This window comes from Streptomyces sp. NPDC050264 (genome assembly GCF_040655895.1).
GTDB lineage: Bacteria > Actinomycetota > Actinomycetes > Streptomycetales > Streptomycetaceae > Streptomyces.
Genome location: NZ_JBFAKV010000005.1, coordinates 198149 through 292585 on the forward strand (window position 1 = coordinate 198149; position 94437 = coordinate 292585).

Here is a 94437-nt window from a genome sequence, read left to right on the forward strand (position 1 = left end):
ACAGACAGCAAAAGGCCCTCCGTGAGAACGGGGGCCTTTCGCGTGCAGCCAACGATCCACAAGACCCCGCCAACGGCCGGGGGTCCGGGGGTCGCCCCCGGAAAGACACAGCATCAGCGGGTCCGGGGTTCGAGTCCCTGGCGGCGCACAGACAGTGAAAGGCCCTCCGTGAGAACGGGGGGCCTTTCGCGCGCAGCCAGCCATCCACAAGCCCCCCCCCAACGGCCGGGGGTCCGGGGGTCGCCCCCGTGGAACCGCTCCCCTTTCTATGAGCTGCCTTTGGAGTTCCTGTGAGGTCGGGCCGGGGTGCCGGCCGGGCCGCTACCGTTGCCGCATGGCGCGTGTCCTTCAGGAGCAGATCAAGAAGCTGATCGTCGACCGGCGGCTTCCCCCGGGGGCCTCGTTGCCCACCGAGCCCGAGTTGATGGAGCTCCTCGGCGTCAGCCGCAACTCCGTGCGGGAGGCGCTCAAGGCGTTGCAGGCGATGGGCATCGTCGAGATCCGGCACGGCTTCGGCACATACGTGGGGCCGATGTCGATGGCCCCGATGATCGAGGGCCTCGCGTTCCGTACCGTCGCCGGGCACTACCGCGGCGAGGACAGCCTGCTGCAACTGCTCGAACTGAGGGAGGCCGTGGAGACCGGGCTCGTGGCGCGACTCGCGGGCCGGGTGCCCGACGCCGACCTGGCCGAACTCGACGCGCTGGTACGGCAGATGGAGAAGGAGGCCGCGGCGCCGGACGGGTCGGTCGCGGCTGCCACCGACCGCGCCTTTCACGCCACGCTCTACCAGAGCCTGGGCAACCCCTTGCTCGTAGAGGTCATGGAGGCGTTCTGGGAGGCGTTCCACCGTGTGCGGACCGACCTGGTGGACGTAGCGCAGGACCCGGACGTGACGTGCCGTCAGCACCGGGAAATCCTCGACGCGGTGCGCTCCGGCGAGGTGATCCGGGCGGAGCGGTCGATACATGATCACTTCGACAACATTCGGTTCCGATTGACAGCAACCCCACGACAAGACCGGTAAACACCGTGTTTCGCTGCGTATCGCCCTTGCGATCATGATGCGGGGCGCAGCACCCTGTCCTGGAGCCATTGGCTCCTATGAGGCTTTCGGGGCACGGCAGTTGCAATCGGCACACCGGTCGCACCGAGGCCGCATTCAGCAGAAAACGGCACGATCCGGTTGCCGAAGGAGCGGGGATGGGGGCCCCGTTCATGAAGCGATGCCGAGGGGGGCATCATGCAACCGGAAGGCTGTCGTTCCAGTCTTAGAGAGGGTGGGACGGCCGCTTGCCACTGATACGTCCGGGAATGGTCGAGGGGGATCCGTTCCGGACGAGGACCGACAACCACGCGGTGACTCGCGTGCGGGGGGATGACTCATGACGTCGACGCCGACGGGCGCCCGGCAAGACTTCGACCCGTCCGAGACGACCCAGCTGCGGGTGCCACCACACCGCACCGGCGGTTTCAGACGCATCAAGAAGTCGCTGCCGCGGTACGACTATGAGCACTACAGCCGGCTCGCCGGACCCCTCACCCAGCCCGATCCGAGCAAGCCGTACGAGGTGCAGTACCGCTCGCTGCTCTCGCAGGAACCGCACCGGCTGCGCGCGGCGCTGATGCTGGGGGCCGCCCCGCTGCTCTCGCTGGTCCTGCTGTTCTGGCTGCTGCAGCCGGAGCACTGGACCGAGCGCGACTACGTGAAGTACGACTTCCTGCCGGCGCTCGACATCGTGATGCTGGTGTCGATCGGTCTGATCGAGTTCTTCCGCTGCATGAACGTGCTGTCGAACGCGCACGCCACGCTGGTCGCCCGCGACCCGATCCCGGTGGTGCCCGAGACCGGCACGAGAGTCGCGTTCCTGACCTCGTTCGTGCCCGGCAAGGAGCCGATCGAGATGGTGACGAAGACCCTGGAGGCCGCGGTCAAACTGCGCCACCGGGGCCTTCTGCACATCTGGCTGCTCGACGAGGGCGACGACGCCGAGGTGAAGGCGGTCTGCGAGCGGCTCGGCGTGCACCACTTCTCCCGCAAGGGCGTCGCGAAGTGGAACCAGGCGAAGGGCCCGCACCGCGCCAAGACGAAGCACGGCAACTACAACGCCTGGCTGGACGCGCACGGCGACGACTACGACTTCTTCGCCTCGGTCGACACCGACCACGTGCCGATGCCCAACTATCTGGAGCGGATGCTCGGCTTCTTCCGCGACCCGAACGTCGGCTTCGTCATCGGCCCGCAGGTGTACGGCAACTACGACAACTTCGTCACCAAGGCCGCCGAGTCCCAGCAGTTCCTCTTCCACGCGCTGATCCAGCGCGCCGGCAACCGCTACGGCGCGCCCATGTTCGTCGGCACGTCGAACGCGGTGCGCATCAGGACGCTGAAGCAGATCGGCGGTCTGTACGACTCGATCACCGAGGACATGGCGACCGGTTTCGAGATCCACCGCGCCAAGAACCCGGCCACCGGCAAGAAGTGGCGCTCCGTGTACACCCCGGACGTGCTGGCCGTCGGTGAGGGCCCGAGCGCCTGGACGGACTTCTTCACGCAGCAGATGCGCTGGTCGCGCGGCACGTACGAGACGATCCTCAAGCAGTACTGGAAGGGCTTCGCGACGCTCCCGCCGAGCAAGCTCTTCAACTACACGATGATGATCATCTTCTATCCGATGGCCGCCATGAACTGGATTCTGGCGGCGCTGAGTTGCGCGCTGTTCCTGGGTCTGGGCGCCTCGGGTGTGAACATCGACCCGACCATCTGGCTGATGCTGTACGGCAACGCGTCGGCGCTGCAGATCGGCCTGTACATCTGGAACCGCCGGCACAACGTGTCTCCGCACGAGCCGGAGGGCTCCGGCGGCGTCGCCGGCATGGTGATGTCCGCGCTGTCGGCGCCGCTCTACGCGAAGGCGCTGATCGACTCGCTGCTGCGCCGCAAGAGCAAGTTCGTGGTGACGCCCAAGGGCGATTCGGCCAGCCCCGACCGCTGGTTCGGCACCTTCCGCTACCACTGGTACTTCATCCTCATCTTCGCCGGGTCGATATCCGCCGGCTTCGTGTTCGGGCACTCCCACCCGGCGATGATCACCTGGGCCTGCTTCGCGCTGGCGATCACGGCGCTGCCGATGTTCGTCTGGCGGTACATGCTGCGCCAGGACAAGAAGAAGCCGAAGCCGCCCGCCGCCGAGCCGCTCGACGCACCGCAGCCGCCCCGGCCGGCCGCGCAGCCGCACAGCGTGCCGCAGCAGAAGCCCAGTTGGGCCGCGGACCAGGGCGCCGGGGGCAACGAACAGACCATGCAGATCTCCCTGGGGGGACGTAACAAGTGAAAGACGGTGCGAGCCGCCGCCGTGCCCGGCGCATAGCCATCGGCACGGTGGTGGTACTGGCGCTGGCCGGGATGAACGGACCCTGGCTGTATCGCTTCGGGTCGGCCAAGTACCACGACTACAAGATCAACAGGCCCGAGTACAAAGCCGAGAACGGCAAGTGGGACGTCATCGACTTCCCCCAGGACATGCGCCTCAACACGATCCACGCGGCGCTGCTGCGCACCGGCAAGATCCTGCTGGTGGCCGGGTCGGGGAACAACCAGAAGAACTTCGACGCGAAGAAGTTCGACACCCGGCTGTACGACCCGGTGAAGAAGACGATCAAGAAGATCCCGACGCCGGCAGACCTGTTCTGCACGGGACATACGCAGCTGGCGAACGGGAACCTGCTGATCGCGGGCGGCACGAAGAAGTACGAGAAGCTCAAGGGCGATGTCACCAAGGCCGGCGGCCTGATGATCGTCCACAACGAGGACCCGGACGCGCCCAAGACCATCAAGGCCGGCACGAAGTTCACCGGCAAGGAGAACGGCAAGACGTTCGTCTCCGACATCAACATCACGGTCGAGCGGGCCAAGAAGATCTTCGATCCGGCCACCGGCAGGTTCCTGCGCAACGATCCGGGCATCGCCCGGGTCTACGTGGAAGCGCAGAAGAGCGGCGCCAAGTACGAGACGGGCACCCAGGACAACTACCGGGTGCAGGGCCTCTCGGGCGCCGACTCGCGCAATGTGTACGGCATCGCGCAGAAGCTCGCGCTCGACAAGAAGGACTTCCAGGGGATCAAGGACTCCTTCGAGTTCGACCCGGTCGCCGAGAAGTACATCAAGGTCGACCCGATGAACGAGGCGCGCTGGTACCCCACGCTGACGACGCTCTCGGACGGCAAGGTCCTCTCGGTCTCCGGCCTCGACGACATCGGGCAGCTCGTTCCCGGCAAGAACGAGGTCTACGACCCGAAGACGAAGAAGTGGACGTACCTCAAGGACATCCGCCAGTTCCCGACGTACCCGGCGCTGTTCCAGATGGAGAACGGCAAGATCTTCTACTCGGGCGCCAACGCGGGCTACGGCCCGGACAACGTCGGCCGCAAGCCCGGCGTCTGGGATCTGACGACCAACAAGTTCCAGAAGATCCCGGGGCTCTCCGACCCGAACATGATGGAGACGGCCAACACCGTCGAACTGCCGCCCGCGCAGAACCAGAAGTACATGGTGATCGGCGGCGGCGGCGTCGGCGAGTCCAAGCTGTCCAGCAAGAAGACCCGGATCGTCGACCTCAAGGACGCGGACCCGCGGTTCGTGGACGGCCCCGAGCTGGAGAAGGGCACGCGCTACCCGCAGGCCTCGGTCCTGCCCGACGACACCGTGCTCGTCTCCGGCGGCTCCGAGGACTACCGCGGGCGCGGCGACTCCAACATCCGCCAGGCGCGGATCTACGACGCGCGGTCGAACTCGTTCAAGAGCGTCGCCGACCCGCTGGTGGGCCGCAACTACCACTCCGGGTCGCTGCTCCTCCCCGATGGGCGCGTGCTGTTCTTCGGCTCGGACTCGCTCTACGCGGACAAGGCGAACACCAAGCCCGGCGAGTTCGAGCAGCGCATCGAGATCTACACGCCGCCGTACCTCTACCGGGACTCGCGCCCGACCCTGGAGGGCGGCGAGAAGACGGTCGCGCGGGGCTCGTCGGCGACGTACAGGACGGATCACGCGTCGTCGATCAAGACGGCCCGGCTGATCAGGCCGAGCGCGTCCACGCACGTCACGGATGTCGACCAGACGTCGATCGCCCTCGACCTGAAGAAGTCCGCCGACTCCGTCACGGTGACCGTGCCGAAGAACCGGTCACTGGTCGAATCGGGCTGGTACATGCTGTTCGTGACGGACGATCAGGGCACGCCGAGCAAGGCGCAGTGGGTGCACGTGCCGTAACCGGACCGAGGGGCGCGGGAGTTGACTCCCGCGCCCCTCGGCGTACGCACGCACCGGCCTGCTTACGGGCCTACTTACTGGCCTCGGCGAGCTTCGTCGCGTACTCGCCCCACCACTCCCCCGCCTTGGGTCCGCCCTTGCACGTGCCGTCCGACTCGCCCGGCCGCTTGACCCACACATACGCCTTGACCAGCGGGTCACCGGTCTTGGTGGTCGGAGGCTCGCCCAGCGCGCGTCCCGGCGGATTGCACCACCGCTCGTCGGCGGAGCCACCCGTGTACGGCCCGTTCCCGTTCCTGCTCGTGTCGATGACGAACGGCTTGCCGCCGACCTTCGCCGACAGTTCCTTGCCGTACTTCACGGAGTCCTCGGTGGTGTAGAAGTTCGACACGTTCACCGAGAAACCGTCGGCCTGGTCGACACCGGACTGCTGCAGCGGCTGGAAGATCTGATCCGGCTTGCCCCAGCCCGCGTTCCCCGCGTCCAGGTAGACCGTGGTGTTCTTCAGGGACGTGAGCTTGCCGACGGCTCCCCTGAGGAGGTCGTACCGCTCCTCGTGGAACTTCTCCGGCGTACAGTTGTCCACCATGTGCTGGACGGCGTCCGGCTCCAGGATGACGGTGGCGGGCCGGTCTCCGATGCCCGCCGCGACCTGGTCGATCCACTCCCGGTACGCGTCACCGTCGGCGGCGCCGCCTTCCGAGTACTGGCCGCAGTCGCGGTGCGGGATGTTGTAGAGGACGAGCAGCGCGTCCCGGTCCGCCTTCGCCGCGGCCTGTGTGTAGCCGCGCGCCTGGCTCTCCGCGTTCTCCGGCAGGATCCACTCGCCGCTGGGCTGCTCGGCGATCTTGCGGACCGTGTCGGCCTCGTCGCCCTTGCCGCCCTTCTCCAGGTCCGCGACGGCCTGCGCGGCCTTGCTGTCCGGATTGACCCAGAACGGGTCGGCGCTCTTCGGCTGCTGCCCCACCGCGGGGCTCGACGAACCGTCCCCGTCCTTGCCGTCCCCGCCTCCGGAGGAACAAGCGGACATGAGCAGCGCCGCCCCCACGACGACTGCCCCGGCCCTCAGTTTCCGGTACATCCATTCCCCCTTGGGTGCACTGTCAGGCCCTCAATCGTGACATACGTCCCGCGTCGGTCACGAGGCCGGACGACGCTTGTCAAAGACCTGTTACAGCGCGCCGCCACAGGGTAGGCGCGGCCCATCAGTTGTCTCGCCCGAGCAGCGAAGGGGGCAGGGACACATGACCGACGGATGTCTCGAACTACGGCTGGCCGCCGCCCTGTTGGACGCCGTGGACACGTTGCTCGACGACTTCGACACCACCCACCATCTGCGGCGCCTCGCCGATTCCTGTGTGGAGTTGACCGGCGCGCGGGGCGCAGGTGTCTTCCTCCGCCGGCCCGAGGGCCCGCTGCCGGTCGCGCAGAGTGCCGAGGAGTGCGACTGCGTCCGGGAGTTGCTGCAGCGCGACTGGCCGGCGAGTCCGGCGCGCGACAGCCTGCAGACCGGCAAGGCGGTGTGGCCCGTCGCCCTGGACTCACCGGAGGCGGCGGCGCGCTGGCCCGATTTCACGGCGGCCGCCCGCGGCACCGCCGTCACCGCGGTCTGCACGGTTCCGCTGCGCCGGCGCGCGGACGTCCTCGGCGCGCTCAGCATCGTGCTGCCCGAACTGCCGGGAACCGGCCAGGGATTGGCGATCGCACAGACTCTGGCGGAGGCGGCGGCCGTCGGACTGCACAACCAGCACGCTTACGCCCAGTACAGGAAGCTGGCAGGGCAGCTGCAAGGGGCACTTGCCAGCCGTGTGCGGATCGAACAGGCAAAGGGCATGCTCGCCGAGCGGTGGGAGAGTACGCCGGATGCCGCCTTCACGATATTGCGGCAGTACGCGCGCAGTAACCGGGTTCCCTTGATCCAGGTCGCGCAGGCCGTGGTGGCGCGCGCCCTGGGCAGGGAGGAGATACGCCCCGACAAGTCCGGACCTGCCTGAAAACCGGCCACCACCTGCGGTGACCACGCTGCGCCACCGGACTCGTACTTGGCGTCAAACGCCCTCTAGGCTGCGCGGCTCATCCGTTCTAAAGTCGGTGCCAGTGGCCCCAGACCTCGGCCCGCAGGATCTTCAGGACCGGACATACCCCTTGAACCTCCCGCGCCGACGCCGGGTTACTCCCGCAACTCGTAGCGCGCGCGGTCGAGGACCAGCCCGGTCGGCGGCTCCGGGGGGAGCGGGCCGCCGGCCGGGTTAGGTGCGGGCATATGTCAACCGGCCTTGCCGGGCGCCTCGTTCACCCTGGTCAGATAGGCGGAGACGACGACGTTCGCCGTGTACGTACGCGACGCCTTGTCGAAGGTGCCGCCGCAGGTGATGAGGCGCAGTTCGGCGCGGTCGGTGCGGTGCTGCCCGTACGCCTTGTGCGCGTCGAAGGAGTCCCGCGAGAAGACCTGGACGTCGTCGACGGTGAACTCCACGACGGAGCCGTCGGCGCGCACCACCTCGACCGTGTCGCCGGGCCGGGCCTCGTTGAGGCGGAAGAAGACCGCGGGCCGGGACTCCGTGTCGACGTGCCCGACGAACAGCGCGGTGCCGCGCTCGCCCGGCCGGGCCCCGCCGCCGTACCAGCCGACGACGCCCGCCTGGTCGTAGGGCGGTGGATCGATGGCGCCGCCGCCGTCCAGGCCGCGGGCCACGACGGGGGCCTGGACGTGCAGCGCGGAGACGTCGATGCGCCGCGGTTCCGCCGCCCCGACGGGCTGGTGGGCGGCGGGCAGCTCGACGCCGAGGGGGCGGCCGACGGCGGCCGCGTCGCCGGTGGTCGGCGAGGAGAGGTTCAGGTCGGTGATGCCACGTCCCCACAGCCACAGTCCGAGCAGCAGGACTGCCCAGGCGAGGCCGGTGATCAGGCGTCCGACTCCGTGCGAGTGGTCGCTCATGGCGTACTCACATACTCAGCTCTGCGAGGACCGGCGGCGCCGGACGCTGCGGACGGCCACGGCCACCGCGGCGATCGCGGTGAGCACCAGGCCGATGATGGCGTGCCGGGTGCCCGGACCCTCCGGTACGGCGGCCCGCGGGGAGGTGTGCGCGGCGAGCTGGGCCGCGGCGCCGCCGCCCCCCGCGTGCACGAGCGCGGTCGGTGACGCGGCGGGCGGGGAGCCGCCGGCGAGGACCTGGACGGCGCCCTCGACCTTGGCGTCGACGCCGTCGCACTCCACCTTCACCTGGTAGGTGCCCGGGGCGGCGGAGGACTTCACGCGGGCCTCGGCGAACAGCGTGGGCCGGTCGGCGGAGGGCGCGAGGACGCCGGGCGAGACGAAGGCGTCGGAGCGGGCGCGGCCCGTGGTGCCGTCGCAGCCGCTCACCCGCAGGTCGATGTCGGCGCCCGCGGAGACGGTGCGCGGGGTGACGGTGACGCTCCCGCCGCGGTCACCGGTCTCCGCGGCGGCGGCGGGCCCGGCCGCCAGGACGACGGCCACACCGGCGGCACTCAGAGCAAACAGACCTGCACGCATCGTGAACCTCCAGATACTTGCAGGTTCACGCCTCCGGCCGGTTTCCGCATCCCGAGAGCGCCGCCGGGCAGGTCACACCAGGTCGACGAGGTCCGCGATGGAGTCGACGACGTGCGACGGCGTGTACGGGTACTTCGCGATGTCGGCGTCGCTGGTCAGCCCGGTCCGTACGAGGAACGTCTGCATGCCCGCCTCGAGCCCGGCCAGCACGTCGGTGTCCATCCGGTCGCCGATCATGGCGCTGGCCTCGGAGTGCGCCCCGATGGCGTTCAGCCCCGTGCGCATCATCAGCGGGTTCGGCTTGCCCGCGAAGTACGGCTGCTTGCCGGTCGCCTTGGTGATCAGGGCGGCGACGGCACCGGTGGCGGGCAGCGGGCCCTCGGTGGAGGGGCCGGTCTCGTCGGGGTTGGTGCAGATGAAGCGGGCGCCGCCGTTGATGAGCCGGACGGCCTTGGTCATCGCCTCGAAGGAGTAGGTACGCGTCTCTCCGAGCACCACGTAGTCGGGCTCGTGGTCGGTGAGGACGTATCCGATGTCGTGCAGGGCGGTGGTCAGGCCCGCCTCGCCGATGACGTACGCGGTGCCGCCGGGCCGCTGGGCGTCCAGGAATTTGGCGGTGGCCAGGGCGGACGTCCAGATGTTGCCGACCGGGACCGCCAGGCCCATGCGGGTGAGGCGGGCCTGGAGGTCGCGGGCGGTGTAGATGGAGTTGTTGGTCAGCACCAGGAACGGCTTGCCGGAGTCGCGGAGCCGTTTGATGAAGGCGTCGGCGCCAGGGATCGGCACTCCCTCATGGATGAGCACCCCGTCCATGTCGGTGAGCCACGAATCGATGGGCTTGCGCTCTGCCATGGGGTGCACTCCTGCGGTTCGCTGCGACAGCTGTGAATCTCGTGGGCTGAGGGGCACCGGGACGACTCTGTGCCGGCGAGCCACAGCCTAGTCAGGATCCGCTGATCTCCACCCCGTCGATCGTCCAGAACCACTGGGCCCCGCCGGTGTACCGGAACCGCACCTTCGCGCTGGTCACACCCCTGGGTACGGACAGTGACACGGTCTCGGCGCGGGACGGGACGTCCGCCGTGTAGGTCTTGAGGAGGGCCGGGGGCCTGTCGTCGTAGGAGATCAGCACCTGGCCCTGCTGCGCGCGTGCCTGGCGGTAGAACGTGGTGTACGTGAGGGTGGCCGCGCTCCCGCCGGTGACCGGGAAGCCGGGGCTGATGAGCGTGGAGTCGAAGGTGCCGGCCGTGGTTCCGCCGGACCACAGGCTGCCGTCGGCCACGGCGAAGACGTCGCGGGCGCGGACGTTGCTCTCGCGCTGCTGGTCGCGTCCGGCGCCGGTCCACGACTCGTCGGTGGTGAAGGTCCAGCCGCGCCACTCGGTGACACCGCCGGCGCCCATCGCGGAGTCGTCGACGCTCCAGCCGCGGGGCGGGGTGCCCGTGCGGCCGGGGACGCCGGGGGCGACGCCGGTCCCGTCGGCGGGGGCGGCGAGTGCGGGCCGCAGGGCGTCGAAGGCGTCCGGGGCCGGCCGCTGGATCGGGCGGCCGTCGAGGTCCCAGGCCGGGTCGATGGGCACGCCGAGGTGGGTGAGGGCGGTCGCGGCGACGTCGGGCATCTTGACGTCGTGGCGGGTCGAGCCGGCGGCGACCGTGCCGCCTGCCGCGATCATGAAGGTCTGCCGTTCGGCCCAGGAGGAGCCGCCGTGGCCGCCCACGTCCGTGTGCCCGTGGTCGGTGGTGACGAGGATCAGCCAGTCCTCGTCGCCGTACGTGGCCCGGGACGCGACCGCGTCGAGGAGCCGGCCGGTCAGGCCGTCCACGTCGTGGATCGCGTCGAGGTACTCGGGGCTCACGGCGCCGTGCGCGTGGCCCGCGTGGTCGACGCCGTTGAACTGGACGAAGACCACGTCCGGGTCCGCGTCCGTCAGTTGCCGGGCGGCGCGGGAGGCGGTGTCGATGTCACGTTCGTCGTGGTGGCTCGCGAAACGGGTGTCGACCCGCGACGAGATGACCGTGCTCGTGAGCGCCGCCCAGGAGGTGACCGCGTACGTCGACAGCTCCGGCTTCACGGTCTCGGCTCGGGTGAGGAAGTCCGGGTACCGGGCGAGGTCGTGGCCGGCGAACGTGTTGTCCCGCACGTGGTGCTTGTCGGGCCAGACGCCGGTGAGCAGCGTCGACCAGCCGGGCCCCGACACGGTGTGCGCCATCGGTCTGGCGTAGAGGGAGCTGGGGGCGGTGAGACCGGCTGCCATCAGGGCTTTGAGGCGGGGCGCGTCGGCCTCGCCGATCTTCCCGAGGAGCGTCCCGTCGAGGCCGACGACGAGCACTTTCGGGGTTCTCGCGGCGGCGTACGCGGAGGCCGGGACGGAGCGGGCGAGGGCTGCGGTGGCGGTGCCGAGGAGCATCGTGCGGCGGGAGATGCCGGGGGTCGTGCGCGGCATTGCGGTCCTCCGGTGATGTGGGGGGCACGACGGGGTCCGGCCCGGAGCCCGTGCGAAGCCCCTGCCGCGCCCCCTGCGTGACCGCACGGACGCTCTGGACCAGACCTGTTATCTCGTGGTGATACGGGTTTCGGGCGGCGGGATGTGAGGGGGCGTCAGCTGCCGGTCGCGGTCTTCCAGTCTTCCACGTAGGCCTGCAGGTTCTTGTCGATGGCGCTCCAGTCCGGCTCGAAGATCTCGACGCCGTCCATGATCTTGGCGAGCGCGATGGCGTTCTCGTCGGTGGCCTCGACGTCCCCGCGTGCCGAGAAGCCGCCGCCGATGGAGCTGACCTTCTGCTGCTGCCCGGTGGCCAGCATGAAGTCGAGGAGCTTCTTGCCGTTGGCGGTGTGCGGGGCGTTCTTCACCAGGCCGGCCGCGTAGGGCAGGGCGAAGGAGGTCGGCTTGCCGCCGCCTGTCCTGGGGAACCAGATGCCGAGGTTGGGCATGTCCTTGGACTGGGCGTAGTTCATCTGCACGTCACCGTTGGCGACGAGGAGTTCGCCCTTGTCGACCTTGGGGGCGAGCTTGCCGGTCGAGGCGGACGGGCCGACGTTGTTGGCCTGGAGCTTCTTCAAGTACTCCATGGCCTGCCGCTTGCCGCCGAAGTCGTGCATGGCCTTGACCACGACGGCCGTACCGTCACCGGCCACGCCCGGCGTGGAGTACTGCAGCTTGTTCTTGTACTTCCCGTCGAGCAGTTCCTCCCACGTCGTGGGCGCCGTCTTCAGCTCCTTCTTGTTGTAGACGAAGCCGAAGTAGTTGTTCACGACGGAGGTCCAGGTGGCGTCGGCGGCCTTGTCGGCGCCGTCGACCTGGTCGGAGCCCTCGGGCGCGTACTTCGCCAGCAGGCCCTTGCCGTCGGCCTGCTGGATGAACGGCGGCAGGGTGACGAGGACGTCGGCCTGCGTGTTGGACTTCTCGCGGACGGCGCGCTGCACGACCTCCCCGGAGCCGCCTTCCACGTACTTGACCTTGATGCCGGTCTGCTTGGTGAAGTCCTTGAAGACCTGGTCGTACCAGCCGTCGCCGTTCTCGCCCTTGAGGCCGTCGGCGCTGTAGACGGTGACGACCTTCTCGTCGGAGGCGGCGGAGCTGCCTCCGCAGGCGGTCAGTCCGGCGGCGAGGGCGAGGCTGCCGGTGACGGCGGCGACGGTGGTGAGCGTGTTGCTGCGCATGGCGAGGTGCACTCCAGTGAACGTAAGGGGGTCTGGGTCGGTCCGGGTCCACGGGCTTCTCAGCGGTACGAGGCCTTGGTGCGGATCCGCGAGACGGCGAGCAGCACGAGCAGGGACGCGCCCATCAGGACGACCGCGATCGCGGAACCGGTGAACAGGGAGCCGCGGTCGGTGGCCGCGTAGATCTGTACGGGCAGCGGCATCCAGTCCGGCGGGTAGAGCATGATCGTGGCGCTCAACTCGCCCATGGACAGGGCGAAGCAGAGTCCGGCGGCCGCGTTCAGGGACGGCAGCAGCAGGGGCAGCTTCACTTTCCACAGGACGTGGGCGGGCCGGGCGCCGAGTGACGCGGCGGCCTGTTCGTACGCCGGGTCGAGACGCACGATGGCGGCCGAGACCGACTGGTAGGCGAACGCGGTGACAAGAATCGTGTGCGCGACGATGACGATCCAGCGGGTGCCGTTGAGCAGCATCGGCGGTTTGCTGAAGGCGACGAGGACGGCGAGGCCGACGACCACGGACGGCACGGCGACCGGCAGCATGAACAGGGCGTCCATGGCGCGGCGCCCCCGGCCGCGCAGGGCCGCGGCCGCGAGTGCGGCCCAGCCGCCGACGATCAGCGCGAGGACGCTCGCGGTGACGGCCGTGACGAGGCTGGTGGTGAGGGCGGTGAGCGCGTCGCCGCTGGTGGCCGCCCGGTAGTGACTGCCGGTGAGGCCGGACGGGAGGGCGCCGGACCAGTTCGTCGCGAAGGACGCGGCGACGATGACGAGGAGCGGCAGCGCGAAGAGGGGAAGGAAGAGGACGAGGAAGACGGCCCAGGCCGCCCACTTCCCCTTCTTGCTATGCACCAGCACGAGAGGTCACCCCCTGGGTTCCCCGGTTGGTGCCGACGCGGTGGCTCACCATCCGGTAGAGGCCGTAAAGGCCCACGGAGACAAGGACGTTGACGACGGCGACGACGCACGCGCCCGGGTAGTCGGACTCCAGGATCGCCTTGCTGTACACGAGCATCGGGAGCGTGGTCACGCCCTTCGCCCCGGTGAAGAGCACGATCCCGAACTCGTTCAGGCACATGACCAGCACGAGGGAGCCGCCGGCGGCGAGCGCGGGCAGCGCTTCGGGGAGGATGACCTGCCGCACGATGCGGGCGGGCCGTGCGCCCAGCGACGAGGCGACCTCCAGCTGCGCGGTGTCGACTCCCGAGAACGCGGCGAGCAGGGGCCGCATCACGAACGGCGTGAAGTACGTGATCTCGGCGAGCAGTACGCCCCAGGGCGTGGTCAGGAACTGGAAGGGTCCGGCCGGGGCGCCGGTCACGGCCGTCCACAGCCCGTTGGCCATGCCGACCTGTCCGTACACGAAGAGCAGGGCGAGCGTGATGAGGAAGGACGGGAAGGAGAGGAACACGTCGATGGACTTGGCGACGGCCCGGCCGCCGGGGAACGGCACGAACGCGATGATCAGCGCGAGGACGAACCCGAGGACGAGGCAGCCGGCCGTCGATCCGACGGCGAGCCACACGGTCGTGCCGAGCGCCTCGCGGAACGCGGCGGAGGCGAACACGTCGGCGTACGGCGTGAGGGACGTGCCGCCGGTGTCGGGCCGGAAGGACTGCTGGACGACGAGGGAGAGGGGGTAGAGGAAGACGACGGCGAGGACGGCGACCGGCGGCAGCGCCCAGACCCAACCGCCCATTCTTCTACGGGACTTGAGGGCGGCGCCGGTTGCGGTGGCGAGGGTGGCGCTAGCCATCCGAGTTCACCCCCGCGGCCAGCAGCACCGCGTCTTCCGGTGCGAAGTGCAGGGTGACCCGCTCGCCCAGCGCGGGCGGCTCCCTCAGCTCGCGCAGGTCCGCCTTGACGCGATGTCCGTCCACGTCGACGTACAGCCGGTGGGTCGAGCCGCGCCACTGCACCTCGACGACCTCGCCCGTCAGGGAGTTGGGCCCGTCGCCGAGGCCGACGAGGTGCGGGCGCACGCACAGGGTGGCCGTGGCGCCGGCCGCGATGCCCCTCGTGGACACCGTCAGTTCGGCCCGCCCGAACGAGACCGAACCCGAACCCGCCCGCACGGGCAGCAGGTTGGCGTTGCCGACGAACGACGCGGTGAACTCGGTGCGCGGCCTGCGGTACAGGTCCTGCGGTGTGCCGGCATCCCGCAACCGCGCGTGATCCATGACGGCGATCCGGTCGGCCAGGGTCAGCGCTTCGACCTGGTCGTGGGTGACGTAGAGGATGGAGACGTCGGGCAACTCACGGTGCAGGCGCGCCAGTTCGGCGAGCATGCCGGAACGGAGCCGCGCGTCGAGCGCGGACAGCGGCTCGTCGAGGAGGAGCACGCCGGGGCGGACGGCGAGGGCGCGGGCGATGGCGACGCGCTGCTGCTGCCCGCCGGAGAGTTCGCGCGGGTACCGCTTGGCGTACGCGGCCATGCCGGTCAGTTCGAGGGCCTCGGCGACGCGTGCGGGGATCTCGCCCTTCGGCACCTTCCGCGCGCGCATCCCGAAGGCGACGTTGCCCTCGACCCGCATGTGCGGGAACAGGGCGTACTGCTGCACGACCATGCCGATGCCACGCCGGTGCGGCGGCAGGTCGGTGACGTCGCGGTCGCCGATGAACACCCGCCCGGCGGCCGGTCTCACGAACCCGGCGACCGCGCGCAGGGCCGTCGTCTTGCCGGAGCCGGACGGCCCGAGCAGGGCCATCACCTCGCCGGGTGCGACGGTCAGGTCGAGCGAGTCCAGGGCGATGGTGTCGGTGTTCCCGCGGTAGGCGACGGTGACCCGGTCGAACCGGATGCCGCCGCGGGTGTCGGATGTTCGGTCGGTCGGCCGGTCCGCCGGTGCAGCGATGACTCTCACGGCGGCCACGCTCCTCGGGGCGGGTGTCCCGCAGAGGTCCGGGTCCCGACGGGACGGTGAACGGCCACCCAAGCTTGGACCAGACCCGTTACGCTTCCGTTATTTATACGGGTCGGTGCAGGTCAACTGGGCGCGGCCTGCGACCAGTTATCGCCCGTCGCCGCCCAAACGCGTGGTGAACGAGAACCGGTCCCCGCGGTAAAGCGTCCGCACCCGCTCCGTGGCCATGCCCCCGGTGTCGTACGAGACCCGGTGGATCAGCAGCATCGGCAGCGCGGGCGGCGTCCCGATGAGCAGCGCCTCGCGCGGGGTCGCGAGGACCGTCTCGATGCGCTCGTCGGCCGAGCCGAAGTCGATGCCGAGGTGTTCGTGGACGTACGAGTAGAAGGACGAGTCGGGGTCGAAGTCGGCGTCGAGGCGCGGCACCCGCGCGACGGCCACGTACGTGGACTCCAGGCCCACCCGCTCGTCGTCGGCGAGCAGCACGCGCTCCATGTGCCAGACGGGTTCGCCGCGCTCCAGGCCGGTCTCGGCGGCGAGCGCGGGCGGGCACGGGAAGCGGTCGAGGCCGATGAGGCGGCGGCCGGGCCGCCTCCCCTGCCTGCGCACGCCCTCGGTGTACGAGGCGAGCGACAACGGCTGCTCCAGCTTGGGACCCGCGACGACCGTGCCCCGGCCCTGCCGTCGCAGGCGCCCTTCGAGCAGCAGCTCGCGCAGGGCCTGCCGGACGGTCTCCCGCGAGACCTCGTACCGTACGGCGAGGTCCCGCTCGGTGGGCAGCGTCCCGCCGCCTCCCAACGTGGCTATCAGCGCGACGAGTTGGGCCTTCACCGCGTAGTACTTCGGGATGCGGCCGTGCTCGGGGATGCCGTCGCGCACGGGTGCGCCGGGTGCCTGGTCGTTCGGGTAGTCCACGCAGGGATGGTCGCAGACGTCCGTGAACGGGGCGTGATCAGCGCCGGTCAGCGCCGGCCGGGGCGCGTCCGCCGGGAGCCGAGCACCAGGGCCGCGCCGCCGACGAGGCAGGCGCCGGCCGCGCCGCCGAGCCGGAGCAGCGCGCCGCTCGGGCCCGTCCTGGCCAGCTCGCCCGCGAGGGCGGAGCCGGGGCTGTCGTGGTAGCCGTCCCCGTCCCCGCTCCCGTCGCCGGGGACGATGTCGAAGGGGTAGGCGCGGGACTCCCCCACCCAGTCGCCGTCGTCGGCCCGGCGCTGTACGAGCGCGGCCCTCGCCGTGACGTGGTCGGGTCGCGTGTCGGAGGTGAACGCGAGCCGCGCCCGCACGGTGACCGTCTCGCCCGCGCCGACCGAGAACCCCGGGAAGCCGTCGTCGAAGACGCCCACGTTCTCGTGCCGCCCGGTCTTCTCGAACGTCACCGGCCGCTGCCGCGTGCCGTCGGAGAATTCGAGCCGGATCTGGTGGGGCCGCAGTGTCCGCCGCCCGTCGACGAGGACGAGGACCGGGTGGATGTGGTCACAGCCGGCGCTGGTCGCGTTGGTGAGGTCGAGCGACCAGCTCCGGTGGTCGCCACCGGGGTGGTAACTGTCCGGGCCGTCGTGGATCGCGGCCCGGACCGGGAAGTCACCGCTGCCGGGGGCGACTTCGCAGGCGGGTTCACGGTGGGCGGCGGCCGGGGCGGAGGCGGCGGGGGCCAGGGCGACGGCGGTGGCGGTGATGCCCAGGGCGATCGGGCGGCACAGTCGCATGAAAAGCCTTTACTGGTCGCGGAGTTGGCCGGCCACCACCGCCCTCGGGCGCCGACGGCCATGGACCGGCAATCTGCCACCCACGCGTGCGTCGGCCCGCACGCCACACCTCCGTACGGCTCAATGGCCGTCGAATCCCCTCCGATCAGCTGATTTTCAGCCGCCCCCGCTTGTCGCCCATGCCCCTCACCCGGGCTGCCCGGCGGGCACGATCTCGTTCCCGCGCCCGAACAGCGGCGCGAGGATGAGCTGCGCGGCTCCTTCGACGACGAGGGTGGCGCCGCCGGGCGCGGCCCGTACCGGTATCGCGGGCCCGCAGCCCTCGCGCCGCGCACGGGCGCCGAGCACCGCGCCGACGCCCCGCACGAACCGCTCCTCGGCGGCGATGACGGTCCGGCCGCCGAGCAGCACGGCGTCGATGTCGAGCAGGCTCACCAGGTTCCCGGCGCCTTCGCCGAGCACCCGCGCCGCCTCGTCGAGGCCCGCTCCGGTGCCGTCCGCGACCGCGGTGAGGCAGAGCGCCTCGATGCAGCCACGGTTGCCGCAGTCGCAGCGCGGGCCGTCGAGCTGGATGACCTGGTGGCCGAATTCGCCGGCCCCGGTGCGCGCCCCGCGGTAGAGCGCGCCGCCGAGGACGAGGCCCGCGCCGAGACCGGTGCCGAGGTGGAGGTAGGCGAAGGAGCGTTCGCCGTCGGCGTTCAGGGCGAGGCCGAGGGCGGCGGCGTTCGTGTCCTTGTCGACGACGACGGGCAGCCCGAGCCGCTCGGCGAGCGCGTCGCGCAGCGGGAACCCGTCCCACTGCGGGACGCCGGTGACCCGGTGCAGCACCCCGGCGGCGTGGTCGAGCGGTCCGGGCACGGCGACCCCGACACCGAGCGCGGCACGGCCGCCCGCGCCCGCGTCGAGCAGCGCGTCCACCTCGCGGGCGGTGGCGGAGAGGACCGCGTCGGCGCCCGCGCCGAGGTCGAGCGGGGTCCGCCGGGTGGCGACCACGGTGCCGGCCAGGTCGGTCAGCACGGCGTGCAGCTCGTCCCGGTCCAGGTGCAGGCCGACGGCGTGCCCGGCGCCCGCGACCAGGCGCAGCACGGTGCGCGGTTTGCCGCCGGTGGAGGCCCGCCGCCCGGCTTCCACGGCGAGCCCGTCGCCGCGCAGCCGGGCCGTGATCTTGCTGACGGCCTGCGGGGTCAGGCCGGTGTGCTCGGCGAGCTCCAGGCGGCTGATCCCGCGCTCCCCCGCGGTGCGCAGCAGGTCGAGGACGAGTGCGGCGTTGTGCCCGCGCAGGGCGGTCAGGTTCGCGCCCGCGGTGGGCCTTTCATGCGTGTTCACCGTCCCATTGTCCCCTGCGCTTGCACTTTGGCAACACCGTTGCTTAAGTGGAGGCATGACTGGTACCAGCTCCCCGCTCAAGGTGGGGCTCGTCGGCTACGGCCTGGCGGGCTCCGTCTTCCATGCCCCGCTGATCGCCGCGACCGAGGGCCTGGTCCTCGACACGGTCGTCACCTCGAACCCGGAGCGGCAGGCCCAGGCCCGCGCCGAGTTCGGCGACGCGCTGCGCTTCGCGGCCTCCCCCGACGAGCTCTGGGAGCGGGCCGACGACCTCGACCTGATCGTCATCGCCTCCCCGAACAAGACGCACGTATCGATCGCGACGGCCGCCCTCGAGGCGGGCCTGCCGGTCGTCGTCGACAAGCCGGTGGCGGGCACGGCGGCCGAGGCCCGCGAGCTTGCGGCGCTCGCCGACGCGCGCGGCCTGCTCCTCTCCGTCTTCCAGAACCGCCGCTGGGACAACGACTTCCTCACCCTCGAATCCCTCCTCAAGGGCGGCGAGCTGGGCGACGTCTACCGCTTCGAGTCCCGCTTCGAGCGCTGGCGCCCGCAGCCCAAGGGCGGCTGGCGCGAGTCCGGGAACCCGGAGGAGATCGGCGGCCTCCTCTACGACCTCGGCAGCCACGTCGTCGACCAGGCCCTCGTCCTGTTCGGTCCGGCCGTCTCCGTCTACGCGGAGTCGGACGTGCGCCGCGACGGCGCCGAGGCCGACGACGACACGTTCATCGCGATCACCCACGCGAACGGGGTCCGCTCGCACCTGTACGTCTCCGCGACGGCGGCCCAGCTCGGCCCGCGCTTCCGCGTCCTCGGCTCGCAGGCGGGCTACGTGAAGTACGGCCTCGACCCGCAGGAGGCCGCCCTGCGCGAGGGCAAGCGCCCGGCGGCCGGCACGCCGTGGGGCGTGGAGTCCGAGTCGCTGTGGGGCCGGGTCGGTTCCGGCGAGTCCCCGCTGACCGGCGGCGGCCGCCCGCAGCCCACGGTCGACGGCGACTACCCCGCGTTCTACGCCTCGATCGCCGCGGCCCTGCACGACGGCGCCCCGAACCCGGTCCCCGCCACCCAGGCCGCCGACGCGCTCGACGTACTGGAAGCGGCGCGCCGCTCGGCCCGCGACGGTGTGACGGTGACGCTGTGAGCGCCGCCCCGCCCACCGGCCCGGACATCCGGACGCTGGAGGAGCAGGAGCGCCGGCTGGTCCTCTCGGCCTTCACGTACGACGACGCGTGGGCCCTCGGCACCCTCCTGGTCGAGCTGGCCAGGGAGCGGCAGGCGCCGGTCGCGATCGACATCACGCGCGGCGGCCAGCAGCTCTTCCACGCGGCACTGCCCGGCTCGACGCCGGACAACGACGCGTGGATCGCCCGTAAGCGCCGCGTCGTCGAGCGCTACCACGCCTCGTCCTACCTGGTCGGCAGCCGCTTCCGGGCCAAGGGCACGACGTTCGAGGACTCCTCGCGCCTCGACCCGGACACGTACGCGGCCCACGGCGGCGCCTTCCCGATCTCCGTACAGGGAGCGGGAGTCGTCGGCACGGTGGTCGTGTCCGGCCTGCCCCAGATCGAGGACCACGCGCTGGTGGTGGAGGCGCTGACCCGCTTCATCGACGCCGACTGATCAGGCCGGAACGCCCCTGGGGGGAAGCCGCACGAAGTGCGCGTCCCCCCAGGGGCGCGGGGCCGAAACCCCAATCGCAGCCGATACAGCTGCAGCTACGCGGGCTTGAGTTCCTGCCGCTGCCGTCCGAGCCCCTCGATCTCCAGCTCCACCACATCCCCGGCCCGGAGATACGGCTTCGGCTCGGGCTGCCCCATCGCGACACCCGCCGGCGTACCGGTGTTGATGACATCACCCGGGTACAGGGTCATGAACTGGCTCACGTAGCGCACCACTTCGGCCACCGGGAAGATCTGCTCGGCGGTGGTGCCGTCCTGCTTGAGCTCGCCGTTGACCCACAACTTGAGGCCGAGCGCCTGCGGGTCCGCGACCTCGTCGGCGGTGACCAGCCAGGGCCCGAGCGGGTTGAACGTCTCGCAGTTCTTGCCCTTGTCCCAGGTGCCGCCGCGCTCGATCTGGAACTCGCGTTCCGACACGTCGTGCGCGACCGCGTATCCGGCGACACAGGCGAGCGCCGCCTCCTGGGACTCCACATAGCGGGCCGTACGTCCGATGACCACGGCCAGCTCCACCTCCCAGTCGGTCTTGACCGAGCCGCGCGGCACGAGCACCGTGTCGTGCGGTCCGACGACCGTGTCCGCCGCCTTGAAGAAGACGACGGGCTCGGCGGGCGGCTCCGCCCCGGTCTCGGCGGCGTGGTCGTGGTAGTTCAGACCGATGCACACGACCTTCCCGATCCGGGCCACCGGCGGGCCCACGCGCAGCCCCGTGGCATCGAGGGCGGGCAGGTCGCCGGAGGTGGCGGCGGCGCGGACCCGGTCGAGCGCGGCGTCGTCCGCGAGCAGCGCCCCGTCGACGTCCGGCACCAGTCCCGACAGGTCACGCAGGGTGCCGTCGGCGTCGAGGAGCGCGGGGCGCTCGGCTCCGGCCGGACCGACTCGCAGCAGCTTCATGGGGTAACTCCCTCTGTTCTGGAGGAGCCTCCATGGCCAGGTGCGGCCTGAAGCCATCGGAGGTCTGGTCGATCCTCCAAGTTCGGCGCCCACTCCGCAATACCCCGTTCACGGAGTGGACCCGGCGAGCGGCCCCGGCGACCGTTTACAGCGCGGGCGCCATGGCCGCCGCCCCGTACGGCATGTCCCGGTACAGGACGGCCCGCTCGACGGCGCTCCACGTCGTCGACGTGACGACGTACAGCGCGGCGGCGAGCGGCACCACGCCCACCGAGAACAGGGTCATGAACGACATCAGCGGCATGTACTTGCTCATCGCCGTCATGGCTCCCATGCCCGGCACCTGCTGCTGGTCGGCGGTGGGGGCCGGGGCCGCGGCCGCCGACAGAGCCATCTGCCGCTTGGCGCGCCGGTAGTTGAAGGTCGCCACGGCCGCGACGAGCGCGAACAGCGCCACGTACACCAGGCCCTGCTCCCCGAAGAGCCCGCCGTGCGTGAGCGCGTCCTTGAAGTTCCCGCCGAGCGGGGCGGCGCCGAGGGTGTGGCCGAGCAGGGCGTTGGGGTCGCCGCCGATGCTCTTGCTGGAGAACAGGTGGTACAGCAGGAAGAACGCCGGCATCTGGAACAGCATGGGCAGGCAGCCCGAGAGCGGGGAGACCTTCTCCTCACGGTGCAGTTCCATGATCGCCTTCTGGAGCGCCTCCGGGTTCTTCTTGTGCTTCTTGCGCAGCTCGGCGATGCGCGGCTGCAGCTTGAGCCGGTCACGCTGGCCGCGGGCCCCGGCGCGCGACAGGGGATGGACGAGGAGGCGTACGAACGCGGTGAACAGGATGATCGCCGCGGCTGTGGCCGAGGCGTGGAAGAGCGGCTGGAGCAGGGTGGCCAGCCGCTCGACCAGGCTCGCGAAAACGGACATGAACGACGACATGGGTGAGCCCTCCGAGGGTCTCGTCGTGCCGGAATGTGCCGGGATCAGCCCGGAATGTGCCGGGGCCGGCAGGGGATTCGGCGTGACGGACTGCGGGGCCGGGCCGCGAAGGGGCCGGTCAGCAGGCCGTCGGGACGAGACGGCCCGGTGCTCGGGGCCTGGTGCGTCCCTTGGCGTCGGGATCGCGTTGTGGCAGGAAGGCGGTGCGCTGCTCACGGTCGCGCATCGCGGTGCGGACCCGGTGGTGCGGCACGGGCGGCGCGCAGCGTGCGGCGAGGAGGGTGCAGACGGCGAGGGCGGAGCCTGCGGCGGCGGTCGCGGCGAGGGCGACGGCCCCGGCGAGGCTGCCGGTGTCGACCAGGACGCTCTGGACGAGGAGAAGGAGCAGCAGCGCGGCGGGCCGGACGGTCGCGGTCCAGGAATGGGTCCGCGTACGGGGCTGGGTGCGGGGCCGAATCATGACGCGCTCTCCTCCTCTCCGCGGTCTCCGCGGTATCTACGCTCTCCGCCCTTTATACAGGCTCGGTGATGACGGGCTGCAGCATGCGTCGGGGTCCGAGCAGGGCCCGGCTGACCGGATCGGCGGGGTCCGGATCGAGCCCGGCGCCCGGCAGCATCTCGACGTCCCCGACCGGCACGAGGACCCCGCAGGTCGCGCACTCCCCCACGACGCCGAGCACGGTGCCGCACGTGGCGTGCCGGAACTCACGCATCGGCGCGGTCCCGGGGATGCCCCGCCCCCAGGCGCCGAGGGCCCGCAGCGCCGGCCACAGTTCGCGGCCGCGCCCGGTCACGACGTACTCGTCGCGCGGCGGCGACTCCTGGTAGCGGCGCTTCTCCAGGACGCCGGCGGCGGTGAGGGTCTGCAGGCGGGAGGCGAGGACGGCGCGCGGGATGCCGAGGTGGACGAGGAAGTCGTTGTAGCGCCGCACGCCGTAGAGCGCGTCGCGCACGACGAGGAGTGTCCAGCGCTCGCCGACGATCTCCAGCGCGCGGGCGATGGAGCACTGCTGTGCCGCGTAGTCCTTGCCGAGAGCCATGGACCCACTGTAGCTACTTTCCCAACCTAGGTTCAATGACCGAACCAACCATGCTACGGTCGGCTCACCCTAGAGTTCATTCACTGAACCCACCCTATGGACGGCCGACCATGTCCCAGCCCGTACGCACGGCAGCCCCCGCCTCCGCGCTCACCGCGCCGATACCACCGACCCCCCGCCCCGGCGCCACCCTCGCCGTCACGAGCGCGGCGACGGCCGTGGCCCTGATGACGTACACCGCGCCGATGATCACGCTCGGCGACACGGCCGCGTCCCTGCACACCGCCCTCTCGTCCCAGGCCTGGCTGCTGAACGGCACCCCGCTCGGCCTCGCCGCCCTGCTCCTCGTCGCGGGCAGCCTCGCCGACGACTACGGCCGCCGCCGCGCCTTCCTCTACGGCACCCTCGCCCTCGGCATCACGACAGTCCTCGGCGCGCTGGCACCCAACACCCTCCTGTTCACGCTGGCCCGGGTCGCGCAGGGCGCCGCGTCCGCCGCGATCCTCGCCGCGAGCCTGGGACTCCTCGTCCACGCGTTCCCGACCCCGGCGGGCCGCATCAGGGCGACCGGCGTCTGGGGCGCGTTCGTCAGCGGCGGCATCGCACTCGGCCCGGTCGCGGCGGGCGCGGTGACCCGGTTCGCCGACTGGCGCTGGGCCTACGCCGTCCTCGGCGCGGCCGCGCTGATCGTCGCCGCCCTCGCCCCGAAGGCCCTGACGGAGTCCCGCTCCCCGCGCGGCGGCCGCCCCGACCTGCCCGGCGCCCTCACCCTAGGCGTCGCGCTCGTCGCCCTCCTGGCCGCGCTCACGCTCGGCCGCGACGGCTGGCTGCGCGCCCCCATCGGCGTACTGCTCCTCGCAACCGCCGTACTGCTCACGGCATTTGTGATCGTGGAGCGCCGCAGCAAAACCCCGATGCTCGACCTGTCCCTGCTGCGCCGCCCCCTCTTCCTGGCCTCGACCGCGGGCGCCCTCTTCACCGGCCTGTCGGTCATCGCGCTCTTCAGCTACGTCCCCACGCTCGTCCAGCACACGATGGGCGTGACCCCGATGGGCACGGCGGGCCTGTTCGTGGTCTGGTCCGGCACCTCGTTCCTCGTCGCCCTCCAGGCCCGGCGCCTGGCCGGCAAGGTCTCCCCGCGCCACCAACTGGCCCTCGGCTTCGTCCTGCACGCGCTGGCCGTCGCCACGATGCTGGGCGCGGCGGGCTCCGGCCACTGGACGCGACTGCTGCCCGGCCTGCTGATCTCCGGCATCGGCAGCGGCCTCCTCAACGCGGCGCTGCCCCTCCTCGCCGTCGAATCAGCGCCGGCCGGGCGCGCGGCGATGGGCTCGGGCGCCAACAACACGGCCCGCTACATCGGTTCGGCCGCGGGCGTCGCCCTCATGATCGCGGTGTCCACGTCGACGGGTACGTCCCGCCACGCCCTGGACCAGGGCACGAACACGGCACTGATCGTGTCGGGGGTCCTGGCCCTCGCGGCGGCGGCCGTGCTCCTCGTACTCCGTGACCGGGTCGCGCGTCCGCGGGGTTGAGGTGGTGCCGCCGGGTGCGGGCCCGGTGGGGCCGGCCGGCAGCGCCCCCGCGGCGGACTCGCACATGTCACGGCCCCGCGCCCCTGGAGCACGCAGTGCGCAGCTCAGGGGCGCGGGGAACCGCGCGAGAAGCCCCACCGGCCCGCGGACGCAAAACGACACCGACCGGGCGGACGCAACAGCGCACCCCGCCAACTACCCCGCCGCACCGACCGGATCCCGCGCCAGCACCTCGTCGTCGCTCCGCGCATCCCGGTCAGCGGGACACACGTACGTCACCACAAGCGTCACGGCCAGATTGCAGGCGAGGGCAACGATCCCGGCGTTCACCCCGAACACCGGATCCCGCTCGCTGAACACCAGCCCGCACACCACCCCCACCCCGACCGCGAGCCCGCTCAGCGCCCCCACCAGACTCAACCGCCGCCACAACAACCCCACCAGCAGCATCGGCACCAGCTGCGCCATCCCCTCGTAGGAGATGAGGGAGAGCCGCACGAGCGTGTTCGGCGCCGCGTACGTGAGCACGAGCGCGACCGCCCCGGCGACGACGACCACCACCTGCGAGCCGGCCTTCTGCGCCTGCGACGAATTCCGCCAGCGCGGCACGAGGGACATCACGCTGCTCCCCCACATCGTCCCGATGACCAGCATGAACACGGCCATCGGCACGATCGACGACAGCGCCGCCGCGACCCCGATCATCCCCACCGCCCAGGCCGGCAGCGAGTCGACGACGAGCTTGAGGAGCGCGAGGTTCGACTCGGCCCCCGTCAGCCCCGGCACGACGAACAGCGCGGCCATGCCCAGCAGCATCGGGACGAACAGCAGGATGTTGTAGGCGGGCAGCCACATCGCGTTGCGCCGCAGCCCGTCGGCGCTGCGGGCACCGAGGTATCCGGCGACGGTGGTCGGGAAGATGACGACGGTGAGAGCGTTCAGGAAGGTGGTCGTCGCGAACCACCCTGTCCCGTACGGGCTTCCGCCACTGCCCGGCAGCGTCAGCCACGCGCTCTTCTCGTCGACGAGCCGCCCGAGGAAGTCCCCGTACCCGTCGAAGTAGTGCAACGGCACGTAGATCGCGAGGAAGGCGAGCGTGACGATGACGAGCAGGTCCTTCAGGACGGACACCCAGGCGCTGCCGCGCAGCCCGCTCACCACGACGAAGACGGTGGTGACGGCGAAGCCGATGAAGTAGGCCCAGTTGAGGCTGATCGCGCCGTACGAGATCGTCGACACGACCACGCCCATGCCCGTGATCTGCAACTGGATGTACGGGAGCAGGAAGACGGTGACGAGGATCGCGACGGCCGCGCCCAGCCACGGCTTCCCGTACCGGTGGGCCACCATGTCGGTGATGCTGACGAGCGAGTGCTTGCGCGCGTACGCCCAGAGCATCGGCCCGACGACGTAGCCGACGGCGTATCCGCACGACATGTAGGCGACGACGTAGAGGACGGGGGCACCGAAGTTGTACCCCCACCCGGCGGCGCCGAGATAGCTGAAGCTGGTGTACCCCTCCCCCGCCATCAGCACCCAGATGAACACCGCCCCGAGCGAACGCCCGCCCACCGACCACTCGGCGAGCCCGCCCCCCTTCCCCTTGCCGCGCACGGCGAGCAGCCCGAGGGCGAGGGTGACGACCATGAAGGCACCGAACAAGGTGCTGGCAACAGCCCCGTCGCTCATGACCGGCCCCGCCCCTCACGCATCCGCATCCTCTGGTCCCCGCGCCAGGTCAGCCATACGGCGACGGGCGTGAGCAGCGTCGCGGCCAGCAGCCACGCGAACAGGAACGGCAGCCCGAGCACGACAGGCTCGACGCGGTTCACGAACGGGAGCGCGCCGATGTAGAGCACGAAGGGCACGAGGAGCCAGAGCAGATGGGGCCGTCGTCGGACCCCGGAGCGCGGTCGGGCCCCGGAGGGCGGTCGCTTGATCACGGGCGCCGAGCCTATCGGGGCGTCATCCGGCTGAGCTTGCCCCACACCACCAGCCGGTACCTGGACGTGAATTCGGGGGTGCAGGTGGTGAGGGTGATGTAGTACCCGGGCTCGCTGTACCCGGCGGACGGCACGACCCGGCTGCGCGGCACGGACCGGATCACGCCCCCGTCCCCGGCGGAGGTCTGCGCGAGCGTCTTGTCGACGACGTACGTGTACGTGGCGCTGCTGGTCCGCACGGTGAGGGTGTCGCCGCGCCTCAGCCGGTTGATGTACCGGAAGGGCTCGCCGTGGGTGTTGCGATGCCCGGCGAGCGCGAAGTTCCCGGCGCGGCCGGGCTGGGCGGTGCCCGGATAGTGGCCGACATAGCCGTGGTTGAGGACGTTCGGCTTGCTGATGCCCTGCGCGACGGGGGCCCGCAGCCCGAGCCGCGGAATGGCGAGGACGGCGTAGGCCTGGTCCCAGCGGGGTGCGGCCTGCCGCTTTCCGGTACCCGTGCTTCCGGAGGCGGCTGGGGACGAGCCGGGCGAGGTGCCGTTGCTGCCCTCGGTGACGGCCGGGTCGTCCGTGCCCGCGGGGCCTCCGGCATCCGGGGACCCGGATGCCGGGCCCTGCCCCTGCCCCTGCCCCTGCCCCCACTCCCGCTCCAACGCCCGCACCTTGCGTCCGGCGTCGGCCTTGGCCTGACGGTTGGTCCACCACAGCTGGTGCACGACGAGCAGGAGCAGCACGATCCCGAGCGTGACGGTGACCTCGGCGCCGCTCCAGAGCAGGCGGCGCAAGGGCGGCCCCTTGCGTCGCCGCCGCTGGGTCACGACGCGGGGTCCGCTGTTGCCGTACGCACGCTGCAGCACGCGCGCAAGATAGATCACGGGGCTTCAACTGGCCAGGGCGGCAGCGCAATTGATGCGCGGCTGCGCATACGGTGACGCCCATGAGTGCTGCCTGGCTGCTGGCCCTGATCCCGTTCGTCACCGGACTGGCCGTGCCGGCGGCGCACGCCGTCCAGCTGGTCACGGAGATCTGCGCCGCGCCACCGGCACCGTGATCGAGGCGACGGTCACCGGCCACGTCGCCTCGCGCGAGGCGACGTACGCGGCGCTGCGTCCGAGCGTCCCCTGGACCGCCGCCGACGGCCCCGCGCGCGCCCTTCCGGAGGGCGCGCGGGTCCGCGTCCGCTTCGACCCGGCCCACCCGGGACCGACCGCGCTCGACACCGACGCCCGCCACCGGAAGGCCGTCACGGGCGTGGTCGTGGGCATGACCCCGTGGGCCGGCACGCTGGTCGTGGCGGTCTGGCGGCTCGCGTACGTCCTGAACCACGTCACGGGGTACGTGAGCTGGCGCTACTGACGCCGGGGGCGGCGCGCCGCCGGTGAGCGGCCACGGAGGCGATCCGGGATCGGCGCTGCCCGACAGGGGCGGTCCCCCGCAGGCCGTCCGGCAGTACCGTGTCCTGCATGCGCCCCGACACGCCTGCCACGCCCGCCGAGAACGAGCACGCCGACCACGTAGCGGAAGCCGAGCGCCTGGAACGCACGGCGGCCATGTACCCCGAGGACGCCGAAGCGCTGCTCCTCCAAGCCGCGGCCCACCTCGAACTGGCCGACGCCCGCGAGCGCGCCACGGCCCACTACGACGCCCTGCTGGCCGCGACGGACGTCCACGATCCCGCCCTGATCCGCGCGCTCAAGGCGGCGAACCTCTGGGAGTACGGTCACGAAGCCGAGGCCCAGGCGATCATCGCGGGCCTGCGCACGGCGGCCCCGCGCGACCCGGCGCCGTGGGTGATCATCGCCGAGTCCCTCGAAGCGCACGACGAGCTGGAACCGGCGCACGAGACGTTCACCGAGGCCCTCGAACTCCTGATCCCGGAGGCGGAGCGCGACTCGGGCGAGCCGGCGTACGCCAAGCACCCCCTGATCCTGGGCCGCCACCGCGTCCGCCGCCTCCTCGGCGCGGACCACGACGCGTGGGACGCCCTGGCCGACCGCGTCAACCGCACCTCGGTCTCCCTCGACGAACTCCACGACCCGAAACGCCTCTGGGCCCTCGGCTCGAACAACCCCGCAGAACTCCGCGCCGAAATCGACCGCCTCCACGCGGAACTCGGCTCCTACAGGGAAGCCCTGTCCCGCCCCTTCCCGGTGGCGGTCCTCCACTGGCCGTCGGACGAGTACACGGAACTCCTCTCCGCCTATCCGTCCCTCTCCGCCGAATACCCCTCGTACGAGGCCCACTTGGCGTCGATAGAGGTATCACTGCGCGAGCTGGCGGCCTCCGGCACGGGCAACCTGGGCATCGTCACGGGCACGGTCCCGTCCTACGAGGCGTTCGCGGCGTCCGAGGCTTCATCGCCGGCCGAGGCGTCGCTGCTGCCGCAGTACGCGACGACGCTGGCTGCGCGGGGACGGGCGGTGGCTTGGCCGCCGGAGGCGGGGGCGGGGTGTTGGTGCGGGTCGGGGTCTACGTATGACGCCTGCCACGGCCGGTAAGACGCCTGCATACTGCGTCACTCGGATTTAGCGATCTTCCGGAATATGTCAGTGACAACTGTTATCTGTTGAGGAGGCAGCGCAGAGGGGACGAGTACATGACGAGCGTGTCGAACTCCGGCAGACCGGTGGCGGGGCTCTACGAGCAGTTGATCACCTTGCGTCTCGAGGGCCGTTTGAAGGAGCTCGACGAGACGGGTTGGCGCGCCATCGACTACCCGGTGGGACCCGAGTCGACGCCACATGTTCTTGCCCGTCACGTTTCGGAGACCGTACGGCAGGTGCTTCTGCACCTTCCTGAGGAAGATCGCGTCCACGCGGCCAACCACATACTGGAGTCGATGAGCACGCTCGACGGAGCTCGCGAATGGGTAGACCTCGTCGCTCAGGGACCACGCCAGTTGATGGCAGTCGCCAAGGAGGAAGCGCAGGGCGTCTACGCAGTTCGCCCCGTCACTCCGCTCTCCGAAGCCGCCCTGCTCACCAACTCGCCTGAAGATGCCAACCTCGGCTTCGAGTTGCGTGCCGAGATCGCTACCGCGGATCGCATCGATCTCCTCTGCGCGTTCGTGAAGTGGCATGGCATCCGCGTTCTCGAGGACTCCCTCAGGGCTGCCCGCGAACGCAGGGTTCCGATCCGTGTCATCACGACGACGTATATCGGCGCGACGGAGCGCGCAGCACTGGATCGACTGGTCAATGATTTCGGAGCCGAGGTCAAGGTCAACTATGAGCTTCGCTCCACGCGTCTTCATGCCAAGGCTTGGCTCTTCCGCAGGAACAGTAAGTACGACACAGCATACGTAGGCAGTTCCAACCTCTCTAAGGCCGCGCTCCTCGACGGCTTGGAGTGGAACGTCCGTATGTCATCTGTCGCGACCCCTGATGTTCTGCGGAAATTTGAGGCCACCTTCGACTCTTACTGGAGCGACCCCTCCTTCGAAACGTACCGGCCGGACGAGGACGGGGCACGCTTGGCAAGCGCGCTGGCACAGGCCGGTGGGCGCATGCCCGGGGGCAACAACCCCATCACGCTCACCGGATTCGACATCACCCCTCACCCGTTCCAGAAAGACATGCTCGAGCGGTTGGAAGTCGAGCGTGCGATGCGAGGACGCCACCGCAATCTGCTGGTCGCCGCGACCGGCACGGGCAAGACGGTAATGGCAGCCTTCGACTACAAGCAGTTGAGGCGCAAGGCTGGACGCGATCTTCGACTCCTCTTTGTCGCACACCGCAAGGAGATTCTGGATCAGTCCCTGGCTCGGTACCAGCACATCTTGAACGATGCGAACTTCGGCGAACTGCTCTACAGCGGGGAAATCCCTGAAGATTGGAACCATGTCTTCGCCAGCGTGCAGTCGCTCAACTCCCGGACGTTGGAGCGACTCTCGCCGGACCACTTCGACGTCATCGTCATCGATGAGTTCCATCACGGCACTTCTCCCACCTATCGGAAGATCATCGATCACTTCACCCCAGACGAGCTCCTTGGTCTCACGGCAACCCCGGAGCGCATGGATGGCAAGAACATTCAGGACGAGTTCTTCGACGGCCATATCGCGGCAGAACTGCGGCTCTGGGAGGCAATGGAGAATGAGCTCCTCAGCCCCTTCCATTACTTCGGTATCAGCGACAACACCGACTTGAGTGCGGTGGAGTGGAAGCGCGGATCCTACGTGCAGCAAGAGCTCAGCAACGTCCTCACTGGGAATGACGTACGCGCGCGGCTCATCCTGAAGGCTGTCCAGGAGAAGATCGCCGACCCAGGTTCGATGCGCGCGCTCGGGTTCTGCGTGTCGGTTTCCCACGCGCACTTCATGGCTCGTTGCTTCCGTGCAGCCGGGCTCAACGCCGTTGCGCTGTCGGGTGAGAGTCACCGGGACGAGCGGCAGCAAGCCTTGACCGACCTTCGGACGGGCAAGCTGCAAGTGATCTTCTCGGTGGACTTGTTCAACGAAGGGCTCGACATCCCCGATGTTGACACCCTGCTTCTCCTCCGTCCTACCGCGAGCGCCACGGTGTTCCTCCAGCAGCTCGGCCGCGGCCTGCGGCGCACGGAGGACAAGGCGGTACTGACCGTTCTCGACTTCATCGGCCAACATCGCAAAGAGTTCCGCTTCGAGAATCAGTTCCGAGCCCTGACGAACCTCACGCGCAAGCGCCTGCTGGACAACCTTGACCATGGTTTCCCGCTGTTGCCGTCGGGCTGTCAGATCATCTTGGAGCCCAAGGCTAAGCGGACCATCATCCAGAACATCAAGGATCAACTCAACGTCAACGCGGCTGCGCTGGCCCGCGAGGTCTCCGCGTACTCCGAGTCCCGCCTCTCCACGTACCTCACGGAAAGCGGTCGCGAGATTAAGGAAATCTACCGCGGCGGTAACGGCAACTCGTGGACAACCCTGTTGCGCCGAGCGCGACTGATCGATAACGCCGAGCCAGAGGGTGAGTTGCCTCTCCTGAAGCGCATGGCTTCGTTCCTCCATGTCGACGATCGTGAGCGCATCGAGGCGTACCAGCAGCTGATCTCAGATGATGCTCTTTCGTACGCATCCCTGAGCCCTCGCGATCAGCGGTATGCCCGCATGTTGTTCTTCAACTTTTGGGACAACGCCGGGGGCTACGCGTCCTACCAGGAAGGTCTGGATGCGCTCCGTGGGCACAAGGCTGTGCGCGACGAGCTGCACCAAGTCCTTGACCACTGCTTGGCCCACGCCGAGCACTTCCCGATTCCGCTGGAGGGCCCGCACCATGCGCTCCCTCTGAAGATCCACAGCTCGTACAACCGCTCCGAGATTCTCGCAGCTCTTGGGGTAGCCCGAATCGGTGGTCAGATGCCCAGGTCGTTCGCGCAAGGAGTTGTCGACGCTAAGGATTTCAACACAGACGCGCTCCTCATCACCCTAGAAAAGGATGACAAGGACTTCTCGCCGACGACCCAGTACAAGGACTACGCGATGAGCCCGACGCGCTTCCATTGGGAGTCACAGAACGCTACGGCTGAAGACTCGACCACCGGTCGCCGTTACCGAGAGCACGTCAAACTCGGCAGTCACGTCATGCTGTTCGTACGTCGCTACAAGAACACCGACATCGGCGGCTCCGAACCATGGATGCTGTTGGGTCCTGCTCGCTTCAAAAAGCACACCGGCTCCAAGCCGATGGCCATTGAGTGGGATTTGGAGCACGAAGTCCCTGCGGACGTGTGGACATACTCGGCGATCACAGCAGGTTAGGGTGTCCAGCCATCATTCCCTCAGCCTCATTCTCATAGCGTGTCTGAGCGCGATCCAGGGCCGCATCCGGGTCGCATCCGTGGTGCCGTAGCCAGTGGAGAAGGTCAGCAATGATGTCAATCGCGGCCTTCTCCGCTACGGCCACGCTCACACGCCACGCCTGGCCCTCCACCGTGGAGGCCTTTGCCGCCCCGTAGAGGCCGAGCATGGCTTCCGCACGCGTGACACGCACCCCACCACTGTGACCACCCGCCGACGTCAGTGCGGTAGCCAGCTCGCACCATGTGACCTTCCGGTCCGCACGAAGCTGGACGCCCCAGCGATCCGCGACAGCATCGACCAGCGCCACCCCTCGGCCGGCCTCCGCTTCGGCGGTTGCTGCAATGAGTGTGGGCAGCGCGCGGGAGTCGGGGTCTTGGATCTCGATACGGACGTACGTGCCGCTCATGGAGACGACGAGCGTGGTGGGGGTTCCTCGTCCGACATGCGTGATGACGTTAGCGACCAGTTCGCTTACGCAGAGTTCGGCCGCGTCGGCGATCTCTCGCACGCCCCAGAGCCCCAGGTGCAGTCTCATGAGACGACGAAGGCCTGCCACTTCCTCCGGTTCGGCTAGAAAGTCCAAGCTCCAGGGCTTCCGCGTCATGCACATCTCTTGCAGCACTTCCGTCTCCCCGCCTCGCATGTAGCTGGAATCAGCTCGGTCACTCTGCGTGCCAGAATGACTGCGGCATGTCCCGTGATGCAACGTGCACGGCGAGATTCCCACGTACGGGTGATTGGCCTTTCCTGCCTCTTCCTATGGGATGGAACATCCAATACTGACAAGGGAGTTGAGATGGCTGGATCACCCACGGCTCGCCGTCGCCGTCTGGCAATCGAGCTCAAGAAGCTTCGCGAAGAGAACGGCTTCACCTGTAGCCAGGTGGGCAAGGAGCTCGACTGGAGCAGCTCCAAGGTCAACCGGATGGAGACGGGGCAAGGGCGCGTACAGCCGTCAGACGTAGACGCACTCTGTCGCTTCTACGCGACCCCCGACGAGTTGCGTGAGCTCCTCAAGTCCCTTGCAAAGGACTCCAAGACGAAGGGCTGGTGGCACGCACATGGCGACGCCGTGCCGTCGTGGTTCTCCGTGTACGTGGGCCTTGAGCAGGCTGCAAGCAACCTGCGTTGCTACCAGGGTGAGTTCATTCCAGGGCTTCTGCAAACGCCTTCGTACGCAACCGAGTTGAGCCGCGCTTGGGTAGACCACACGGCCGAAGATATTCAGCGCATGGTCGACGTACGGATGCGACGCCAGGAGTTGCTGAGCGGCGAGGATGCTCCTGACCTGTGGGCTGTCGTGCACCAGAGTGCGCTCATGCACGTTGTCGGAAACCGGGAGGTTATGGCCGGTCAGCTCGAACGTATGCTGGACATTGCGAAGTTGAGGAACGTGACGATTCAAGTCCTGCCCTTCGATGCGGGCACCTACCCGACCACCGGCCCGTTCACCCTCCTCGGCTTCCCTGAGCAGGAAGATCCTGACGTGGCTTACCGGGAGGGACTCACCGACTCCGTCTACCTTGAGCACCCGACCGACGTAGGTCTGTACACAAAAGCCTTCGACCACCTCAGGGCGCTATCCCTGAGTCCGCAACGGTCAGCCTTGCTGATCAAGAGAGTCCTGGAGGAACACGCCTGATGACGCTGCCTATAACCACTCGGTGGCGCAAGAGCAGCTACAGCAATGGGATGGGGGGCGAGTGCGTCGAGGTTGCCCTGTCGACGCAGCAAATCGCCGTCCGGGACTCAAAGCTGAGGCAGGGATCATCGCTGTCGACGTCCCCGCCCGCCTGGGAGGACTTCCTGAAGGCCATACAGGTTGGTGAACAATTCGGCACACCAAAATGACCGGACCGACGGCGAGGTGAGACGGAATCGATTCCGTCTAACCGACTCGTTGTTGGGGATCGCGGAGGATACGTCCAGCCCGGTCAAGAAACCGGGAACGCAGTTCCGTGGCTTCGCGATCAGCGCGTATCCAATCCGCCCACCTCTCCTGCCGCGCTGCCTCGAGGTGATGCGCCTCTTGCTCGGCTCGCTTCAGCGCAGTCCCAGCGTCGGCGGTCCGTGTACGAAGTTCCAGGGCTAGACCTACGAGTTCACTTGGCCCCCAGAGCGCGAGCTCGCTAGTGAGCAACCGCATGGAATGGACACGATCCCTGAGCTCATCGCGCTCAACATCCGGAAATTGCTGACCATTTCGTATCGCAGTGCCCGCACGTTGTAACGCGTCATCCGCGGCCGAGTGCGCCTCAAGTAGTCTCACACACACCTGCTGACGCTGCTCCTTCACCCAGCGGATGTGCTCCACGCTGGCCTGCTGCTCCACCTGCTTGAGCGCCGCCTCAACTGCTTTCTCCCCTCCGACACGTGCACCCCGGACTCCACCGAACACACCCCCTGCGAGGGCCCCGACCGTACCGAGAACTCCTGCGACAACCGCCGCCAATCCCTGATCCATTCAGCCATCATCCTCGACCTTGGGTGGCTACTCTCGCCACCTTTCAAAGTTCCTACGCATAGGGGCTGTTCAGGCATGCATGTCGGCACCGCCGACTAGCCTGCGAGCATGACCACGACGGCACTGACCTTCCAGCCTGGCGACATACGCACCCGCGCCCAGATCCACAAAGAGTTAGGCGGTGGTGGTCCAGGAGGCATCTGTCCTTCGAAAGAGATGAAGACCGTCCTCCTCTTCTCAGACCTCAAGGCGGGAGCAAAGTACGGCTATCGCGATGGCTGGCTCCGTGAAAACGACCGCCTTGGTCCCATCTTCGAGTACACCGGCATGGGCGCACGAGGCGACCAGAAGTTCATAGGAACGTTCAACAAGTCTGTGCTTCACCACGCCGAAGACGGGCGGACCCTCCACCTGTTCATCGTGCACGGCAAGGTCCCCGGGAGCCAGACCAAGACCCATCGCTACATCGGCGCCTTTGAGGTGGCCAAGGATCCTGCGTATACGTTGCGGCGTGCGCTGGACGAGGACAAAGAAGAACGGTATGTCATCGTCTTCCGGCTTCGACCGTTAGGCCCGTACCACCGGTCGCCAGACGATGCGGTTCCCCTGCCTGCGGTGACGAGAGTCCGTCGTGTGTTCGGCAGGCGCAGACGCCCTGAGGAGCCCCGGCTACCTAGAGAAGCGCGAGCACGCTTGGCAGCAGCGACTGAAGCCGTGGCACGTATGAACGATGGCTTGGTCACGGAGTTTGAGCACGAACTCGCGAACAGAAAGCACCAGTTCGGGGCACTTGAGATCGAAGCTCGCGGTAGGGAGGGGACGATGGAGGCCGTGTTGTATGACGACACCGAGCACACTCTCTATGAGCCCGCTGCGAGCACGACACATCGCGAGATCCTTGATGCCCTCATGAAACTGGCGGACATCAGTCGCTACTTGAACTCGACCCACAATGGGGTCCCGCTGCGCTGCATGGTTCTCGCCCCCGAGGCGCCCAGCGACGACATACGCGATCTGCTTTCGCATCAGGGAGTGGGGCTCCTCTACCGCAGCGGGATTGGCACCTTCACCGAGCTTCCAGCAGACGGCCAGGCCTCCCCTCCCACGGCGACGCCTACCGGGTTCCCTTGCCAGAACTGCCCTGTCCTACCGAGCTGACCCTTCGGGCACAAGCCGGTATGTGGCGGGATAACCGGCGCCCCAATTTTGTCGCATTGCCAAACATCGGCGGTGGTTGGGCTTAAAACTGGCTGTGGGCCGTCGAGTTGGAGCGTTGGCCTGAGTTTGCTCGTAGCACCTCACCTGTGCCACTCTCCGTCACAGCGCGATCACCGACCGCGCATAGAACTTCACACAGGTGACCCCCGCGAGGCGCCAACCTCCGGGGGCCCGGCATCAGGAGACAAGAACTCCCCATGCACATTCATCGTATGCCTCGCCATGAGCGGGGCTTCACCGTCATTGACAACAAGGCCATCCGCGACCCGCGGTTGTCGCATACTGCGCGCGGCATCCTCGTCTACGTCCTGTCGTTGCCCAGCGGCGCGCCGGTCAACGTCCGCACCCTGAGCGATGGGTTCCCGCAAGGGCGGCTCGCCGTGTCCAAGGCTGTCAAGGAGCTGCGGGAGCTGGGGTATTGGGTCACTCGGACCGAGCGGGAGCCCGCCACTCGACGGATCGTGTCGAGCGTCGATGTGTATGAGGTGCCGCGGTTGGCCACCTCGACGTCGTCGGCGGCGTCGCCAACTCCGGCTGCCACGAAGCCGGTTCCCGGGCGGGTGGGAACCGGGGAAGCGGGCACGTTTTCCCCACGCGGGAAGACCAACCCCTATGACTACGGGGAGAAGAACCCTCCCTACCCTCCCGCCAAGCCCGCCGCCGCCGAGCCCGCCTCCGCCGAGGCCGGTTGGCCCGAGGATCCGCACGCCGACGAAGGCGCCCGGATCCTGCGGCGGCTCGCCGTCGTCGATCCGCGACTGCGGCTCTCCGAGCGCGGAGTGCGGGAGCTTGTGCCGGATGTGGTCGTCTGGCTGGAGCGCGGGGCCTCCGTCGCCGATGTCATCGATGCCGTCAGCGCCGGGCTGCCCGCCAACGTGTACTCGGCGGCTCGGCTCATCGCGGATCGGCTCACGCGGAAGCGGCCCGAGCGGAAGCGGGCCTGGCGGCGGGTCTACGAGTGTCCGGAGTGCCGTGATCCGTTGCCCTGGGGGCAGGAGGCGGGCGGTTGCCGGTCGCGCGAGTGCAATCAGGAATCAGCACTTCAGCCTGCGTGAGCCAGGTCACACGCGCACTCCCGTCACACATTTCCGGGCTGCTCCGTCATAGGGGTGTAAGCAACGAGATGACGACGGTTCAGGGAGAACACCATGGATGCTCGACTCAACATCTTCGGCAACGCGCTCGCGGGCAAGTTCATGAAGCACATCAACTCCGCCGGGAAGGTCGTCTCCGACGCGGGTGTGCCGCACGCCACGCAGGAGCTGGTGAAGATCCGGGCCAGCCAGATCAACGGGTGCGGGTTCTGCACCGACATGCACACCAAGGACGCCGCCCACGCCGGTGAGACCGCCCAGCGCCTGAACCTGATCGCCGCCTGGCGCGAGGCCAAGGTCTTCACCGACGCCGAGCGCGCCGCCCTGGAGCTGGCCGAGCAGGGGACGCGGATCGCCGACGCGGCCGGCGGGGTCAGTGACGAGGCCTGGGCGAACGCCGCGAAGCACTACGACGAGGACCAGCTCGTCGCGCTGGTGGCGCTGATCGCCGTCATCAACGCGTACAACCGGCTCAACGTCATCGTCCAGCAGCCCGCCGGCGACTACCAGCCCGGCATGTTCGGCTGAACCAGCTCCTGGCTCGCCTCCCAGAGGCGGGCCGCCGTCTCCGGGTCCGTCATGTGCGGCTTGGGCCGCTCCAGACACGGAGCGCCGCGCAGTCCGAAGCGGCGCGGGCCCCACAGCTGGCCGCCCTCGACCTCCGGGTCCAGGGCGGCCCGGACGATCGGCCAGGCTCCCTGTTCCTTGCCCTGGACCAGGGCCGCCGCGGGGAGCGCGCGCAGGCGGGCGGACGGAGTCGTCGCGGGGATCGTGGGCCGGGGCGGGGTGAGGGCGTCGAGCGCGCCGCCGGGGTGGGCCAGCACGCTGAGTACCGGACTGCCGTCGGCGCGCAGGCAGCGGTCGAGTTCGAAGCCGAACAGCATCTGGGCCAGCTTCGAGCGGCCGTACGTGCGCTTCGCGCGATAGTCCCGGGTCGACTGGAGGTCGGCCAGGTCGAGGCGTTCCGAGCGGGCCGCGAAGCTGCCGACCGTCACGACCCGGGCCGCCGGGGCGAGTGTGAGCAGGGGCATCAGCCACTGGGTGAGCGCGAAGTGCCCCAAGTGGTTCGTCGCGAGCATCAGTTCGTGCCCGGCGCCCGTCTCGCGGCGCGGCGGCTCGTCCAGTGCCACGCCCGCGTTCAGGATCACCGCGTCGAGGTGGCCCAGGGCGGCGAGGGCGTTCGCCGTGCTCCGCAGGGACGGGAGGTCGGCCAGGTCCAGCGGGAGATGGCACAGCCGCGCCCCGGGGGCCCGGGTCCGGATCGACGCCATCGCCGTCTCCGCCTTGCGCGCGTCCCGGCAGCCGAGTATCACCAGGGCACCCGTCGTGGCCAACTGCTCCGCGACGAAGTAGCCGATGCCCGCGTTGCCGCCTGTGACCAGGAAGGACTTGGCCGGTGCGGGCGGCAGGGCGTCGACCTGCCAGCCGTCGACGCTCCGGTGTACGCCGCTACGGTCTGTGCCGCTCCGGTGTACACCGCTCCGGTCTGCGCTTCCGTGGTGCGAGGGCTGCGGGTTCGCGGGCATGGGTGGGCTCCTTCTTCGGTCTTCTCACTGCGCGGGCCGGGCCGGGGTGAGCCGTCTGCCGCCCGCCTGTTGAGCATCACCCCGCCTACCGACATATCGCCGACAGATCTAAGGCTGTCGCCGATACGGTGCCGACAGGCGAGGGCGCGGCGGCCGTCACCGACGGCCGGGCGCGAGCCCATCCCCGTCGAAACCCCCACATCCGGCCCCCGCACACGACGGCGTAGCCTCACGAAAGCTCCAGCAGCTCCTACGACCAGGAGGTCTCCATGTCCCGTACCGCCCGCTCCCTCCCCGCGGCCCCCATCGCCGCCGCCGGTCTCGTCGGTGGGTACGCCACCGCGCGTTTCACCAAGAAGCGGCAGCTGGGCGGGGTCGTGCTCGCCGCCGCCGGGGCGGCCGCGGCGACGCGGTGGAAGCGGACCGCGGGCGGGAAGGTGGCCGGGGCGCTGACCGGGGCGTACGTCGTGGCGTTCGCCGGGTCGCACCCGCTGGCCAAGAAGGTCGGGGCGTGGCCGGCCGTGTTCGGGGTGGCCGGGGCCGTAGCGGCAGCCTCGTACGTACTGGTCGACCGCAAGGCCGCCGCCTAGCCCCGCGCCGCACCGCGACGGCCCCGCTCAGGCTCCGCCGGCAGCGGAGCTGTGGCCCAGCACGTTCACCACTTTCCCCTGCGGGTCCTGTACGAAGAAGCGGCGCACGCCCCACTCCTCGTCCCGCAGGTCGCGGACGATCTCGGCGCCCGCCGACAGCATGGCCGCGTAGGCCGCGTCGACGTCCCGCACCTCCACGCTCATGTCGGGCACGACGAGCGCCGGTCCGCCCTGCTCGATGAAGTTGATCTGGGCCGTGGGCTGGGTGGGGGACGCCAGCGTCATCACCCAGCCGAGGTCCATGACCTCCTCGAAGCCGAGCGTGCCGTAGAAGGCACGGTTCGCCGCCAGGGACTCCTCCCCGTCCACTGCGACATTCGGTACGACCCTGCGGGCTTCGTTCATCTCAGTCATGCGGTTCATCGTCCCCGGAACGTCGCCCGGTACGCCCCCGGCGACACACCCAGCGCCGTCTGGAAGTGCTGGCGCAGCGAGGTGCCCGTACCGAAGCCGGTCTCCGTCGCCACGCGGTCCACGGTGTGGTCGGTGCGCTCCAGCAATTCCCTGGCCCGGTCGACGCGTTGGCGGGCCAGCCAGGTCATGGGCGTCAGGCCCGTCTCCTCGCGGAAGCGGCGGTTGTACGTGCGGACGGACATCGCGTCCCGCGCCGCCAGGTCGGCGAGGGTCAGCGGCTCGGCCAGGCGTTGCAGGGCCCAGGCCCGTGAAGCCGATGTCGACGTCAGTCCGGTCTCCTCCACGGGGCGCCGGATGTACTGGGCCTGGCCGCCCTCCCGGTGCGGCGGGACCACGGTGCGGCGCGCCACCTCGGCCGCGACCGCCGCGCCGTGGTCCGCGCGGATCATGTGCAGGCACAGGTCGATGCCGGCCGCCTCGCCCGCCGAGGTCAGCACCGCGCCCTCGTCCACGTAGAGGACATCCGCGTCGACCGTGACCCGCGGGAACGTACGGGCGAACCGTTCCGACGACATCCAGTGCGTCGTCGCCCTGCGCCCGTCCAGCAGGCCCGCCGACGCCAGCACGAACGAACCCGTGCAGATCGACGCCACGCGCCCGCGCACCGAGCCGAGGGCCTCCGCCGACTCGCCGTCCAGCGTGCCCGGCCGGAGCTGTTCGTCCGTCTCGTGCGAGGCCGGGACCAGGACCGTGTGCGCCCGCTCCACCGCCTCCAGGCCGTGCTCCGCGTAGATCGGGAAGTCGGCGTCGGTGCGGATCCTGCCGGGGCGCGGGGCGCAGGTGCGGACGTCGTAGAGGCGTGCGCCCGTCGACGGGTCGCGGGCTGTGCCGAACAGCTGGTGGACCAGGCCCAGTTCCATGGGCAGGACACCGTCCCTGACCAGGACCGCGACCGAGGTCTGCGCGTGCCTGTGTCCGTCACTCATGGCCAGATTCTTTCACGTCGTGGCCATCTGGCCAGTCGTCCGGCCCCGGTCCCCCGCCGCATGGTCGTATCCATGGACACGAACAGGAAGTGGATCGTCGCCGCGGGGGCCGCGCTGGCCATCGTCGTCGCCGGCGCGTTCAGCACGCTGGCGGGGCTGCTCGTCGGGCCGCTGCACGAGGAGCTGGGGTGGTCGCGGTCGGCTGTCGGGCTCGGGTCGCTCGTGAACATGGTGGTGTACGGGGCGACCGCGCCGTTCGCGGCCGCGCTGATGGACCGGGTCGGCATGCGGAAGGTCGCCGTCGGCGCGCTCGGGCTCGTCGGGGGTGGGGCGCTGCTCGCCACGACCATGACCGCGCCCTGGCAATTCGTCCTGTACTGGGGGGTGTTGGTGGGGCTCGGGACGGGGGCCACGGCGACGACGTTCGCGGCGACCGTGACCGAGCGGTGGTTCGTGGCGCGGCGCGGGCTCGTCGCCGGGCTGCTCACGGCGGCCAGTGTGGTGGGGCAGTTCGTCTTCCTGCCGCTGCTGTCGTGGGTGATCGACGCGTGGGGGTGGCGGGCCGCCGCCTACGGTCTCGCGTTCGCCGCCGCCGGTGCGCTGCCCCTCGTGTACGCGGCTGTACGCGATCCGGACGCCGCGCCCCTCCACGTACGCGCCGACAAAGCCATCAAGCCCGACAAGGCCGTAAGGACCGCACAGACCGTCAACTTCCTTCGCAGCGGCCCCTTTTGGCTGCTCGCGGGAACGTTCGCCGTCTGCGGCGCCTCCACCAACGGCGTCATGTGGACGCACTTCGCGCCCGCCGCGCACGACCACGGCATGCCCACGACCGTCGCCGCGTCGCTGCTCTCCCTCATCGGGATCTTCAACGTCGCGGGGACCGTCTCATCCGGCTGGGCGACCGACCGTTTCGACCCGCGGCGGCTGCTCGCCGCGTACTACGCGCTGCGCGGCCTGAGCCTGCTCGCGTTGCCGCCGCTGCTGAGCGCGACCGTCGACCCGCCGCTCGTCGCGTTCACCCTCGTCTTCGGCCTGCTCGACGTCGCCACGGTGCCGCCGACGATCGCCCTGTGCCGCGCGCACTACGGCACCGGCGCCCCGGTCGTCTTCGGCTGGGTCAGCGCCGCGCACCAGGTCGGCGCCGGCTCGGTGGCGTACGTGGGCGGCGTCGTGCGGGACCTCTTCGGGTCGTACGACCTGGTGTGGGTCGGGGCGGGAGTGCTGTGCGCCGTGGCCGCGCTGCTCGCGCTCGTCATCGAACGCGGGCAGCGCCGGCCGTGCTCCTCCGGGGCCCTGTCGACCGCGTAGGGGGCGTACTCCGCGGCTATGCGATGCGCGTCAGAACGGTCGCCGCGTTGTTGCCGGTGCTCGACTCCTGGCTGCTCGTGGTGACGGAGTTCGCGAGACGCACGGTGCCGCCGCCGTGGGAGGGAGCCTTGCCGACGATCTCCAGCCGGATCGTCTTGCCCGGGGCGAGGTCGCCGACGTTCAGGGCGATACGGCCGTCGCCGGTCAGGGTCTCGGTGGCGTGGCCCTGGCTGATGCGGTGGGCGACGTACTTGATGCCGTTGGGCATGGTGGTGCTGGACCGCACGTTCTTGGCGGTCGCCCTGCCGCCGTTGGTGATCTCGACGACCCAGCGCTGCTCCTGGTCGTGGTCCAGGTGGGACGGGCCGGAGGCGTTGACGCGGACGTCGGCGAGCTGCCGCTTCTGGGAGGTGCCGCCGCCCCAGGCCTTGCCGTGGTCCTTGTTGTAGTTCTTGGTCCAGTTGTCGGCGTAGCCACCGCCGTAGTTCTTGACCCAGGCGTCGCCGTAGTTGCCGCCGGTGTCCGCGGAGGCCGCCTCGGCGGCGGTGAGGGAGACGCCGACGGCGCCGGCCATGGCCAGCAGGGCGACGGCGCCGCGGCGCCGGAGGGAACGGTTGCGGGTACGGGCGGCGGGGGCGGAGCGGTGACCCATGAGATCGGCCTTTCGTCTGAGGAGATCCGAGGAGATCCGGAGAGACCCGCAGGGAGGTCTCGGGAGCTGTGGTGGTCGCTCCGTTCTCGGTGCGACCACCAACAACCCTGCCGAGCCCGCGGCACGGCCGAAGCGAGCGGAGGTCCCGGGGCGGGGGTCTTTCGGCCCTGGCCCCGCCCCGCGTCTCCGCTCCGTCCGGACAGCCCCGCCCCGGCCCGCCCGTGACCCTCCTCACTCCGCGGCCGGAAGAACCGTCAGGACCTTCGACTCACCGGCCGATTACGCCAGTTGCGACATTTTGCGCTTGATTTACCCGGATGATCGGCGCAATCCATAGGGGACGTAACGAAGCCCCGGCGGTCGTGTCACAGCGACCCGGACGACGACGCCCGATGCCCGACGATCACCGACCGACAGAGGGGGAGACGCAGACACAGACGCCACTGACTACACCTGCGACAGCGGCCGCGCGATGTCCTCCAGTGACCGCTGTTCCGCGCGCACCGCGAACGCCGCCGCCACCAGACCCCCCACGCACATCAGCGCGGCGCCCACCTCGAAGGCGAGCACCGTGTCGGCGACCTTGCCGCTCTTGGTGAGGTCGGCGAAGAGCAGCGGTCCGCTGATGCCGCCGGCCGCCGTTCCGACCGCGTAGAAGAAGGCGATCGCCATCGCGCGCGTCTCCATCGGGAAGATCTCCGAGACGGTCAGGTACGCGCTGGACGCGCCCGCCGACGCGAAGAAGAGCACCACCGACCAGCAGAGTGTCAGCGTCGTCGCGGTCAGCGACCCTTGGTCGAAGAGCCAGGCCGTGCCGAAGAGCAGCAGCCCGGAGAGCAGGTACGTCGACGAGATCATGATCCGGCGGCCGACCGTGTCGAAGAGCTTGCCGAGCAGCAGCGGGCCCATGAAGTTACCGGCGGCGATGACCACGAAGTAGTAGCCGGTCGAGCCCGTCGGCACGCCGTAGAACGTGGTGAGGATCACGCCGAAGCCGAACGTGACCGCGTTGTAGAGGAACGCCTGTCCGATGAAGAGGGCGAGGCCGAGTGTGGTGCGGCGCGGGTAGTCGCGGAAGACCGTACGGGCGATCTCGCCGAAGCCGATGCTCTTGCGCTGCCGGATGGTGATCTCACCCGCGGGTGGCGGGAGTTCACCGCCGCCGTGCTGCGCGCGCACCTTGTCCTCGACCTCGGCGACCAGCGATTCGGCCTCCTCTCCCCTGCCGTGGATGAACAGCCAGCGGGGGCTCTCCGGGACGTTGCGGCGTACGAGGAGGATCACCAGGCCGAGGACGACACCGAGGGCGAAGGTGAGCCGCCAGCCGATGTTCTTCGCGAACAGGTCCGTGTCGAGCGCGACGATCGACAGCAGGGAGCCGCCGATCGCGCCGAGCCAGAAGCTGCCGTTGATGATCAGGTCGACGCGGCCGCGGAAGCGGGAGGGGATCAACTCGTCGATGGCCGAGTTGATGGCCGCGTACTCGCCGCCGATGCCGAAGCCCGTGAAGAACCGGAAGACGAAGAACCACCAGGGGGAGAACGAGATCGCGGTGAGGGCCGTCGCCGCGAGATAGACGGCCAGGGTCAGCAGGAAGAGTTTCTTGCGGCCGAAGCGGTCGGTGAGCCAGCCGAAGAAGAGCGCCCCGGCGCAGGCACCGGCCACGTACAGCGCGGCGGCGATGCCCGTGACCTGCGCGGACGAGATCGGCAGACCGCTGCCGGGCTCGGACAGGCGGCCCGCGATGTTGCCGACGACCGTGACTTCGAGGCCGTCCAGGATCCAGACGGTGCCCAGTCCGATGACCACCGTCCAGTGCCAGCGGGACCAGGGCAGGCGGTCGAGGCGGGCGGGGACGGCGGTGCTGATGGTGCCGGTGCGGGGTGTGCGGCGGTCCTGGTGGTCCAGGGACATGTGCACCCTCCTCGTCGAGGGAACGGACCCCGTACAAGTGCCCCGCAAGGCGCGCGGGGAACTGCGTGAACGGCCGCGACGCACCGGCAGTCGGGCGCGGGCACCGGCCCGGCGGACGCGAGGCCGCGTTCGCCGAGCCACGCCGCGTCCGCCCCGCCGGCCGGGCGTTACGCCCCGAAGCCCCGCGACACCGCGTAGATCAGCAGCCCCGCCAACGACCCGACCACCGTGCCGTTGATCCGGATGAACTGCAGGTCGCGGCCGATGTGCGCCTCGATCTTGCGGGACGTGTGCTCGGCGTCCCAGCCGGCGACGGTGTCCGTGATCAGGGACGTGATCTCGGCGCGGTACGTCGTCACGACGTACACCGCCGCGCCCTCCACCCAGCCGTCGACCTTGGCCTGCAGCCTGGCGTCGGTCGCCATCCGCTGCCCGAGCGAGAGCAGGGAGGCCCGGACCCGCAGCCGCAGTTCGCTGCGCTCGTCCTCGGCGGCGGCCACGATCATCGAGCGGACCGCGGACCAGGTGGAGGCGATCAGGTCCTGCACCTCGGAGCGGCCGATGACCTCGGACTTCAGGCGTTCCACGCGGGCCCGGGTGTCGGTGTCGGACTGGAGGTCGCCCGCGAAGTCCTTCAGGAAGCGGTCGACGGCGCCGCGGGCCGGGTGCTCCGGCATGTCCCGCATCTCGGTGACGAAGCGCAGCAGTTCCTTGTAGACGCGCTCGCCGACCCGCTTGTCGACGAAGCGGGGGGTCCAGCCGGGGGCGCCACCCTGCACCGCGTCCATCACGGAGTCGGAGTGCAGGACCAGCCAGTCGTGGGCCCGCGTGCACACCAGGTCCACGACCCGCTTGTGGCCGCCGTCGGCGACGACCTTCTCCAGCATCTTTCCGATGCCGGGCGCGATCTCGGCGCTGTCGGCGCGGCGCGTGATGGCCTCGCCGACGACCGCCTGGACGTCGGAGTCGCGCAGCACGGTCAGCGCGCCGCGCAGTGCGGTCGCCAGCTCGGCCGTCACCCGGTCCGCGTGCTCGGGTTCGGCGAGCCAGGCGCCGAGCCGTGACCCGATGCCGACGGCGCGCAGCCGGTCCCGCACGACGTCCCCGGACAGGAAGTTCTCGCCGACGAACTCGCCGAGCGAGACGCCCAGCTGGTCCTTCTTCGTCGGGATGATCGCGGTGTGCGGGATGGGCAGGCCGAGGGGGCGGCGGAAGAGGGCCGTGACCGCGAACCAGTCGGCGAGCGCGCCGACCATGCCGGCCTCGGCGGCCGCCGCGACATAACCGGCCCAGGCGCCCGCGCCCGAGTGCCCGGCCCATGTCGCCAGTACGTAGATGACCGCGACCAGGAGCAGGAGGCCGGTCGCGGTCACCTTCATGCGGCGCACCCCGCGCTGCTTCTCCTCGTCGGCGGGGCTGAACTCGCCGGTGAAGCGGCGCCCGGTGCGGGATGGACCGGGGGTCGGGCGGGCATACTCCCCGGTGTCCGCTTCACCCCTTTTGGCCCGCGCGGCCCCGACTCCATCCTCCGCCCCGGATACGCCCGCCGCCCCGGATACACCTACCGTTCCGGGCACATCCGCCGTCCCGGGTACACCGATCGTCCCAGACGCACCCGCTGTCCCCGATGCGCCCGCCGTCCCAGGCGCACCCGCCGTCCCCGATGCGCCCGCCGTCCCAGACGCACCCGCCGTCCCCGATGCGCCCGCCGTCCCAGGCGCACCCGCCGTTTCAGATGTACCCGTTGTTTCAGACGTACCCGCTGTTTCAGGCGCACCCGCCGTTTCAGGCGCACCCGCCGTTTCAGACGTACCCGTTGTTTCAGACATACCCGCCGCTTCAGACCCGCCCTCGCCCGCCGCCGAGGACCCGTCCGTCTCTTCCGTCACATGCCCGCTCGAATCCGCCGCCCAGGACCTGCCCGATCCCGCGCCCGCGGACTCGTCCCGCTCACCCGTTCCGTTCCCTACGCCACCGGCCATCCGGCCCGCTCCGTCCCGGTCATCGCCCGCTCCGCGTCCCTACGTCGCCGTACGTCCGCCATCTGTCATTCCCCTCACACATTGTCCCTTCCTGCCCTACTCCCGGAACGAACCACAAGTTCCCGGCGTCTGACTGATCGGAGGGGGGCACTGTCGGCCCCCTTGTTCGACGGTCCTGACCCATGCCGCATCATGGGTTCATCACACCGGAGCCTCGGGCTCCCCCTGCCCGAGGAGACACACACCGCATGACCAGGCGTCACGGTTATGCCTTGTTGGCCGCGCTCGTCGCGGTCGCCGTAGTGATCTCGGCCGCCATATACGTCGGTTTCTCCGGCGTGCTGCGCGGCGACGAAGGTTCCGTCCAGGCGGGCGGCGCCCATCCGCACGGCTCGGCCGCGCCCGCGTCCACCGGTACCTGGGCGGGCAGCTGGTCCGCCTCGCCCGCGGGAGCCGAGCCCGGCACGGAGACGAATGGATTCTTCGGCCGCTCCATCCGCAACATCGTGCACACCAGCATCGGCGGGACCGGTGCCCGCATCACGCTCTCCAATCTGTACGGGCAGCAGCCCCTCAGCGTCACGCACGCCTCCCTCGCCGTCGCCTCCGCGCCCAACAACCCGACGGCGCTGGCCGGGACGGTGCGCCGGCTGACGTTCTCCGGGAACACCTCGGTCGTCATCCCGGCCGGCCAGCAGGTCATCAGCGACGCCGCGCGCCTCCAGGTGCCGCGCGACGCGGACATGCTCGTCACCACGTACTCACCGACGCCGTCCGGACCGGTGACGTACCACCCGCAGGCACGGCAGATGTCCTACGTGGCCCAGGGCGACCGCACCGAGGACCCCAGCGGCGCGCAGTACACCGAGCAGAGCCCGTACTGGCGCTACCTGACCGCGCTCGACGTGCTGAGCCACGAGGCGGAGGGCACCGTCGTCGTCCTCGGCGACTCGCTCACCGACGGGATCACCTCCACGATGGGCGCCAACGTCCGCTGGACGGACATCCTGGCCGACCGCCTGCGCACGGAGTCGGGTGCCCCGCGCTACGGCGTCGTGAACCAGGGCATCAGCGGCAACCGCGTCCTCTCCGACGGCCTCGGCCGCCCCGCCAGCAATCCGAGCGGGCTCTCCCGCTTCGACCGGGACGCGCTCAGCCGCTCCGGGGTCCGGGCCGTCGTCATCGACCTCGGGATCAACGACATCCTGCGCAACCCGCAGCAGGACGACCCCGACCAGATCGTCGAGGGCCTGCGCGAGCTGGTCCGCCAGGCGCGCACGCGCGGGCTGCGCGTGATCGGGGCGACACTCATGCCGTTCCAGGGCCACCGCGGATACGAGCCGCACCTCGAAGCCGTCCGCGAAGGCGTGAACGCGGCGATCCGCAGCGGCAAGGTGTACGACAACTACGTCGACTTCGACAGGGCGCTCCGCGACCCGTACAACCCCCGCAAGCTGCTCCCGCGCTACGACTCCGGCGACCATCTGCACCCCAGCGACGCCGGGTACCGCAGGATGGCCGACCGGTTCGACCTCGCGACGCTCAAGGGCTCCGTCGGCGCCGAGCTCTAGGTGTATCGATCACGGGCGTTGTTGACGCCGGCGGGGCTTGATCATGGCGAAGACCTCCGGTGTGGTGGAGCTGTCCAGGACCGCACCACACGGAGGTCTTCGTGTCCCACCGTCATGCCCGGCTGACCGTTCACGGCAGGCGGCTGCTCGTCGAACGGGTCCGCACCGGCCGCCCCGTCCCGTCACCGGTCAGTCCCGGTGGCGGCGGCGGTCCCGGCGCTCCTCGATGCGGTCGAGGTGGTCCTCCACGCGCTCCCGGTGCCGCTCCAGCCGGTCCGCGTGCAGCTGATGGTGGCGGTCACGACGGCCCTCCAGCTCTCCACGCCGCTCGGCCCTGCGGTCCAGCTTGTCGCGGCGGCGCTCCTCCTTCAGGCGCAGCCGCTCCGCCCGCGTGACCTTCCGCTCCACGCCGACGCCGCCCCAGAACGCGAACCCGCTCACCACCACCCGCGGCGCCCCGGGCTCCCCCGGCACGCCCTCCTCGCTGTGGTCGAAGCCGCCCATGACGCCGATGCCGCGCACCACGACCTCGACGCCGGGCGGCACCACCACGTTCATCCCGCCCATGATCGCGACGCAGTTGACGACGATCTCCCGGTCCTCGAAGTTCGCCTCGCGCAGATCGATCTCGCCGCCGCCCCAGAACGCGAAGCAGTTGAAGCGCCGCGGCGCCGTCCACCGCCCCTTGCGCTGGAACCCGGACATGACCCCGACCCCCCACGTGGAGGTGGCCTCGCCACCGATCCGCGACGACCAGTCGACGGCCCCCTCGGGCAGCGGCGCCTTCACCAGGTTCACCGGGGCGGACACCCCGGCGCCGGGCAGATCACGGGTCAGCGGCGCCAACTCCCCGTACGTACGCGCCTTGTACGTCGCTTCGAGCCGCTCCTCGAACTCCTCCATGTCGAGCCGGCCCTCGGCCAGCCCGTCCCGCAGCCGCTCCGCGACCTGCTCGCGGTCGGCGTCGGAGGCCCGCAGATCGGGGGTGGCAGGCAGCTCGGAGCGCCCGGGCAGCGATTCGTCCGTCATACATCCAAGCCTAAGGGCGTCAGGGCGCGACGGAAGTGCCCCTGGCGTACATCCGCGCGATCACGGCCTCGATGTCCGGCTCCCGCACCGAGAGGTCGACCAGCGGGCAGCGCTCCGCGATCGCCGCGACGAGCGGCGCCGCCGACCGGTCCGCCGGGAACGCCAGCCACTGCCGGGCCCCCTCCACCTTCACCACTCGCGCGAACTCCACGTCCAGCGGCGGCAGTTCGCGCTCCAGGTCGACGACGAGGGTGCGCTCGACGGCGCCGCCGCCCACCTGGTGCAGGCCCTCCAGCTCACCGTCGTACATCAGCCGCCCGTGGTCGATGACCATCACGCGGCGGCACAACTGCTCGATGTCGGTCAGGTCGTGCGTCGTCAGCAGGACCGTCGTGCCCTTCTCGGTGTTCAAGTCCCGCAGGAACCCTCGCACTTTGGCCTTCGAGACGACGTCGAGGCCGATCGTCGGCTCGTCCAGGTACAGCACCTCGGGGTCGTGCAGCAGCGCCGCCGCGATGTCCCCGCGCATCCGCTGCCCGAGCGACAGCTGGCGCACGGGCACCTCCAACAGCTCGCCCAGTTCGAGGAGTTCGACGCACCGGGCGAGATTCTCCTCGTAGCGCCCGTCGGGAATCCGGTACATGCGTCGCATCAGCCGGTACGAGTCGATCAGCGGCAGGTCCCACCACAGCGTCGTCCGCTGCCCGAACACGACCCCGATCCGGTGCGCGAGCCGCGAGCGCTCGCGCGACGGGTCGATGCCGGCCACCCGCAGCCGCCCCGCGCTCGGCGTCAAAATCCCCGTGAGCATCTTGATCGTCGTCGACTTCCCGGCCCCGTTCGGCCCGATGTAGCCGACCATCTCGCCGCGCGGCACCGTGAAGCTCAACGAGTCCACGGCCCGCACCTCACGCCGCTCGCGCCGCAGGAAACCCACCTTGCGCCGCACGTCGAAGACCTTCTCGACGCCGTCCACCTCGATGAACGCCTCGCCCTCAACCACCAGGATCCCTTCAAGAGTTCAGAGTTCAGCTTCCCGTACTGCGATACGCGCGCAGCGCCCCCCGCCAGGCGAGTCCCGCCGCGCCCAGGCACAGGGCCGCCACCAGCGGCGGCGTGAACGCCACCCACTGCGGCAGGTCGAGCGGGTAGGGGCGGCCGAGGATGTAGAGCGCCGGCAGCCAGTTCACGAAGGCCAGCGGCAGGACGAAGGTCACGCCGCGCAGCAGGTTGTCGCCGAAGACGGTCGGCGGGTACGCGAGCATGGCGTTGCCGCCGAACGTCGCCGCGTTCTGCACCTCGGCCGCGTCCTGCGCCACGATCTGGAAGGACGCGCCCGCCATGAACACGGCCGAGAAGATCCCGGCGCCGCTCACCAGGAGCACCGGCACGAGGAGCGCCTTCAGCGGTGTCCACGTGACGTCCAGCGCGAACAGCGCCCACACCATGACCACCAGTCCCTGCGTGACGCGGCCGAGGCGGCGCAGCGCGAACCGGTCGGCGCCGACCTGCGCGAGCACCGGCGCGGGCCGTACCAGGAACGCGTCGAGGGTTCCGTCCCGCACCCGGTCCCCGAGCCGCCCCAGTGAACCGGCGAACAGGTCCGCGAGGCCGAAGGCGGCGCCCGAGGTGCCGTAGAGGAAGGCGATCTCGGGCAGTGTGTAACCGCCAAGCCGGTCCACCTGCGAGAACATCAGCAGGATGCCGACGAACTCCAGGCCCGTCAGGGCGAAGTTGCCGAACGCCGTCATCACGAACGACGCGCGGTAGGCCAGCGTGGACCGGATCCACATCGCGCTGATCAGGCGGAACGCGCGTACGCCGCTGAGGACCTGACCGCGCCGGCCGGAAATTCGGCCGGCCGGCCGGTCAGCCCCCTGTTCGAGAAGCCGCTGCTCAGCCACCCTGCACCACCACCCGTCGGGTCGCCGTCGCCTGCAAAAGGCGCCCCGCGACGAACAGCCCCGCGGCCCACGCGGCCTGGAAGAGGAAGCTGCCCAGCACCCCGCGGCCGCCGTGCGTGCCCATCAGGACGTCCGCGGGCACCTGCAGCAGCGCCGACCACGGCAGGACGCGGGCCACGTCGCCGATGGCGCCGGGGAAGACGTTCAGCGGCAGCAGCATCCCGCAGAAGAACGTGGCCGTGATGCCGTACATCTGCGTGACGCCGCTGACGTCCATGAGCCAGAACGCGGACATCGCCACGAGATAGCGCAGCGCGAAGCTGACGAGTATCCCGAGGAACACCGAGACGAGGAACGCGAGCCAGCTGAACAGGTCGGTGGGCAGTGCCAGTTGGAAGAGCAGCGCGCCGACCGCCATCGGTACGGCTCCCCGCCCCAGCAGCTGGAAGACGGCCCTCCCCAGGTCCTGTGCCAGCCACCAGAGCTGCAGATCCGCCGGCCGGTACAGGTCGACGGCGATGTCACCGCTGCGGATCCGCGCCGCCAGCTCGGCCTCGAACCCGGAGGGCACGCCGAGCATCATCACCGAGAACATCGCCTGCCCGACCCAGACGAAGGTGAGCGCCTGCGCCTGGTCGTATCCGCCCAGGTGGGGCCGCTCGTCCCAGAGCGCGATGTACGTGCACGCGATGATCAGGCCGAAGACGGTGTTGGTGAAGACGCCCGCGAAGGTCGCCCCGCGATAGGTGGCGTAACGCCTGAAGGCCCCGGCGGCGACGGCCGCGTACAGCCTTACTACTTGCACGTACGCCCCCTCGATCGGCCGAAGCGCAGGAGCCTAGTCAGTGCGGGCTCCGCCTGCCACGCATTTTCGGGGTGATGTAGGAGGCTTATGTGTCATACGAGGCGTACGTGACGTACGACGCGAATCAGGAGTTCCACAGGACATGAGCAGCGACGAGCCGCCCCAACCTGCGCAGCCCGAACCCACGCCCGGGCCCGCGCGGCAGCCGGCGCCGAACGACCAGAGCACGCGGAAGACCAAGTCCAAGGCCAAGCGCCCCCAGCGCAAGGGCTGGCGACGTCTGATCCCGACCTGGCGGATGCTGCTCGGCTCGTTGATCGGTTTCGTCCTGCTGTGCATCGGCCTGTTCGCGCTCGGCTACTTTCTCGTGCACATCCCGCCCGCCAACTCGGCGGCGATCGCGCAGTCCAACGTGTATCTGTACGCCGACGGCACACAGATCGCCCGCGACGGCGAGGTCAACCGGGAGAACGTGCAACTCGCCCAGATCCCCAGAACCACGCAGCGCGCCGTGCTCGCCGCCGAGGACCGCGACTTCTACAGCGAGTCCGCGATCGACCCGAAGGCGATGCTGCGCGCGGCCTGGAACACGGTCACCGGCAAGGGCAAGCAGTCCGGTTCGACGATCACCCAGCAGTACGTGAAGAACTACTACCTGGGCCAGGAGCAGACGGTCACGCGGAAGGTGAAGGAGTTCTTCATCTCCATCAAGCTCGACCGGGAGGAATCCAAGGACCACATTCTGGAGGGGTATCTCAACACCAGTTACTTCGGGCGCAACGCGTACGGGATCCAGGCCGCCGCCCAGGCGTACTACGGCGTCGACGTGGAAGACCTGACGGCAGCTCAGAGCGCTTACCTGGCCGCCCTGTTGAACGCACCGAGCGCGTACGACGTGGTCGCGCACCCGGAGAACAAGGCGCGGGCCGTGGCCCGCTGGAACTACGTCCTGGACGGCATGGTCAAGGAGAAGTGGCTCGGCGCCGCAGACCGCGCCGCGATGACGTTCCCGATGCCGATCGAGGCGAAGGGAGCGGCCGGCCTCTCCGGTCAGCGCGGCTACATCCGCGACGCCGTGAAGGACTACATCACCGACAACGACATCCTCGACGAGGACACCCTCGCCATCGGCGGCTACCGCATCACCACCACCCTGCAGAAGAAGAAGCAGGACGCCTTCGTGGACGCCGTCGACGACCAGCTGATGTCGCAGCTCGACAAGGGCGCCCGCAAGGCCGACCGCAACGTCCGCGCGGGCGGCACCGCCATCGACCCGGCCACCGGCAGAGTTCTCGCGATGTACGGCGGCATCGACTACACGAAGCAGTACGTCAACAACGCCACCCGGCGCGACTACCAGGTGGGCTCCACCTTCAAGCCGTTCGTGTTCACATCCGCCGTGGAGAACGGTTCGACCACGCAGGACGGCCGCGCCATCAATCCGAGCACCGTCTACGACGGCACCAACAAGCGGCCCGTACAAGGCTGGGACGGCGGCTACTACGCCCCCGAGAACGAGGACGACGTCTCCTACGGGCCCATCACCGTACGCACCGCCACCGACAAGTCCGTGAACTCCGTGTACGCGCAGCTGGCCGTCGACGTCGGCCCGGGCGAGGTCAAACAGACCGCCACCGACCTGGGCCTGCCGAAGAACACCCCCGACCTCACCGCGACCCCCTCGATCGCGCTCGGCCCGGCCACCGCCAGCGTCCTCGACATGACCGAGGCGTACGCCACGCTCGCCAACCACGGCAGGCACGGCACGTACACGATCCTCGCCGGCATCAGCAAGGACGGCACCGACATCGACCTGCCCGAGCGGGACACCCGCCAGGCGGTCGGCCGCGAGTCCGCCGACACCACCACGTCGGTCCTGCAATCCGTCGTCGAGGGCGGCACCGGCACCGCCGCCCAGGCCGCGGGCCGCCCCGCCGCCGGCAAGACCGGCACCGCGGAGGAGGACCAGGCGGCCTGGTTCGCGGGCTACACCCCGGACCTGGCGACCGTCGTCTCGGTCATGGGCCAGGACCCGGACACCGGCGCGCACACCTCGCTGTACGGTGCCGCGGGCCTGCCACGCGTCAACGGCGGCGGGTTCCCGGCCCAGATCTGGGCCCAGTTCACGAGGAAGGCCCTGGCCGGCAAGGAGGCCACCGACTTCGACCTCGAACTGGAGGAGGGCTCCGAAGACGTACCGCCCCCCGCCGCGACCGTCCCCCCGGCCACCGGCTCCGCGTCCGCCTCTCCCGGCACGCCCAGCACCGACGCCCCCAGCGACGGCAGCAGCACGCCCACGGACGGCACGGACGAGGGCGGGGACCAAGGCGCGACGCAGGGGGACACCGAGGGCACGACGGACGGCGGGACGACGACCGGCGGAGGCACCACGGACGGCGGTGGCGGTACCACCGACGGCGGCGTGGACACGGGCGGCACCGACTCCGGCGGCCTCACGGGCGACGGCGGCACCACCAACGGCCCGCTCAATGCCCTGACGTCGCCTTCAGGCCGACGATCGCCACCAACAACAGAGCGATGAAGAACACCCGCGCGGCCGTCGCCGGCTCACCCAGCACCAGCATGCCGACGATGGCCGCGCCCGCGGCCCCGATCCCCACCCATACGCCGTACGCGGTACCGATGGGCAGGGACTTGGCCGCGTACGACAGCAGCATCATGCTCGCGACGATCCCCGCGCCCGTGAACACGCTCGGCCACAGCCGGGTGAAACCCTCGGTGTATTTCATGCCGATCGACCAGGCGACCTCGAGAAGTCCGGCGATCACGATCAGGATCCAGGCCATGACTGGCACCTCCGTCAGTGGTTCTCAACAGGGGTGCGTCGTCTTTTCAGGTCCCGGTACGGCGCGTCTCGTCGGGGTCCCTCCACGATAGCAAAGGGCAGACAAAGGGGCTGGTGACAGTGGTCACCAGCCCCTTCTCACGCTTGTTCCGGACGCGGGCGCGCTACAGATACAGGCCCGTCGAGTCCTCCGAGCCCTCGAACCGGTCGGCGGCCACCGCGTGCAGATCACGCTCGCGCATCAGCACGTACGCGACCCCGCGCACCTCGACCTCCGCCCGGTCCTCCGGGTCGTACAGGACCCGGTCGCCCGGCTCCACGCTCCGCACGTTCTGCCCGACCGCCACCACCGCGGCCCAGGCCAGACGCCGGCCGACCGCCGCCGTCGCGGGGATCAGGATGCCGCCGCCGCTGCGCCGCTCGCCCTCCGCGGTGTCCTGCCGGACGAGCACGCGGTCGTGCAGCATGCGGATGGGCAACTTGTCGTCGTGATGGGTCTGCTGGCTCACGGCGACGAACCTACCTGCCCCACCGGCATCCGTACGCCCCCGGGTCAGTGCTTACGGCGGCGCGAGGTCACCGTGAGGAGCCCGACGACACCGACCACGACGAGCGCGGCCGGCACGATGCGCGCCAGACGCGGCGCACCTTCCTCCGAGACGAACTGCCCCTTCACGTCGGAGACGAGCCGGTTGGCACCGACATACGCCCGACCGAGGGTGTGATCGACGTTCGACACGAGCTTGGCCTTGGCGTCGCCGACGATCGTCTTCGGGTGCACCCGCACCCCGATCTCGTCGAGCGTCTCGGCCAAGGTCTCGCGGCGGCGCTTGATGTCCGCCTCGATCTGCGCCGACGTCCGCGTATCCGGCGTATCCGACGTGCTGGACGTGTCCGACACCGCGCTGCCTCCGTGGTCGCTTCGTATCCGCTCGCTGTCCTGCGTTACGGCTGGGGGACAGTCTGTCAGCTCAGGGCCGTCACCACCCCACGGCACCCCTATTACGCTCGTCCGGAGTCACCCACCCGCGAGGAGATACGAGCGACATGAGCGAGCGACTGCAGCCCGGCGACACCGCCCCCGCCTTCACCCTGCCCGACGCCGACGGCAACGAGGTGTCCCTCTCCGACCACAAGGGCCGCAAGACCATCGTCTACTTCTACCCCGCGGCCCTTACCCCCGGATGCACCAAGCAGGCCTGCGACTTCACCGACAACCTCGACCTGCTCGCCGGCGCCGGCTACGACGTCATCGGTGTCTCCCCCGACAAGCCGGAGAAGCTCGCCAAGTTCCGCGAGCAGGAGAACCTCAAGGTCACGCTGGTCGGCGACCCGGAGAAGAAGGTCCTGGAGGCGTACGGCGCGTTCGGCGAGAAGAAGCTGTACGGGAAGGTCGTCACCGGTGTCATCCGCTCCACGGTGGTCGTGGACGAGGACGGCAAGGTCGAGCACGCGTTCTACAACGTGAAGGCGACCGGACACGTAGCGAAGATCATCAAGGACCTCGGCATCTGACGAACACGGTCCGACGACCCGGCCCGGCGATCTCGCCATCCGAGAACCGCGGCAGCCCTCCGCGTCCGGGCGACCTCGCCGGGTACCCACGCTGTGACGTAAGTCCCCTCTCCCGGGGACTTTCGTTTGCGAGCGCCATCACTGAGCAAGTGATCCCCTTGGAAAGATGTGTGTCCAGAGAAGGGATCGCCATGTCCACCGACACCGAGGAAGGGCTTCAGCCGCCCGACCCGGAGGCGGTCAAGCGTCACCGGGCGCTGTTCCGCGCCGTCAGACGGCGCAAGAACCCGCCCCTGCGCCGTACCGACATCACCGTCACCGACGACACGGCGGTGAAGAGGGCGGTCAAGGCGGCCTCGCTCGGCAACGCCATGGAGTGGTTCGACTTCGGCATCTACTCCTACCTCGCGGTGACGATCGGACACGTCTTCTTCCCGTCCGGGAACGACACGGTCCAGCTGATCTCGTCGTTCGCGACCTTCGCCGTGTCCTTCCTCGTCCGGCCGATCGGCGGCATGGTCTTCGGCCCGATGGGTGACAAGATCGGCCGCAAGAAGGTCCTGGCGATGACCATGATCCTGATGGCGATCGGCACGTTCGCCATCGGTCTGATCCCGTCGTACGCCACGATCGGCTTCTGGGCGCCGGTCCTGCTCATCTTCTTCCGCCTCGTCCAGGGCTTCTCCACGGGCGGCGAGTACGGCGGCGCGTCCACCTTCATCGCCGAGTACGCGCCCGACAAGCGGCGCGGCTACTTCGGCAGCTTCCTGGAGTTCGGCACGCTCGCCGGATACGTCGGCGCGGCGGGCCTGGTCACGATCCTGACCTCCGTGCTCGGCAGCGACGGCATGGACTCCTGGGGCTGGCGCATCCCGTTCCTCGTCGCGGGCCCGATCGGCCTCGTCGGCCTCTACCTGCGACTGAAGCTGGACGAGACCCCGGCCTTCCAGAAGCTCGCGGACGAGTCGTCCCACAAGGCGTCGGAGGCCGCGTCCACGGTCGAGACGACGGCGAAGGGCGACCTCGCCAAGATCTTCCGCGACTACTGGCCGACGCTGATCCTCTGCATCTGCCTCGTCGGCGCGTACAACATCACCGACTACATGCTCCTCTCCTACATGCCGACCTACCTGTCGGACGAGATGGGCTACTCGGAGACCCACGGCCTCCTCATCCTCATCGCCACGATGATCGTCCTGATGTGCATCATCAGCCAGGTCGGCAAGCTCTCCGACCACTTCGGCCGCAAGCCGCTCCTGATGGCGGGCATGCTCGGCTTCTTCATCACCTCGATCCCCTCTTTCCTCCTGGTGAAGAACGGCGCCCTGTGGGCGGTCTCGCTCGGCATGCTGATGCTCGGCCTCTCCCTGGTCTGCCTGCTCGGCACCATGTCGGCGGCGCTCCCGGCCCTCTTCCCGACCCAGGTCCGCTACGGCTCCCTCTCGGTCGGCTACAACCTCTCGGCATCGATCTTCGGCGGTACGACCCCGCTGGTGGTCACGGCCCTGATCTCGTGGACGGGCACCGACATGATGCCCGCGTACTACGCCATGGCCGCGGCCCTCGTCGGCGTCATCGCGGTCGCCTGCATGAAGGAAACAGCTCAGAAGCCGCTGGAAGGCTCCCCGCCCTCGGTGGAAACGCAGGAGGAAGCAGCGGAAATGGTCGAATCCCAGGCCCCGGCCCCAAGGTTCTGACCTTCCCCCTCCCTGCCCCTCCCCCCTCCCGGATCGGGCCGTTCCGCATTTCGTGCGTGACGGTCCGATTTTCGGTTCGTTGGTCCGTACGAGAAGGGGAACGGGCAGTCGAGCAGGGGGGTCCGATGGCGGGACGGCGGTATACGCGGGAGCTGTTGGAGGAGGCGGCGCGGAGGGCGACGTCGTGGGATGAGGCGGTGCGGTTCTGTGGGGGTGAGCCGGACCGGTACAACAAGAGGTACCTGCACCAGAAGATGTCCGAAGCCGGCATCGACGTCGCACATTTCCAGCACGGGGCGGTGCGGCACACGGACGAGGCGCTGCGATCAGCCGTCGCGGCATCGCACAGCGTCAGCGACGTCGTGCGATACCTCGGCATCAACAACGTCGGCGGCAACCAGGCACACATCGGCCGGCGGATCGCAGCTCTTGGGATCGACACCTCACACTTCGCGCCGACGAAGCAGAAGCCCGGTGGAAGTGCGGCGAGCCCACTCAGCCTGCGGTCTCCTGAGGACGGGCGGGTCCACGGAGTCCGCCTCCGCCGGGAACTACTACGACTCGGCGTTCCGGAGCAGTGCGCGGCATGCGGCCGGCCGGAATGGCGGGGGCGACCGATCTCGCTCGAGGTCGACCACGTCAGCGGCGAGTGGTGGGACAACCGCCCGGACAACCTGCGCCTCCTGTGCCCCAACTGCCATGCGGTGACCGACACTTATCGGGGCCGGAAGCGGAGGTCCGCATGAGCGGCAAGTACCCCCGCGAGACCCTCGCCGAAGCAGCGGGCGAGTCGACCAGCCTTCTCGACTTGATGCGCCGCGTCGGGGCACCGATCGGGAGCGGCCCTGCCGGCTACCTCCGAAAACGCCTCGCCCACTACGGAATCGACACCTCTCACTTCCGGGAGGAGCCGCTCCCGGAACGCCCCAGGCGGTCGTACTCCGAAGAAGTGCTGATGGACGCCGCGGCCCGGTCCACCAGCATCCGCGAGATGTTCCTCCACATGGGAGTCCCGCCGGAGGACGGGCCGTACTCGCTCATCAAGCAGAAGCTGGCCACGTTCGGCATCGACACCAGCCATTTCGGCCCTGCCCGCGGGAGTTCCGCCTCCGACCTCTTCCCGGCGGATGAGTTCGCCCGCGCCGTCGCCGCTTCACGCAGCTTGGCCGAGCTGATGCGCAAGCTGTGCACGCCCTCACTCGGCGGCAGCACACGCGCCAAGGTCAAACGAAGTATCGACGAGTACGGGCTCTCGACGGAGCACTTCACCGGGCAGGGCCACCGGGCCGGAATCACGTCGCCGAAGCGTAGGAGCGCCGACAGCATTTTGATACGCCGGGAGGCCGGATCGCAGCGCACGCGTACGCACATGCTGCGCCGGGCGCTCGACGAGATCGGCGTGCCCCGCGCGTGTGCCGAATGCGGCCAGGGCGAACTGTGGCAGGGCCAGCGGCTGGTGCTGGAGATCGACCACGTCAACGGGGACCCGCTCGACAACCGGCAGGAGAATCTGCGCTATCTGTGCCCGAACTGCCACGCCTTCACCAATACCTGGTGTCGTGGCGCGAACCGATCCCGGTAGCATGGCGGCCGAGCGGCGGTGGCGCAGTTGGTTGACGCAGCAGACTTAGGATCTGTGGCCCCTGACCGGGCTTGAGGGTTCGAATCCCTTCCGCCGCACAGTAACGGCCTGCGTTTCGAAGCTATGAAACGCAGGCCGTTCTGTTGCTTCAGCCCACCAGCTCCCGCACCACCGGCACCAGCGCCCGAAACGCCTTCCCCCGGTGGGAGATCGCGTTCTTCTCGGCCGGTGTCAGCTCCGCGCATGTGCGGGTGTCGCCCTCGACCTGGAGGACCGGGTCGTAGCCGAAGCCGCCGGCCCCCGCGGGGGCGTGGCGCAGGACGCCGCGGAGTTGGCCCTCGACCACGCGCTCCGTGCCGTCGGGGAGGGCGAGGGCCGCGGCGCAGGCGAAGTGGGCCGTGCGGTGGTGGTCCTCGTCGATGTCGCCGAGCTGGGCGAGCAGGAGGTCCAGGTTCGCCTTGTCGTCGCCGTGGCGGCCGGCCCAGCGCGCGGAGAAGATGCCGGGGGCGCCGCCGAGGACGTCGACGCAGAGGCCGGAGTCGTCGGCGACGGCGGGCAGGCCGGTGGCCTTGGCGAGGGCGTGGGCCTTGAGGAGGGCGTTCTCGGCGAAGGTGACGCCGGTTTCGCGGACGTCGGGGATATCGGGGTAGGCGTCCGCGCCGACGAGGTCGTGGGGCAGGCCTGCGTCGGCGAGGATGGAGCGGAGTTCGACGATCTTGCCGGTGTTGCGGGTGGCGAGGATGAGGCGGGTCATGTCTCCAGTATTCACGCCCCGCCCGGGGTCCCCGTTACGGCGTGCAGACCTTGGTGAGTTCGCCGGCCGCGTCGGTGACCGGGGCGATGTCGGGGGTCTCGTCGCCGTTCTTGACGGCTGTACGGACGTTGCCCACGGCCGTGTTGAGGTCGTCGACGGCCTTCGACACGTCGGCGTTGTCGGTCCGGTCGCCGATCTTGTCGAGGTTCTTGTCGATGGAGGCGAGTGCCTCGTCCGCCTGACCCGGGTCGTTCGCCGCGTTCTCGACGGCCTGCTGGAGGTCGGTGACGCTGTCGGCGATGGCGTCGGCGGTCTGGACGCAGTCGAGTGCCTTGTCGACGGCCGAGCATCCGGCGGCCGCCGGGACGGCGATCAGCGCCGCGACGGCGACGGCTATGGCGATACGGCGGTGGCGGCGCGCGGCCATGGAACGGTCCTCCCCTGAAGTACGGACGGGTGGACGGCGGTCGCTGTCGCGTGCCGTCCACCCATTCGTAATGACGCAGTCGGTGGCTGAGCGGTTGCCACCCTACTTGGGGAGTTCTTTACCTAGGCAAGTTCTTTTCCGAGGGCGCCCTCAAGTGCCTTGCGCTGGGCGATGGCGAGCTCGTCGCAGCCCGAAACGGCAAGGTCGAGAAGGGAGTTGAGCTCGTCGCGGGCGAACGGCTCGGCCTCGGCGGTGCCCTGTACCTCGACGAAGCGGCCGTCGCCGGTGCAGACGACGTTCATGTCGGTGTCGGCCCGCACGTCCTCCTCGTAGCAGAGGTCGAGGAGCGGTACGCCGCCGACGATGCCGACGGAGACGGCGCTGACCGTGCCGGTGAGGGGCTGGCGGCCGGCCTTGATCAGCTTCTTGCCCTGGGCCCAGGCGATGGCGTCGGCCAGCGCCACGTAGGCGCCGGTGATGGCGGCGGTGCGGGTGCCGCCGTCGGCCTGGAGGACGTCGCAGTCCAGGACGATGGTGTTCTCGCCGAGCGCCTTGTAGTCGATGACGGCGCGCAGCGAACGGCCGATGAGGCGGCTGATCTCGTGGGTGCGGCCGCCGATCTTGCCGCGGACGGATTCGCGGTCACCGCGGGTGTTGGTGGCGCGGGGCAGCATCGAGTACTCGGCGGTGACCCAGCCCTCGCCGCTGCCCTTGCGCCAGCGGGGGACGCCCTCGGAGAAGGAGGCGGTGCAGAAGACTTTGGTGTCGCCGAAGGAGACGAGGACGGAGCCTTCGGCGTGCTTGCTCCAGCCGCGTTCGATGGTGATCGGGCGGAGCTGTTCGGGCGTGCGGCCGTCGATGCGAGACATGGGCCGAGCCTATCGGGAGCGTGCGGGGCGGTGATACCTGCGCATTGCCTGGGGCCGGCGCCCGGTGCGAGCCGTATGAACAGGTACGGGCAGGGCTGTACGAAAAGGGCCGCCGGCCCCAGGTGTCAGGGGCGGCGGCCGTTTCCGTGTGAGCCGCGCGCGGTCGGTGCCGTGCGCGGGCCTCTTCAGAGGCGTCGGCTCACATCATGTCTTCGATGTCGGCGGCGATCGGGTCGGCGTCGGTGCCGATGACGACCTGGATGGCGGTGCCCATCTTCACGACGCCGTGGGCGCCGGCGGCCTTCAGGGCTGCGTCGTCGACCAGCGACGGGTCGTGAACCTCGGTGCGCAGGCGGGTGATGCAGCCCTCGACCTCTTCGATGTTCTCGATGCCGCCGAGCCCGGCAACGATCTTCTCAGCCTTCGTGGCCATTACGTTCTCCCTGTTGTTCCCTGGCCCCCATGGGCCGCTTTGTCACGGTAACCCACGGTTGGCCCATCTTCGCGAGCGGTAGCACCACCCGTGACGAAAGATGACGAGCACGTGGACCGACCCGTCCCGCGACTGGTCTACACCAGTTTCCGACGACCGCCAAACGTGGCTTGTTCCGGGAGGACGCCCATGAGCGCGAACGCAGCCGCAGCACCTCGGCCGAGCCCTTGGAGCAGCTTCTTCCAGGGGCTTCAGAAGATGGGGCGCAGCCTGCAGCTGCCCATCGCCGTGCTGCCCGCCGCGGGCATCGTCAACCGCCTCGGCCAGCCGGACGTCTTCGGCGACGACGGTCTCGGCTGGACCAATGTCGCCAAGGTCTTCGCGGGCGCGGGCGGCGCGCTGCTCGACGCCGACCTGGGCCTGCCGCTGCTGTTCTGCATCGGTGTCGCCATCGGCATGGCCAAGAAGGCGGACGGCTCGACCGCGCTCGCGGCCGTGGCGGGGTTCCTCGTCTACCGGGGCGTGCTGCATCAGTTCCCGATCGACTGTGCCGACGGGGCCAAGGCCGTACTGACGGGCTGTCAGGCGGCGGACAACACCGTGTCCGCCTTCCAGTTCCAGAACCCGGGTGTGTTCGGCGGCATCATCATGGGGTTCCTGGCGTCGTTCTTCTGGGTCCGGTATCACCGTACGAAGCTGGTGTCCTGGCTCGGCTTCTTCAACGGCCGCCGGCTCGTGCCGATCATCATGGCGTTCATCGGCATCATCTTCGCGGTGATCTGCCTGTGGATCTGGCCGCCGATCGGTTCGGGCCTGGAGAGCTTCTCCAACTGGCTGCAGGATCTGGGCGCCATCGGGTCGGGCATCTTCGGTGTCGCCAACCGGGCGCTGCTGGTGATCGGCCTGCACCAGTTCCTGAACGTTCCGCTGTGGTTCCAGTTCGGCTCGTACACCAAGCCGGACGGCACGACCGTGCACGGTGACATCAACATGTTCCTGAGCGGGGACCCGAGCGCCGGTATCTACCAGACCGGCTTCTTCCCGATCATGATGTTCGCGCTGCCCGCGGCCTGTCTCGCGATGTACCACTGCGCGCGGCCGGAGCGGCGCAAGGCGGTCGGCGGCATGATGCTGTCGCTGGCGCTGACCTCGTTCGTCACGGGGATCACCGAGCCGATCGAGTACTCCTTCGTCTTCATCGCGCCGGCGCTGTACGCGGTGCACGCGGTGCTGACCGGTGTCTCGATGGCGGTGACGTGGGGGCTCGGCGTGCACGACGGCTTCAGCTTCTCCGCGGGGCTCATCGACTACCTGATCAACTGGAGCCTGGCGACGAAGCCCTGGATGATCATTCCGATCGGGCTGTGTTTCGCCGTCGTCTATTACGCGGTGTTCCGGTTCGCCATCACGAAGTTCGACCTCAAGACCCCGGGGCGGGAGCCCGAGGAAGAGGTCGAGGACGTGACCAAGGCGTAGCGCCGCTTCCCCGCCCCGCTTCGGCGCGAAGGGCCCCTGGACCACTGGTCCGGGGGCCCTTCGTCACGTCCGAGCCGAAGCGGACGCATATGTTCCAGACCACAGATTGCGCGGGTTCCTTATCTCACCTTCACCGTGCTACAACAGGTCTACACCACTGAGTGGTGTAGACCTTCTGGCTGCTGCCCACCCCCCTCTTTTCCATTCCGTCCCCGGCAGCACCCCAGCACATGGAGGAAGTTGATGAGCACCGCCAGCGCTACGGCGGCCCCCGCGAAGAAGCGGGGATCGGGCCTGTTCCAGGGCCTCCAGAAGGTGGGCCGCAGCCTGCAGCTGCCGATCGCGGTGCTGCCGGCCGCGGGCATCATGGTGCGCCTCGGCCAGGATGACATCTTCGGCAAGGACGGCCTCGGCTGGGACAAGGTCGCCGCGGTCTTCAACAACGCGGGCGGCGCCATCACCGGCAGCCTGCCGATCCTGTTCTGCATAGGCGTGGCCATCGGCTTCGCCAAGAAGGCCGATGGCTCGACGGCGCTCGCCGCGCTCGTCGGATTCCTCGTCTACAGCAAGGTCCTGCAGGCCTTCCCGGTCCACGAGGCCGTGGTCAACACGACGGCCAACAAGGGCGTCGACATCGCGGCCGTCTACAACGACCCCGGTGTCCTCGGCGGCATCATCATGGGTCTGCTCGCCGCCGTGTTCTGGCAGCGGTACCACCGCACCAAGCTCGTCGACTGGCTCGGCTTCTTCAACGGCCGCCGGCTCGTCCCGATCATCATGGCCTTCGTCGGCATCGTCGTGGGTGTCTTCTTCGGTCTGGTCTGGGAGCCCATCGGCAACGGCATCTCCCACTTCGGTGAGTGGATGACCGGCCTGGGCGCCGGTGGCGCCGCCCTCTTCGGCGCCGTCAACCGCGGACTGATCCCGGTCGGCATGCACCAGTTCGTCAACACGATCGCCTGGTTCCAGCTCGGTGACTTCAAGAACTCCGCGGGCGAGGTCGTCCACGGCGACATCACGCGCTTCCTGGCCGGCGACCCGAGCGCCGGCATGTTCCAGTCCGGCTTCTTCCCGATCATGATGTTCGGCCTGCCGGCCGCCGCGATCGCCATGGCGCACTGCGCCCGCCCCGAGCGCCGCAAGGCCGTGATGGGCATGATGGTCTCGCTCGCGCTGACCTCGTTCGTCACCGGTGTGACCGAGCCGATCGAGTTCTCGTTCATGTTCATCGCGCCGGTTCTCTACGTCCTGCACGCGCTGCTCACCGCCGCGTCCATGGCGATCACCTGGGCCCTCGGTGTGCACGCCGGCTTCAACTTCTCGGCCGGGTTCATCGACTACGCGCTGAACTGGACCCATGCGACGAAGCCATGGCTGATCATCCCGATCGGACTGGTCTTCGCGGTCATCTACTACGTGACCTTCCGGTTCGCGATCATCAAGTTCAACCTCACCACCCCGGGCCGCGAGCCCGAGGAGGAGATCGAGGACCTCACCAAGGCGTGAGCCTCTCCCCCGCCTGAACGCGAAGGCCCCGGAACCGCATCGGTTCCGGGGCCTTCGACGTACCGGCCGGGCTTCAGAACTCGTACGCCGCGCCGGCCACCGCCAGCTCCACCGGACCGTCGAACACGTCCCGCGCGTCCGCCAGGTTCACCTGCGGGTCCGTCCACGGCGGAATGTGCGTGAGGACCAGCTTGCGGGCGCCGGCGCGCTGGGCCGAGTCACCCGCCTCGCGCCCGTTGAGATGCAGCGCCGGGATGTTCTCCTTGCCGTGCGTGAACGCGGCCTCGCACAGGAACAGGTCGCTGTCCGTGGCCAGTTCGTCGAGCGCGGCGCACGGCCCGGTGTCACCGGAGTACGTCAGCGAGCGGCCGTCGTGCTCGATGCGGATCGCGTACGACTCGACCGGGTGGCAGACCTTCTCCATGCGTACGGAGAAGGGCCCGATGTCGTACGAGCCCGGCTTGACGGTGTGGAAGTCGAAGACCTCGCTGAAGGCGGAGGCCGAGGGGGTGTCGGCGTGCGCGGTGGTCAGCCGCTGCTCGGTGCCCTCGGGTCCGTAGACCGGGATGGGGTCGCAACGGCCGCCGTCGTGGCGGTAGTAGCGGACGACGAAGTACGCGCACATGTCGATGCAGTGATCCGCGTGCAGATGGCTGAGGAAGATCGCGTCGAGGTCGTAGAGACCACAGTGGCGCTGCAGCTCGCCCAGGGCGCCATTGCCCATGTCGAGAAGCAGCCGGAAGCCGTCGGCCTCGACGAGGTAGCTCGAACAGGCCGAATCCGCGGACGGGAACGACCCGGAGCAGCCGACGACGGTGAGCTTCATAAGAGCCGGAACCTCCGCGCTGGCGGTCGGGAAGCAGGTGTGGAACGGGACTGAGGGATTCGTCGAGCGTAAGGCGCAAAAGGGCGGGTCGCTCCTCCGTCGCGGGCCGTTGTGGGCGAACTCACCTGCGTTGTCACCGGTTCGGGGGGCGCTCACCCGGTGCGGTGCCCCGTGCGCCCCGCCCGGTACCGTCGTGCCATGGACACGTCCTGGTGGCTCGCGCTCGTTGCCGTCGTGCTGCTCGCGTTGGTGGCGACGCTCGTCGACGGATGGGGCCGGGGTTCGCGCCGGCGCCGCCTGCGTCTGCGGACCGGCTCCGCGGGGAGGCCCGGAGGGCCGCGTCCGGCGGAGATCTGGTGGGCCCTGGTGCCCTACGAGGACGGGCCCGGCGGCAAGGACCGGCCCTGTCTGGTGCTGACGCTGCGCGGCGACACGGCACTGGTCGCGAAGATCACCAGCCGGCACCACGACGAGCGGCCCGGGGTGATCGCGCTGCCGCCCGGCGCGGTGAGCGATGCGCGGGGGCGGGCCAGTTTCCTGGAGACGGATGAGCTCCGCGAGGTGCCCGTACGGGACTTTCGGCGGCGGGCGGGGGTCGTCGACTCTGCGCTGTGGGATCGGGTTCGGCACCTGGGGTAGGCCGAGCCCGGCCGGAGTCGAGGTCACGGGGCTCCGCCCCGGACCCCGCTCCTCAATCGCCGGAGGGGCTCGTCAGGCCCACAACTGGCCGTGCAGGACCTCGATGGCCTCTTCCGTCGTCGCGGCCGTGTACACGCCCGTCGACAGGTACTTCCAGCCGCCGTCCGCGACGACGAACACGATGTCCGCCGGTTCCCCCGCCTTGACCGCCTTCTTGCCCACGCCGATCGCGGCGTGCAGCGCGGCGCCGGTGGAGACGCCCGCGAAGATGCCCTCCTGCTGGAGGAGTTCACGGGTGCGGGTCACCGCGTCGGCCGAGCCGACCGAGAAGCGGGTGGTGAGGACGGAGGCGTCGTACAGCTCGGGGACGAAGCCCTCGTCGAGGTTGCGCAGGCCGTACACCAGGTCGTCGTAGCGCGGCTCGGCCGCGACGATCTTGATGTCGGGCTTCTGCTCGCGCAGGAAGCGGCCGACGCCCATCAGCGTGCCGGTGGTGCCGAGGCCCGCCACGAAGTGGGTGACCGAGGGGAGGTCCGCCAGGATCTCCGGGCCGGTCGTGGCGTAGTGGGCGCCTGCGTTGTCCGGGTTGCCGTACTGGTAGAGCATCACCCAGTCCGGGTGCTGCCCGGCCAGCTCCTTGGCCATCCGCACGGCCGTGTTGGAGCCGCCCGCGGCGGGCGAGGGGATGATCTCCGCGCCCCACATGGCGAGCAGGTCGCGCCGCTCCTGAGAGGTGTTCTCGGGCATGACGCAGACGATGCGGTAGCCCTTGAGCCGGGCGGCCATGGCGAGCGAGATGCCGGTGTTGCCCGAGGTGGGTTCGAGAATGGTGCAGCCGGGCGTCAGCCGGCCGTCCTTCTCGGCCTGTTCGATCATGTGGAGCGCGGGGCGGTCCTTGACCGAGCCGGTCGGGTTGCGGTCTTCCAGCTTCGCCCAGATCCGTACCGAGTCGGAGGGCGAGAGCCGCGGCAGGCGCACCAGAGGGGTGTTGCCGACCGCGGCCAGCGGACTGTCGTAACGCATACGTCGCTACGTCCGGCTCAGCGCATGCCGCCGGCCACGGCCGGCAGGATCGTGACGTTGTCGCCGTCGGAGAGCTTGGTCTCGATGCCGTCGAGGAAGCGGACGTCCTCGTCGTTCAGGTAGACGTTCACGAAGCGACGCAGCTTGTCACCGTCCACGATGCGGGCGGCGATGCCCGCGTGCCGGGTGTCCAGGTCGGCGAAGAGCTCGGTGAGGTTCTCCCCGTTGCCCTCGACGGCCTTCGCGCCGTCGGTGTAGGTGCGGAGGATGGTCGGGATGCGGACCTCGATGGCCATGCTGGTGCTCCTGTCAGGAGTCGGAAGTCGTATGGGTGAGCGCGCGGCGACGCGGTCGGTCTTGGCAGGTCATGGTGCGGGTGCCGCGGGCTCGGGGCCTGACGGCGGTGCGGTTCAGCGCGGACAGATGGCGCTGGCGAGGCGGCACAGATCGACGTGCAGCCGCGCCACGAGCAGCATGCCCGGCGTCTTTTCGCTCACGTCGTGGGGAACCATGGGTTCATCGTATCGATTCCCGGTCGGGGATCCCGAGTGTGATCTCAATATGCGGTCGGAATCCGTCCGGCGATCGAGACGGCCTTGAGGTGGGGCCCGGTTTCACGCCGTGACCTCGACCTCTTCCTCCGTCACCTGGCCCTCGATGATGCGGTACGAGCGGAACTGGAAGGGGCCCGCGTCGTCGGTGTCGGCGGTGGAGACCAGGACGTAGTGGGCGCCCGGCTCGTTGGCGTACGTGATGTCGGTGCGCGACGGGTACGCCTCGGTGGCCGTGTGCGAGTGGTAGATGACCACCGGCTCCTCGTCGCGGTCGTCGAGGTCGCGGTAGAGCTTGAGCAGGTCGCCGGAGTCGAACTCGTAGAACGTGGGCGAGCGGGCCGCGTTCAGCATCGGGATGAAGCGCTCGGGGCGGCCCTCACCGGCCGGGCCGGCGACGACGCCGCAGGCCTCGTCGGGGTGGTCGGCGCGGGCGTGGGCCACGATCTGGTCGTGGAGAGCCTGGGAAATCGTCAGCATGCGGCCAGGATAAGCAAGTGGGCCGTCGCGTACCGGAGTCCGGTACGCGACGGCCCACCTGGTGAGATGTGCGCGGGTGCGAGGGCTACGAACGCTTGGCGAACGCGGTGCTCTGCGGGTTGCGCTTGCGCAGGAAGAAGTACGAGACGCCGAGGACGAGGCCCCACACCGGGGCCGCGTACAGGGAGACGCGGGCGTCCTTGTCGATGCCCATCATCACGATGACCATCGCGATGAAGGCCAGCGAGAGGATGCTCGCCCAGATGCCGCCCGGGGCGCGGAACTCGGACTTGGGGAGTTCGCCGCGGTCGGACTTGAGGCGGTAGCGGACCTGGCAGATCAGGATGACGATCCAGGCCCACATGCCGGAGATGGTGGCGAAGGAGACGACGTAGTTGAACGCCTCGCCGGGCCACTGGTAGTTGATCCAGACGCCGACCAGCATCATCGCGGCGGAGACGGAGGTGCCGATCAGCGGGAGGCCGTTCTTCGTCAGCCTGGTGAAGAAGCCCGGGCCCTGGCCGTTGAGCGCGAGGTCGCGCAGCATGCGACCGGTGGAGTACATGCCCGAGTTGCAGGACGACAGGGCGGCGGTGAGCACGACGAAGTTGACGATGCCCGCGCCCGCGGACAGGCCCATCTTCGAGAAGGCCTCGACGAAGGGGCTCTTGCCCGCCTCGAAGTTCGTCCACGGCACGACCGAGAGGATCATGATCAGGGCGCCTACGTAGAAGACGGCGATGCGCCACGGCACGGTGTTGATGGCCTTCGGCAGGACCTTCTTCGGGTCCTTGGACTCGCCGGCCGTGACGCCGACCAGCTCGACGGCGAGGAAGGCGAACATGACCATCTGCAGGGTCATGAGGGTGTTGCCGATGCCGTGCGGGAAGAAGCCGCCCTGGTCCCACAGGTGGGTCACGGAGGCGGTGTCGCCGGCGTCGGAGAAGCCGAGGGTGAGGATGCCGGCGCAGATCAGGATCATGCCGACGATGGCGGTGACCTTGACCATGGAGAACCAGAACTCCAGCTCACCGAAGAGCTTCACGGAGATCAGGTTGGCGCCGTACAGGATGACGGTGAAGACGAGGGCGGACACCCATTGCGGGATGTTCCACCAGTACGTCATGTAGGTGGCGGCGGCGGTGACCTCGGTCATGCCGGTGATGACCCAGAAGAGCCAGTACGTCCAGCCGGTCACGAAACCGGCGAAGGGGCCGATGAACTCGCGCGCGTACTCCGAGAAGGAGCCGGAGACGGGGCGGTACATGAGGAGCTCGCCGAGCGCCCGCATGATGCAGAAGATGACGACGCCCGCGATGGCGTACGCCAGGATGAGGCTGGGTCCCGCCTTGGAGATGCCCTTGCCCGCTCCGAGGAAGAGGCCGGTTCCGATGGCGCCGCCGATGGCGATCATCTGGATCTGCCGGGAGCCGAGACCCCGCTTGTAGCCCTCGCCGCCCTCACCGGGGGCGTCGCTCACGGCCTCATGGCCCTTGTCGACCTGCACTGAGGTCACGTTGATGCGCCTTTCTCCATGCCGATCCGTGCCATTCGTGGCTCGGATCGACTGTGACGATCCTTGAGGGCTGGGCCTCGGGATGGATGGAGCTGTTGCCTACCGGCGGTCGGCCGGTAAGGGCGCCTCCGGCGGACAGGGGTGGCGTCCGCCAGGTGGTCGAGAAGATTTATCACGGCGTTCACGGTGCTCGGACAGGGTGAGTGTGACGCAGCCAACGGGAAAAAGGGGGCAAAAGGCGTTCGCGACCGCAATGAGGGTCGGCTCGTTGACGCGATCGTTATGCGGATTTGAGTACCCGCTGAGCGAACGCTCACCACGGCCACGCGGACATGGCGGAAGTGGCGGAAGTAGCGGATATGTCAGGGCATGAGAGTTTCGACCAAGGTTTCCTGCAGCCCGCCCAGCCACAGGTACGCCATCACCATCGGCTTGCGCGGATCCTCGTCGGGGAGCCGGTAGAGGATGTCCGTGTCCTCCTCGTCGGTGATGTCGAGGCGGGTGCCGATGGCCAGGCGCAGGTCGTTGAGGGCCCGCATCCACTGGACCGACTCGCCCGGGGAGAGCTTCAGGACCGCGCCGCCACCGCTGCCGCCCGGGCTCAGCGCGTCCAGCGTGCGGACCACCGCGAGGGCGTCCTCGCGCTTGCCGGCCCGCAGGTCGTTCTCGGTGAAGCGGCGGAACTCCGAGGAGTGGGCGCGCAGTTCGGCCTCGTCCTGGCCGGCCGGGCCGCCGGGGCCGCCGTACGCGTCGGGGAACAGGCGGCGCAGCACCGCGTCGGTGGGCGGCTCGCTGGGGCCCTCGGCGAAGAGTTCGGCGAGCGGGTCGTCGAACGCCTCGCCGCCGGGTCCGGGTCCGATCAGCTCCAGGAGCTGGACGGCGAGCGAGCGGATGATGGAGATCTCGACATCGTCGAGGGCGACGGCCGCGCCGCCGCCGGGGATCGGTTCGAAGTGCCCGGGCATCAGAGCGCTGTACCCCTCATTTACTTCCGGTCGTGTTGCAGCGTGGCCCACAGGCCGTACCCGTGCATGGCCTGGACGTCCCGCTCCATCTCCTCGCGGCTGCCGGAGGAGACCACCGCGCGCCCCTTGTGATGGACGTCCATCATCAGTTTCGTGGCCTTGTCCTTGGAGTACCCGAAGTAGCTCTGGAAGACGTAGGTCACGTAGCTCATCAGGTTGACCGGGTCGTTGTGGACGAGCGTGATCCAGGGGACGTCCGGCTCGGGGACCACGGAGAGATCCTCCGTCGTCTCGGGGCTTTCGATCTCAAGGGGTGCTGGAGCCGTCACACGGCCCATGCTGCCACCACGAGGCGTCAACCGCACAAACGGGCCGCTCGGGCCGTTCGCACAAACGGACCCCAGAAATCGTCACCTTGACGCTAATTGGGGGTAGCATCCAGCCTATGAACACAGCGGACCTTGGCCTGCCGGTGGACGTTCCGTCGACAGCGCTCTTCACCGATCACTACGAGCTGACGATGCTGCAGGCCGCCCTCCACGGGGGCGCGGCCGACCGCCGCTCCGTCTTCGAGGTCTTCACCCGGCGCCTGCCCGAGGGCCGTCGCTACGGCGTCGTCGCGGGCACCGGGCGCGTCCTGGACGCCGTGGAGAACTTCCGCTTCGACGCGGGCGTGCTCGGCTTCCTGCGCGAGCGGAACGTCGTCGACGAGCCGACGCTGCGGTGGCTCGCGGAGTACCGGTTCTCCGGCGACATCTGGGGCTACCCCGAGGGCGAGGTCTACTTCCCCGGCTCCCCGATCCTGCGCGTCGAGGGCTCGTTCGCCGAGTGCGTGCTCCTGGAGACGGTGATCCTCTCCATCCTCAACCACGACTCGGCGATCGCCGCGGCCGCCTCCCGGATGGCCTCGGCCGCCGGGGACCGGCCGCTGATCGAGATGGGCGCGCGGCGCACCCACGAGCTGGCCGCCGTCGCCGCCTCGCGCGCCGCGTACCTGGGCGGGTTCGCGACGACGTCGGACCTGGCGGCCGGGTTCCGGTACGGCATCCCGACCGTCGGCACGAGCGCCCACGCCTTCACGCTGCTGCACGACACCGAGCGGGACGCCTTCCGCGCGCAGGTCGACTCCCTCGGCGAGGGGACGACACTGCTCGTGGACACGTACGACGTGAAGGAAGCGGTCAGGACCGCGGTGGAGGTGGCCGGGCCGAAGCTCGGCGCCGTCCGCATCGACTCCGGCGACCTGCTGCTCGTCGCGCACCGGGTCCGCCAGCAGCTCGACGAGCTCGGCGCGAAGGACACCAAGATCGTGGTCACCTCCGACCTCGACGAGTACGCCATCGCCTCCCTGGCGGCCGCGCCCGTGGACGCGTACGGCGTCGGTACGCAGCTGGTGACCGGCTCCGGGCACCCGACCTGCTCGATGGTCTACAAGCTGGTCGCGCGCGCCGAGTCCGCCGACCCGCGCGCGCCCCTCGTGCCGGTCGCGAAGAAGTCGGCAGGCGGGAAGACGTCCATCGGCGGCCGCAAGTGGGCCGCGCGCCGGCTCGACGCGGACGGCACCGCGGAGGCCGAGGTCGTGGGCACCGGCGCCGTGCCGGACGGGCTCGCCGACCGGCAGCTCCTCGTCGAGCTGGTCAAGGGCGGTGAGGTGGTCTCCCGTGAGCCGCTGGACGCGGTGCGCGAGCGGCACATCGCCGCGCGTGAAGGGCTGCCGCTGTCGGCGATCCAGCTCTCCCGGGGCGAGGCCGTCATCCCTACCGAGTACGTGTGACCCCGGCAGGTCTCCGGGCGCCCCTTATGCCCTCTCCCGCGAAGCACTTGAAGCTTCTACGCTCATAAGCCTCCACGCCCACCCGGGCAGACCTGAGTAAGGACACCGCCCATGCGCCGCGCCCTGATCGTCGTAGACGTGCAGAACGATTTCTGTGAGGGCGGCAGCCTCGCGGTGGCGGGAGGGGCCGATGTCGCCGCCGCGGTCACCGACCTGATCGGACAGTCGGCCGGCAGCGGGTACCAGCATGTCGTCGCCACCCGCGACCACCACATCGCGCCCGGGAACCACTTCGCCGTGCCGCCGAAAACCCCCGACTACGTGAACAGCTGGCCCGTGCACTGTGTCGCCGGGACGGAGGGGGTGGGGTTCCACCCGAACTTCGCCCCCGCGGTCGCCTCCGGCGCGATCGACGCCGTGTTCGACAAGGGGGCCTACTCGGCCGCGTACAGCGGGTTCGAGGGGGCCGACGAGAACGGGGTCTCGTTGGCCGAGTGGCTGCGGGACCGGAGCATCTCCGAGGTGGACGTGGTCGGGATCGCCACGGATCACTGCGTTCGGGCCACCGCGCTCGACTCTGTCGGGGCCGGGTTTCGGACCCAGGTTCTGCTGGACCTCACCGCGGGTGTCGCTGCCGCTACGACTGAGGCGGCGCTGGAAGAGCTGCGTGCGGCTGGGGTCGAATTGACCGGGAAGCCCGTCGTGGCCTGAGGTCACGGGGCTCTGCCCCGGACCCCGCTCCTCAAGCGCCGGAGGGGCTGAATTTTCCGGGTCTGAGGAGCGCCCGTATCGGGTGCCACAGCTCGCCTGCCGCCGGGTCCGGGGCCTCGCGCCAGAGCAGGCCGTCGGGGTGGTGCAGGACCGCGGTGATCTCGTCCGGGGTCGGCGGCTGCGCGTTCCCCCGGAGGTAGACCGCTCGCAGGCCCAGGTTGCGCAGGCGGGTCAGGGCTCGGGCCCGGTTCGCGGCGTGTACGAGGATGCGGACCGCGCGCTCGCCGGAGCCCGGCGCGGGCAGGGTCAGAGCGACCACCACACTGCCGCCGGGCAGCTTGCAGAACCCTCCTGCGGACATGGCTTTCACACCCCCGTGAGACGTTGTGTCAATAAGAAACTCACAGGACGCACTCAAACACGATCGGCCGCGACCCGCTAGGGGGTCACGGCCGATACGTTTCTGACCTGCTATTTTACCGGCTACTTCGCCGAGGGGCCGACCTTGACCGTGATCGAGGAGCCGTCGAGCGGCTGACCCACGACCGAGATCCGGGTGTTGGTGTCAGTTGTCTGCACACTCCCGGTCGGGTTCTCCGCGTACCAGTACGTGCCCTTGTGGTCGTCGAAGACCGGGTTGCCGAGCTGCGCCGGGATCTTCGTCTCGACGCCCAGCTTGTGGAGCTTCATGCCGGGCACCGGGTACCAGCCGAAGGCGGCGTCGTACGGCGTGATCTTGTTCGTGATCAGCTTGCCGTCCGACCACTTCAGCGGCTTCGCGTGCGCGTCGACCGGCAGGATCAGACCCTTGCCGGGGTGCTGGCCGACGTTGTTGTTGCGCTGCGAGGTGTCCCACTGCCAGACCATCAGTCCGGGCCGGTACTGGTAGTGCTCGACCCAGTCGTTCTTCGCGCCGCCGTCGCGCCATCCGAAGTTGTACGGACCGACCTTCAGGGTCTTGTCGTACGACACGTACTGACGGTTCTCGGCGATGTAGAACTGCGGGAAGTCGCCGCTGATCGAGGCGCCGACGCGGGAGAAGCCGCGCGCGGTCCAGCCGTTGTCGTCACCCTCGGCGTTGTCCGTGAACAGGGCCGAACCGTCCGCCTGCACCGAGAGGTTGTCGGCGGTGAAGCCCATGCCGCCCGCGCCGCCGTCGGTCTTGTAGCGGAAGCGGATGTCGATCTTCTGGCCCGCGTACTCGTCGAGCGGGAAGACCAGGTGCTGGAACTTCGCCGAGTCGCCGGTCAGAGCCGGCTTGTCGCCGCCGTCGCGCGGGATGGTGACGCCGTCGGCCGTGCCGTCGATCGTCTTGAAGCTCGCGCCGCCGTCGGTGGAGACCTGCGTGTACAGGTAGTCGTAGTCCTTCTCGATGTTCCACCAGCCGTCGAGCTCGAGCGACGCCTTCGACCTGCCGCTCAGATCGACCGTGCGCGACAGGGTGTTGTCGAGGTCGTCGCCGTAGTCCGACCACCACTGCTTGGAGCCCTCGGCGGGCTTCACGATGTCCGTGGTGACGTTCTTCTTCGGCAACTCGACGACCAGCGCCTGCTTCAGCTTGGTGTTGTACTCCGAAACACCCAGCTTGTGCGTCGACTTGGTCGCCGCCTTCGCCTTGTCGTAGTTGAGCCAGCCCAGCTGCAGCTTGTCCCAGGCGGTCATGTCGCCCGGCATGTCACCGATGGAGTCCTTGCCGGTGCCGAGCCAGGAGCCCGCCGACATCAGCGACCAGAAACCGACCGAGTTCTCGCCCGCGTACGAGGTGTCGTACAGGTCGGGCAGGCCCAGGTCGTGGGCGTACTCGTGGGCGAAGACGCCGAGGCCGCCGTTCTCCGGCTGCATCGTGTAGTCGCCGACCCAGATGCCGGTGTCGCCGACCGGGGTGCCGCCCGCCTTGAAGCCGGTCGGGCCGGTGTCGCCGTCGTCACGGCTGTAGGCGTAACCGCGGTGCGCCCACAGGGAGTCGCCGCCCTGCGCGCCGCCGCCGGCCGACCCGTCCTCGCCCGCGTGGACGATCTGGAAGTGGTCGATGTAGCCGTCCGGCTCGTTGAAGTTGCCGTCGTTGTCGTGGTCGGTGCGGTCCCACTGGTCGTACTGCGCGAGGTCGGCCTTGATGTCGGCGTCGGACTTGCCGGCCGCCTTCTGCTGCTCGACCCAGGCGGTGACGCCGTCGCGGACCAGGTCCTCGACGTTCGGGCAGTTGTCGGCGCCGCAGTAGTTGGAGCCGTAACGTGCCTCGTTCCAGGGGACCTTGACCCAGTCCGAGACCTCGCCGTCGACCGAGTAGCGGCCCGAGGACGTCTTCTCGTAGTACGTCTTGAGGGAGTCGACTCCCTTGCCGGACCCGAAGTAGAGGTCCTGGAAATGCTGGGAGTTGTAGTCCTTCTGCCAGGCCGTGCTGTTGTTCTCGGTGCGGTCCGGCTCGGCTATCGCGTTGTGCAACGGGCCGGGCGTGCCGCCGTACTTGGGCTTCAGGTCCGGGGTGTCGTCGTCCGCGCGGTCCACCAGAGTGGTGTTGTCGACCTTGTCGCCGAACTCGGTCAGGATCGTGAAGATCTTGTCCGTGCGCTCGCGGCCCAGCTCGACGTACTTGCCCTTGCCGAGGTCGACGACCTTCGAGCCGTTCTTCTCCTGGACCTTCGACTTGCCCTGCAGGACGTTCTGCAGGGCCGTCTGGCGCTGCTGCTCCTGCTGCTTGCTGAACGGGCCGTCCATGACATGGCCCTTGCCCCCGTACGTCTTGCCGGAGGTCGTGCTCGTCGCGGCCGGTGTGTCGGCCTGGGCGGTCGTCGCCGCTATGGAACCGGTGGCCGCGGTGGCGGCCAGGGTCACGAGCACGGCGGCGGATCTCAACGCCCGTCTCTTGGTGGTCACTTGAGTGGTCCCCTCTTCCGTGACGCAATCGCCACGTGTCACAAGTGACGCCATTTGACCGGAGGTAGAGGAGAAATAACAGCCCTTGACTGTGACGTTTCCGTTGCACTATGCAGGGGGGCGGATCCGGTATCCGGACAAGGAGGTAAATGCACAACGGGCGCGTCGGAACGTCCACTTCCTGGACCGGATGACTCCGTGCGCCCCCCATGCACCTGCACCGTGGGTAAGGTGACGCTTACCGGACGTTCCGCTCGGGCACAGGTCGGATTAGAGTCGGGCCCAGGTGTGTGACCCACCCCGATCGCCCTTCTCGCGCTCCCCCGATGTCACGAGGACGGATACCGACATGCCTCGCCCGACTGTCGCACAGTTCCTCTATGGTTCGGCCACCGTCGTCTGCTCCACCCTCGCCATGCTGCTGCTGTCCCAGACGAGTTCGGGCCCCGGAGTGGCGGTGATCGCCGTGTCGGCGCTCGCCCTCGGGCTCCTCGTGGCGCTGTCCGTACCCGTGCGCAGGCAGGCGCCCGCCGGGGACGGGGCCGAGGAGGAGCGGGTGCCCGCGCAGCGCGTCCCGGCCCGGGCGCGCGCGGCCGCGTCCCGGTCCGTGCGGGAACGCGAGCCGGCGGGCCCGTGAGGCACGGACCCGCCGGATCGGTCATGCACGACCGCTGTCGCTGTCAGGCGCTGCTGACCACCACGGTCTTCGCGGCCTTGTCGTGCAGGCCCTGCTTGTAGGGCTTGTCGAAGAAGCTCCAGCCGCCGCAGATCGCCGTCCAGATGCAGGCGCAGCAGAACACGGCGGGGAGCCACAGGACGACCGCGCGGACCAGGTTGGTCTGCACACTGGGCGTCGCACCGTTGTCGAGACGGGCCACGCGCAGCTTCATCAGCTTCTTGCCGAGAGTCTGGCCGGTCTTCGCCGTCATGAAGGTGTCGTAGCCGATGTAGAGGACGGCCGCGAGCAGCGACTGCCCGAACTGCCGGCCGTACTCGATCTTGTCCGGGTCGGTCTCGTACTCGGAGGTCCCGAACGCCCAGGACAGCAGGCCCACCACGATCCCGACCAGGATCAGGTCGATGATGCGTGCCAGGACGCGCTTGCCGCTGTCGGCCAGCGGCGGCATCCCGTGAAGCGGGTCGGTGCCGCCGTAGCCGCCGGGTCCGTACGGGTCACCGCCGTACGGAGGAGGTGTGCCGCCACCGTACGGAGGCGGGGTCCCGTCGCCCGGCGGAGGCGTCGAGCCGTAGGGATTCTGTGCGGAGTCGTACGGGTTCTGGCCCGCGGAGCCCTGCGGGTGCTGCGGACCGTCGTAGGGGGAGCCGCCGCCCGGGGAGGCCGGTGGCGGCTTACGGAACGGGTCGTCGTCCGGCGGCTCGCCGGATCCGCCCGGCGGCGGTTCGGTACTCATGGCCCGAGTGGACCGCGAACCCCGGCGATACGCACCCGGCGGGCCGCCGTCCGGATGACCCGGGCGGCGCTATCCGGCCACCGTCCGGCCCTGGGGAGCGTCTTCGGACTCCGTTCTGCCCGGCGGCGTCCGGGCGACGAGGGGAGTTTGAAGACAGGCCTTAGCCCGAGACGAACGTGCGCGCCACCTTGTCGTGCAGGCACTGCCGCCACGGCCGGTCGATCGCACCCCACAGGACGCCGAGGATCCCGATGGCGAGCACGCCGAGCACGCTGTATGCGAGCCAGCGGCGCAGGGCCGCGCCGAACGCCGGGGAGTCGTGCCCCTCGATGTCCCGCACGCGCAGGCCCATGAGCTTCTTGCCCAGCGTGTAGCCCCACTTGGCGGTCGGCAGGGCCTCGTACAGGACACCGAAGACGAGCAGCGCGGCGAGGACGATGCCGAGGTACGTCGCGGTCGTGCCGTCGAGCAGCCAGACCGTGACCTGCCGGCCCGAGGCCTTCGCCGCGTCGATCTTGCCGTCGATGTGGTCGAGCGCGCGGGTGCCGAGCGGCACGGCGACGGCCGCGGTGACGGCGCCCAGGACGATCGAGTCGATGAGCCGCGCCACGAACCGCTTGCCGAGGCCCGCGGGGCGCGCGGACGCCTGGGCCTGCGCGGCGGCGAGGAACGGGTCGTTCGCCACCGGCTTGAACGGGGTGACCGGGCCCTCCGGCTCCGCCAGCTGGTGCACCTGCTGCGCCCAGGAGGGCGAACCGCCACCGGGGCCCTGGGTGACCGGCGTCGGCGCGGCGGGCGCCGCCGCCTGGGCGGGGCCGGGGTAGCCGTACGCGGGCGGGGGCGTGGGGCCGGGCGCCGCCGCCTGGGCGGGGCCGGGGTAGCCGTACCCGGGTGCGGGCGTCGGGCCGGGCGTCGGCTGGGCGGGCCCCGGGTAGCCGTACCCGGGCGACGGAGCGGGAGCGGGCGCCGGTGCCGGGGCGCTCGCCTGGGGCTGGGCAGCGCCGAGGCGGGGGTCCGCGGCGGGGGCGCTGGGCGCGGGCTGCGGGTTGAGGCCGGCGCGGGACTGGGCCGGCGCCTGCGGCTGGGCCTGGGCCCGGGGCTGTGCTGGCGAGGGCGTGGCTTGCTGGGGAGAGCTCTGTTGCGGGGAGCCCTGCTGCGGTACCGCCCGGATCGTCATCGTGCCGTCGGCGCGCGGGGACTTGGCGGCGCCGGGCCGCACGGCGCGGATCGCGACGGTGCCGTCGGCGCGCTCGGGGGCCTCGGAAGTGGCGGGGGCCGGGGCGGCCGGCTTCTCGGCGCGTTCGGCGTGCTCTTCCGCTTCGCCGCCGGAGGCTTCCGCGCCGGAGGCTTCGCCGCCCCAGGAGACCCGGCGGTCCTGCTCGCCGCCGAAACCGCTCTGGTGGGAGGTGTCGGCCGCCCATGCGGAGGCGGGCTCGGGCGACACCGGTTCGTCGGGGCCCGTCTCCGTACGCACGGAGGGTTCCTCGTCGAGGAAGACCGGGCCGGTCTCCTCGACGGGGGCGGGCGCCGGGGCCGAACCCTGCGGGGTCGGCAGCATCTCGCCCTCGGACGGGGCGGGTCTGCTGGTGCCGGGGACCCAGGCGGCTCCGTTCCAGTACCGGACATATCCGGGAATGGACGGATCGGGGTAGTAGCCTTCGCGGGGCCTGTCGTCACCGGGGGCCGGGGTTGGGGCGCTCATGTCCGTCGTCCCGTATCTGCTCGGGGGGCTTGTTGTGGCCTCCACATCTATCAGACCGCCGCACCCGCCCGCGCCGGTCCGCCGGTACGCCCCACTTTCCGGTCACGGAAGCGGTACAAAAAAACTTTCCCGAACTCGCGTAACGCCGACGGGACATCGCGCTCTCTCCCTGCACGGGCCCGCTCCGGCGGCCCGCACGGGACCTCGTACGAGATCTCGTACAGAGGAAAGGAAACGCACGACATGCACACCGTGGTGGAACGCGAACTCGAGCTGAAACTGGTCCTGTCGCCCGAGCGGAGCATCCCCGTACCGGCCCGCCTCACCTACCGGTCCGACGACCCCTACGCCGTCCACGTCATGTTCCACATCGGCTCGGAGCACCCCGTCAGCTGGACGTTCGCCCGCGAGCTGCTCGTCGAGGGGGTGTTCCGTCCGTGCGGGCACGGGGACGTGCGGGTGTGGCCGACGAAGGTGGACGGGCGCAGCGTGGTGCTGATGGCGCTGAGTTCGCCGGACGGCGACGCGCTCCTCGAAGCGCCCGCCGCGCCGGTCTCGGCCTGGCTCGAGCGCACGCTGCGGGTGGTCCCTCCGGGCTCTGAGGCCGAGCAGCTCGGGATCGACGACGGCCTCGCCGAGCTGCTGGCCCACACTCCGGCCGACGACCTCTACCTGCGCGACCCGTGGCCGTCGGACGAGTCGTCGTCCGACGAGCGGTGAGGGGCCGGTCCGTGCGGGGTCCGGGTCAGAACAGCTTGCCGGGGTTGAGAAGGCCCAGCGGGTCGAAGGTCGCCTTCACCGCCCGCTGTACGTCGACGCCGACCGGGCCGAGTTCGCGTGCGAGCCACTCCTTCTTCAGGACGCCGACGCCGTGCTCGCCGGTGATGGTGCCGCCGAGTTCCAGGCCGAGCGCCATGATCTCGTCGAAGGACTCGCGGGCGCGCCGCCCCTCGTCGGCGTCCTGGGCGTCGAAGCAGACGGTGGGGTGGGTGTTGCCGTCGCCCGCGTGGCAGCAGACGCCGATGGTGAGGGAGTACTTGTCGGCGATGCGCTCGACGCCTTCGAGCATCGCGCCGAGCGCCGAGCGCGGCACGCACACGTCGTCGATCATCGTCGTGCCCTTGACCGCTTCGAGGGCGGTGAGGGACAACCGCCGTGCCTGGAGCAGCAGTTCGGACTCGGCGGCGTCCTCGGCTGGCACGACCTGGGTGGCGCCGGCGGCCTCGCACAGGGCGCCGACCGCCGCGAGGTCCTTCGCCGGGTCGGGGGTGTCGAAGGCGGCGAGGAGCAGGGCCTCGGTGGTCTCGGGGAGACCCATGTGCGCCATGTCGTTGACGGCCTTGACGGTCGTCCGGTCCATCAGCTCCAGGAGCGAAGGGGTGTGACCGCCTTCCATGATCTTGCAGACGGCGTCGCATGCCGCGGCGGCGGACGCGAACTCGGCTGCCAGGACGATCTGTTGGGGCGGCTGCGGCTTCAGCGCGAGCGTCGCCCCGACCACGACGCCGAGGCTGCCCTCCGATCCGACGAAGAGGCGCGTGAGGTCATAGCCGGCGACGCCCTTCGCGGTGCGCCGCCCGGTGGACAGCAGGCGGCCGTCGGCGAGGACGACGTCGAGCCCGAGCACGTACTCCGCCGTCACCCCGTACTTGACGCAGCACAGGCCGCCGGAGGCCGTGCCGATGTTGCCGCCGATGGTGCACATCTCCCAACTCGACGGGTCGGGCGGGTAGTACAGGCCCAGCTCGTTCACCGCGCGGGAGAGCGTGGCGTTGATGACACCCGGCTCGACGACGGCGATCCGGTCGACCGGGTTGATCTCCAGGATGCGGTCCATCTTGACGAGCGAGAGCACGACGCAGCCGTCGGAGGCGTTGGCGGCGCCCGACAGTCCGGTGCGGGCGCCTTGTGGGACGACGGGGACGCGCAGCGCCGTGGCGGTGCGCATCACGTGCTGTACCTGTTCGACGGTGCGCGGCAGCACGACGACGGCGGGGGTGCCCGCGTCGCAGAAGCTCGCCATGTCGTGGGCGTACGAGGCGGTGACGTCGGGGTCCGTGACGAGCGCCTCGGCGGGCAGCCCGTCACCCAGCAGTTCGATGAGGGTGCGGCTCATGATCACAGCCTGGCACTCGGGGCCATCGGTGTGAACCCGTATGCGGGGTGCATCCCGTGGCGGAATGGCGGCCGGGTGTGCTCTTCGTATTGACGCACAGTGTGCGTCATGGAGAACTCCATGGAATCCCCGGAAACGCCGCGCCGCCTCTCCCCCGCGCTGAAGCGCGCCGTCGTCGCGTCCGTCGCCGGGTGCGTGGTGCTCGGCGGTGTGCTCGTCCTGCTGCCGGAGGACGACGCCCCGAGGTCGTCCGCGCTGCCGGGGCCCGCCGGGCGTGCGGTGATCGCGGCCTCGGCCGGGGCGCCCGCGTCCCTGCCCGACCTGACCGCGCTGATCGGCGAGCGTGAGGCCGAGGTGCGCAGGAACCCCCGGGACGACCGGACGTGGGCGGCGCTCGGGACCGCCTACGTGGAGCGCGGTACGCGCACGGCCGACTCGGCGTTCTACCCCAGGGCCGAGCAGGCGCTGCGCAGTTCGCTGACGGTGCGGCCCCAGCGGAACGTGGAGGCGCTCGACGGGCTCGCCGCACTGGCCGCCGCGCGCGGCGACTGGCCCGGCGCCAAGAAGTGGGGCGAGGCCGCGACGAGACTCGCGCCGAACCGCTGGCCCGCGTACTCCGCGCTGATCGACGCCTATCAGGGGCTCGGCGACTACAAGGCGGCCGGTAAGGCCCTGGACAAGCTGTCCGGGCTCGCGACGGGAACGAGCGTGACGCTCAGCACCGCGACCGTGTACCGGGACCGGGGCTGGCGGGAGGACGCCGCGGCGCTGCTCACCGACGCGGCGGCCCGCGCCGGGACGCCCACCGAGCGGGCCGCGCTGCTGCAGCGCGGCGGTGAACTGGCCTGGGAGCGCGGCGAACCGGCGGACGCCCTGCGGCACTTCGAGGCGGCGAGCGCCGCGGACCCGCAGTACCCCGCGGCACTCGCCGGCCAGGGCCGGGCGTTCGCCTCCCTGGGCCGTACGACGGAGGCGCTGCAGGCGTACCAGCGGGCGCTCGCCAAACGGCCCGCACCCGAATACGCCCTGGAACTGGGCGAGTTGTACGAGTCCTTGAACCTGGGTGTCGCCGCCCGGGCCCAGTACGACGTACTGCGGGCCCGTGTCGCGGCGCAGGGCGCGCACGGGGTGGACGACGCGCTCGTGCTCGGCCGGTACGAGGCCGATCACGGGGACCCGGAAGCGGCGGTGGAGCGGCTGCGCGCGGAGTGGAAGCGGGCGCCCGGTGTCCAGGCCGCGGACGCGTTGGGCTGGGCGCTGCATCAGGCCGGCGACGACAGCGGGGCGATCGGATTGTTGCGGCGGGCCACGGACCGGCAGAAGGGCGGGTCGCTCCGCAGCGGCCTGATCATGTATCACCGTGGTGCGGTCGAGCGGGAGTTGGGTCTTTACGGTGCGGCCAGGCGGCACATCGGGGAGGCGCTGCGCATCAACCCGACGTTCTCACCTCTGCTCGCCCCGCGGGCCCGGGAGGCGGTTGCCGCGCTTGGCGAGCCGGCCGAGGGCGGGCCTGAGCAGATGTGGGCTCCCCCTCGGGCGGCTGCCGCCGCGACTCCGGTTGCGCCCAAGCGCCGTTGAGCGGTTCGCCGGTTGGCGAGTGCGGCTCTCGTCGTGGCTGGTCGCGCCCTGCGTGCGCCCCTGAGGGCCGGCGCGGGGAACCGCGCGACCAGCCCCTACCGGGCCCGCGGCCGCCCACCGCACGACGACCCGGCAGACGCGACCGCGACGCCGTCAGATCAGCGCCGTCCCGATCAACCCGTTCCGCGTGACCAACGCGGCCAGTTCCTCCTCGCCCAGGGCACCCGACCCCTCGGGTCGGCGCGGCAGCACCATGTACCGGGTCTCCGCGCTGGAGTCCCACACAGTGACCCGTACATCGCGCGGGAGGGCCACACCGAACTCGGCCAGCACCCCGCGCGGATCCCGCACCACGCGTGAGCGATACGCCTCGCTCTTGTACCAGCCGGGCGAGGGGCCGAGCAGTCGCAGCGGGTAGCAGGAGCACAGGGTGCACACGATGACGTTGTGCACGGACTCGGTGTTCTCGGCGACGCGCAGGCGCTGCTGCTGGACTCCGCCGGCGGCGAAGCCGAGTTCGCCGACGGCGGCCGCGCCGTCAGCGAGGAGCCGCGCCTTGAAGGCGGGGTCGGTCCAGGCGCGGGCCACCACCTTCGCCCCGTTCACCGGGGAGGCTCCGGCCAGGAATCCGTCGATGACCTCGTCGACGGTGTCGCCGCCGACGATGCCGCGTTCTTCCAGCAGGGTTTCCAGGAGGCGTACTCGGCGGGAGATCACCGCGTCGTCGTGGTCACCGGACATCAGTGTCGTCGGCCTTCCGCAGGTAGCTCTCCGACAGGTCGAGGACCACTTCGTGGTCGCCCTCGCCCCACAACTCCCGCGCGGCGAACCGCACCGCGTAGATCATCTCGACGGGGGCGTCGGCGCGGCCCTGCGCGCGGGCGTCGGCGAGCGGGGCCGGGCCCTCCGGCTCGACGACGACGCCGAGCTTCCCGCGGGCGTAGCGCGGCAGGCGGGTGTGGTGCGGCGGGTCGTGGCGGTAGGTGCGCACCAAGTCGCCCGGAACGTAGGCGAGTTCAGGCATCGTTCAGCGCCCCTTCCGCGATCACGCCTTTGCGTTCCAGGAGCGTACGGATCGCGTGGAACCAGCGCTCGTAGTACGAGGCCGCGAGGTAGTCGGCCGGCGGCATCGTCTCGATGGCGTCCCGGAACTCGTCGAGGTTGAAGACCTTCTTGACGAGCAGTGCGCGCTGGAGCGCGAAGACGCGGGCTTCCCAGTCCGCGTGGAAGGGTTCGGCGTCGTCGGCGGTGTCGATGACGCCGAACCCTGTCATTCCGCCTACGTCGTTCATCCTGGCCATACAGCCAGACTAGGACCTGTCCGCAAGCCCGGGTCAGAGATTTCCGCGCTTCTCCTGCTCCCGCTCGATCGCCTCGAACAGGGCCTTGAAGTTGCCCTTGCCGAAGCCCATGGAGCCATGCCGTTCGATCATCTCGAAGAAGACGGTCGGACGGTCCTGGACCGGCTTGGTGAAGATCTGCAGCAGGTAGCCGTCCTCGTCGCGGTCGACGAGGATCTTCAGCTCGCGCAGCGTCTCGACGGGGACGCGGGTCTCGCCCGCCCATTCGCCGAGCGTGTCGTAGTAGGAGTCCGGGGTGTCCAGGAACTGCACGCCGGCCGCGCGCATGGCCCGTACGGACGCGACGATGTCGTTCGTGGCGAGCGCGAGGTGCTGGACGCCGGCGCCGCCGTAGAACTCCAGGTACTCGTCGATCTGGGACTTCTTCTTGGCGACGGCGGGCTCGTTGATCGGGAACTTGACCTTCAGCGTGCCGTCCGCGACGACCTTCGACATCAGGGCGCTGTACTCGGTCGCGATGTCGTCGCCCACGAACTCCTTCATGTTCGTGAAGCCCATGACCTTGTTGTAGAACGCGACCCATTCGTTCATGCGGCCGAGTTCGACGTTGCCGACGCAGTGGTCGATGGCCTGGAAGGTGCGCTTGGCGGGCGGCTCGACGATCGGCTGCGCGGCGGCGAAGCCGGGCAGGTACGGCCCGTCGTAGCCGGAACGCTCGACAAGGGTGTGACGGGTCTTGCCGTAGGTCGCGATGGCCGCGAGGACGACGGTGCCGTGCTCGTCCTTCACCTCGTACGGCTCCTGGACGCCGCGGGCGCCGTGCTCGACGGCGTACGCGTACGCGGCGCGCGCGTCCGGCACCTCGATGGCGAGGTCGACGACGCCGTCACCGTGTTCGGCGACGTGGTCGGCCAGGAAGTGGCCCCGCTCGGTGGACGCCTTGATGACGGAGGTGAGCACGAAGCGGGCGGAGCCGTTGGTCAGGACGTACGAGGCGGTCTCACGGCTGCCGTTCTCCGGTCCTGAGTAGGCGACGAGCTTCATGCCGAAGGCGGTGGAGTAGTAGTGCGCGGCCTGTTTGGCGTTGCCCACGGCGAAGACGACCGCGTCCATCCCCTTCACCGGGAAGGGGTCGGCCTGCCGGGCGGTGTCGGGGGCTGCTGCGGCGGACGAACCTGTGGTCTGCGTCATGTCTGGAGGCTCCCCCTGTTCCACAAGGTGCGCAATAGTTCGCGTATTCGCTGGACAATCCGACCAGTGGAACGCCCGCTTCTACGGTCTTCTTGTACAGGGTGACCAGGGTTGCCAGGTGCCCGGGCGGCCGGGACGACTGTTTCTGGAGGTGCTCATGTCGATCGATCAACTGGACGGGCGGCTGATCGTGCTGCTCGCGCGCGAGCCGCGGATCGGGGTCCTGGAGATGTCGCGGCGGCTCGGGGTCGCGCGCGGCACCGTGCAGGCCCGGCTCGACCGGCTTACCTCGAACGGAGTCATCCGCGGATTCGGCCCCCAGGTGGACCCGGCGGCGCTCGGCTACCCGGTCACGGCGTTCGCGACGCTGCAGATCCGGCAGGGCCAAGGAGCCGACGTCAGGGCCCATTTGGGGCGCGTCCCCGAGGTCCTGGAACTGCACACGACGACCGGCGGCGGCGACATGCTGTGCCGGCTCGTGGCCCGCTCGAACGCCGATCTTCAACGTGTGATCGACCTGGTTGTCGGTTTTGATGGCATCGTCCGGGCTTCCACGGCGATCGTCATGGAAAATCCCGTTCCGCTGCGGATCATCCCGCTGGTGGAACAGGCGTCGGGAGATTCCTGACCCGGGGACCGGTTCGGAAGTGAGGTGCGATGAACTTCTGGGACTACCTCGGCAACCGGCACCAGCAGCTGCTCGCCGACTCGTATCAGCATGCCAGCGCCGTCTTCCAGTGCATGGTCGTCGCCACCCTCATCGGGATCGTCATCGCCGTCCTCACGTACCGCAGCGACTGGGCCGGGAACCTGGCGACCACCGCCACCTCCACGATCCTCACCATCCCCTCGCTCGCCATGATCGGTCTGCTGATCCCGGTCGTGGGGCTCGGCGTCGCGCCGACCGTGATCTCCCTGACGCTGTACGGGCTGCTGCCGATCGTGCGCAACGCCATCGTGGGTCTGCGGGGCGTCGACCCCACGCTGATCGACGCGGCGAAGGGCATCGGGATGTCGCGCGCCGCCCGGCTCTTCAAGGTGGAACTGCCGCTGGCCTGGCCGCCGATCCTGACCGGGATCCGGGTCTCCACCCAGATGCTGATGGGCATCGCCGCCATCGCCGCGTACGCCTCCGGGCCCGGCCTCGGCAACGAGATCTTCCGCGGCATCGCCTCGCTGGGCAGCGCCAACGCGCTCAACCAGGTGCTCGCGGGCACCCTCGGCATCATCGTTCTCGCCCTGCTCTTCGACGCCGCGTACGTCCTCATCGGACGGCTGACCATCCCGAGGGGGATCCGTGTCTGAGACCACCACGAGGCGCACGCCCGAGCCGGGCCCCGGGGCGGGACCCGTGCCCGTGGACCAGCGCAACACCGGCGCCACCATCGAGCTGGAGAACCTGACCAAACGCTATCCGGGCAGCAGCGACGCGGCCGTGGACAGCGTCAGCATGGAGATCAAGGCGGGCGAACTCGTCATCTTCGTGGGCCCCTCGGGCTGCGGGAAGTCGACCACCCTGAAGATGATCAACCGGCTGATCGAGCCGACCGGCGGACGCATCCGCATCGGCGGCGAGGACGTCACCGACATGGACCCGGTGAAGCTGCGCCGCAAGGTCGGCTACGCGATCCAGTCCTCCGGCCTCTTCCCGCACATGACGGTCGCGCAGAACATCGCGCTCGTACCGAAGATGGTCGGCTGGTCGAAGTCGCGGATCAAGTCGCGGGTCGAGGAGATGCTGGACCTGGTGGGGCTCGACCCCGGCGAGTTCCACGGCCGCTACCCGCGCCAGCTCTCCGGCGGCCAGCAGCAACGCGTGGGCGTGGCACGAGCGCTCGCGGCCGACCCGCCGGTGCTGCTGATGGACGAGCCGTTCGGCGCCGTCGACCCGATCACCCGCGACCACCTCCAGGACGAGCTGATCCGGCTCCAGCACGAACTGCACAAGACGATCGTCTTCGTCACGCACGACTTCGACGAGGCCATCAAGCTCGGCGACCGGATCGCGGTGCTGCGCGAGCACTCGCACATCGCGCAGTTCGACACCCCGGAAGCCATCCTCACCAACCCCGCCGACGACTTCGTGTCCGGGTTCGTGGGCGCGGGCGCGGCCCTCAAGCGGCTCAACCTCACCCGCGTACGCGACGTCGAGGTCACCGACTATCCGACGGTGGGCGTCGACGACCCGCTGCAGGACATCTTCAACAAGCTGCGGGCGGCCGGGACCAACGAACTCCTGCTGCTCGACCGGCGCGGCCGCCCCTACAAGTGGCTGCGGCGCGGCGACCTGATGCGCGCCAAGGGCTCGCTGGCCCGCGCCGGCACCCTGGTCCACGACACCGTCACCTGGGACGCGACGCTGCGCGACGCGCTCGAAGCGGTCCTCACCGACAACGCGGGCCGGGTCGCGGTGACCGGCCGGCGCGGCGAGTACGAGGGCGTCGTCGACATGGAGACGCTGATGAACTCCGTGCACGAACTCCTGGAGGCCGACCGGCTCGAAGCGGTCGAGCACCAGCACGAGCTGGAGGAGCACCGGGCCCAGCAGACGCAATCGGAGCAGGAGGGCGCAGGGACCGGCGACGGAGGGGCGAAGGCGTGAGCACTCCCCTGAAGCAGGGCGACGGGCGCCCCGAGGGCGAGCACGAGGTCAAGGGCCTCGCGTTCCGCGACGAGGGCGAGGGCGAACAGGAGGCGCCGCCGCCGTCCGCGGCGCGGCAGGCCCGCCGCATCACATGGCAGAAGGCGACGTTCCTGCCGGTCGTGCTGGTGGCGGTGCTGCTGGCCACCTGGCTCTGGTTCCGGGGCGCCGACCTCGATTCGATCTCCGAGAACGCGATCTCCGGCGGGCAGGTGTGGAAGGCGCTGCGCCAGCACATCACCCTGACGGTGATCTCCACGTTCTTCGTGCTGATCATCGCGATCCCGCTGGGGATCCTGCTGACCCGCAAGACGTTCCGCAAGGCGACACCGTTCGCGCTGACGCTCGCCAACATGGGTCAGGCGACGCCCGCGATCGGCCTCCTCGCCCTGCTCGTCATCTGGCTCGGCATCGGCCAGAAGACCGCCCTGATCGGCATCATCATCTACGCGATCCTGCCGGTGCTCTCCAACACGATCGCGGGACTGAAGGCGAACGACCCGACGCTCCTGGAGGCCGCGCGCGGCATCGGCATGTCACCCATGGGCGTACTCACCAAGGTCGAACTCCCGCTGGCCGTCCCGCTGATCCTCGCCGGGGTGCGCACCGCGCTCGTCCTCAACGTCGGCACCGCGACCCTCGCCACGTTCGGCGGCGGCGGCGGACTCGGCGTCCTGATCACCACCGGGATCACCAACCAGCGCATGCCGGTCCTGATGCTCGGCTCGATCCTGACCATCGCGCTCGCCCTGCTCGTCGACTGGCTGGCCTCACTGGCCGAACTCCTGTTGCGGCCGCGCGGGCTGGAGGTGCGCACATGAGGTACCGGACGCGGATGGCAGCGGCGGCGGCGAGCGGTCTGGCGCTGCTCGCCGGCTGCGGGCTCACCAGCGGCAGCCCCCTGGTCGACGACGTACGGCCCGGCTCGATCGGCAAGGGCGAGCCGCTCGCGGGCGCGAGCATCACCGTCACGTCGAAGGAGTTCACCGAGCAGCTGATCCTCGGCGCGATGATGGGCATCGCGTTCAAGGCGGCCGGCGCGGACGTCCTGGACCGGACCGGCATCCAGGGTTCCGTCGGCGCCCGCGAGGCCATCAAGTCCGGTGACGCGGACGCCATGTACGAGTACACGGGCACGGCCTGGATCACCTACCTCGGCAACTCCGAGCCGATCCCCGACCCGCAGAAGCAGTGGCAGGCGGTGCACGACGCCGACCTCGAGAACGGCATCACCTGGCTGCCGCCGTCCGCGCTCAACAACACGTACGCACTCGCCATGAACGCGGCCAACTTCAAGAAGTACGGCACCAAGACGCTCTCCGAGGTCGCCGCACTGGCCAAGTCGGACCCGAAGGCCGTCACGCTGTGCGTGGAGAGCGAGTTCGCCAACCGGGCGGACGGGCTGCCCGGCATGGAGAAGGCGTACGGGATGAGGATCCCCGCCGGGAACATCACGCAGATGGACAGCGGCATCATCTACACGCAGGCCGCCAAGGGCAGTTGCACGTTCGGCGAGGTGTACACGACCGACGGCCGCATCAAGGCGATGAACCTCCAGGTGATGGCGGACGACCGGCACTTCTTCCCGAACTACAACGCGGCGCCCGAGATCAACACCAAGTCGCTGAAGAAGTACCCGAAGATGGCCGAGGTCCTGGACCCCATCACCAAGAAGCTCAACAACACCGTCGCGCAGGAACTCAACGCCAAGGTGGACGTCGACGGGCAGGACCCGCACGACGTGGCGAAGGACTGGCTGGTGCGGCAGGGCTTCGTCAAGGAGTGACCGGGCGGGCCCGGCCTGTGGTGGGGCTCAGCAGGAGGGTACGGAGCCGGAGTCCTTCTCCAGGTCCGTCAGAGCGGTGACCGCGCCCCTCAGCGTGCTCACCGGGATCAGCCGCATCGACTTAGGCGCCGACGCCTTCGCGTCCGCGCACTCCGCCTTCGGTACGAGGAAGACCGTGGCGCCGTCCCGGTCGGCGGCCTGCACCTTCAGCGAGACCCCGCCGACGGCGCCCACCTTGCCGTTGTCGTCGATGGTGCCGGTGCCCGCGATCGACTTGCCGCCGGTCAGCTCGCCGCCGCTGCCGTCGCCGTCCAGCATGTCGACGATGCCCAGCGAGAAGAGCAGGCCCGCGCTGGGTCCGCCGACGTCACCGAGCTGCAGGGTGACCCTGACCTTGCCGGAGTCGTCCCCCAGGTAGGACAGCGCGGCCTCGGTCGCCGCGTCCTGGGAGCCCTTCATCTCCTTCTTGTTGTGCGCCTCGATCTCCTTGGTGGAGTTCCCCGCCGGATAGACGGAGTCCCGCGGCATGATCGCCCGGTTCTCCGCGAACCAGCCGTCGAGCACGTCGCCGAGGTGCACGGAGGCGTCGGGTCCGGTCGCCACGATGGTCACCGCGCGGAGCGCTCCGCTGGTGTCCCGGGTCGGGGCCCCGGTGATCTCGATGACGGCCTTGCCGTCGTCATCACCGAGCACGTTCGTCGTGGGCCCTGGCTGCGCCACCGAGAACGGCAGCGGGGCGAACCCCGCCACCGCGAGCAACGCGACGACGGGCAGCGCGCAGAGGGCGAGGGCAGCGGGGCGGCTGAGGCGGTTGAGCACGGGCCCTAATCTAACGCGGCCGGGGTTCCTCGCGCGGGGCGCCTTCTCGCCTGCCGAGTGCGGGGCCGCCGGCGGGTGCCGGTCTCGTCGTGGCTGGTCGCGCCCACGCGGCGGAGCCGCACCTGTCACAGCCCCGCGCCCCTGGAGCGCGGGGAACTGCGCGATCGGCCCCCACCGGGCCCGCGGGCACCCACGAAACCGCACCCGCTACGGCGCGCCGTACGGATCCCGCCGCGCAGAAGTGAAGCGGCGCAGCACGTCCGGCAGCGGGGCGACGCCGATTCCGGGGCCCGTGGGTACCGGGAGGCGGCGGCCGCCGCGTCCTGGCGCCTGGTCGGTCTCCGTGTGTCCAGGACACCGCTCTCCCCGCCCCCTGCACCGGCGGTCGCCCCGATGATGCCGAGCGCGGCGGCAGGAGGGGTGAGTGCATCCGCCAGAAAGAAGCGCCGCGCTTTGGCGTGTTGGCCAAAGCGCGGCGTCTCGGCGGGTCAGCGCAGCGCGTCGGCGACCTCACGCGCGGCATCCATCACCCGGGGCCCGACCCGCTCCGGCACGGCGTCGGCCAGCATCACGACCCCGACGCTCCCCTCCAGCCCGCTCACCCCGAGCAGGGGCGCCGCGGCGCCGCTCGCACCGGCCTCCAGTTCGCCGTGCGTGAGGGTGTAACCGGGTTCGGGCAGCAGGCCCCGCCGGGAGGCGAGGATCGCGCGGCCCGCGGCGCCCTTGTCCAGCGGATGCCGGAACCCGGTCCGGTACGCCACGTGGTAGTCGGTCCAGGTCGGTTCGACGACGGCCACGGCCAGCGCCTCCGACCCGTCGACCAGCGTCAGGTGCGCCGTCGCGCCTATGTCCTCGGCCAGCGAGCGCAGCGCCGGCAGCGCTGCCTCGCGCACCAGCGGATGGACCTGGCGGCCCAGGCGCAGCACGCCGAGGCCGACACGGGCGCGGCCGCCCAGGTCGCGGCGGACGAGGGCGTGCTGCTCCAGGGTGGCGAGCAGACGGTAGACGACAGTGCGGTTGACGCCGAGTTTGTTGGACAGTTCGGTCACGGTCAGCCCGTGGTCGGTGTCGGCGAGCAGTTTGAGGACGCGCAGTCCCCGGTCGAGCGTCTGGGAGGTCTCCGCGGTCACGACGCCCACTCCTTAGTGGTGAGGGTCGGCGGTCTCCTACGCGGCGGTTGTCGCCGCCTGTCCCTTGGGCGACGCGCGTCAGAGCCGCCGGTCGGTGATCAGGCGCTGGGCTGCATACAGCTGCATACAGCTGCATTCGGCTGTCTTCGTGCGTACCGGCTGCGCTCCGCGGCGGCTCTGCCACGGGGCGTGTGCGTTGCCGGGAATGTAGCGAGGTCGTCCCGCTGAGCGGAAGACTCCGTCCAGAATCCGGTCAGTCCGTGGCCTGAGTTATAGGTGATTGCCCGCACTTGGTACCCATGTCACTTCATGCGGGCTGCCACCACTGCCCTCACTTCATGCGGGTCGCCCACTCCTGGACCTTCGCGATGCGCTGCCGCAACTGCCCGCCGGTCGCCTCGGCGCTCGGCGGCCCGCCGCAGACCCGCCGCAGCTCGGTGTGGATCACACCGTGCGGCTTTCCGCTCTGGTGGACGTACGCGCCGACAAGGGTGTTGAGCTGCTTGCGGAGCTCCATCATCTCCTTGTGGGAGACGACGGGCCGCCGGTCGGCGGGCAGTTCCAGCAGATCGGCCTCGGTGTCCGGCTTCTTCTTGCTGTGCGCGATCTGCCGGGCCTGCCGCTTCTGGAGGAGCAGCTGCACCTGGTCGGGTTCGAGGAGCCCGGGGATACCCAGGTAGTCCTGCTCCTCCTCGCTGCCGGGGTGCGCCTGCATGCCGAACTCGGCACCGTCGTACAGCACCCGGTCGAAGACGGCCTCGGACTCCAGCGCCTCGAAGGAGAACTGCTCCTGCTCGCCGGTGTCCTCGTCCTCCTGCTTGTTCGCCTCGTCCATCTCCTTCTCGGACTCGGCGTAGGGGTCCTCCTCCCCTTCCTTCTTCGGCTTGTCGAGTACGTGGTCGCGCTCGACCTCCATCTCGTTGGCGAAGCCGAGCAGGTCGGGGACGGTGGGCAGGAAGACGGACGCGGTCTCGCCACGGCGCCGGGACCGCACGAAACGGCCGACGGCCTGCGCGAAGAACAGCGGCGTCGAGATGGTCGTGGCATAGACCCCGACGGCGAGTCGCGGCACGTCGACGCCTTCGGACACCATCCGCACGGCGACCATCCACCGGTCCTCGCTCGCCGCGAAGTCGTCGATCCGCTTCGAGGCGCCGGTGTCGTCGGAGAGCACGACCGTCGCCTTGCTGCCGGTGATCTCCCGGATCAGCTTCGCGTACGCGCGCGCCGAGTCCTGGTCGGTGGCGATGACGAGCGCCCCGGCGTCCGGGATGCCCTTCCTGACCTCGGTGAGCCGGGCGTCCGCGGCGCGCAGCACGCTCGGCATCCACTCACCGCGCGGGTCGAGGGCGGTGCGCCAGGCCTGGCTGATGGCGTCCTTGGTCATCGGTTCGCCGAGCCGCGCGGCGATCTCGTCACCGGCCTTGGTGCGCCAGCGCATGTTGCCGCTGTAGGAGAGGAAGATGACGGGCCGCACGACACCGTCGCCGAGCGCGCTCCCGTATCCGTACGTGTAGTCGGCCGAGGACCGCCGAATGCCGTCCCTCCCCTCCTCGTACTGCACGAAGGGGATCGGGTTGGTGTCGGAACGGAACGGCGTACCGGTCAGCGCGAGACGGCGCGTGGCCGGCTCGAACGCCTCCAGGCACGCCTCGCCCCACGACTTGCTGTCACCGGCGTGGTGGATCTCGTCAAGGATGACGAGGGTCTTGCGCTGCTCGCTCCGGTTCCGGTGCAGCATGGGCCGCACACCGACACCCGCGTACGTCACGGCGACGCCCTGGTACTCCTTGCTGAGCGGGCCCGCGCTGTACTCCGGATCGAGCTTGATCCCTATCCGCGCGGCGGCCTCGGCCCACTGCTTCTTCAGGTGCTCGGTCGGCGCGACCACCGTCACCTGCTGCACGACATGGTGATGCAGCAGCCACGACGCGAGGGTCAGCGCGAACGTCGTCTTGCCGGCCCCCGGGGTGGCGACAGCGAGAAAGTCGCGCGGCTGCTCCTGGATGTACCTCTCCATCGCCCCCTCCTGCCAGGCACGCAGCTTGTTGGCGGTACCCCAGGGGGCACGGCCGGGAAACGCGGGCGAGAGGTGGTGGGACGAGGAGTTGGTGGCGGTGGTAGTCACGGTCTCCGATAACTCAAGGCTGGACGGCACGGCTACGTATGACAACCGGGCCACCCTACCGGTGCCGCAGTTGACGAACCCGGCGGACGAGGCCGGGCGGGCGGCGGGTGGGACGCGCGTCACAGATCAACGTCACGGATCAACTGGTGGGGGGTTACGGGGAGTCGTGGGGGGGGCGAGTGCGTAGTGGGGGGGCGGGGCGGGTGTGGGGTGCGGGTCGCTCACCGGGGCGCGGGCGTGGGTTCGGCGCCAGGTGTATTGATCATGAGCGTTGTCAACGCTCATGATCAATACACCTGGGTCGCGGGTACCCCATCGGGCTCTGGGGCGCGGGGCCGCTGAGCATTTACCGGGACGGGGGAGGCGGGACGCGGGGACGCGGGGACGCGGGACGCGGGGACGCGGGACGCGGCAGGCGGGACGCGGCAGGCGGGACGCGGCAGGCGGGACGCGGCAGGCAGCAGGCAGGCGGGCCACGGGACGCGGGACGCACCGGTCTCCAGGGCATGCGGGCGCCGGGCGCCGGACCCTCACCGGGCCACAGGGCATGCGGGCGCCGGGCGCCGGACCCTCACCGGGCCACAGGACATGCGGGCGCCGGGCACCGGACCCTCACCGG

At 69.8% G+C, this 94437-nt stretch carries 93 protein-coding genes, 1 tRNA gene, 1 pseudogene and 1 riboswitch; of the genes and pseudogenes, 38 read left to right on the forward strand and 57 right to left on the reverse strand.

The window, feature by feature from the left end:
• The first annotated feature begins 334 nt into the window (after positions 1-334).
• From AB0J02_RS10650 to AB0J02_RS10660, 3 genes are all read left to right on the forward strand, one after another.
• Positions 335-1027 carry a FadR/GntR family transcriptional regulator gene (locus tag AB0J02_RS10650; RefSeq protein WP_363193225.1) on the forward strand — a complete coding sequence of 231 codons (693 nt, stop codon included), beginning with the start codon at positions 335-337 and terminating at the stop codon, positions 1025-1027.
• A 358-nt stretch (positions 1028-1385) separates the two neighbouring features.
• A complete protein-coding gene (locus AB0J02_RS10655) occupies positions 1386-3335 on the forward strand; it encodes a glycosyltransferase family 2 protein (protein WP_363193226.1) in 1950 nt (649 codons plus the stop codon).
• Positions 3332-5269 carry a kelch motif-containing protein gene (locus AB0J02_RS10660; RefSeq protein WP_363193227.1) on the forward strand — a complete coding sequence of 646 codons (1938 nt, stop codon included), beginning with the start codon at positions 3332-3334 and terminating at the stop codon, positions 5267-5269. Before AB0J02_RS10655 ends, AB0J02_RS10660 begins: the two co-directional genes overlap by 4 nt.
• A gap of 70 nt (positions 5270-5339) precedes the next feature.
• Here the strand turns inward: AB0J02_RS10660 and AB0J02_RS10665 are convergent, their stop codons facing one another.
• Positions 5340-6350 (reverse strand): glycoside hydrolase family 6 protein, encoded by a 1011-nt coding sequence (locus AB0J02_RS10665; protein ID WP_363193228.1) that lies wholly within the window; start codon positions 6348-6350, stop codon positions 5340-5342.
• Between the two features lie 163 nt (positions 6351-6513).
• On the opposite strand from AB0J02_RS10665, the gene AB0J02_RS10670 reads away from it, so the two are divergent.
• Positions 6514-7263, forward strand: coding sequence for a GAF and ANTAR domain-containing protein (locus AB0J02_RS10670; RefSeq protein ID WP_363193229.1), 750 nt, complete (start codon positions 6514-6516; stop codon positions 7261-7263).
• A 272-nt stretch (positions 7264-7535) separates the two neighbouring features.
• Here the strand turns inward: AB0J02_RS10670 and AB0J02_RS10675 are convergent, their stop codons facing one another.
• From AB0J02_RS10675 to AB0J02_RS10725, 11 genes are all read right to left on the reverse strand, one after another.
• Positions 7536-8207, reverse strand: coding sequence for a class F sortase (locus tag AB0J02_RS10675; protein WP_363193230.1), 672 nt, complete (start codon positions 8205-8207; stop codon positions 7536-7538).
• A 15-nt stretch (positions 8208-8222) separates the two neighbouring features.
• Positions 8223-8786, reverse strand: a complete 564-nt coding sequence (locus tag AB0J02_RS10680) for a hypothetical protein (RefSeq protein ID WP_363193231.1) — start codon at positions 8784-8786, stop codon at positions 8223-8225.
• Between the two features lie 72 nt (positions 8787-8858).
• A complete protein-coding gene (locus tag AB0J02_RS10685; protein WP_363193232.1) occupies positions 8859-9638 on the reverse strand; it encodes an HAD-IIA family hydrolase in 780 nt (259 codons plus the stop codon).
• Between the two features lie 91 nt (positions 9639-9729).
• Entirely contained in the window at positions 9730-11229 is a 1500-nt protein-coding gene (locus AB0J02_RS10690; protein ID WP_363193233.1) for an alkaline phosphatase family protein, read from the reverse strand.
• Between the two features lie 155 nt (positions 11230-11384).
• A complete protein-coding gene (locus AB0J02_RS10695; RefSeq protein WP_363193234.1) occupies positions 11385-12446 on the reverse strand; it encodes a 2-aminoethylphosphonate ABC transporter substrate-binding protein in 1062 nt (353 codons plus the stop codon).
• A gap of 59 nt (positions 12447-12505) precedes the next feature.
• A complete protein-coding gene (locus AB0J02_RS10700) occupies positions 12506-13303 on the reverse strand; it encodes an ABC transporter permease subunit (RefSeq protein WP_363193235.1) in 798 nt (265 codons plus the stop codon).
• Entirely contained in the window at positions 13290-14201 is a 912-nt protein-coding gene (locus AB0J02_RS10705) for a 2-aminoethylphosphonate ABC transporter permease subunit (RefSeq protein WP_363193236.1), read from the reverse strand. Before AB0J02_RS10705 ends, AB0J02_RS10700 begins: the two co-directional genes overlap by 14 nt.
• Positions 14194-15300: an ABC transporter ATP-binding protein gene (locus tag AB0J02_RS10710; protein ID WP_363193433.1), complete on the reverse strand. Its 1107-nt coding sequence runs from the start codon at positions 15298-15300 to the stop codon at positions 14194-14196. Before AB0J02_RS10710 ends, AB0J02_RS10705 begins: the two co-directional genes overlap by 8 nt.
• Positions 15301-15456: 156 nt before the next feature.
• Positions 15457-16224, reverse strand: a complete 768-nt coding sequence (locus AB0J02_RS10715; RefSeq protein ID WP_363193237.1) for a GntR family transcriptional regulator — start codon at positions 16222-16224, stop codon at positions 15457-15459.
• 47 nt (positions 16225-16271) lie between these two features.
• Positions 16272-17012 carry a hypothetical protein gene (locus AB0J02_RS10720; protein WP_363193238.1) on the reverse strand — a complete coding sequence of 247 codons (741 nt, stop codon included), beginning with the start codon at positions 17010-17012 and terminating at the stop codon, positions 16272-16274.
• A gap of 186 nt (positions 17013-17198) precedes the next feature.
• Entirely contained in the window at positions 17199-18338 is a 1140-nt protein-coding gene (locus AB0J02_RS10725; protein ID WP_363193239.1) for an ROK family transcriptional regulator, read from the reverse strand.
• A gap of 55 nt (positions 18339-18393) precedes the next feature.
• On the opposite strand from AB0J02_RS10725, the gene AB0J02_RS10730 reads away from it, so the two are divergent.
• Positions 18394-19476 carry a Gfo/Idh/MocA family oxidoreductase gene (locus AB0J02_RS10730; RefSeq protein WP_363193240.1) on the forward strand — a complete coding sequence of 361 codons (1083 nt, stop codon included), beginning with the start codon at positions 18394-18396 and terminating at the stop codon, positions 19474-19476.
• Positions 19473-19955: a heme-degrading domain-containing protein gene (locus AB0J02_RS10735; RefSeq protein ID WP_363193241.1), complete on the forward strand. Its 483-nt coding sequence runs from the start codon at positions 19473-19475 to the stop codon at positions 19953-19955. The genes AB0J02_RS10730 and AB0J02_RS10735 overlap by 4 nt, the downstream gene beginning before the upstream one ends.
• Positions 19956-20050: 95 nt before the next feature.
• Here the strand turns inward: AB0J02_RS10735 and AB0J02_RS10740 are convergent, their stop codons facing one another.
• From AB0J02_RS10740 to AB0J02_RS10755, 4 genes are all read right to left on the reverse strand, one after another.
• The gene (locus AB0J02_RS10740; RefSeq protein WP_363193242.1) at positions 20051-20908 is read right to left on the reverse strand and encodes a fumarylacetoacetate hydrolase family protein; all 858 of its coding nucleotides are present in this window, start codon (positions 20906-20908) and stop codon (positions 20051-20053) included.
• A 145-nt stretch (positions 20909-21053) separates the two neighbouring features.
• A complete protein-coding gene (locus AB0J02_RS10745) occupies positions 21054-21836 on the reverse strand; it encodes a YidC/Oxa1 family membrane protein insertase (RefSeq protein ID WP_363193243.1) in 783 nt (260 codons plus the stop codon).
• Between the two features lie 118 nt (positions 21837-21954).
• Positions 21955-22296 carry a DUF6412 domain-containing protein gene (locus tag AB0J02_RS10750; RefSeq protein ID WP_363193244.1) on the reverse strand — a complete coding sequence of 114 codons (342 nt, stop codon included), beginning with the start codon at positions 22294-22296 and terminating at the stop codon, positions 21955-21957.
• 52 nt (positions 22297-22348) lie between these two features.
• Entirely contained in the window at positions 22349-22876 is a 528-nt protein-coding gene (locus tag AB0J02_RS10755) for a helix-turn-helix domain-containing protein (protein WP_363193245.1), read from the reverse strand.
• A 110-nt stretch (positions 22877-22986) separates the two neighbouring features.
• On the opposite strand from AB0J02_RS10755, the gene AB0J02_RS10760 reads away from it, so the two are divergent.
• A complete protein-coding gene (locus AB0J02_RS10760; protein WP_363193246.1) occupies positions 22987-24411 on the forward strand; it encodes an MFS transporter in 1425 nt (474 codons plus the stop codon).
• A gap of 195 nt (positions 24412-24606) precedes the next feature.
• Here the strand turns inward: AB0J02_RS10760 and AB0J02_RS10765 are convergent, their stop codons facing one another.
• Genes AB0J02_RS10765 through AB0J02_RS10775 form a run of 3 tightly spaced genes read right to left on the reverse strand, consistent with a single transcriptional unit; the run spans position 24607 to position 27169 of the window.
• Entirely contained in the window at positions 24607-26100 is a 1494-nt protein-coding gene (locus AB0J02_RS10765; RefSeq protein WP_363193247.1) for a sodium:solute symporter family protein, read from the reverse strand.
• Positions 26097-26354 (reverse strand): DUF3311 domain-containing protein, encoded by a 258-nt coding sequence (locus AB0J02_RS10770; protein ID WP_363193248.1) that lies wholly within the window; start codon positions 26352-26354, stop codon positions 26097-26099. Before AB0J02_RS10770 ends, AB0J02_RS10765 begins: the two co-directional genes overlap by 4 nt.
• Before the next feature lie 11 nt (positions 26355-26365).
• Positions 26366-27169, reverse strand: coding sequence for a class E sortase (locus tag AB0J02_RS10775; RefSeq protein ID WP_363193434.1), 804 nt, complete (start codon positions 27167-27169; stop codon positions 26366-26368).
• 229 nt (positions 27170-27398) lie between these two features.
• Between AB0J02_RS10775 and AB0J02_RS10780 the strand changes: the two genes are divergently transcribed.
• From AB0J02_RS10780 to AB0J02_RS10790, 3 genes are all read left to right on the forward strand, one after another.
• Complete coding sequence (locus AB0J02_RS10780; protein ID WP_363193249.1) at positions 27399-27707, forward strand: DUF3592 domain-containing protein; 309 nt, start codon at positions 27399-27401, stop codon at positions 27705-27707.
• Between the two features lie 107 nt (positions 27708-27814).
• The gene (locus tag AB0J02_RS10785) at positions 27815-28849 is read left to right on the forward strand and encodes an SEC-C domain-containing protein (RefSeq protein ID WP_363193250.1); all 1035 of its coding nucleotides are present in this window, start codon (positions 27815-27817) and stop codon (positions 28847-28849) included.
• A gap of 98 nt (positions 28850-28947) precedes the next feature.
• Complete coding sequence (locus AB0J02_RS10790; protein WP_363193251.1) at positions 28948-32088, forward strand: DUF3427 domain-containing protein; 3141 nt, start codon at positions 28948-28950, stop codon at positions 32086-32088.
• On the opposite strand, the gene AB0J02_RS10795 is transcribed toward AB0J02_RS10790, so the two are convergent.
• A complete protein-coding gene (locus AB0J02_RS10795) occupies positions 32075-32734 on the reverse strand; it encodes an ATP-binding protein (RefSeq protein WP_363193435.1) in 660 nt (219 codons plus the stop codon). The genes AB0J02_RS10790 and AB0J02_RS10795 overlap by 14 nt on opposite strands.
• A gap of 192 nt (positions 32735-32926) precedes the next feature.
• On the opposite strand from AB0J02_RS10795, the gene AB0J02_RS10800 reads away from it, so the two are divergent.
• From AB0J02_RS10800 to AB0J02_RS10820, 5 genes are all read left to right on the forward strand, one after another.
• Positions 32927-33772: a helix-turn-helix transcriptional regulator gene (locus AB0J02_RS10800; protein WP_363193252.1), complete on the forward strand. Its 846-nt coding sequence runs from the start codon at positions 32927-32929 to the stop codon at positions 33770-33772.
• On the forward strand, positions 33772-33981 hold the full coding sequence (locus AB0J02_RS10805; RefSeq protein ID WP_363193253.1) for a DUF397 domain-containing protein: 210 nt from the start codon (positions 33772-33774) through the stop codon (positions 33979-33981). The genes AB0J02_RS10800 and AB0J02_RS10805 overlap by 1 nt, the downstream gene beginning before the upstream one ends.
• 721 nt (positions 33982-34702) lie before the next feature.
• A complete protein-coding gene (locus AB0J02_RS10810; RefSeq protein ID WP_363193254.1) occupies positions 34703-35752 on the forward strand; it encodes a hypothetical protein in 1050 nt (349 codons plus the stop codon).
• 272 nt (positions 35753-36024) lie between these two features.
• Complete coding sequence (locus AB0J02_RS10815) at positions 36025-36867, forward strand: hypothetical protein (RefSeq protein ID WP_363193255.1); 843 nt, start codon at positions 36025-36027, stop codon at positions 36865-36867.
• Between the two features lie 93 nt (positions 36868-36960).
• Entirely contained in the window at positions 36961-37434 is a 474-nt protein-coding gene (locus AB0J02_RS10820) for a carboxymuconolactone decarboxylase family protein (RefSeq protein ID WP_363193256.1), read from the forward strand.
• Here AB0J02_RS10820 and AB0J02_RS10825 read toward each other — a convergent pair.
• Positions 37410-38432 (reverse strand): SDR family NAD(P)-dependent oxidoreductase, encoded by a 1023-nt coding sequence (locus AB0J02_RS10825; protein ID WP_363193257.1) that lies wholly within the window; start codon positions 38430-38432, stop codon positions 37410-37412. The two genes, AB0J02_RS10820 and AB0J02_RS10825, sit on opposite strands and share 25 nt — an antisense overlap.
• A gap of 269 nt (positions 38433-38701) precedes the next feature.
• Between AB0J02_RS10825 and AB0J02_RS10830 the strand changes: the two genes are divergently transcribed.
• Positions 38702-39022, forward strand: a complete 321-nt coding sequence (locus AB0J02_RS10830; RefSeq protein ID WP_363193258.1) for a hypothetical protein — start codon at positions 38702-38704, stop codon at positions 39020-39022.
• 27 nt (positions 39023-39049) lie between these two features.
• On the opposite strand, the gene AB0J02_RS10835 is transcribed toward AB0J02_RS10830, so the two are convergent.
• Both AB0J02_RS10835 and AB0J02_RS10840 read right to left on the reverse strand, forming a co-directional pair.
• Positions 39050-39427, reverse strand: a complete 378-nt coding sequence (locus AB0J02_RS10835; RefSeq protein ID WP_363193436.1) for a VOC family protein — start codon at positions 39425-39427, stop codon at positions 39050-39052.
• Between the two features lie 14 nt (positions 39428-39441).
• Positions 39442-40422 carry a helix-turn-helix domain-containing protein gene (locus AB0J02_RS10840; protein WP_363193259.1) on the reverse strand — a complete coding sequence of 327 codons (981 nt, stop codon included), beginning with the start codon at positions 40420-40422 and terminating at the stop codon, positions 39442-39444.
• Positions 40423-40494: 72 nt separating this feature from the next.
• Here AB0J02_RS10840 and AB0J02_RS10845 point away from each other — a divergent pair, with 72 nt between their 5' ends.
• Positions 40495-41733 carry an MFS transporter gene (locus tag AB0J02_RS10845; RefSeq protein ID WP_363193260.1) on the forward strand — a complete coding sequence of 413 codons (1239 nt, stop codon included), beginning with the start codon at positions 40495-40497 and terminating at the stop codon, positions 41731-41733.
• A 16-nt stretch (positions 41734-41749) separates the two neighbouring features.
• On the opposite strand, the gene AB0J02_RS10850 is transcribed toward AB0J02_RS10845, so the two are convergent.
• From AB0J02_RS10850 to AB0J02_RS10860, 3 genes are all read right to left on the reverse strand, one after another.
• The gene (locus tag AB0J02_RS10850) at positions 41750-42385 is read right to left on the reverse strand and encodes a hypothetical protein (RefSeq protein WP_363193261.1); all 636 of its coding nucleotides are present in this window, start codon (positions 42383-42385) and stop codon (positions 41750-41752) included.
• 447 nt (positions 42386-42832) lie between these two features.
• A complete protein-coding gene (locus tag AB0J02_RS10855) occupies positions 42833-44299 on the reverse strand; it encodes an MFS transporter (protein ID WP_363193262.1) in 1467 nt (488 codons plus the stop codon).
• A 167-nt stretch (positions 44300-44466) separates the two neighbouring features.
• Positions 44467-45900 carry a DUF445 domain-containing protein gene (locus AB0J02_RS10860; RefSeq protein ID WP_363193437.1) on the reverse strand — a complete coding sequence of 478 codons (1434 nt, stop codon included), beginning with the start codon at positions 45898-45900 and terminating at the stop codon, positions 44467-44469.
• Positions 45901-46529: 629 nt separating this feature from the next.
• Here AB0J02_RS10860 and AB0J02_RS10865 point away from each other — a divergent pair.
• Both AB0J02_RS10865 and AB0J02_RS10870 read left to right on the forward strand, forming a co-directional pair.
• Positions 46530-47852 carry an SGNH/GDSL hydrolase family protein gene (locus AB0J02_RS10865; RefSeq protein WP_363193263.1) on the forward strand — a complete coding sequence of 441 codons (1323 nt, stop codon included), beginning with the start codon at positions 46530-46532 and terminating at the stop codon, positions 47850-47852.
• A gap of 101 nt (positions 47853-47953) precedes the next feature.
• Positions 47954-48031, forward strand: a pseudogene (locus tag AB0J02_RS10870) (leucine zipper domain-containing protein); the annotation flags it as partial.
• A 10-nt stretch (positions 48032-48041) separates the two neighbouring features.
• Here AB0J02_RS10870 and AB0J02_RS10875 read toward each other — a convergent pair.
• The 4 genes from AB0J02_RS10875 to AB0J02_RS10890 form a co-directional block, all read right to left on the reverse strand.
• Positions 48042-48881, reverse strand: coding sequence for a DUF1707 domain-containing protein (locus AB0J02_RS10875; RefSeq protein ID WP_363193264.1), 840 nt, complete (start codon positions 48879-48881; stop codon positions 48042-48044).
• Between the two features lie 19 nt (positions 48882-48900).
• Positions 48901-49884, reverse strand: coding sequence for an ATP-binding cassette domain-containing protein (locus tag AB0J02_RS10880; RefSeq protein ID WP_363193265.1), 984 nt, complete (start codon positions 49882-49884; stop codon positions 48901-48903).
• Positions 49885-49909: 25 nt separating this feature from the next.
• Positions 49910-50674: an ABC transporter permease gene (locus tag AB0J02_RS10885; protein ID WP_363193438.1), complete on the reverse strand. Its 765-nt coding sequence runs from the start codon at positions 50672-50674 to the stop codon at positions 49910-49912.
• A gap of 103 nt (positions 50675-50777) precedes the next feature.
• Positions 50778-51590 carry an ABC-2 family transporter protein gene (locus AB0J02_RS10890; protein ID WP_363193266.1) on the reverse strand — a complete coding sequence of 271 codons (813 nt, stop codon included), beginning with the start codon at positions 51588-51590 and terminating at the stop codon, positions 50778-50780.
• A gap of 142 nt (positions 51591-51732) precedes the next feature.
• Here AB0J02_RS10890 and AB0J02_RS10895 point away from each other — a divergent pair, with 142 nt between their 5' ends.
• A complete protein-coding gene (locus tag AB0J02_RS10895; protein WP_363193267.1) occupies positions 51733-54132 on the forward strand; it encodes a transglycosylase domain-containing protein in 2400 nt (799 codons plus the stop codon).
• Here AB0J02_RS10895 and sugE read toward each other — a convergent pair.
• From sugE to AB0J02_RS10910, 3 genes are all read right to left on the reverse strand, one after another.
• A complete protein-coding gene (gene sugE, locus AB0J02_RS10900) occupies positions 54077-54397 on the reverse strand; it encodes a quaternary ammonium compound efflux SMR transporter SugE (protein WP_363193268.1) in 321 nt (106 codons plus the stop codon). The genes AB0J02_RS10895 and sugE overlap by 56 nt on opposite strands.
• 32 nt (positions 54398-54429) lie before the next feature.
• Positions 54430-54500: riboswitch (guanidine-III (ykkC-III) riboswitch) on the reverse strand.
• A gap of 60 nt (positions 54501-54560) precedes the next feature.
• Positions 54561-54905 carry a co-chaperone GroES gene (locus AB0J02_RS10905; RefSeq protein WP_363193269.1) on the reverse strand — a complete coding sequence of 115 codons (345 nt, stop codon included), beginning with the start codon at positions 54903-54905 and terminating at the stop codon, positions 54561-54563.
• A 44-nt stretch (positions 54906-54949) separates the two neighbouring features.
• On the reverse strand, positions 54950-55297 hold the full coding sequence (locus AB0J02_RS10910; protein ID WP_363193270.1) for a DUF3618 domain-containing protein: 348 nt from the start codon (positions 55295-55297) through the stop codon (positions 54950-54952).
• Between the two features lie 146 nt (positions 55298-55443).
• Here AB0J02_RS10910 and bcp point away from each other — a divergent pair, with 146 nt between their 5' ends.
• From bcp to AB0J02_RS10935, 5 genes are all read left to right on the forward strand, one after another.
• The gene (bcp, locus tag AB0J02_RS10915; RefSeq protein WP_363193271.1) at positions 55444-55911 is read left to right on the forward strand and encodes a thioredoxin-dependent thiol peroxidase; all 468 of its coding nucleotides are present in this window, start codon (positions 55444-55446) and stop codon (positions 55909-55911) included.
• A gap of 191 nt (positions 55912-56102) precedes the next feature.
• On the forward strand, positions 56103-57608 hold the full coding sequence (gene proP / locus AB0J02_RS10920; protein WP_363193272.1) for a glycine betaine/L-proline transporter ProP: 1506 nt from the start codon (positions 56103-56105) through the stop codon (positions 57606-57608).
• Positions 57609-57733: 125 nt separating this feature from the next.
• Entirely contained in the window at positions 57734-58354 is a 621-nt protein-coding gene (locus tag AB0J02_RS10925; protein ID WP_363193273.1) for an HNH endonuclease, read from the forward strand.
• Complete coding sequence (locus tag AB0J02_RS10930) at positions 58351-59190, forward strand: HNH endonuclease (RefSeq protein WP_363193274.1); 840 nt, start codon at positions 58351-58353, stop codon at positions 59188-59190. The genes AB0J02_RS10925 and AB0J02_RS10930 overlap by 4 nt, the downstream gene beginning before the upstream one ends.
• 12 nt (positions 59191-59202) lie before the next feature.
• A tRNA-Leu gene (locus AB0J02_RS10935) sits at positions 59203-59288 on the forward strand.
• A gap of 50 nt (positions 59289-59338) precedes the next feature.
• Here the strand turns inward: AB0J02_RS10935 and rdgB are convergent.
• The 4 genes from rdgB to AB0J02_RS10955 all read right to left on the reverse strand — a co-directional run bounded on the left by rdgB (position 59339) and on the right by AB0J02_RS10955 (position 61673).
• Positions 59339-59944 (reverse strand): RdgB/HAM1 family non-canonical purine NTP pyrophosphatase, encoded by a 606-nt coding sequence (gene rdgB / locus AB0J02_RS10940; RefSeq protein WP_363193275.1) that lies wholly within the window; start codon positions 59942-59944, stop codon positions 59339-59341.
• 34 nt (positions 59945-59978) lie between these two features.
• Positions 59979-60371 (reverse strand): hypothetical protein, encoded by a 393-nt coding sequence (locus AB0J02_RS10945; protein ID WP_363193276.1) that lies wholly within the window; start codon positions 60369-60371, stop codon positions 59979-59981.
• 122 nt (positions 60372-60493) lie between these two features.
• Positions 60494-61240: a ribonuclease PH gene (gene rph, locus AB0J02_RS10950; RefSeq protein ID WP_363193277.1), complete on the reverse strand. Its 747-nt coding sequence runs from the start codon at positions 61238-61240 to the stop codon at positions 60494-60496.
• 199 nt (positions 61241-61439) lie between these two features.
• Positions 61440-61673, reverse strand: coding sequence for a PTS glucose/sucrose transporter subunit IIB (locus AB0J02_RS10955; RefSeq protein WP_363193278.1), 234 nt, complete (start codon positions 61671-61673; stop codon positions 61440-61442).
• A gap of 189 nt (positions 61674-61862) precedes the next feature.
• Between AB0J02_RS10955 and AB0J02_RS10960 the strand changes: the two genes are divergently transcribed.
• Positions 61863-63149, forward strand: coding sequence for a PTS transporter subunit EIIC (locus AB0J02_RS10960; RefSeq protein ID WP_363193279.1), 1287 nt, complete (start codon positions 61863-61865; stop codon positions 63147-63149).
• Between the two features lie 243 nt (positions 63150-63392).
• A complete protein-coding gene (locus AB0J02_RS10965) occupies positions 63393-64655 on the forward strand; it encodes a PTS transporter subunit EIIC (protein ID WP_363193280.1) in 1263 nt (420 codons plus the stop codon).
• Between the two features lie 73 nt (positions 64656-64728).
• On the opposite strand, the gene AB0J02_RS10970 is transcribed toward AB0J02_RS10965, so the two are convergent.
• A complete protein-coding gene (locus AB0J02_RS10970; RefSeq protein ID WP_363193281.1) occupies positions 64729-65481 on the reverse strand; it encodes an MBL fold metallo-hydrolase in 753 nt (250 codons plus the stop codon).
• 198 nt (positions 65482-65679) lie between these two features.
• Here AB0J02_RS10970 and AB0J02_RS10975 point away from each other — a divergent pair, with 198 nt between their 5' ends.
• A complete protein-coding gene (locus AB0J02_RS10975; RefSeq protein ID WP_363193282.1) occupies positions 65680-66120 on the forward strand; it encodes a type II toxin-antitoxin system PemK/MazF family toxin in 441 nt (146 codons plus the stop codon).
• Between the two features lie 72 nt (positions 66121-66192).
• On the opposite strand, the gene AB0J02_RS10980 is transcribed toward AB0J02_RS10975, so the two are convergent.
• The 7 genes from AB0J02_RS10980 to clpS form a co-directional block, all read right to left on the reverse strand.
• On the reverse strand, positions 66193-67143 hold the full coding sequence (locus AB0J02_RS10980; protein WP_363193283.1) for a cysteine synthase: 951 nt from the start codon (positions 67141-67143) through the stop codon (positions 66193-66195).
• A gap of 17 nt (positions 67144-67160) precedes the next feature.
• Positions 67161-67439, reverse strand: coding sequence for a MoaD/ThiS family protein (locus AB0J02_RS10985; protein ID WP_363193284.1), 279 nt, complete (start codon positions 67437-67439; stop codon positions 67161-67163).
• A 114-nt stretch (positions 67440-67553) separates the two neighbouring features.
• Positions 67554-67655: a putative leader peptide gene (locus tag AB0J02_RS10990; protein ID WP_343244815.1), complete on the reverse strand. Its 102-nt coding sequence runs from the start codon at positions 67653-67655 to the stop codon at positions 67554-67556.
• Positions 67656-67757: 102 nt separating this feature from the next.
• Positions 67758-68174, reverse strand: a complete 417-nt coding sequence (locus tag AB0J02_RS10995; RefSeq protein ID WP_363193285.1) for a M67 family metallopeptidase — start codon at positions 68172-68174, stop codon at positions 67758-67760.
• Between the two features lie 85 nt (positions 68175-68259).
• Positions 68260-69690 (reverse strand): amino acid permease, encoded by a 1431-nt coding sequence (locus AB0J02_RS11000; RefSeq protein ID WP_363193286.1) that lies wholly within the window; start codon positions 69688-69690, stop codon positions 68260-68262.
• A 362-nt stretch (positions 69691-70052) separates the two neighbouring features.
• Positions 70053-70655 (reverse strand): DUF2017 domain-containing protein, encoded by a 603-nt coding sequence (locus AB0J02_RS11005; protein WP_363193287.1) that lies wholly within the window; start codon positions 70653-70655, stop codon positions 70053-70055.
• 20 nt (positions 70656-70675) lie between these two features.
• On the reverse strand, positions 70676-70993 hold the full coding sequence (gene clpS / locus AB0J02_RS11010) for an ATP-dependent Clp protease adapter ClpS (protein ID WP_363193288.1): 318 nt from the start codon (positions 70991-70993) through the stop codon (positions 70676-70678).
• A 107-nt stretch (positions 70994-71100) separates the two neighbouring features.
• Between clpS and AB0J02_RS11015 the strand changes: the two genes are divergently transcribed.
• Both AB0J02_RS11015 and AB0J02_RS11020 read left to right on the forward strand, forming a co-directional pair.
• Positions 71101-72429 (forward strand): nicotinate phosphoribosyltransferase, encoded by a 1329-nt coding sequence (locus AB0J02_RS11015; protein ID WP_363193289.1) that lies wholly within the window; start codon positions 71101-71103, stop codon positions 72427-72429.
• 111 nt (positions 72430-72540) lie between these two features.
• Positions 72541-73140: an isochorismatase family protein gene (locus AB0J02_RS11020; RefSeq protein ID WP_363193290.1), complete on the forward strand. Its 600-nt coding sequence runs from the start codon at positions 72541-72543 to the stop codon at positions 73138-73140.
• Between the two features lie 31 nt (positions 73141-73171).
• Here AB0J02_RS11020 and AB0J02_RS11025 read toward each other — a convergent pair whose 3' ends face one another.
• Both AB0J02_RS11025 and AB0J02_RS11030 read right to left on the reverse strand, forming a co-directional pair.
• On the reverse strand, positions 73172-73501 hold the full coding sequence (locus AB0J02_RS11025) for a hypothetical protein (protein WP_363193291.1): 330 nt from the start codon (positions 73499-73501) through the stop codon (positions 73172-73174).
• Between the two features lie 122 nt (positions 73502-73623).
• Entirely contained in the window at positions 73624-76014 is a 2391-nt protein-coding gene (locus AB0J02_RS11030; protein ID WP_363193292.1) for an immune inhibitor A domain-containing protein, read from the reverse strand.
• Positions 76015-76363: 349 nt separating this feature from the next.
• On the opposite strand from AB0J02_RS11030, the gene AB0J02_RS11035 reads away from it, so the two are divergent.
• Complete coding sequence (locus AB0J02_RS11035) at positions 76364-76651, forward strand: hypothetical protein (protein WP_363193293.1); 288 nt, start codon at positions 76364-76366, stop codon at positions 76649-76651.
• Between the two features lie 43 nt (positions 76652-76694).
• On the opposite strand, the gene AB0J02_RS11040 is transcribed toward AB0J02_RS11035, so the two are convergent.
• Positions 76695-77426 carry an RDD family protein gene (locus AB0J02_RS11040; protein WP_363193294.1) on the reverse strand — a complete coding sequence of 244 codons (732 nt, stop codon included), beginning with the start codon at positions 77424-77426 and terminating at the stop codon, positions 76695-76697.
• Positions 77427-77586: 160 nt separating this feature from the next.
• Positions 77587-79128, reverse strand: coding sequence for an RDD family protein (locus AB0J02_RS11045; protein ID WP_363193295.1), 1542 nt, complete (start codon positions 79126-79128; stop codon positions 77587-77589).
• 243 nt (positions 79129-79371) lie between these two features.
• Between AB0J02_RS11045 and AB0J02_RS11050 the strand changes: the two genes are divergently transcribed.
• Positions 79372-79848, forward strand: coding sequence for an SsgA family sporulation/cell division regulator (locus tag AB0J02_RS11050; protein WP_363193296.1), 477 nt, complete (start codon positions 79372-79374; stop codon positions 79846-79848).
• Positions 79849-79873: 25 nt separating this feature from the next.
• On the opposite strand, the gene AB0J02_RS11055 is transcribed toward AB0J02_RS11050, so the two are convergent.
• On the reverse strand, positions 79874-81244 hold the full coding sequence (locus AB0J02_RS11055; protein ID WP_363193297.1) for an FAD-linked oxidase C-terminal domain-containing protein: 1371 nt from the start codon (positions 81242-81244) through the stop codon (positions 79874-79876).
• A gap of 120 nt (positions 81245-81364) precedes the next feature.
• Here AB0J02_RS11055 and AB0J02_RS11060 point away from each other — a divergent pair, with 120 nt between their 5' ends.
• Positions 81365-82822, forward strand: coding sequence for a tetratricopeptide repeat protein (locus tag AB0J02_RS11060; protein ID WP_363193298.1), 1458 nt, complete (start codon positions 81365-81367; stop codon positions 82820-82822).
• 153 nt (positions 82823-82975) lie between these two features.
• On the opposite strand, the gene nthA is transcribed toward AB0J02_RS11060, so the two are convergent.
• From nthA to hppD, 4 genes are read right to left on the reverse strand one after another with little or no spacing between them, the layout of a single operon-like run.
• Positions 82976-83563, reverse strand: coding sequence for a nitrile hydratase subunit alpha (nthA, locus tag AB0J02_RS11065; protein WP_363193299.1), 588 nt, complete (start codon positions 83561-83563; stop codon positions 82976-82978).
• Positions 83553-83846, reverse strand: a complete 294-nt coding sequence (locus tag AB0J02_RS11070) for an SH3-like domain-containing protein (protein ID WP_363193300.1) — start codon at positions 83844-83846, stop codon at positions 83553-83555. Before AB0J02_RS11070 ends, nthA begins: the two co-directional genes overlap by 11 nt.
• Positions 83839-84123 carry a hypothetical protein gene (locus AB0J02_RS11075; protein WP_363193301.1) on the reverse strand — a complete coding sequence of 95 codons (285 nt, stop codon included), beginning with the start codon at positions 84121-84123 and terminating at the stop codon, positions 83839-83841. The genes AB0J02_RS11070 and AB0J02_RS11075 overlap by 8 nt, the downstream gene beginning before the upstream one ends.
• Positions 84124-84156: 33 nt before the next feature.
• A complete protein-coding gene (gene hppD / locus AB0J02_RS11080; protein ID WP_363193302.1) occupies positions 84157-85314 on the reverse strand; it encodes a 4-hydroxyphenylpyruvate dioxygenase in 1158 nt (385 codons plus the stop codon).
• A gap of 157 nt (positions 85315-85471) precedes the next feature.
• Here hppD and AB0J02_RS11085 point away from each other — a divergent pair, with 157 nt between their 5' ends.
• Genes AB0J02_RS11085 through AB0J02_RS11105 form a run of 5 tightly spaced genes read left to right on the forward strand, consistent with a single transcriptional unit; the run spans position 85472 to position 89741 of the window.
• On the forward strand, positions 85472-85942 hold the full coding sequence (locus tag AB0J02_RS11085) for an Lrp/AsnC family transcriptional regulator (protein WP_363193439.1): 471 nt from the start codon (positions 85472-85474) through the stop codon (positions 85940-85942).
• Positions 85943-85971: 29 nt separating this feature from the next.
• Positions 85972-86619: an ABC transporter permease gene (locus tag AB0J02_RS11090; RefSeq protein WP_363193303.1), complete on the forward strand. Its 648-nt coding sequence runs from the start codon at positions 85972-85974 to the stop codon at positions 86617-86619.
• A gap of 46 nt (positions 86620-86665) precedes the next feature.
• A complete protein-coding gene (locus AB0J02_RS11095; protein WP_363193440.1) occupies positions 86666-87916 on the forward strand; it encodes a betaine/proline/choline family ABC transporter ATP-binding protein in 1251 nt (416 codons plus the stop codon).
• Entirely contained in the window at positions 87913-88776 is an 864-nt protein-coding gene (locus AB0J02_RS11100) for an ABC transporter permease (RefSeq protein ID WP_363193304.1), read from the forward strand. The genes AB0J02_RS11095 and AB0J02_RS11100 overlap by 4 nt, the downstream gene beginning before the upstream one ends.
• The gene (locus tag AB0J02_RS11105; protein WP_363193305.1) at positions 88773-89741 is read left to right on the forward strand and encodes a glycine betaine ABC transporter substrate-binding protein; all 969 of its coding nucleotides are present in this window, start codon (positions 88773-88775) and stop codon (positions 89739-89741) included. The genes AB0J02_RS11100 and AB0J02_RS11105 overlap by 4 nt, the downstream gene beginning before the upstream one ends.
• 27 nt (positions 89742-89768) lie before the next feature.
• Here AB0J02_RS11105 and AB0J02_RS11110 read toward each other — a convergent pair whose 3' ends face one another.
• The 3 genes from AB0J02_RS11110 to AB0J02_RS11120 all read right to left on the reverse strand — a co-directional run bounded on the left by AB0J02_RS11110 (position 89769) and on the right by AB0J02_RS11120 (position 93818).
• A complete protein-coding gene (locus tag AB0J02_RS11110) occupies positions 89769-90560 on the reverse strand; it encodes a S16 family serine protease (RefSeq protein ID WP_363193306.1) in 792 nt (263 codons plus the stop codon).
• Positions 90561-91048: 488 nt separating this feature from the next.
• Positions 91049-91690 carry a helix-turn-helix domain-containing protein gene (locus tag AB0J02_RS11115; protein ID WP_363193307.1) on the reverse strand — a complete coding sequence of 214 codons (642 nt, stop codon included), beginning with the start codon at positions 91688-91690 and terminating at the stop codon, positions 91049-91051.
• A 331-nt stretch (positions 91691-92021) separates the two neighbouring features.
• Positions 92022-93818, reverse strand: coding sequence for a DEAD/DEAH box helicase (locus tag AB0J02_RS11120; protein ID WP_363193308.1), 1797 nt, complete (start codon positions 93816-93818; stop codon positions 92022-92024).
• Positions 93819-94437: the final 619 nt, after the last annotated feature.

Coding starts and splice junctions, on each gene's coding strand:
- AB0J02_RS10650 (WP_363193225.1), top strand. CDS start 335: ATGGCGCGTGTCCTTCAGGAGCAGATCAAGAAGCTGATCGTCGACCGG.
- AB0J02_RS10655 (WP_363193226.1), top strand. CDS start 1,386: ATGACGTCGACGCCGACGGGCGCCCGGCAAGACTTCGACCCGTCCGAG.
- AB0J02_RS10665 (WP_363193228.1), bottom strand. CDS start 6,350: ATGTACCGGAAACTGAGGGCCGGGGCAGTCGTCGTGGGGGCGGCGCTG.
- AB0J02_RS10670 (WP_363193229.1), top strand. CDS start 6,514: ATGACCGACGGATGTCTCGAACTACGGCTGGCCGCCGCCCTGTTGGAC.
- AB0J02_RS10675 (WP_363193230.1), bottom strand. CDS start 8,207: ATGAGCGACCACTCGCACGGAGTCGGACGCCTGATCACCGGCCTCGCC.
- AB0J02_RS10680 (WP_363193231.1), bottom strand. CDS start 8,786: ATGCGTGCAGGTCTGTTTGCTCTGAGTGCCGCCGGTGTGGCCGTCGTC.
- AB0J02_RS10685 (WP_363193232.1), bottom strand. CDS start 9,638: ATGGCAGAGCGCAAGCCCATCGATTCGTGGCTCACCGACATGGACGGG.
- AB0J02_RS10690 (WP_363193233.1), bottom strand. CDS start 11,229: ATGCCGCGCACGACCCCCGGCATCTCCCGCCGCACGATGCTCCTCGGC.
- AB0J02_RS10695 (WP_363193234.1), bottom strand. CDS start 12,446: ATGCGCAGCAACACGCTCACCACCGTCGCCGCCGTCACCGGCAGCCTC.
- AB0J02_RS10705 (WP_363193236.1), bottom strand. CDS start 14,201: ATGGCTAGCGCCACCCTCGCCACCGCAACCGGCGCCGCCCTCAAGTCC.
- AB0J02_RS10720 (WP_363193238.1), bottom strand. CDS start 17,012: ATGCGACTGTGCCGCCCGATCGCCCTGGGCATCACCGCCACCGCCGTC.
- AB0J02_RS10730 (WP_363193240.1), top strand. CDS start 18,394: ATGACTGGTACCAGCTCCCCGCTCAAGGTGGGGCTCGTCGGCTACGGC.
- AB0J02_RS10740 (WP_363193242.1), bottom strand. CDS start 20,908: ATGAAGCTGCTGCGAGTCGGTCCGGCCGGAGCCGAGCGCCCCGCGCTC.
- AB0J02_RS10745 (WP_363193243.1), bottom strand. CDS start 21,836: ATGTCGTCGTTCATGTCCGTTTTCGCGAGCCTGGTCGAGCGGCTGGCC.
- AB0J02_RS10750 (WP_363193244.1), bottom strand. CDS start 22,296: ATGATTCGGCCCCGCACCCAGCCCCGTACGCGGACCCATTCCTGGACC.
- AB0J02_RS10755 (WP_363193245.1), bottom strand. CDS start 22,876: ATGGCTCTCGGCAAGGACTACGCGGCACAGCAGTGCTCCATCGCCCGC.
- AB0J02_RS10760 (WP_363193246.1), top strand. CDS start 22,987: ATGTCCCAGCCCGTACGCACGGCAGCCCCCGCCTCCGCGCTCACCGCG.
- AB0J02_RS10765 (WP_363193247.1), bottom strand. CDS start 26,100: ATGAGCGACGGGGCTGTTGCCAGCACCTTGTTCGGTGCCTTCATGGTC.
- AB0J02_RS10785 (WP_363193250.1), top strand. CDS start 27,815: ATGCGCCCCGACACGCCTGCCACGCCCGCCGAGAACGAGCACGCCGAC.
- AB0J02_RS10790 (WP_363193251.1), top strand. CDS start 28,948: ATGACGAGCGTGTCGAACTCCGGCAGACCGGTGGCGGGGCTCTACGAG.
- AB0J02_RS10795 (WP_363193435.1), bottom strand. CDS start 32,734: ATGACGCGGAAGCCCTGGAGCTTGGACTTTCTAGCCGAACCGGAGGAA.
- AB0J02_RS10800 (WP_363193252.1), top strand. CDS start 32,927: ATGGCTGGATCACCCACGGCTCGCCGTCGCCGTCTGGCAATCGAGCTC.
- AB0J02_RS10805 (WP_363193253.1), top strand. CDS start 33,772: ATGACGCTGCCTATAACCACTCGGTGGCGCAAGAGCAGCTACAGCAAT.
- AB0J02_RS10810 (WP_363193254.1), top strand. CDS start 34,703: ATGACCACGACGGCACTGACCTTCCAGCCTGGCGACATACGCACCCGC.
- AB0J02_RS10815 (WP_363193255.1), top strand. CDS start 36,025: ATGCCTCGCCATGAGCGGGGCTTCACCGTCATTGACAACAAGGCCATC.
- AB0J02_RS10820 (WP_363193256.1), top strand. CDS start 36,961: ATGGATGCTCGACTCAACATCTTCGGCAACGCGCTCGCGGGCAAGTTC.
- AB0J02_RS10825 (WP_363193257.1), bottom strand. CDS start 38,432: ATGCCCGCGAACCCGCAGCCCTCGCACCACGGAAGCGCAGACCGGAGC.
- AB0J02_RS10830 (WP_363193258.1), top strand. CDS start 38,702: ATGTCCCGTACCGCCCGCTCCCTCCCCGCGGCCCCCATCGCCGCCGCC.
- AB0J02_RS10835 (WP_363193436.1), bottom strand. CDS start 39,427: ATGAACGAAGCCCGCAGGGTCGTACCGAATGTCGCAGTGGACGGGGAG.
- AB0J02_RS10840 (WP_363193259.1), bottom strand. CDS start 40,422: ATGAGTGACGGACACAGGCACGCGCAGACCTCGGTCGCGGTCCTGGTC.
- AB0J02_RS10845 (WP_363193260.1), top strand. CDS start 40,495: ATGGACACGAACAGGAAGTGGATCGTCGCCGCGGGGGCCGCGCTGGCC.
- AB0J02_RS10850 (WP_363193261.1), bottom strand. CDS start 42,385: ATGGGTCACCGCTCCGCCCCCGCCGCCCGTACCCGCAACCGTTCCCTC.
- AB0J02_RS10855 (WP_363193262.1), bottom strand. CDS start 44,299: ATGTCCCTGGACCACCAGGACCGCCGCACACCCCGCACCGGCACCATC.
- AB0J02_RS10865 (WP_363193263.1), top strand. CDS start 46,530: ATGACCAGGCGTCACGGTTATGCCTTGTTGGCCGCGCTCGTCGCGGTC.
- AB0J02_RS10875 (WP_363193264.1), bottom strand. CDS start 48,881: ATGACGGACGAATCGCTGCCCGGGCGCTCCGAGCTGCCTGCCACCCCC.
- AB0J02_RS10885 (WP_363193438.1), bottom strand. CDS start 50,674: ATGTGGATCCGGTCCACGCTGGCCTACCGCGCGTCGTTCGTGATGACG.
- AB0J02_RS10895 (WP_363193267.1), top strand. CDS start 51,733: ATGAGCAGCGACGAGCCGCCCCAACCTGCGCAGCCCGAACCCACGCCC.
- sugE (WP_363193268.1), bottom strand. CDS start 54,397: ATGGCCTGGATCCTGATCGTGATCGCCGGACTTCTCGAGGTCGCCTGG.
- bcp (WP_363193271.1), top strand. CDS start 55,444: ATGAGCGAGCGACTGCAGCCCGGCGACACCGCCCCCGCCTTCACCCTG.
- proP (WP_363193272.1), top strand. CDS start 56,103: ATGTCCACCGACACCGAGGAAGGGCTTCAGCCGCCCGACCCGGAGGCG.
- AB0J02_RS10925 (WP_363193273.1), top strand. CDS start 57,734: ATGGCGGGACGGCGGTATACGCGGGAGCTGTTGGAGGAGGCGGCGCGG.
- AB0J02_RS10930 (WP_363193274.1), top strand. CDS start 58,351: ATGAGCGGCAAGTACCCCCGCGAGACCCTCGCCGAAGCAGCGGGCGAG.
- rdgB (WP_363193275.1), bottom strand. CDS start 59,944: ATGACCCGCCTCATCCTCGCCACCCGCAACACCGGCAAGATCGTCGAA.
- AB0J02_RS10945 (WP_363193276.1), bottom strand. CDS start 60,371: ATGGCCGCGCGCCGCCACCGCCGTATCGCCATAGCCGTCGCCGTCGCG.
- rph (WP_363193277.1), bottom strand. CDS start 61,240: ATGTCTCGCATCGACGGCCGCACGCCCGAACAGCTCCGCCCGATCACC.
- AB0J02_RS10955 (WP_363193278.1), bottom strand. CDS start 61,673: ATGGCCACGAAGGCTGAGAAGATCGTTGCCGGGCTCGGCGGCATCGAG.
- AB0J02_RS10960 (WP_363193279.1), top strand. CDS start 61,863: ATGAGCGCGAACGCAGCCGCAGCACCTCGGCCGAGCCCTTGGAGCAGC.
- AB0J02_RS10965 (WP_363193280.1), top strand. CDS start 63,393: ATGAGCACCGCCAGCGCTACGGCGGCCCCCGCGAAGAAGCGGGGATCG.
- AB0J02_RS10970 (WP_363193281.1), bottom strand. CDS start 65,481: ATGAAGCTCACCGTCGTCGGCTGCTCCGGGTCGTTCCCGTCCGCGGAT.
- AB0J02_RS10975 (WP_363193282.1), top strand. CDS start 65,680: ATGGACACGTCCTGGTGGCTCGCGCTCGTTGCCGTCGTGCTGCTCGCG.
- AB0J02_RS10980 (WP_363193283.1), bottom strand. CDS start 67,143: ATGCGTTACGACAGTCCGCTGGCCGCGGTCGGCAACACCCCTCTGGTG.
- AB0J02_RS10985 (WP_363193284.1), bottom strand. CDS start 67,439: ATGGCCATCGAGGTCCGCATCCCGACCATCCTCCGCACCTACACCGAC.
- AB0J02_RS10990 (WP_343244815.1), bottom strand. CDS start 67,655: ATGGTTCCCCACGACGTGAGCGAAAAGACGCCGGGCATGCTGCTCGTG.
- AB0J02_RS10995 (WP_363193285.1), bottom strand. CDS start 68,174: ATGCTGACGATTTCCCAGGCTCTCCACGACCAGATCGTGGCCCACGCC.
- AB0J02_RS11005 (WP_363193287.1), bottom strand. CDS start 70,655: ATGCCCGGGCACTTCGAACCGATCCCCGGCGGCGGCGCGGCCGTCGCC.
- clpS (WP_363193288.1), bottom strand. CDS start 70,993: ATGGGCCGTGTGACGGCTCCAGCACCCCTTGAGATCGAAAGCCCCGAG.
- AB0J02_RS11015 (WP_363193289.1), top strand. CDS start 71,101: ATGAACACAGCGGACCTTGGCCTGCCGGTGGACGTTCCGTCGACAGCG.
- AB0J02_RS11020 (WP_363193290.1), top strand. CDS start 72,541: ATGCGCCGCGCCCTGATCGTCGTAGACGTGCAGAACGATTTCTGTGAG.
- AB0J02_RS11025 (WP_363193291.1), bottom strand. CDS start 73,501: ATGTCCGCAGGAGGGTTCTGCAAGCTGCCCGGCGGCAGTGTGGTGGTC.
- AB0J02_RS11035 (WP_363193293.1), top strand. CDS start 76,364: ATGCCTCGCCCGACTGTCGCACAGTTCCTCTATGGTTCGGCCACCGTC.
- AB0J02_RS11040 (WP_363193294.1), bottom strand. CDS start 77,426: ATGAGTACCGAACCGCCGCCGGGCGGATCCGGCGAGCCGCCGGACGAC.
- AB0J02_RS11045 (WP_363193295.1), bottom strand. CDS start 79,128: ATGAGCGCCCCAACCCCGGCCCCCGGTGACGACAGGCCCCGCGAAGGC.
- AB0J02_RS11050 (WP_363193296.1), top strand. CDS start 79,372: ATGCACACCGTGGTGGAACGCGAACTCGAGCTGAAACTGGTCCTGTCG.
- AB0J02_RS11055 (WP_363193297.1), bottom strand. CDS start 81,244: ATGAGCCGCACCCTCATCGAACTGCTGGGTGACGGGCTGCCCGCCGAG.
- AB0J02_RS11060 (WP_363193298.1), top strand. CDS start 81,365: ATGGAATCCCCGGAAACGCCGCGCCGCCTCTCCCCCGCGCTGAAGCGC.
- nthA (WP_363193299.1), bottom strand. CDS start 83,563: ATGTCCGGTGACCACGACGACGCGGTGATCTCCCGCCGAGTACGCCTC.
- AB0J02_RS11070 (WP_363193300.1), bottom strand. CDS start 83,846: ATGCCTGAACTCGCCTACGTTCCGGGCGACTTGGTGCGCACCTACCGC.
- AB0J02_RS11075 (WP_363193301.1), bottom strand. CDS start 84,123: ATGGCCAGGATGAACGACGTAGGCGGAATGACAGGGTTCGGCGTCATC.
- hppD (WP_363193302.1), bottom strand. CDS start 85,314: ATGACGCAGACCACAGGTTCGTCCGCCGCAGCAGCCCCCGACACCGCC.
- AB0J02_RS11085 (WP_363193439.1), top strand. CDS start 85,472: ATGTCGATCGATCAACTGGACGGGCGGCTGATCGTGCTGCTCGCGCGC.
- AB0J02_RS11090 (WP_363193303.1), top strand. CDS start 85,972: ATGAACTTCTGGGACTACCTCGGCAACCGGCACCAGCAGCTGCTCGCC.
- AB0J02_RS11105 (WP_363193305.1), top strand. CDS start 88,773: ATGAGGTACCGGACGCGGATGGCAGCGGCGGCGGCGAGCGGTCTGGCG.